This is a genomic window from Bacillus sp. es.036 (genome assembly GCF_002563635.1).
Lineage (GTDB): Bacteria > Bacillota > Bacilli > Bacillales > Guptibacillaceae > Guptibacillus.
In genome coordinates, this window is record NZ_PDIZ01000001.1 from 1,090,711 (window position 1) to 1,206,053 (window position 115,343).

Annotated in this window: 111 protein-coding genes and 2 pseudogenes (1 of these 113 running past the window's edge); 106 read left to right on the forward strand and 7 right to left on the reverse strand. The window is 40.7% G+C overall.

The annotated features are described in order from the left end of the window. The 64 genes and pseudogenes from pyrH to hfq all read left to right on the forward strand — a co-directional run. Positions 1-367: the 3' portion of a UMP kinase gene (gene pyrH, locus ATG70_RS05650; RefSeq protein WP_098443377.1), read on the forward strand. Its footprint begins 359 nt before the window's first position; only the last 367 of its 726 coding nucleotides appear in the window; the start codon falls outside the window, past its left edge; it ends in the stop codon at positions 365-367. Between the two features lies 1 nt (position 368). After that, positions 369-926 carry a ribosome recycling factor gene (gene frr, locus ATG70_RS05655; protein ID WP_098443378.1) on the forward strand — a complete coding sequence of 186 codons (558 nt, stop codon included), beginning with the start codon at positions 369-371 and terminating at the stop codon, positions 924-926. A gap of 91 nt (positions 927-1,017) precedes the next feature. Beyond that, the gene (locus ATG70_RS05660; protein WP_098443379.1) at positions 1,018-1,785 is read left to right on the forward strand and encodes an isoprenyl transferase; all 768 of its coding nucleotides are present in this window, start codon (positions 1,018-1,020) and stop codon (positions 1,783-1,785) included. A gap of 21 nt (positions 1,786-1,806) precedes the next feature. Continuing rightward, a complete protein-coding gene (locus tag ATG70_RS05665) occupies positions 1,807-2,613 on the forward strand; it encodes a phosphatidate cytidylyltransferase (RefSeq protein WP_098443380.1) in 807 nt (268 codons plus the stop codon). A 32-nt stretch (positions 2,614-2,645) separates the two neighbouring features. Then, positions 2,646-3,794 (forward strand): 1-deoxy-D-xylulose-5-phosphate reductoisomerase, encoded by a 1,149-nt coding sequence (dxr, locus tag ATG70_RS05670; RefSeq protein ID WP_098443381.1) that lies wholly within the window; start codon positions 2,646-2,648, stop codon positions 3,792-3,794. Between the two features lie 15 nt (positions 3,795-3,809). Further along, positions 3,810-5,063 carry an RIP metalloprotease RseP gene (gene rseP, locus ATG70_RS05675; protein ID WP_098443382.1) on the forward strand — a complete coding sequence of 418 codons (1,254 nt, stop codon included), beginning with the start codon at positions 3,810-3,812 and terminating at the stop codon, positions 5,061-5,063. A gap of 42 nt (positions 5,064-5,105) precedes the next feature. Further along, the gene (locus tag ATG70_RS05680) at positions 5,106-6,725 is read left to right on the forward strand and encodes a proline--tRNA ligase (protein ID WP_098443383.1); all 1,620 of its coding nucleotides are present in this window, start codon (positions 5,106-5,108) and stop codon (positions 6,723-6,725) included. A 79-nt stretch (positions 6,726-6,804) separates the two neighbouring features. Next, positions 6,805-11,094 carry a PolC-type DNA polymerase III gene (locus ATG70_RS05685; protein ID WP_098443384.1) on the forward strand — a complete coding sequence of 1,430 codons (4,290 nt, stop codon included), beginning with the start codon at positions 6,805-6,807 and terminating at the stop codon, positions 11,092-11,094. 158 nt (positions 11,095-11,252) lie between these two features. Beyond that, the gene (gene rimP, locus ATG70_RS05690; RefSeq protein ID WP_098443385.1) at positions 11,253-11,723 is read left to right on the forward strand and encodes a ribosome maturation factor RimP; all 471 of its coding nucleotides are present in this window, start codon (positions 11,253-11,255) and stop codon (positions 11,721-11,723) included. 18 nt (positions 11,724-11,741) lie between these two features. Beyond that, positions 11,742-12,851, forward strand: a complete 1,110-nt coding sequence (gene nusA, locus ATG70_RS05695) for a transcription termination factor NusA (RefSeq protein ID WP_098443386.1) — start codon at positions 11,742-11,744, stop codon at positions 12,849-12,851. A gap of 24 nt (positions 12,852-12,875) precedes the next feature. Beyond that, on the forward strand, positions 12,876-13,139 hold the full coding sequence (gene rnpM, locus ATG70_RS05700; RefSeq protein ID WP_098443387.1) for an RNase P modulator RnpM: 264 nt from the start codon (positions 12,876-12,878) through the stop codon (positions 13,137-13,139). Further along, positions 13,140-13,445, forward strand: a complete 306-nt coding sequence (locus ATG70_RS05705) for a YlxQ family RNA-binding protein (protein WP_098443388.1) — start codon at positions 13,140-13,142, stop codon at positions 13,443-13,445. A 15-nt stretch (positions 13,446-13,460) separates the two neighbouring features. Then, a pseudogene (locus tag ATG70_RS22960) lies at positions 13,461-13,581 on the forward strand (translation initiation factor IF-2 N-terminal domain-containing protein); the annotation flags it as partial. A gap of 212 nt (positions 13,582-13,793) precedes the next feature. Continuing rightward, a pseudogene (gene infB / locus ATG70_RS05710) lies at positions 13,794-15,545 on the forward strand (translation initiation factor IF-2); the annotation flags it as partial. Then, positions 15,542-15,817, forward strand: a complete 276-nt coding sequence (locus ATG70_RS05715; protein ID WP_098443390.1) for a DUF503 domain-containing protein — start codon at positions 15,542-15,544, stop codon at positions 15,815-15,817. The pseudogene infB and the gene ATG70_RS05715, both read left to right, overlap by 4 nt. Positions 15,818-15,837: 20 nt before the next feature. Further along, entirely contained in the window at positions 15,838-16,188 is a 351-nt protein-coding gene (gene rbfA / locus ATG70_RS05720) for a 30S ribosome-binding factor RbfA (RefSeq protein ID WP_098443391.1), read from the forward strand. Positions 16,189-16,253: 65 nt separating this feature from the next. Next, positions 16,254-17,150 (forward strand): tRNA pseudouridine(55) synthase TruB, encoded by an 897-nt coding sequence (truB, locus tag ATG70_RS05725; RefSeq protein ID WP_098443392.1) that lies wholly within the window; start codon positions 16,254-16,256, stop codon positions 17,148-17,150. A gap of 18 nt (positions 17,151-17,168) precedes the next feature. After that, the gene (ribF, locus tag ATG70_RS05730; RefSeq protein ID WP_098443393.1) at positions 17,169-18,101 is read left to right on the forward strand and encodes a bifunctional riboflavin kinase/FAD synthetase; all 933 of its coding nucleotides are present in this window, start codon (positions 17,169-17,171) and stop codon (positions 18,099-18,101) included. 131 nt (positions 18,102-18,232) lie between these two features. Continuing rightward, on the forward strand, positions 18,233-18,502 hold the full coding sequence (gene rpsO / locus ATG70_RS05735; RefSeq protein WP_048309782.1) for a 30S ribosomal protein S15: 270 nt from the start codon (positions 18,233-18,235) through the stop codon (positions 18,500-18,502). Between the two features lie 138 nt (positions 18,503-18,640). After that, a complete protein-coding gene (gene pnp / locus ATG70_RS05740; RefSeq protein WP_098443394.1) occupies positions 18,641-20,758 on the forward strand; it encodes a polyribonucleotide nucleotidyltransferase in 2,118 nt (705 codons plus the stop codon). A gap of 136 nt (positions 20,759-20,894) precedes the next feature. Then, on the forward strand, positions 20,895-21,851 hold the full coding sequence (locus tag ATG70_RS05745) for a polysaccharide deacetylase family protein (RefSeq protein ID WP_098443395.1): 957 nt from the start codon (positions 20,895-20,897) through the stop codon (positions 21,849-21,851). An 83-nt stretch (positions 21,852-21,934) separates the two neighbouring features. Then, the gene (locus tag ATG70_RS05750; RefSeq protein ID WP_098443396.1) at positions 21,935-23,176 is read left to right on the forward strand and encodes a M16 family metallopeptidase; all 1,242 of its coding nucleotides are present in this window, start codon (positions 21,935-21,937) and stop codon (positions 23,174-23,176) included. A 99-nt stretch (positions 23,177-23,275) separates the two neighbouring features. After that, entirely contained in the window at positions 23,276-23,518 is a 243-nt protein-coding gene (locus ATG70_RS05755) for a YlmC/YmxH family sporulation protein (RefSeq protein WP_098443397.1), read from the forward strand. Between the two features lie 105 nt (positions 23,519-23,623). After that, positions 23,624-24,526, forward strand: coding sequence for a dipicolinic acid synthetase subunit A (gene dpaA / locus ATG70_RS05760; protein ID WP_098443398.1), 903 nt, complete (start codon positions 23,624-23,626; stop codon positions 24,524-24,526). Then, a complete protein-coding gene (locus tag ATG70_RS05765) occupies positions 24,523-25,116 on the forward strand; it encodes a dipicolinate synthase subunit B (RefSeq protein WP_098443399.1) in 594 nt (197 codons plus the stop codon). Before dpaA ends, ATG70_RS05765 begins: the two co-directional genes overlap by 4 nt. Before the next feature lie 132 nt (positions 25,117-25,248). Next, on the forward strand, positions 25,249-26,295 hold the full coding sequence (asd, locus tag ATG70_RS05770; RefSeq protein WP_098443400.1) for an aspartate-semialdehyde dehydrogenase: 1,047 nt from the start codon (positions 25,249-25,251) through the stop codon (positions 26,293-26,295). Positions 26,296-26,314: 19 nt separating this feature from the next. After that, a complete protein-coding gene (gene dapG, locus ATG70_RS05775) occupies positions 26,315-27,568 on the forward strand; it encodes an aspartate kinase (RefSeq protein ID WP_098443401.1) in 1,254 nt (417 codons plus the stop codon). 23 nt (positions 27,569-27,591) lie between these two features. After that, positions 27,592-28,458 (forward strand): 4-hydroxy-tetrahydrodipicolinate synthase, encoded by an 867-nt coding sequence (gene dapA, locus ATG70_RS05780; RefSeq protein ID WP_098443402.1) that lies wholly within the window; start codon positions 27,592-27,594, stop codon positions 28,456-28,458. A 143-nt stretch (positions 28,459-28,601) separates the two neighbouring features. Beyond that, on the forward strand, positions 28,602-29,351 hold the full coding sequence (locus ATG70_RS05785) for a ClpP family protease (protein ID WP_098443403.1): 750 nt from the start codon (positions 28,602-28,604) through the stop codon (positions 29,349-29,351). Further along, positions 29,348-29,575, forward strand: a complete 228-nt coding sequence (locus tag ATG70_RS05790; protein WP_098443404.1) for a YlzJ-like family protein — start codon at positions 29,348-29,350, stop codon at positions 29,573-29,575. The genes ATG70_RS05785 and ATG70_RS05790 overlap by 4 nt, the downstream gene beginning before the upstream one ends. A gap of 111 nt (positions 29,576-29,686) precedes the next feature. Next, positions 29,687-32,032 (forward strand): DNA translocase FtsK, encoded by a 2,346-nt coding sequence (locus ATG70_RS05795; protein ID WP_098445733.1) that lies wholly within the window; start codon positions 29,687-29,689, stop codon positions 32,030-32,032. Positions 32,033-32,347: 315 nt separating this feature from the next. Further along, a complete protein-coding gene (locus tag ATG70_RS05800; RefSeq protein ID WP_098443405.1) occupies positions 32,348-33,445 on the forward strand; it encodes a BMP family lipoprotein in 1,098 nt (365 codons plus the stop codon). 142 nt (positions 33,446-33,587) lie between these two features. Continuing rightward, positions 33,588-35,117, forward strand: a complete 1,530-nt coding sequence (locus ATG70_RS05805; RefSeq protein ID WP_098443406.1) for an ABC transporter ATP-binding protein — start codon at positions 33,588-33,590, stop codon at positions 35,115-35,117. After that, positions 35,114-36,172, forward strand: a complete 1,059-nt coding sequence (locus tag ATG70_RS05810) for an ABC transporter permease (RefSeq protein ID WP_098443407.1) — start codon at positions 35,114-35,116, stop codon at positions 36,170-36,172. The genes ATG70_RS05805 and ATG70_RS05810 overlap by 4 nt, the downstream gene beginning before the upstream one ends. After that, positions 36,172-37,134, forward strand: a complete 963-nt coding sequence (locus tag ATG70_RS05815; protein ID WP_098443408.1) for an ABC transporter permease — start codon at positions 36,172-36,174, stop codon at positions 37,132-37,134. The genes ATG70_RS05810 and ATG70_RS05815 overlap by 1 nt, the downstream gene beginning before the upstream one ends. A 743-nt stretch (positions 37,135-37,877) precedes the next feature. Continuing rightward, positions 37,878-39,155: an EF-P 5-aminopentanol modification-associated protein YfmF gene (gene yfmF, locus ATG70_RS05820; protein WP_098443409.1), complete on the forward strand. Its 1,278-nt coding sequence runs from the start codon at positions 37,878-37,880 to the stop codon at positions 39,153-39,155. A 2-nt stretch (positions 39,156-39,157) separates the two neighbouring features. Next, on the forward strand, positions 39,158-40,444 hold the full coding sequence (gene yfmH / locus ATG70_RS05825) for an EF-P 5-aminopentanol modification-associated protein YfmH (protein WP_098443410.1): 1,287 nt from the start codon (positions 39,158-39,160) through the stop codon (positions 40,442-40,444). Positions 40,445-40,502: 58 nt separating this feature from the next. Continuing rightward, a complete protein-coding gene (gene ymfI, locus ATG70_RS05830; RefSeq protein ID WP_098443411.1) occupies positions 40,503-41,213 on the forward strand; it encodes an elongation factor P 5-aminopentanone reductase in 711 nt (236 codons plus the stop codon). A 69-nt stretch (positions 41,214-41,282) separates the two neighbouring features. After that, positions 41,283-41,534: a DUF3243 domain-containing protein gene (locus ATG70_RS05835; protein ID WP_098443412.1), complete on the forward strand. Its 252-nt coding sequence runs from the start codon at positions 41,283-41,285 to the stop codon at positions 41,532-41,534. Between the two features lie 167 nt (positions 41,535-41,701). Further along, the gene (locus ATG70_RS05840) at positions 41,702-42,484 is read left to right on the forward strand and encodes a YmfK family protein (protein ID WP_098443413.1); all 783 of its coding nucleotides are present in this window, start codon (positions 41,702-41,704) and stop codon (positions 42,482-42,484) included. Positions 42,485-42,501: 17 nt separating this feature from the next. Next, on the forward strand, positions 42,502-43,449 hold the full coding sequence (locus ATG70_RS05845) for a helix-turn-helix domain-containing protein (RefSeq protein WP_098443414.1): 948 nt from the start codon (positions 42,502-42,504) through the stop codon (positions 43,447-43,449). A gap of 165 nt (positions 43,450-43,614) precedes the next feature. Then, entirely contained in the window at positions 43,615-44,193 is a 579-nt protein-coding gene (gene pgsA, locus ATG70_RS05850; RefSeq protein ID WP_098443415.1) for a CDP-diacylglycerol--glycerol-3-phosphate 3-phosphatidyltransferase, read from the forward strand. 184 nt (positions 44,194-44,377) lie between these two features. Beyond that, positions 44,378-45,607 (forward strand): competence/damage-inducible protein A, encoded by a 1,230-nt coding sequence (locus ATG70_RS05855; RefSeq protein ID WP_098443416.1) that lies wholly within the window; start codon positions 44,378-44,380, stop codon positions 45,605-45,607. Between the two features lie 12 nt (positions 45,608-45,619). After that, complete coding sequence (locus ATG70_RS05860) at positions 45,620-47,188, forward strand: DEAD/DEAH box helicase (protein ID WP_098443417.1); 1,569 nt, start codon at positions 45,620-45,622, stop codon at positions 47,186-47,188. A gap of 186 nt (positions 47,189-47,374) precedes the next feature. Further along, entirely contained in the window at positions 47,375-48,421 is a 1,047-nt protein-coding gene (gene recA / locus ATG70_RS05865; RefSeq protein WP_098443418.1) for a recombinase RecA, read from the forward strand. Between the two features lie 377 nt (positions 48,422-48,798). Further along, positions 48,799-50,361: a ribonuclease Y gene (rny, locus tag ATG70_RS05870; protein ID WP_098443419.1), complete on the forward strand. Its 1,563-nt coding sequence runs from the start codon at positions 48,799-48,801 to the stop codon at positions 50,359-50,361. Positions 50,362-50,466: 105 nt separating this feature from the next. Further along, on the forward strand, positions 50,467-51,261 hold the full coding sequence (locus ATG70_RS05875) for a TIGR00282 family metallophosphoesterase (protein WP_098443420.1): 795 nt from the start codon (positions 50,467-50,469) through the stop codon (positions 51,259-51,261). A gap of 101 nt (positions 51,262-51,362) precedes the next feature. Next, entirely contained in the window at positions 51,363-51,623 is a 261-nt protein-coding gene (gene spoVS / locus ATG70_RS05880; RefSeq protein ID WP_044391806.1) for a stage V sporulation protein SpoVS, read from the forward strand. An 88-nt stretch (positions 51,624-51,711) separates the two neighbouring features. Further along, on the forward strand, positions 51,712-52,635 hold the full coding sequence (locus ATG70_RS05885; protein WP_098443421.1) for a dipeptidase: 924 nt from the start codon (positions 51,712-51,714) through the stop codon (positions 52,633-52,635). Between the two features lie 109 nt (positions 52,636-52,744). After that, positions 52,745-54,496: a 2-oxoacid:acceptor oxidoreductase subunit alpha gene (locus ATG70_RS05890; RefSeq protein WP_098443422.1), complete on the forward strand. Its 1,752-nt coding sequence runs from the start codon at positions 52,745-52,747 to the stop codon at positions 54,494-54,496. Beyond that, positions 54,483-55,349, forward strand: coding sequence for a 2-oxoacid:ferredoxin oxidoreductase subunit beta (locus ATG70_RS05895; RefSeq protein WP_098443423.1), 867 nt, complete (start codon positions 54,483-54,485; stop codon positions 55,347-55,349). The genes ATG70_RS05890 and ATG70_RS05895 overlap by 14 nt, the downstream gene beginning before the upstream one ends. A 187-nt stretch (positions 55,350-55,536) precedes the next feature. Then, positions 55,537-56,577: an L-threonine 3-dehydrogenase gene (gene tdh, locus ATG70_RS05900; RefSeq protein WP_179886195.1), complete on the forward strand. Its 1,041-nt coding sequence runs from the start codon at positions 55,537-55,539 to the stop codon at positions 56,575-56,577. A 43-nt stretch (positions 56,578-56,620) separates the two neighbouring features. Next, entirely contained in the window at positions 56,621-57,796 is a 1,176-nt protein-coding gene (locus ATG70_RS05905) for a glycine C-acetyltransferase (protein WP_098443424.1), read from the forward strand. Between the two features lie 299 nt (positions 57,797-58,095). Further along, positions 58,096-59,628 (forward strand): tRNA (N6-isopentenyl adenosine(37)-C2)-methylthiotransferase MiaB, encoded by a 1,533-nt coding sequence (gene miaB / locus ATG70_RS05910; protein WP_098443425.1) that lies wholly within the window; start codon positions 58,096-58,098, stop codon positions 59,626-59,628. Beyond that, positions 59,628-60,044 (forward strand): RicAFT regulatory complex protein RicA family protein, encoded by a 417-nt coding sequence (locus ATG70_RS05915; RefSeq protein WP_098443426.1) that lies wholly within the window; start codon positions 59,628-59,630, stop codon positions 60,042-60,044. Before miaB ends, ATG70_RS05915 begins: the two co-directional genes overlap by 1 nt. Before the next feature lie 197 nt (positions 60,045-60,241). Further along, positions 60,242-61,075 carry an alpha/beta fold hydrolase gene (locus ATG70_RS05920; RefSeq protein WP_098443427.1) on the forward strand — a complete coding sequence of 278 codons (834 nt, stop codon included), beginning with the start codon at positions 60,242-60,244 and terminating at the stop codon, positions 61,073-61,075. 346 nt (positions 61,076-61,421) lie between these two features. Then, on the forward strand, positions 61,422-62,216 hold the full coding sequence (locus ATG70_RS05930; protein ID WP_098443428.1) for an aminoglycoside adenylyltransferase domain-containing protein: 795 nt from the start codon (positions 61,422-61,424) through the stop codon (positions 62,214-62,216). A gap of 27 nt (positions 62,217-62,243) precedes the next feature. Then, on the forward strand, positions 62,244-62,762 hold the full coding sequence (locus ATG70_RS05935; protein WP_098443429.1) for a DUF6886 family protein: 519 nt from the start codon (positions 62,244-62,246) through the stop codon (positions 62,760-62,762). A gap of 23 nt (positions 62,763-62,785) precedes the next feature. Next, positions 62,786-63,523, forward strand: coding sequence for a phosphotransferase family protein (locus tag ATG70_RS05940; RefSeq protein WP_098443430.1), 738 nt, complete (start codon positions 62,786-62,788; stop codon positions 63,521-63,523). A gap of 254 nt (positions 63,524-63,777) precedes the next feature. Then, positions 63,778-64,332 carry an outer spore coat protein CotE gene (locus tag ATG70_RS05945; protein ID WP_098443431.1) on the forward strand — a complete coding sequence of 185 codons (555 nt, stop codon included), beginning with the start codon at positions 63,778-63,780 and terminating at the stop codon, positions 64,330-64,332. A gap of 252 nt (positions 64,333-64,584) precedes the next feature. Then, positions 64,585-67,185 (forward strand): DNA mismatch repair protein MutS, encoded by a 2,601-nt coding sequence (gene mutS / locus ATG70_RS05950; RefSeq protein ID WP_098443432.1) that lies wholly within the window; start codon positions 64,585-64,587, stop codon positions 67,183-67,185. A 16-nt stretch (positions 67,186-67,201) separates the two neighbouring features. Beyond that, the gene (gene mutL / locus ATG70_RS05955; RefSeq protein ID WP_098443433.1) at positions 67,202-69,085 is read left to right on the forward strand and encodes a DNA mismatch repair endonuclease MutL; all 1,884 of its coding nucleotides are present in this window, start codon (positions 67,202-67,204) and stop codon (positions 69,083-69,085) included. Positions 69,086-69,123: 38 nt separating this feature from the next. Continuing rightward, entirely contained in the window at positions 69,124-70,068 is a 945-nt protein-coding gene (gene miaA / locus ATG70_RS05960) for a tRNA (adenosine(37)-N6)-dimethylallyltransferase MiaA (RefSeq protein WP_142329560.1), read from the forward strand. A gap of 46 nt (positions 70,069-70,114) precedes the next feature. Further along, positions 70,115-70,348 (forward strand): RNA chaperone Hfq, encoded by a 234-nt coding sequence (hfq, locus tag ATG70_RS05965; RefSeq protein ID WP_048309744.1) that lies wholly within the window; start codon positions 70,115-70,117, stop codon positions 70,346-70,348. Between the two features lie 52 nt (positions 70,349-70,400). On the opposite strand, the gene ATG70_RS05970 is transcribed toward hfq, so the two are convergent. Further along, positions 70,401-71,381, reverse strand: a complete 981-nt coding sequence (locus ATG70_RS05970; protein ID WP_179886196.1) for a tyrosine-type recombinase/integrase — start codon at positions 71,379-71,381, stop codon at positions 70,401-70,403. A gap of 128 nt (positions 71,382-71,509) precedes the next feature. Between ATG70_RS05970 and ATG70_RS05975 the strand changes: the two genes are divergently transcribed. From ATG70_RS05975 to glnA, 6 genes are all read left to right on the forward strand, one after another. Beyond that, the gene (locus tag ATG70_RS05975) at positions 71,510-71,695 is read left to right on the forward strand and encodes a cold-shock protein (protein WP_098443435.1); all 186 of its coding nucleotides are present in this window, start codon (positions 71,510-71,512) and stop codon (positions 71,693-71,695) included. 14 nt (positions 71,696-71,709) lie between these two features. Beyond that, positions 71,710-72,066, forward strand: a complete 357-nt coding sequence (locus ATG70_RS05980) for a hypothetical protein (protein ID WP_098443436.1) — start codon at positions 71,710-71,712, stop codon at positions 72,064-72,066. 90 nt (positions 72,067-72,156) lie between these two features. Further along, the gene (gene spoVK, locus ATG70_RS05985; protein WP_098445736.1) at positions 72,157-73,083 is read left to right on the forward strand and encodes a stage V sporulation protein K; all 927 of its coding nucleotides are present in this window, start codon (positions 72,157-72,159) and stop codon (positions 73,081-73,083) included. Positions 73,084-73,138: 55 nt separating this feature from the next. Continuing rightward, positions 73,139-74,401, forward strand: a complete 1,263-nt coding sequence (gene hflX / locus ATG70_RS05990) for a GTPase HflX (protein ID WP_098443437.1) — start codon at positions 73,139-73,141, stop codon at positions 74,399-74,401. A 12-nt stretch (positions 74,402-74,413) separates the two neighbouring features. Next, a complete protein-coding gene (locus ATG70_RS05995) occupies positions 74,414-75,682 on the forward strand; it encodes a methionine gamma-lyase family protein (protein ID WP_098443438.1) in 1,269 nt (422 codons plus the stop codon). A gap of 276 nt (positions 75,683-75,958) precedes the next feature. Further along, on the forward strand, positions 75,959-77,296 hold the full coding sequence (gene glnA, locus ATG70_RS06000) for a type I glutamate--ammonia ligase (RefSeq protein ID WP_098443439.1): 1,338 nt from the start codon (positions 75,959-75,961) through the stop codon (positions 77,294-77,296). 143 nt (positions 77,297-77,439) lie between these two features. Here glnA and ATG70_RS06005 read toward each other — a convergent pair whose 3' ends face one another. The 3 genes from ATG70_RS06005 to ATG70_RS06015 form a co-directional block, all read right to left on the reverse strand. Continuing rightward, positions 77,440-78,582: a site-specific integrase gene (locus ATG70_RS06005; RefSeq protein ID WP_098443440.1), complete on the reverse strand. Its 1,143-nt coding sequence runs from the start codon at positions 78,580-78,582 to the stop codon at positions 77,440-77,442. After that, on the reverse strand, positions 78,566-79,066 hold the full coding sequence (locus tag ATG70_RS06010) for an ImmA/IrrE family metallo-endopeptidase (RefSeq protein ID WP_098443441.1): 501 nt from the start codon (positions 79,064-79,066) through the stop codon (positions 78,566-78,568). The genes ATG70_RS06005 and ATG70_RS06010 overlap by 17 nt, the downstream gene beginning before the upstream one ends. A gap of 100 nt (positions 79,067-79,166) precedes the next feature. Further along, entirely contained in the window at positions 79,167-79,604 is a 438-nt protein-coding gene (locus ATG70_RS06015) for a helix-turn-helix domain-containing protein (protein WP_098443442.1), read from the reverse strand. A 148-nt stretch (positions 79,605-79,752) separates the two neighbouring features. On the opposite strand from ATG70_RS06015, the gene ATG70_RS06020 reads away from it, so the two are divergent. The 13 genes from ATG70_RS06020 (at position 79,753) to ATG70_RS06075 (ending at position 86,920) form a co-directional block, all read left to right on the forward strand. Next, positions 79,753-79,989 carry a helix-turn-helix transcriptional regulator gene (locus tag ATG70_RS06020; protein ID WP_098443443.1) on the forward strand — a complete coding sequence of 79 codons (237 nt, stop codon included), beginning with the start codon at positions 79,753-79,755 and terminating at the stop codon, positions 79,987-79,989. Then, complete coding sequence (locus ATG70_RS06025) at positions 79,990-80,259, forward strand: group-specific protein (RefSeq protein ID WP_098443444.1); 270 nt, start codon at positions 79,990-79,992, stop codon at positions 80,257-80,259. Positions 80,260-80,323: 64 nt separating this feature from the next. Further along, complete coding sequence (locus ATG70_RS06030; RefSeq protein WP_098443445.1) at positions 80,324-80,845, forward strand: helix-turn-helix domain-containing protein; 522 nt, start codon at positions 80,324-80,326, stop codon at positions 80,843-80,845. 173 nt (positions 80,846-81,018) lie between these two features. Then, complete coding sequence (locus ATG70_RS06035) at positions 81,019-81,357, forward strand: hypothetical protein (protein ID WP_098443446.1); 339 nt, start codon at positions 81,019-81,021, stop codon at positions 81,355-81,357. 94 nt (positions 81,358-81,451) lie between these two features. Next, complete coding sequence (locus tag ATG70_RS06040) at positions 81,452-81,646, forward strand: hypothetical protein (protein ID WP_098443447.1); 195 nt, start codon at positions 81,452-81,454, stop codon at positions 81,644-81,646. A 339-nt stretch (positions 81,647-81,985) separates the two neighbouring features. Continuing rightward, the gene (locus ATG70_RS06050) at positions 81,986-82,807 is read left to right on the forward strand and encodes a hypothetical protein (protein ID WP_098443449.1); all 822 of its coding nucleotides are present in this window, start codon (positions 81,986-81,988) and stop codon (positions 82,805-82,807) included. A 14-nt stretch (positions 82,808-82,821) separates the two neighbouring features. After that, complete coding sequence (locus ATG70_RS06055; RefSeq protein WP_098443450.1) at positions 82,822-83,634, forward strand: ATP-binding protein; 813 nt, start codon at positions 82,822-82,824, stop codon at positions 83,632-83,634. A 181-nt stretch (positions 83,635-83,815) separates the two neighbouring features. After that, positions 83,816-83,953, forward strand: a complete 138-nt coding sequence (locus ATG70_RS22395; protein ID WP_179886198.1) for a hypothetical protein — start codon at positions 83,816-83,818, stop codon at positions 83,951-83,953. A gap of 37 nt (positions 83,954-83,990) precedes the next feature. Further along, entirely contained in the window at positions 83,991-84,155 is a 165-nt protein-coding gene (locus tag ATG70_RS22400) for a hypothetical protein (protein ID WP_179886199.1), read from the forward strand. Between the two features lie 89 nt (positions 84,156-84,244). Then, positions 84,245-84,433 carry an XtrA/YqaO family protein gene (locus ATG70_RS06060; RefSeq protein WP_098443451.1) on the forward strand — a complete coding sequence of 63 codons (189 nt, stop codon included), beginning with the start codon at positions 84,245-84,247 and terminating at the stop codon, positions 84,431-84,433. A 367-nt stretch (positions 84,434-84,800) separates the two neighbouring features. Further along, positions 84,801-85,256, forward strand: a complete 456-nt coding sequence (locus ATG70_RS06065) for an ArpU family phage packaging/lysis transcriptional regulator (RefSeq protein WP_098443452.1) — start codon at positions 84,801-84,803, stop codon at positions 85,254-85,256. Then, on the forward strand, positions 85,253-85,795 hold the full coding sequence (locus ATG70_RS06070; RefSeq protein WP_098443453.1) for a site-specific integrase: 543 nt from the start codon (positions 85,253-85,255) through the stop codon (positions 85,793-85,795). Before ATG70_RS06065 ends, ATG70_RS06070 begins: the two co-directional genes overlap by 4 nt. Before the next feature lie 294 nt (positions 85,796-86,089). Then, complete coding sequence (locus ATG70_RS06075) at positions 86,090-86,920, forward strand: HNH endonuclease (RefSeq protein ID WP_098443454.1); 831 nt, start codon at positions 86,090-86,092, stop codon at positions 86,918-86,920. Positions 86,921-87,067: 147 nt separating this feature from the next. Here the strand turns inward: ATG70_RS06075 and ATG70_RS06080 are convergent, their stop codons facing one another. Both ATG70_RS06080 and ATG70_RS06085 read right to left on the reverse strand, forming a co-directional pair. Continuing rightward, positions 87,068-87,394 (reverse strand): hypothetical protein, encoded by a 327-nt coding sequence (locus ATG70_RS06080; RefSeq protein ID WP_098443455.1) that lies wholly within the window; start codon positions 87,392-87,394, stop codon positions 87,068-87,070. A gap of 53 nt (positions 87,395-87,447) precedes the next feature. Continuing rightward, positions 87,448-89,337: a DEAD/DEAH box helicase gene (locus ATG70_RS06085; RefSeq protein WP_098443456.1), complete on the reverse strand. Its 1,890-nt coding sequence runs from the start codon at positions 89,335-89,337 to the stop codon at positions 87,448-87,450. Positions 89,338-89,593: 256 nt separating this feature from the next. Here ATG70_RS06085 and ATG70_RS06090 point away from each other — a divergent pair, with 256 nt between their 5' ends. The 23 genes from ATG70_RS06090 (at position 89,594) to ATG70_RS06195 (ending at position 114,814) form a co-directional block, all read left to right on the forward strand. Then, on the forward strand, positions 89,594-90,583 hold the full coding sequence (locus ATG70_RS06090) for a hypothetical protein (protein WP_098443457.1): 990 nt from the start codon (positions 89,594-89,596) through the stop codon (positions 90,581-90,583). Between the two features lie 51 nt (positions 90,584-90,634). After that, positions 90,635-91,621 (forward strand): GTP pyrophosphokinase, encoded by a 987-nt coding sequence (locus ATG70_RS06095; RefSeq protein ID WP_098443458.1) that lies wholly within the window; start codon positions 90,635-90,637, stop codon positions 91,619-91,621. A 137-nt stretch (positions 91,622-91,758) separates the two neighbouring features. Next, positions 91,759-92,079 carry an HNH endonuclease signature motif containing protein gene (locus tag ATG70_RS06100; RefSeq protein WP_306472721.1) on the forward strand — a complete coding sequence of 107 codons (321 nt, stop codon included), beginning with the start codon at positions 91,759-91,761 and terminating at the stop codon, positions 92,077-92,079. Positions 92,080-92,359: 280 nt separating this feature from the next. Next, positions 92,360-92,689 carry a P27 family phage terminase small subunit gene (locus ATG70_RS06105; RefSeq protein WP_098443460.1) on the forward strand — a complete coding sequence of 110 codons (330 nt, stop codon included), beginning with the start codon at positions 92,360-92,362 and terminating at the stop codon, positions 92,687-92,689. Next, positions 92,690-94,336, forward strand: a complete 1,647-nt coding sequence (locus ATG70_RS06110) for a terminase TerL endonuclease subunit (protein WP_098443461.1) — start codon at positions 92,690-92,692, stop codon at positions 94,334-94,336. A 7-nt stretch (positions 94,337-94,343) separates the two neighbouring features. Further along, positions 94,344-95,477 (forward strand): phage portal protein, encoded by a 1,134-nt coding sequence (locus ATG70_RS06115; RefSeq protein ID WP_441296338.1) that lies wholly within the window; start codon positions 94,344-94,346, stop codon positions 95,475-95,477. Next, positions 95,477-96,244: a head maturation protease, ClpP-related gene (locus tag ATG70_RS06120; protein WP_098443462.1), complete on the forward strand. Its 768-nt coding sequence runs from the start codon at positions 95,477-95,479 to the stop codon at positions 96,242-96,244. Before ATG70_RS06115 ends, ATG70_RS06120 begins: the two co-directional genes overlap by 1 nt. A gap of 13 nt (positions 96,245-96,257) precedes the next feature. Beyond that, positions 96,258-97,385, forward strand: coding sequence for a phage major capsid protein (locus ATG70_RS06125; protein WP_098443463.1), 1,128 nt, complete (start codon positions 96,258-96,260; stop codon positions 97,383-97,385). A 26-nt stretch (positions 97,386-97,411) separates the two neighbouring features. Beyond that, positions 97,412-97,774, forward strand: a complete 363-nt coding sequence (locus tag ATG70_RS06130; protein WP_098443464.1) for a hypothetical protein — start codon at positions 97,412-97,414, stop codon at positions 97,772-97,774. Positions 97,775-97,786: 12 nt separating this feature from the next. After that, the gene (locus ATG70_RS06135) at positions 97,787-98,098 is read left to right on the forward strand and encodes a hypothetical protein (RefSeq protein ID WP_098443465.1); all 312 of its coding nucleotides are present in this window, start codon (positions 97,787-97,789) and stop codon (positions 98,096-98,098) included. Next, the gene (locus ATG70_RS06140; RefSeq protein ID WP_098443466.1) at positions 98,067-98,459 is read left to right on the forward strand and encodes a phage head-tail adapter protein; all 393 of its coding nucleotides are present in this window, start codon (positions 98,067-98,069) and stop codon (positions 98,457-98,459) included. Before ATG70_RS06135 ends, ATG70_RS06140 begins: the two co-directional genes overlap by 32 nt. After that, on the forward strand, positions 98,452-98,844 hold the full coding sequence (locus ATG70_RS06145; protein WP_098443467.1) for a hypothetical protein: 393 nt from the start codon (positions 98,452-98,454) through the stop codon (positions 98,842-98,844). The genes ATG70_RS06140 and ATG70_RS06145 overlap by 8 nt, the downstream gene beginning before the upstream one ends. After that, positions 98,828-99,232 (forward strand): hypothetical protein, encoded by a 405-nt coding sequence (locus ATG70_RS06150; protein WP_098443468.1) that lies wholly within the window; start codon positions 98,828-98,830, stop codon positions 99,230-99,232. Before ATG70_RS06145 ends, ATG70_RS06150 begins: the two co-directional genes overlap by 17 nt. Beyond that, a complete protein-coding gene (locus tag ATG70_RS06155) occupies positions 99,232-99,819 on the forward strand; it encodes a phage tail protein (RefSeq protein ID WP_098443469.1) in 588 nt (195 codons plus the stop codon). Before ATG70_RS06150 ends, ATG70_RS06155 begins: the two co-directional genes overlap by 1 nt. 53 nt (positions 99,820-99,872) lie before the next feature. Beyond that, the gene (locus ATG70_RS06160; RefSeq protein ID WP_098443470.1) at positions 99,873-100,334 is read left to right on the forward strand and encodes a hypothetical protein; all 462 of its coding nucleotides are present in this window, start codon (positions 99,873-99,875) and stop codon (positions 100,332-100,334) included. Positions 100,335-100,537: 203 nt separating this feature from the next. Next, entirely contained in the window at positions 100,538-103,525 is a 2,988-nt protein-coding gene (locus tag ATG70_RS06165) for a phage tail tape measure protein (RefSeq protein ID WP_098443471.1), read from the forward strand. 4 nt (positions 103,526-103,529) lie between these two features. Continuing rightward, positions 103,530-104,993, forward strand: a complete 1,464-nt coding sequence (locus ATG70_RS06170) for a phage tail domain-containing protein (protein ID WP_098443472.1) — start codon at positions 103,530-103,532, stop codon at positions 104,991-104,993. Continuing rightward, entirely contained in the window at positions 104,994-111,434 is a 6,441-nt protein-coding gene (locus tag ATG70_RS06175; RefSeq protein ID WP_098443473.1) for a phage tail spike protein, read from the forward strand. Positions 111,435-111,446: 12 nt separating this feature from the next. After that, entirely contained in the window at positions 111,447-111,623 is a 177-nt protein-coding gene (locus tag ATG70_RS22405) for a hypothetical protein (RefSeq protein ID WP_179886200.1), read from the forward strand. A gap of 56 nt (positions 111,624-111,679) precedes the next feature. Continuing rightward, the gene (locus tag ATG70_RS06180) at positions 111,680-112,051 is read left to right on the forward strand and encodes a hypothetical protein (RefSeq protein ID WP_098443474.1); all 372 of its coding nucleotides are present in this window, start codon (positions 111,680-111,682) and stop codon (positions 112,049-112,051) included. 4 nt (positions 112,052-112,055) lie between these two features. Then, complete coding sequence (locus ATG70_RS06185; protein WP_098443475.1) at positions 112,056-113,063, forward strand: peptidoglycan recognition protein family protein; 1,008 nt, start codon at positions 112,056-112,058, stop codon at positions 113,061-113,063. 12 nt (positions 113,064-113,075) lie between these two features. Continuing rightward, positions 113,076-113,324, forward strand: a complete 249-nt coding sequence (locus ATG70_RS06190) for a phage holin family protein (protein WP_098443476.1) — start codon at positions 113,076-113,078, stop codon at positions 113,322-113,324. A gap of 152 nt (positions 113,325-113,476) precedes the next feature. Then, entirely contained in the window at positions 113,477-114,814 is a 1,338-nt protein-coding gene (locus ATG70_RS06195) for an SIR2 family protein (protein ID WP_179886201.1), read from the forward strand. A 24-nt stretch (positions 114,815-114,838) separates the two neighbouring features. On the opposite strand, the gene ATG70_RS06200 is transcribed toward ATG70_RS06195, so the two are convergent. Further along, entirely contained in the window at positions 114,839-115,093 is a 255-nt protein-coding gene (locus ATG70_RS06200; protein WP_098443478.1) for a hypothetical protein, read from the reverse strand. Positions 115,094-115,343 lie beyond the last annotated feature (250 nt).

Consider the following 115,343-nt stretch of genomic DNA (forward strand, 5'->3'; position numbering starts at 1 on the left):
TCGTCACCTTGAAAAAAAACGCGTTGTCATTTTTGCAGCAGGTACTGGTAACCCATACTTCTCGACAGATACAACTGCAGCATTGCGTGCGGCCGAAATTGAAGCAGATGTTATTTTGATGGCGAAAAACAACGTAGACGGCGTTTATACAGCCGATCCGACAGTTGACGCGACTGCGAAGAAGTATGACACTCTTTCTTACCTTGATGTACTCAAGGAAGGTTTAGCTGTAATGGACTCCACAGCTTCTTCACTTTGTATGGACAACGATATTCCACTAGTTGTCTTCTCTATCATGGAAGAAGGCAACATTAAGCGCGCCATTTGTGGCGAAGAAATTGGAACAGTAGTAAAGGGGAGAAATTAAGATGACGAAAGAAATCTTGAAAAACGCTGAAGAACGTATGCAAAATGGAATTTCAAGCTTAAAGCGTGAGCTAGCGACACTGCGAGCAGGAAGAGCAAATGCTTCTCTACTTGATAAAGTTCAAGTAGATTACTATGGTGCTCCAACACCTGTTAACCAACTTGCTGGTGTTTCAGTTCCAGAAGCGCGTATGTTATTGATCCAGCCTTACGATAAAACTGCGATTGGCGATATCGAAAAAGCCATTCTTAAATCTGACCTTGGCCTAACACCTTCTAATGATGGAAATGTCATTCGTCTTACAATCCCAGCTCTTACGGAAGAGCGTCGTAAAGATCTTGTTAAACTCGTTAAGAAATATGCTGAAGAAGGCAAAGTTGTGATTCGTAACATTCGCCGCGATGCAAATGATGAGTTAAAGAAACAAGAAAAAGATGGCGACATTACAGAAGATGAGCTTCGCCGCGGAAACGATGATGTGCAGAAGCTTACTGACAAATATGTAGCTGAAGCTGACAGCATTGCTGCTGATAAAGAAAAAGAAATCATGGAAGTCTAAATCAATAACATGTAAAATAAGATAATAAAAGGACCCTCTTTTCCCACAGGGGGTTTTTTTGTTAAGTAAGTGACACAATGGAGGATTTGCAATGCTTGGGAAGTTCTCGAACTGGATGAGAAAGAATGAAGATGAGGAACAATTAGAAATTAACACATCTGCTAATATCCCAGGACATATTGCGATCATTATGGATGGCAATGGACGCTGGGCCAAGAAGCGAGGTCTCCCACGTGTGGCTGGCCACCGTGAAGGTGTGAAGGTAGTGAAGAAGATCGTTCGGAAGGCAAATGATCTAGGAGTGCATTATTTAACGCTCTATGCCTTTTCAACTGAAAATTGGAAACGACCGAAAGAGGAAGTAGACTTTTTGATGAAGCTCCCAGAACAATTTCTACTTAGCCACCTGCCAGAGTTGATTGAGCAGAATGTTCAAGTACGAATAATGGGAGAACGAGAGCAGCTGCCCCCCCATACGTTCAAAGCCATTAGCAAGGCAGTAGAAGAAACGAAAGATAACACCGGACTTATTCTTAATTTCGCACTAAACTATGGCAGCCGTCATGAAATGAAGATGGCCATGCAGCGGTTATTAAGTGATGTGAAAAAGGGGATACTGACTGAAGAAGAGATTACGGAAGAGAGAATTTCTTCCTATTTACTCAGTAGTCAATATCCGGATCCGGATTTACTTATACGGACAAGCGGAGAAATACGCTTAAGTAACTTTATGCTCTGGCAGCTGGCTTACACAGAACTATGGTTTACAGAAGTTCTATGGCCTGATTTCACAGAGCACCATTTTGTTGAAGCCGTACAGGAATATCAGCGAAGAGGAAGACGTTACGGCGGGGTGTAAGTGTAGGAGGACATTAATGTAATGAAACAACGAGTTATAACGGGTGTGATTTTTGGCGCCCTCTTGTTAGGAATGATTGTAATTGGAGACTGGCCGTTCATTCTTTTGATGGCGTTAGTTGCCACAATTGGAATGGTTGAATTGTTACTGATGAAGAAAATCACATTGGTTTCACTTCCTGGCTTACTTGCTATCGTCGGAACGTGGATTCTTGTCATGCCTGATGACTGGATTGCTTCACTAACATCATCTGTTTTTACCAAAATTGATCTCTTGTTTTTCGGACTGCTCATTTTACTTGCAATGACGGTTCTGACGAAAAATAAGTATAGTTTTGATGAAAGTTCTTTTATTATGATGGCGTCGCTCTATGTTGGTTTAGGTTTTTATTACTTCACAGCAACTCGTTATCTTGGTGAAAGTAATTTAGACGGCATGATTCATTTGTTCTTTATTATCTTTCTCATATGGGCATCTGATTCTGGAGCCTATTTTGTGGGACGATCACTCGGTAAGAAAAAACTTTGGCCACATATATCTCCAAACAAAACCGTTGAAGGTGCAGTTGGAGGCGTTGTGATGGCCTTAATCGTAGGAATTGTTTTTCAAATGATTTATCCGGTATATGATTCCATGGTTGTTGTTCTAATCGTATCGGTGTTAACGTCTGTTTTTGGACAGATTGGTGATCTTGTTGAATCTGCGTTTAAGCGTCATTATGGAGTGAAAGATTCCGGCAGTATCTTACCAGGGCACGGAGGGATACTTGATCGATTTGATAGTCTTATATTCGTTCTCCCCCTTCTGCATTTACTTAACCTGGTATAGTCGAAACAGAGTGGATTGGAGGAACGAATTTTTTGAAGAAAATTAGTTTACTTGGAGCATCTGGCTCGATCGGTGTTCAGACTCTCGATATCATAAGAATGCATCCTGATATGTTTTCCCTTGTCGCATTTTCCGTTGGGAAAAATGTTGAAAAAGCGGTCGAAATAGCGGAAGAGTTTAAGCCAAAGTTATTGTCTGTCCAAAAGAAAGAAGATGCTGATTCACTCAGAAGAATGATTTCAAGGAAAACGAAAATTGTTTATGGAGATGAAGGGCTTTTAGAAGTTGCTTGCCATCATGAATCAACCGTTCTCGTTAACGCAATTCTTGGTAGTATCGGCCTTTCTCCAACCTTATCAGCGATTGAACAGGGAAAGACAATTGCAATAGCGAATAAAGAAACGCTCGTTACAGCAGGCCATCTAGTAACAGAAGCTGCAAAAAAACATGGGTCTGCCCTTTTACCAGTAGATAGTGAACATTCAGCACTGTTTCAGTGTTTGAATGGTGAAAAGCAGGAGCAAATGGAACGGCTTATTTTAACGGCTTCAGGAGGTAGTTTCCGAGATAAGAAACGAGAAGAGCTAACTGGAGTTAGCGTTCACGATGCCCTAAATCACCCAAATTGGTCGATGGGAGCTAAAATTACGATCGATTCAGCAACGATGATGAACAAAGGACTAGAAGTGATTGAAGCTCATTGGTTATTTGGAACACCCTATGATCAAATTGATGTCGTGCTTCATAAAGAAAGTATCATTCACTCAATGGTAGAGTACATAGACGGAAGCGTCATGGCGCATCTAGGTACTCCGGATATGCGAATTCCAATTCAATATGCACTTAGCTATCCTGATCGACTTGAAATCAGAAATGCAAAACGGTTAAACTTATGGGAAGTTGGTCAACTCCATTTTGAACAAGTGGATTACAACCGCTTCCGTGCATTAAAGCTAGCTTATGATGCTGGCCGTGCTGGTGGTTCACTTCCAGCCGTATTAAATGCAGCTAATGAAACGGCCGTTGCCGCATTTCTTGAGGGGAAAATCGATTTCTTAACGATCGAAGAGCTCGTAGAAAAAGCGATGGAGAAACATGAAGTAATTCAAAATGCGTCGCTTGAAGAAATACTTGAAATTGATTCTGAAACAAGATTACGAGTTCAGTCATTAATTAAATAAAGGTGGTAAGTGGATATGAACACTGTGATTTCGATCATTATCATATTCGGAGCACTCGTTTTTTTCCATGAATTGGGTCACTTGCTTCTCGCAAAGCGTGCGGGGATCTTGTGTCGAGAATTCGCAATAGGCTTCGGACCGAAAATCTTCACATTTAAAAAAGGGGAGACGGTTTACACAATCAGGCTCCTACCTCTTGGTGGATTTGTCCGAATGGCCGGAGAAGATCCTGAAATGATTGAGTTAAAACCAGGTCAGCGTGTTGGTCTTCTTTTCAATGATCAAAACAAAGTGTCTAAGATTGTGATAAACCAAAAGTCAGCTTATCCTAATTTAAAAGAAGTAACGGTGGAAGAAGCCGATCTAGAGCGTGGCCTTTTTATTAAAGGCTACGAAGGTGAAGATGAACCCGCCGTTGTCTATCCGATTGATGAGACGTCCCATTATGTGATGGACGGTTCAGAATTTCAAATTGCGCCATACGATCGTCAATTCGGATCAAAATCCCTTTGGGATCGTTTCCTGGCTATTTTTGCTGGGCCGGTAATGAATTTCTTGTTAGCAATCGTGATTTTTATTGCACTCGGTTTATTACAGGGAACGCCAACGAATCAAGTGAAAGAAGTTGTCGATGGAAGTCCTGCTGAACAAGCAGGTATGATGAACGGTGACGTGATTACTGAAATCAATGGAACAGAAATAACGGGATGGAATCAAATGACCTCGATTATTCAGGAAAATGCCAATAACCAACTTGGCTTTAATGTGGACCGTCAAGGAGAGAATGTTTCCCTATCGATTACTCCTGAAAAACAGGAGCTTTCAGAAAACCAATCGGTTGGTCGAATTGGTGTTGCACCTGAATATCAGGTGAATTTCTTGGATTCCATTGTATTTGGCTTTACTTCAACCTATGAATTTGGAAAAGCAATCTTTGTAGGGCTTGGACAACTTGTTACAGGCCAACTGTCGATCGATGCCTTCTCTGGACCAGTAGGTATTTATAGTTATACGGAAGAAGCAGCTTCAGGCGGCCTTTATGTCCTGATGAGATGGGCTGGCTTCTTAAGCATTAATCTAGGGATCTTTAATTTATTGCCGCTTCCGGCACTTGATGGAGGAAGACTTCTCTTTATTGGTGTTGAAGCATTGCGCGGAAAACCAATCGATCCCCAAAAGGAAAGCCTTGTTCACTTTATTGGCTTTTCGTTCCTTATGTTGCTGATGTTAGTTGTAACATGGAATGATATCCAGCGCTTCTTCTTATAAGAGCGACAGGACCCGTTTTAAGAATGAAATGAGGTGCAGGAGATGAAACAATCAAAATACTTTAATCCAACTCTTCGTGACAATCCAGCTGATGCAGAAATTAAAAGTCATCAGCTCCTTGTCCGAGCTGGTTTTATGCGTCAAAATGCGTCAGGTATTTATTCATACCTTCCATTAGGCAAAAAAGTATTAATGAAAATCGAAGAAGTCATTCGGAAAGAGCTCGATGGAGTTGGGGCACAGGAGCTCTTAATGCCAGCGATTCAGCCAGCTGAATTGTGGCAGGAAACAGGTCGTTGGGATGTTTATGGACCTGAGTTAATGCGATTAAAAGATCGTCACGGACGACCTTTCGCACTTGGGGCTACGCATGAAGAATTAATTACGAGTCTTGTTCGAGATGAGCTAAAATCGTACAAGCAGTTGCCTGTTACGTTATATCAAATTCAAACAAAGTATCGCGATGAGCGTCGTCCTCGCTTTGGCTTGCTGCGTGGCAGAGAATTTATTATGAAAGATGCTTACTCTTTCCATTCTTCTGATGAGCAGCTTGATGACGCCTATCAGACGATGCATAGCGCTTATAGCCGTATTTTCACAACACTCGGTTTAAACTTCCGTCCAGTTGTGGCTGATTCTGGAGCAATGGGCGGAAAAGATACAGAAGAATTTATGGCACTTTCTAGCGTTGGAGAAGATACGATTGCATACAGCGACTCTTCGGATTATGCTGCTAATATTGAGATGGCAGAGGTCCACGTTACTTATCAGAAACCAGATGAGGCAGAAGCTCCTTTAACTGAAGGAAAAGGTGAGGCTTCAGCAGATCGCCAAATTCATGCAACTCTACTTAAAGTACAAGAGGAAACCATTCTTGTCTTAGTAAGAGGCGATCATGAATTAAATGACATCAAGGTGAAAAACCTTTTTGGCACTGATTTGGTGGAAGTCATAAACGAAGAAGTAGATGTGAAAACATTTAGTGGAAAGATTATGGCCGATCATGCTGTTAGTTCGATTGTAAATGGTTCTTTAACAGGTAAGCATGCTTATCAAAATGTGAATCCGGATCGTGACTTTAACATCGAACGTTATGAAGACCTTCGCTTTATTCAAGAAGGAGATCCATCTCCTGATGGGAACGGTACGATTGTATTTGCAGAAGGCATTGAAATTGGACAGGTATTTAAACTTGGTACAAAATATAGTGAAACAATGGGCGCGTCTTACCTTGATGAGGGTGGAAAAGCGAAACCGATGATCATGGGCTGTTACGGCATCGGGGTCTCAAGAACGCTCGCAGCTATAGCTGAACAAAATGCAGATGACAATGGACTTAGATGGCCGCTAGCTGTGACTCCGTTCGATGTTCATTTGATTACGATTAACGTGAAAGATGATGAGCAGACAGCTTTATCTGATCGTCTTTATGATACGTTGCGCGAGCAGCGCTACGATGTTCTTTACGACGATCGCAAAGAGCGTGCGGGTGTTAAGTTTAAAGATGCCGACCTCATCGGACTTCCGATAAGAGTGATTGTAGGTAAGAAAGCTAATGAAGAAATAGTCGAAGTAAAGCGAAGAGATACAGGTGAGTCTATGGAAGTTCCAGTTAATGACTTGAACAAGACAATCCAGCAGCTTTTAACACAAATGAACTAAAACTGTGGATAGGTGCCATTGGTACCTTCCACCTTTTTTTTCGCTACCTCTTCGCATTTTAAGAAGGAGGAAGAATTGAATGGACCAGGATTTAAACATACGGAAAGAACGTCTCCAGCTGCTCCTTCAACAAATATCGGTTCCAGAAAAATTCGTTGACTACTTCAAGGATGGGTACATTTCAAAGTTAACGGTCTATAAAGAAACGAGGAAGTGGCATTTTGACTTTCACTTTCCAGACGTTCTTCCTTTTCATGTATACGAGCTATTTCGCAGTCGCTTGCAAGATGGATTAAAGCACATTGCCGAGGTGACCTATAGCATTGCTACGGACTCAGGAGGAAATGAAGAACTTGCCATGGCTTATTGGGAAAACGTTGCGGAACTAATGCAAGATCATTCTGCGTCTTTAACCAACGTTTTAAAAAAGCAGACTCCGAAAATTAGTGGCAATAAGCTAATCGTTACGGTACGTAATGAAACAGAAGCAGCGATTGCTAGAAGGAAATTAGCAGCACCGCTAGCTGACTGTTACACAAATGCCGGCTTTCCGAAATACATGCTTGAAGTAGAAGTGAAAGCTTCTGAGCAGGATTACCAGAAATTTGTTGAACAAAAGCAGCAAGAAGATCAATCCAAAATGATGGAAGCCTTGATTGAGAAAGAAAAAGCAGATAAATCTTCAAGCAAGAACGTGCCGGATTCACTCGTCATTGGGTACAAAATTAAAGAAGATCCCGTGCCAATCGAAACGATTCAGGATGAAGAACGTCGTATCGCTGTTCAAGGTTATGTTTTCCACGCCGAAACGAAGGAACTTAGAAGTGGTCGAACATTATTAACCTTTAAAATAACCGATTATACGGATTCAATTCTAGTTAAAATGTTCTCTCGTGATAAAGAAGATGTGCCGATTTTAGAAGCTGTTCGAAAAGGCATCTGGGTGAAAGTTCGCGGTGGCATTCAAAATGATACGTTCGTTCGTGATCTTGTCATGATTGGGAATGATTTAACGGAAATCAAACCTGACTTGCGACAGGACGAAGCACCTGAAGATGAGAAACGAATTGAACTGCATGCGCATACCCAAATGAGTCAAATGGATGCAGTTAGTACAGCTGGAGGATTGATCTCTCAGGCAGCTAAATGGGGACATCCAGCGATTGCAATCACAGACCATAATGTTGTTCAATCATTTCCTGATGCTTACGCTGCTGGGCAAAAGCATGGCGTTAAAGTGATTTATGGTCTTGAAGCTGATCTTGTCGATGATGGTGTACCGATGGCGTACAATGAAGCAGATCGAGATCTTGAAACAGGTACTTACATCGTTTTTGACGTTGAAACGACGGGACTGTCCGCTGTTTACAACAAAATCATCGAACTGGCAGCTGTAAAACTAAAAGATGGTGAAATTGTTGACAAATTTGAGCGTTTTGCAAATCCGCATCATCCGCTTTCTTCAACAACAATTGAACTAACGGGTATTACCGATGATATGGTGACGAATGCACCTGAGATTGAAGATGTAATTAAAGATTTTCATGAGTTTATGGGAGATGACATTCTCGTTGCCCATAATGCTAGCTTTGATATGGGGTTCTTAAATGTTGGATTACGTAATGCCGGTTTAGGCGAAGCGACGAACCCGGTTATTGATACGCTCGAATTGGCTCGTTTTCTTTATCCTGAAATGCGAAATCACCGATTAAATACGCTTTGTAAAAAGTTTGATATTGATCTTACACAGCATCACCGAGCGATTTATGATGCGGAAGCTACAGGATATTTATTATGGAAGCTAGTGAAGGATGCTCTCGAGCGAGAGATAACGAATCACAATATGCTAAATGACAATATGGGCCAAACGGGCTTTCAGCGTACCCGACCGTCTCATACCATTATTTTGGCGAAAAATGATGTTGGGTTAAAGAATTTATTTAAGCTTGTTTCGCTATCGCATATCGATTATTTTTATCGAAGCGCTCGGATACCACGTTCTAAGCTTGAGAAGTACCGAGAAGGCCTGCTTATTGGTTCTGGCTGTGATAAAGGGGAAGTATTCGAAGGGATGATGCAAAAGTCTCCTGAAGAAGTTGAGGACATAGCGAAGTTCTATGATTACCTCGAAGTTCAGCCTCCTCAAAATTACATGCATTTAATTGAGAAAGAACTTGTTCAAGATGAAATGGCTTTAAGAGAAATTATCGGTAAGATCGTGAAGCTTGGTGAGAAATTGAACAAACCCGTCGTAGCGACTGGGAATGTACACTATCTCGAGCCGGAAGATCATATCTACCGAAAGATTTTAATTAAAGCCCAAGCGGGTAACCCGTTAAATCGTCAAACGCTTCCGCAAGTTCACTTTAGAACGACGAATGAAATGCTCGATTGCTTTCATTTCCTTGGTGCAGAAAAAGCGAAGGAAATCGTCATTCAGAAGCCACGGGTAGTAACCGATTTAATCGACGACATTAAACCGATTAAAGACGACCTTTTCACACCTCGAATTGAAGGTGCCGATGAAGAAATGCGTCAAATGAGCTATGGGATGGCTAGAAGTATCTATGGCGATGAGCTTCCTACTATTGTTGAAGAAAGACTTGAAAAAGAGCTAAAGAGTATTATCGGTCACGGTTTTGCTGTTATCTATCTTATTTCTCATAAGCTTGTAAAAAAGTCGTTAAACGACGGCTATCTAGTAGGATCTCGTGGTTCAGTTGGGTCTTCTTTTGTGGCTACCATGACAGAAATTACGGAAGTTAACCCACTACCGCCGCATTACGTCTGTCCTTCTTGTAAGAAATCGCAGTTCTTTGACGATGGGTCAGTAGGATCAGGGTTCGATCTTCCTGATAAAAACTGTGAAGATTGTAATATCCCTCTGACAAAAGATGGGCACGACATTCCATTTGAAACGTTCCTAGGGTTTAAAGGAGATAAGGTACCCGATATTGATTTGAACTTCTCGGGTGAATATCAGCCTCGTGCTCACAACTATACGAAGGAACTGTTTGGGGAAGACAATGTGTTTCGTGCAGGAACAATTGGTACGGTTGCTGAGAAAACGGCGTATGGTTATGTAAAGGGATATATGGGGGATCATGATCTTCACTATCGAGGAGCTGAGATTGATCGCCTTGTGTCAGGGTGTACAGGCGTGAAACGGACTTCTGGCCAGCACCCAGGTGGAATTATCGTTGTCCCAGACTATATGGATATTTATGATTTTTCACCAATCCAATTCCCAGCAGATGATAAAACATCCGCATGGAAAACAACGCATTTTGATTTCCACTCCATTCATGATAATCTTCTGAAGCTTGATATCCTTGGACACGATGATCCGACTGTTATTCGTATGCTTCAAGATTTAAGTGGGATTGATCCGAAAACAATACCAACTGATGATGCAGAAGTTATGAAGCTCTTCAGCGGAACCGAGTCTCTTGGCGTTACCCAAGATCAGATTATGTGTAAAACAGGAACTTACGGTATTCCGGAATTTGGAACACGTTTTGTTCGTCAAATGCTTGAGGATACGAAACCAAGTACTTTCTCTGAACTTGTTCAGATCTCAGGGCTATCGCATGGTACCGATGTATGGTTAGGAAATGCGCAAGAGCTCATCCAGGCTGGGACATGTAACTTAAGTGAAGTAATTGGTTGTCGGGATGATATTATGGTTTACTTAATTTATAAAGGTCTCGATCCGTCTCTTGCGTTTAAAATCATGGAGTTCGTACGAAAAGGGAAAGGACTTCAGGAAGAATGGGTAGCGGAAATGAAGAAGCATGATGTTCCTGACTGGTACATTGATTCTTGTTTGAAAATCAAGTACATGTTCCCGAAAGCTCACGCAGCTGCGTATGTATTAATGGCTGTTCGGATTGCTTATTTCAAAGTGCATCATCCGATTCTTTTCTATGCTGCTTATCTAACAGTAAGGGCAGATGATTTTGATATCGATACAATGGCAAAAGGATCCAATGCGATTCGAGCGAAAATCGAAGAGATTAACGAAAAGGGACTTGATGCATCACCAAAAGAAAAAAACCTCTTAACGGTGATGGAGATTGCGCTCGAAATGTCAGAACGCGGTCTTCGTATGCAGAAGGTTGACCTTTATCGATCAAAAGCTGCTGAATTCGTCGTTGACGGGGATTCGCTCATCCCTCCGTTCAATTCTCTACCAGGGGTTGGAACGAATGCTGCAATTAACATTGAAAACGCCAAAGAAGCCGGAGAGTTTCTTTCGAAAGAAGATTTACAGCAGCGAAGCAAGATTTCAAAGACAGTACTAGAATACTTGGATGACCATGGATGTCTTGAAGGACTTCCAGATGCTAACCAGCTTAGCTTGTTCTAAAGAGGAGCCTTCGCTTCTCTGTTGAATTGGTTATATGAGTATGGTATAGTAATTGTGGAAATACTAGTGAATACACACGCGACGGAAGAGTGGGGCTATCCCACTCTTTCGTTTTCGATTGGGACCCTGCTGTACAGGATCAGAAAGGAGGACAACCAATGAATGAAAATGTGATTACGGTTACTGAAGAACTAGTAAAACCAATAGCAGATGAAATGAACCTGGAACTTGTAGACATAGAATTCACGCAGGAAGGCAAGAATTGGTTTCTCCGTGTCTATGTCGATTCTCCTCGAGGTGTTGATATTGAGGAGTGCGGGACAATTAGCGAAAAGCTAAGTGAACAGCTAGATAAACATGATCCAATTACTCAACCTTATTTCCTCGAAGTTTCTTCTCCAGGTGCAGAGCGCCCGCTGAAGAAAAAGACTGATTTCGAGAAAGCGGTTGGAAAACAAGTCTATATGACAACTTACGAACCAATAGATGGAGAGAAAAGCTTTGAAGGTAAGCTTTCTGATTTTGATGGTGAAACGGTTGTGATTGAACAGCGAGTGAAAACGAGAATTAAAAAGGTAGAATTACCTTATGAAAAAGTAGCAAGCGCAAGGCTTGCGGTTGTTTTTTAATTAAAGGGGAGAATGAAAATGAAGAGTAGTGAGTTATTAGATGCGCTAACCATTCTTGAAAAAGAAAAAGGCATCAGCAAGGATATTATCGTTGAGGCGATTGAAGCAGCGCTTATTTCGGCGTACAAGCGAAACTTCCATCAGGCACAAAATGTAAGAGTCGATTTTAATCAGGACACTGGTTCGATCCGCGTATTTGCTCGAAAAGATGTCGTGGAAGAAGTGGAAGATTCTCGTCTTGAGATCTCACTCGAAGATGCCAAAGACATTGATCGTCAATATGAATTAGAAGATATCGTGGAAATCGAAGTAACGCCTCGTAATTTCGGTCGTATCGCAGCTCAAACAGCGAAACAAGTTGTTACTCAACGTGTCCGTGAAGCAGAACGTGGGATCATATTTAGCGAATTTATTGAACGCGAAGACGATATCATGACCGGAATTGTTCAGCGTCAAGATCATCGTTTTATTTATGTTGACCTCGGTCGAATCGAAGCACTTCTCCCTGCAGGTGAACAAATGCCGAATGAAACGTATCATTCTCATGATCGTATTAAGGTATATGTAACGAAAGTTGAAAAAACAACCAAAGGGCCACAGGTGATGGTTTCAAGAACTCATCCTGGTCTTCTTAAGCGTTTATTTGAACTTGAAGTGCCAGAAATTTTTGACGGCACTGTAGAAGTGAAGTCAATTTCACGTGAAGCTGGCGATCGATCAAAAATTGCCGTTCATGCCGAAGATCCTGAAGTGGATCCAGTTGGCTCTTGTGTAGGGCAACGCGGTCAACGAGTTCAGGCAATCGTAAATGAGCTTAAAGGCGAGAAAATCGATATTGTCAGCTGGTCTGAGGATATTGTGGAATATGTAGCAAACGCTCTTAGTCCTTCAAAAGTACTTAAAGTAAATGTAGATGAAGAAAACAAAATGACTCAGGTTATCGTACCAGACTATCAGCTCTCGCTTGCGATCGGGAAGCGCGGTCAGAACGCTCGTCTCGCAGCAAAGCTTACAGGATGGAAAATTGATATTAAGAGTCAATCTGAAGCGGAAGAACTCGGCATCTATAGTGCTGATGAAGCTCCTCTTTTCGAGGGAAATGACGCTGAAGATTCAGAGCTAGATTAAGCAAGATCGGGAGAGGTGTCCATCGTGCAAAAACGTAAAATTCCGATGAGAAAATGTGTCGCCTGTCAAGAAATGAAGCCAAAAAAAGAGCTCGTTCGAATTGTTCGTTCGCCTGAAGGGGTTATATCGATCGACCAAACGGGTAAAAAGAATGGACGAGGCGCATACCTTTGCAACAAAGAAGAGTGCTTTGCTCTTGCTAAAAAGCGAAATTCTTTAGCGGCTCATCTAAAAGCAGAAGTGACGGAAGATATTTATGCTGACCTCGCAGAATCGCGGTCAAACTAAATGAACAACAAGAATTGGGAGTCACTTCTAGGACTTGCTCAGCGTGCTGGCAAAGTTGTGTCTGGAGAAGAACTTGTGGTGAAGGAAATTCAGCGCAAGAGCGCCAAACTCGTTTTAATAGCGAATGACGCATCAGACAACACGAGAAAGAAAATTACGGATAAAGCAACTACTTATAAAGTCCCAGTATGTTTTGTTACAGGGCGCTATGAACTTGGTCATGCAATTGGCAAAGTTCAACGAGTCACGATAGCCGTTACTGATGCAGGGTTTGCGAAGAAACTTCACGCGATGCTCGATCAATAACTCGGGGGTGATCGTATGAGTAAGATGCGAATTCATGAGTATGCAAAAGAACATAATACTACTAGTAAGGATGTTATCGAAAAGTTAACAAGCATGAATATTACGGTAAAAAATCATATGTCTGTGATTGATGATCAGGCGATGGCTAAGCTTAATAACGATTCGAAACAATCCAAAAAGGGAAGCGACAAAAACAGTATGGAAAATAAAAACAATCGAAACAACCCAAAAGCAAATGCAAATCAAAAGAATAGTAAAAGCGCGCCAAACAATCGCCGCGGTGGACGTCGTCCTAACCGTCGTGGGAAAGGACAACCTCCTAAAAACACGGCTGCTCCAAGAAGATTGCCTTCTAAGGTAACGTTTATTGGTTCACTTACAGTAGGCCAACTTGCTGAAAAGCTAGGTAAAGATGCTTCTGAACTTATTAAAAAGCTAATGGGTCTTGGTGTAATGGCTACAATTAACCAGGAACTAGACAAAGATACTATGGAGCTCATTTGTGATGATTACGGCGTAAAAGTTGAAGAAGAAGAGCTGTTCGAAGTAACAGATCTTGATAATTACACAAGTGAAGACGAAGAAGGTAAGCTTGTTGAGCGTCCTGCTGTTGTGACGATCATGGGTCACGTTGACCACGGTAAAACAACACTACTTGACGGAATTCGCGATACAAAAGTAACGCAGGGTGAAGCAGGCGGTATTACGCAGCACATTGGTGCTTACCAGATTGAAGAGAACAATAAGAAAATCACGTTCCTTGATACTCCTGGACACGCAGCATTTACAACAATGCGCGCACGTGGAGCAAAAGTAACGGATATTACGGTTCTTGTTGTTGCAGCGGATGACGGCGTTATGCCACAAACGGTTGAAGCCATTAACCACGCAAAAGCAGCAGAAGTTCCAATTATCGTTGCAGTTAATAAGATGGATAAAGAAGGAGCAAATCCTGATCGCGTAATGCAGGAACTAACTGAGTATGAACTCGTTTCTGAAGCATGGGGTGGCGATACAATTTTCGTTAACCTTTCTGCCATTAAGCGTGAAGGTATTGACAATCTTCTTGAGACGATCCTCTTGATCTCAGAAGTAGAAGAGTTTAAAGCAAACCCTAATAAGCTTGCTACAGGTACAGTGATTGAAGCGCAGCTAGATAAAGGGCGCGGGCCAGTTGCTACACTTCTTGTACAAGAAGGGACGCTAAAAGTTGGTGATCCTGTCGTAGTTGGTAACACGTTTGGTCGTGTTCGTGCGATGGTCAACGATCTTGGTAAGCGTGTTGAAACAGCTGCACCTTCTACGCCTGTAGAAGTGACTGGTTTGAGTGACGTTCCAAATGCTGGTGATCGTTTTGTGGCATTTGAAGATGAGAAAACAGCACGTCAAGTTGGGGAAGCGCGTAATCAGCAGCAAATTGAAGCTCAGCGTAAAGAATCTTCAAAAATGAATTTGGATGATTTATTTGAAAAGATTCAGCAAGGCGATGTGAAAGATATCAATGTTATCGTGAAAGCTGATGTACAGGGTTCTGTTGAAGCACTTGCTGGCTCACTTCAGAAGATTGAAGTAGAAGGTGTGAAGATCAACATTATTCATACAGCTGTTGGTGCGATTACAGAATCAGATATTATTCTTGCTTCTGCTTCTAATGCGATCATTATTGGATTTAACGTACGTCCTGATTCAAATGCGAAGAAAGTGGCTGATTCTGAGCAAGTAGAAATTCGCTTGCATCGTGTGATTTATACAGCGATTGAAGAAATCGAGTCGGCAATGAAAGGAATGCTTGATCCAGTTTATGAGGAAAAAGTAATTGGTCAAGCTGAAGTACGTGAAACGTTTAAAGTTTCTAAAGTAGGTACAATTGCAGGATCTTACGTAACAGAAGGTAAAATCACACGTAATTCTGGCGTTCGTGTTATCCGTGACGGAATTGTCGTATTCGAAGGTGAAGTAGATACATTGAAACGCTTCAAAGACGATGCGAAAGAAGTGGCAAAAGGATACGAATGTGGTATTACACTTGCAAAGTTCAATGATGTTAAAGAAGGCGACATTATTGAAGCCTATATCATGGAGGAAGTAAAGCCTAAGTGATTGGATACGTCGAATGTGAATGCATCATTTACGATGCGCAATCCTTGAAGGAAAAAAGAGCTGTGCTTCAGTCGGTGATAAGCCGACTGAAACACAATAATCTTGCAATTTCTGAGCTTGATAGCCAGGATCTCTGGCAACATACTGTGATTGGTATTGTCACGACGGCTTCAAGCAAAACGGCGTGTGAGCGTGAGCTACAGCGTGCCATTTCATTGATTGACTCACGTCCGGATATCGAACTCACTCGAGCAACTTATGAGTGGCTTTAGGAAAGAAACGAGGTGTAACGATGAGTAATGTTCGCGCAAATCGTGTTGGTGAACAGATGAAGAAAGAACTTGGTGATATAATCAGCAGGAAGATTAAAGACCCGCGCGTAGGTTTCGTTACAGTAACAGCAGTCGAAGTTACGAATGATCTACAGCAAGCAACGGTATTTATTACGGTCCTTGGTGACGAAGAGAAGAAAGAAGCAACCCTGAACGGCCTTGCAAAAGCAACAGGATTTATCCGTTCTGAGATAGGGAAACGCATCCGTCTTCGTAAAACACCGGAGATTTACTTTGAATTTGATGAATCAATCGATTATGGTAACAAAATCGAACGACTTCTTGCAGATTTAAATCAAGCGGATGAGTAGTGACGAAGGGATAGGCAGGAATGTCTATCCTTTCTCTATGTCATCAGATTGAAAGGAGGAAGAGCATGAACGGCGTATTACCTTTAAAAAAACCGGCTGGGATGACCTCTCATGACTGTGTTGCCATAACTAGAAAGTTATTACACACTAAAAAAGTGGGACATACGGGAACGTTAGATCCTGATGTGACGGGCGTATTGCCATTATGCATTGGAAGAGCAACAAAAGTTGCACAATATATGACGGATTTCTCGAAAACGTATGAAGCGGTTATTACACTTGGATTTTCAACGACGACAGAAGATGCATCTGGAGATAAGGTGGATGAAAAGAACGTAGAGAAAATCCCATCAACTCATGAAATCGAAGAAGCCCTTGCAACGTTTAGAGGGACAATTGAGCAAGTTCCTCCGATGTATTCTGCTGTTAAAATAAACGGAAAAAAATTATATGAGTATGCATTCAAGGGAGAGGTCGTTGAGCGTCCGTCTCGAAAAGTCACTATTCATGAGCTTGAACGAATTGGTGAGGTAACAAAAGACGATGGAACTATTTCAATCCCTGTTCGTGTTACATGCAGTAAGGGGACTTACATTCGAACACTTGCGGTCGATATAGGAGAGCATCTTGGGTATCCAGCTCATATGTCATTTTTAATTCGCACCGCTTCTGGCCCATTTAAACTAGAAGAATGTTTGACATTTGATGAAATTAAACAGATGATAGAAGATGAATCGCTCTCTCTTTTCCCGATGGAATATGCTCTTTCTGCCATGCCATCTTTAACAGTCGAACCTGAGCTTGAAGCAAAACTTCAAAATGGAGCTGTACTTCCTCAGGTGGAAGAGATGACAGAAGATCGACTCGTTATGTACAATAAGGACGGAGAAGCAATTGCAATCTATCAAAAACATCCTGATAAACCTGGCTTAATGAAGCCTGAGAAAGTGTTTTCGAGATGAAGTTAGAAGGTGAAACCGTTGAAGACAATTTATTTATCGCATCCACATCAATTGAAGGCGGAACATCCTGCGGTCATGGCGCTTGGATATTTTGATGGCATTCACCGTGGTCATCAGAAAGTGATTTCGACGGCAAAAAAGATCGCTGATGAGAAAGGTGTAGAGTCAGCAGTTATGACTTTCTATCCTCATCCATCAGTCGTTTTAGGGAAATCCACCCCGCAAACGAAAGCCATTACTCCCCTTGATGATAAAATTGATTTAATTGAAGGAATGGGGATTGACGTTCTTTATATCGTGAAGTTCGACCAAACGATTGCGGGCATAACCCCACAACAATTTGTAGACGACTATATTATTGCTTTATCTGTTGTACACGTTGTCGCAGGGTTTGATTATACATATGGAAGCAAAGGGAGAGGCACGATGGATTCGCTTCCTTTCCATGCGCGAAATCAGTTTGATCAAACCGTTATTGATAAAGTTTCACAGCAAGATGAAAAAGTTAGCTCAACCCTTATTCGGTCATATATACGTGATGGAGCGGTAGAGAACATTGAAGCGGTTCTTGGTCGCCGTTATGTGGTTAAAGGAACGGTTGTAAAGGGAGACCAGCGTGGTCGTACAATAGGTTTTCCAACAGCAAATGTTGACCTAAAGGACGATTATCTTGTTCCTGATACAGGCGTTTACGCTGTGCGGATGCGGGCGAAAGAAGAGTGGATGGACGGTGTATGCAACGTCGGGTATAAACCAACGTTTTATGAAGAAAAGCCAGATCAGCCGTCTCTAGAAGTGCACGTATTTGATTTTAGCGGTGACTTATATGGCCAGCAGGTAGAGGTGGAGTTTTACGAGAAGATTCGCGGAGAAGTGAAATTCTCGTCCGTAGATGACTTGATTGCTCAAATTGGTCAGGATGCGAAAGACGCAAAGAAAATCTTGAAATAGATTTCCCTTGCATTTTAGAACGAAAACCTGTAATCTATTATCTGTACGACAAGTACACAACCTATACTGGGCAATCGAGTCACCGACGTTTGCGCGGTATCAGGGGATTAGAAATTAAGGAGGTGAAACGGATGGCAATCACACAAGAGCGTAAGCAAGAGCTTATCACTAAGTTCAAAACTCACGAGAATGATACTGGTTCTCCAGAGGTTCAAATCGCTGTCCTTACTGAGGAAATCAACAATTTGAACGATCATCTACGTTTCCACAAGAAAGACCACCACTCTCGTCGCGGTCTTCTTAAGATGGTTGGTAAACGCCGTAATCTTTTAACGTATCTTCGTAACAAAGACGTTACTCGTTACCGCGAACTTATCAAAGAACTTGGTCTACGTCGATAATGATTCAGAAAAGCGGGATATTTCCCGCTTTTTTATTAGGTTAAAAATACATAGATTTCTTCCTTTCTTTTTAGAAGTAAAAAGGTTAGGGTATAATAAAAGAAATGATTTTATTGGATGAGAGGAGTTCTCACATTAATGGCACAAGAGAAGCAAGTGTTTTCAATTGATTGGGCTGGTCGCGAATTGTCAGTTGAGATTGGTCAGCTGGCGAAGCAGGCGAGCGGTGCAGCATTGATTCGCTACGGCGATACGGCTGTACTAGCAACGGTTACAGGTTCTAAGGAGCCGAAAGACCTTCCGTTTTTCCCACTAACGGTTAATTATGAAGAACGATTATATGCAGTAGGTAAAATTCCTGGAGGCTTCATCAAGCGTGAAGGCCGTCCAAGTGAAAAGGCAATTCTTGCGAGTCGTTTAATTGATCGCCCGATTCGTCCTTTATTCCCAGATGGTTTCCGTAATGAAGTTCAAGTAGTGAGCACAGTTATGAGCGTGGATCAGAACTGTTCTTCCGAGATGGCAGCAATGTTCGGCTCATCTCTAGCACTTGGAATTAGTGATCTTCCATTTGATGGTCCGATTGCGGGTGTTCTCGTTGGACGCATCGACGGTAAGTTCGTCGTAAATCCTAATGTTGATCAGCTTGAACAAAGTGACATTCATTTAACAGTTGCAGGTACGAAAGATGCAATCAATATGGTTGAAGCTGGCGCTGAAGAAGTACCAGAAGAAACGATGCTGGAAGGTATTCTATTCGGACATCAGGAAATTAAGCGTCTGATTTCTTTCCAAGAACAAATCATCGAAGCTGTAGGAAAAGAAAAACGTGAAGTCATTCTGAAAAAAGCAGACGAAACGCTTGAAGCTAAGCTTAGTGAGGAATACCTTACTGATATTCAAGAAGCTGTAAAAGTGATTGAAAAGCATGCAAGACAAGAAGCGATCGATGCTGTCATGACGCGTGCAACGGAAGCCTATGAAGAAAGTGAAGAATATAGCGCTGAAGAAGTGAAATCAATTTTAAATAGCTTTGTGAAGCAAGAAGTTCGTCGCTTAATTTTGAAGGATAAAGTAAGACCAGACGGACGTGGCGTTGATGAAATTCGCCCGCTTGATTCCGAAGTCGGTATCCTTTCAAGAACACACGGCTCAGGCTTGTTCACTCGTGGACAAACTCAAGCGCTTAGCATTTGTACCCTTGGCGCACTCGGAGACGTTCAAATTCTTGACGGTCTTGGTACAGAAGAATCGAAGCGATTCATGCACCACTATAACTTCCCTAAATTCAGCGTTGGTGAAACTGGCCCAATGCGTGGACCAGGTCGTCGTGAGATTGGTCACGGTGCTCTCGGTGAGCGTGCTCTTGAGCAAGTTATCCCAACAGAAAAAGATTTCCCTTACACAATTCGTCTTGTATCTGAAGTGCTTGAATCAAACGGCTCAACTTCACAGGCAAGCATCTGTGCAAGTACGCTTGCGATGATGGATGCTGGTGTCCCAATTAAAGCACCAGTTGCTGGTATTGCAATGGGACTTGTTAGTGATGGAGAAGATGTAACAGTACTTACAGACATCCAGGGCATGGAAGATGCACTTGGTGACATGGACTTTAAAGTTGCTGGAACAGAGCAAGGTGTAACGGCGCTTCAAATGGATATCAAAATTTCAGGAATCAATGAAGACATCCTTCGTCAAGCGCTTGAACAGGCTAAAAAAGGTCGTCTTGCAATTCTTGAAAACATGATGAGTGCAATCAACGAACCTCGTACAGAGCTTTCTGCGTATGCACCGAAGATCTTGACAATGTCAATTAAACCAGATAAGATCCGCGACGTAATTGGACCAAGCGGTAAAATCATCAATAAAATCATTGAAGAAACTGGCGTAAAAATTGATATTGAGCAGGACGGTTCAATCTTTATTTCTTCTACTGAGCAAGAGATGAACGCAAAAGCGAAGAAAATCATCGAAGATCTTGTGAGAGAAGTTGAAGTTGGCACAACTTACCTTGGTAAAGTGAAACGAGTAGAGAAATTTGGCGCATTCGTTGAGCTATTTGCTGGGAAAGAAGGCCTTGTTCATATTTCTGAACTGGCTGAAGAACGTACAAACAAAGTAGAAGATGTTGTCTCGATCGGTGATGAAATTATGGTTAAAGTAAAAGAAATCGATAAGCAGGGACGCGTCAACTTATCACGCAAAGAGATCTTAAAAGAACAGCGTGAACGTGAAGAACAAAGTCAAAAGAGTTAAGGAATTCGGCTGAGGCCGGATTCTTTTTTTATTTTCAGTGATTGATGCTGAATCGCTGACTAATTGCCTCCTTGTATAAACCCTAGTTCTAGAGCTTGCCCCATCAACATACTTTTTTACAAAAGGGGGCAGATGAATGAAGAAATCCTGGGTTCAATTCATTGTGTTTATTATGATCTTAGGCGTAGCAGCAGGTTCACTTCAGAACCCCTACACATCAATGTATTTAACTGATTTAAAAGAGCAAGCGACAATCAACGTTAACGGAAGTCCGTTATATAATGAAATTTTACAAGCGAAGGAACGAATGGATATTCCACCTGCGAATGCGGTAGTTGATCGTGTGTGGAAAGGCATTCCTGGATATAATGGAATCATGGTTGATGCAGAACAGTCTTACGCAAAAATGAAAGGAAAGGCCTTTGATGAAGAGATGCTTGTAAGAAAAGAAGTCAAGCCTGATATTCAGTTAGATGATCTCGAACCTACTGCCGTTTACAAAGGAAATCCAAATAAGCCAATGGTCGCCTTTATGATTAATGTGGCATGGGGGGAAGAGTATTTACCTGACATGCTACAACAATTTAAAAAATATAACGCGCACGCAACTTTTTTTCTCGATGGCTCCTGGGCAAAGAAAAACCCTGATATGGTACGCATGATTGATGAAGAAGGTCATGAAATTGGGAACCATGCTTATTCTCATCCTGACTTAAAACAGTTAAGCGATGCGGCCATTCGTAAAGAGCTTGAAGATACAAATCAAGTGATTGAAGCAACTCTTGATAAAAAGCCTGTTGTTTTTGCCCCTCCAAGTGGAAGTTATGCAAATAATGCTGTGAAAATTGCCGATGAACTTGGGATGCAAACGGTGTTATGGTCAGTTGATACAGTCGATTGGAAAAAACCTGCCCCACAAGCCTTAACAGCAAAGGTGTTACAAAATATACACGCAGGAGCACTTATTTTGATGCATCCAACTGAACCAACAGAGAAAAGTTTAGAAGCACTCATTCGGGGAGTTGAAAAAAGAGGCTATCAGTTAGGAACAGTCTCACAAGTGTTAGATTCGAAGCGGGTGGAGAAAAGGTGATGGAATTGTGTCAATTCTACATTAATGATATAGTGATTTTGGAGTGTTACGAAACATAATGGTTCGATACAGGAGGAACAAGCTTGATAAATAAAGTAACGTGCAAAAATGGTGTAAGAGTAGTGTTAGAAAATATTCCAACAGTTCGATCGGTTGCGATCGGGATATGGATTGGAACTGGATCTCGTTTTGAACCTAAAGAATTAAACGGCGTCTCGCATTTTCTTGAACATATGTTTTTTAAGGGGACAGAGAAGCGTAGCGCAAAAGAAATCGCTGAATCATTTGATAGCATTGGCGGTCAAGTTAATGCGTTTACATCCAAAGAGTATACGTGTTACTACGCAAAAGTTCTTGATGAGCATGCAGATTATGCACTTGACGTGTTAACGGATATGTTTTTCCAGTCAACGTTTGAAGCAGGTGAGCTTGCGAAAGAGAAGAACGTTGTGCATGAAGAAATCAAAATGTACGAAGATACGCCAGATGATATTGTTCATGATATGCTCAGTCAAGCAAGCTATGGTGACCATGAGCTTGCGATGCCAATTCTAGGGACAGAAGAAACGTTAAAAGATTTTTCTGGAGATACGCTTCGCGAGTACATGCAAACGCACTATACCCCTGACAACATCGTCGTCTCCATTGCTGGGAATATTGACGAATCCTTTATGCAAAAAGTTGAAGCGGCTTTTGAGCACTGGGAAACACCTGCAGGAAAACCTGAAGTACAGGCACCAGTCTTTCATTCTGGCCAAATCGCTCGCAAAAAAGAAACAGAGCAAGCTCACTTATGCTTAGGATATGCTGGGTTGCCGTTTGGCACAGATGATATTTATAGTTTAATCGTCATGAATAATGTGCTTGGTGGGAGCATGAGTAGTCGTCTCTTCCAGGATGTGCGGGAGGATCAAGGTCTTGCTTACTCGGTGTTCTCGTACCATTCTGCTTATCAAGATAGCGGCTTGTTAACGATTTATGCTGGAACGGCTCAAAACCAGCTTGATCGTCTATATGAAACGATTCAGAAAACACTTCAGGACTTTAAACGTGGTGGAATCACTTCAAAAGAGTTAAAGAACTGTAAAGAGCAGCTAAAAGGAAACTTAATGCTTAGTCTTGAAAGCACAAATAGCCGAATGAGTCGGAACGGTAAAAATGAATTGTTGTTAAACCAGCATCGCTCTCTCGATGATATTATTACAAATATCGAAAGCGTTAATCATGAAAAAGTAAACAATATGATTCAGTCCATGTTTACAGATGAATTTTCAAGTTCCCTCATTAGCCCTAATGGCAAATTGCCAAGCAGCATGAAATCATAAGAGAGATCCCGCCTAAATAAGGCGGGTTTTTTCATGTCTTCCATGAAAGACTCTTTCATAGACTAAGATTATCAACCAGTGTAGAAGGGGGACGGTATTATGAGATTAAGTCAACTTAGTGGGAAAGAGCTTATTGATATTGAAAAAGGACGAAAGCTCGGGGTGTTGGGACAGACGGATCTCCTATTTGATGAAAAAACAGGATTATTGAAAGAATTAATCATTCCAAAATCTTCATGGATGGGACTCAAACGAAAGGACCAGGAGATCTCAATACCGTGGGAACATATCGAAACAATTGGGAGAGATATGATTATTTTGCAAAACAATCAGAAGGAATAAAACTGGTACTCTTATCGATTCACCAAGCGGGCATACCCCACATAGAATGTTGAGAAATTACAATAATCCCCGTAGTAAGACGTGGAAAAGGAAAGGGGAGGAACGATGCTAACGAATCAACATATCGCTGTCATTGGCGGTGATGCCCGCCAGCTTGAAATTATTCGGAAGCTGACTGAATTAAATGCGGATTTGTATTTAATCGGCTTCGACCAGCTTGATCACGGATTTACCGGTGCAACCAAATGTACATTAGATGAAGTAAAGCTAAATACCCTTGATGCAATTGTCCTTCCAGTGAGTGGAACTACGATCGAAGGAGAAGTCGATACGATTTTCTCTAATGAAAAAGTTGTATTAACAGCTGATCAGTTAAAACAAACGCCAGAACACTGTACGATTTATAGCGGGATTAGCAACAGTTGTTTAGATAAAATGGTCACTGAAGCATCGAGAACGTTAATTCGCTTATTTGAACGAGACGATGTTGCCATTTATAATTCCATTCCAACAGTTGAAGGAACGGTCATGATGGTAATTCAACATACAGATATTACAATTCATCAATCCAACATCGCTGTACTTGGCCTTGGACGTGTAGGAATGTCTGTTGCGAGAACTTTCGATGCACTTGGAGCGAATGTTAGCGTAGGGGCAAGAAAGCCGGAGCATATTGCACGCATTACAGAGATGGGACTAAAGCCATTTCATTTATCAGATCTAGCGAACCAAGTATCAAATCTAGATGTGTGCATCAACACCATTCCGGTTCAAATCGTCACGTCACAAGTAATCGCCAAAATGCCAGGTCATACGCTCGTCATCGATCTTGCTTCAAAACCAGGTGGTACAGATTTTCGCTATGCTGAAAAGCGAGGAATTAAAGCACTTCTTGCGCCAGGACTTCCTGGTATCGTGGCCCCGAAAACCGCAGGGAAAATTATCGCAAATGTTCTGACGCAGTTATTAATTGAGCGGTCTCAGAATGGAAAGGAGAACACGCCATGAGTTTGAAAGGAAAACACATTGGGTTTGGTTTAACAGGTTCACATTGTACGTATGATGCGGTTGTTCCTCAAATCGAAGAACTTGTTCAATTAGGTGCGAAGGTCACTCCATTTGTCTCCCACACGGTTATGAATACAAACACACGCTTTGGGGAAGGGGAAAACTGGATCGCTCGTATTGAAGAAATAACAGGTAATGAAGCAGTTAATTCAATCGTAAAGGCCGAGCCGTTTGGTCCCAAAACACCACTAGACTGCATGGTGATCGCTCCAATAACAGGGAACTCCATTAGTAAATTTGCGAATGCGATGACTGAGTCTCCGGTATTGATGGGGGCAAAAGCAACTTTACGTAATGAAAAACCAGTTGTGTTAGGTATTTCCACCAACGACGGACTTGGACTAAACGGTACGAATATTTTAAGGTTGATGTCCACAAAGAACATTTATTTTATCCCATTTGGCCAGGACGATCCGGTGAAAAAACCAAACTCGTTGGTCGCTCGTATGCCTTCATTAAGAGAAACGGTGGAAAAAGCCATTCTCGGCAGACAGCTTCAGCCAGTTCTAATCGAAAGGTATTTGGATTAACCAATTGATTTATCTTTCTTTAGAATAGGTTTATGATAGAATAGAGAATAAAATCACTAAGAATGGGGAGAAACCTCGGTTTCTCCTTCTGTTGTGATGGATTTTGAATGGAATATGGGAGGAGAATAAGTCATGAGCGGGAAAAAATATCATGTAGCAGTAGTTGGAGCAACAGGGGCAGTCGGACAACAAATGATCAAAACACTAGAGGAACGAGACTTTCCGATATCGACCTTAACGCTCCTTTCATCATCGCGTTCAGCTGGTAAGAAAGTTACCTTCAAAGGGCAAGAGCTAACCGTAAAGGAAGCAACACCTGAAGCGTTTGAAGGGGTTCAGCTCGCCTTATTTAGTGCTGGTGGCAGTGTATCAAAAGCACTTGCACCAGAAGCTGTTAAACACGGAGCAATCGTTGTGGATAATACAAGCGCATTTCGCATGGACCCGGAAGTCCCTCTTGTTGTACCCGAGGTAAACGAAGGGGACTTAAATGATCATAAGGGAATTATCGCAAATCCCAACTGCTCTACTATTCAGATGGTCGCAGCACTTGAACCACTGAAACAAGCATATGGCCTTACTAAAATTATTGTTTCTACTTATCAAGCCGTTTCAGGTGCAGGTGCAAATGCCGTAACTGAAATGAAAGAGCAGTCTCAAGCGGTGCTAAATGGTGAAAACTATGAACCACAAATATTGCCAGTTAAAGGCGATAAGAAGCACTATCCGATCGCTTTCAATGCCATCCCACAAATCGATGTATTTGAAGAAAACGGATTTACTTATGAAGAAATGAAAATGATAAATGAAACAAAGAAAATCATGCATGATGCTGAGCTTCATGTTGCAGCGACTTGCGTTCGTCTTCCAATTGAAACGGGCCACGCTGAATCGGTTTATGTTGAAATTGGAAAGGAAGATGTGAGCGTAGAAGATGTAAAAGAGCTCATGAAAAATGCGCCTGGTGTTACGCTGAAAGATGACCCTGCAAACCAGGTTTACCCAATGCCAGTTGATGCGGTAGGCAAATCAGACGTTTTTGTCGGTCGCATCCGAAAAGATTTAAATCAAAAAAATGGCTTCCATATGTGGATTGTCTCTGATAATCTACTGAAGGGGGCGGCATGGAATTCCGTGCAAATTGCTGAAAGCCTATCCGACCTAAATATTTTGAAATAGACATAAGAAGGTGTTCTGAATGAAAGTCATCGTGCAGAAGTTTGGCGGTACTTCATTAAAAAGTGAAGACGGCAGACTGAGAGCTGTTAACCATATTAAAGACGCAGTGAACGATGGATATAAAGTTGTTGTCGTTGTTTCTGCAATGGGACGTAAAGGCGATCCCTATGCAACCGACACGCTTCTAGGCCTCATTGGCGACCGAGATCGAAAAGTAACTTCTAGAGAGTATGATTTGCTTGTATCATGTGGCGAAAGCATCTCCTCTGTTGTTTTTTCCAATCTCCTTTTAAATGAAGGTTTGAAAGCAACAGCCTATACTGGTGGTCAGGCTGGATTCATGACAACAGCTGAGCATAGCAAAGCTAGAATTTTGGAAATGAAGTCTGAACGTTTGATGGAAGAGTTAAAGCTCATGGATGTTGTTGTCGTAACAGGCTTTCAGGGTGTTACAAAAGATGGTGATGTAACGACGCTTGGCCGTGGCGGTAGTGACACGTCAGCAGCCGCACTTGGTGCTGCTCTTTCGGCTGAATGGGTTGATATCTTTACCGATGTGGAAGGCATTATGACGGCTGATCCAAGAATTGTGGAAAAAGCCAGACCGCTTTCGATCGTAACCTATAATGAAGTATGCAACATGGCGTATCAAGGAGCGAAGGTTATTCATCCGCGCGCCGTTGAAATTGCGATGCAGGCAAAAATCCCGCTAAGAATTCGTTCAACGTATTCCTCGTCGACTGGAACCTTGGTCACATCTGCGACTGGAAAACCCACGGGTGAACAAGTTATAGACCGGCTCATTACGGGTATTGCTCATGTGAGTGGCGTTACACAAATTAAAGTGTATGCGAAAGAAGGACAATACGACCTTCAATCGCGTGTATTTAAAGCGATGGCACTTGAAGGGATTAGCGTGGACTTTATTAATATTAGCTTAACGGGTGTTGTGTACACCGTCATGGAAGAAATGACGGAGCGCGCCGTGGTCACGCTAAATAACATGGGTTATGAGCCAGAAGTCATCGAAAATTGTGCAAAGGTTTCAGCAGTTGGTGCTGGCATGAGCGGTGTGCCGGGCGTAACGGCAAAGATTGTCGAGTCATTAGCGGTAGAAAACATTGATATTTTGCAATCAGCTGATTCTCATACAACAATCTGGGTGCTCGTGAGACAGCGTGATCTTTCAGCAGCTGTGAACGCCCTCCATGAAACATTTAACCTTCATCTGGATCCAGCGCAAGAAGTGGAACAGATGATGGATCAGCTTTAAGTGAAAGGCAAGGAGTGAACGAGATGAATTTTGGAAAAGTACTTACGGCAATGGTGACCCCATTTGATCGTAAAGGATACGTTGATTTTGCTAAAACAGAGCAACTTATCAACTATTTAATCAATAATGGAACAGATGGACTTGTTGTAGCAGGTACCACTGGTGAATCACCAACGCTTTCTTCGGAAGAGAAAGTAGCGCTCTTTAAGCATTCGGTGAAAGTGGCGGACGGAAGAGTACCAATTATTGCAGGAACAGGCAGTAATAATACGCATGCGTCGATCGAATTAACGAAAAAAGCAGAAGCTGTAGGTGTCGATGCGATTATGATCGTAGCGCCTTACTATAGCAAACCTGGCCAAAAAGGTCTTTATGAGCATTTTAAAGCGATCGCTGAGTCAACGAAGCTTCCCGTTATGATCTATAACATTCCAGGTCGCTCTGTTGTGAACATGACTGCAGACACGATTGTTGAGCTATCAAAAATTAGCAACATTGTCTCAGTAAAAGAAGCGAGCGGTGATCTTGATCAAATTACTGACATCATTACCCGTACAGAAGCGTCTTTCTCTGTTTATAGCGGAGACGATGGCTTAACGTTACCGATCTTATCAGTAGGTGGGGATGGCGTCATTTCAGTAGCTTCACACGTTCTTGGCAATGAAATGCAACAAATGGTTTCTGCTTATGAATCTGGTGAGGTGAAAGAAGCAGCATCGATCCATCAACGAATTTTACCAATTATGAATGAACTCTTTAAGGCACCAAGCCCATCTCCTGTGAAAACAGCCCTTCAATTAAAAGGAATGGATGTTGGGAGTGTTCGTTTGCCGATGGTTCCTCTAACAGCAGAAGAACGCTCATCGCTTGCGGCAGCGCTAAATAAATAAGGAAATGAAACGGACGCAGCTGCGTCCGTTTTTTTCGTTATAAAACAGTAAATCGAATTACTCATTGTTTCGCTTTTTCGGATGAATGGTAAAATCACCTCTCGTTCATACTACTAGTACCAGAGTAAGGAAGGGGTACCAGTATGAACAGTGAGTATCGTAATGAAAACCCGGGGCAGGAGCCCGATCCAAAAAAAGATGATCAATCAAAATCAACGTTAGTGGATAAAATCCAGCAGCTAGGACAAACGAACGTCCCTAGTATGGATCAGTCCAATATTCATTGTTTAACGATCATTGGTCAAATAGAAGGGCATGTGCAGCTCCCACCACAGAATAAAACAACGAAGTATGAGCACCTTATTCCACAAATTGTCGCGATCGAGCAAAACCCAAAAATCGAAGGCGTGTTAATTCTTCTAAATACAGTAGGGGGCGATGTGGAAGCAGGACTCGCCATATCTGAGATGATCGCATCTCTCTCAAAACCGTCGGTATCGATCGTTCTCGGAGGCGGACATTCTATTGGTGTTCCAATCGCGGTTGCGGCGAACCATTCTTTTGTTGCTGAAACGGCAACGATGACGATTCACCCTGTGCGTTTGACCGGCTTAGTGATCGGTGTCCCGCAAACATTTGAGTATTTAGATAAGATGCAAGAGCGTGTGGTAAGTTTTGTTACGAGGCATTCGAATATTACTGAAGAGAAATTTAAAGAACTAATGTTTTCACGAGGAAATTTGACGAGGGATATTGGAACAAACGTTGTCGGAGATGATGCGGTAAGCTACGGTTTAATTGATGAGGTTGGTGCCGTAGGACCAGCGATGAAAAAGCTAAATGAGTTAATTGAAGAATACAAAGGCAAACAAGAGGGTGACATTGTCCAATGATTCTTTACACCATTCTCCCGAATGAAGCGGTTTTCCCACCGGACCAGAGCGTGTATGAGCAACAAAAGATCATCGAATGGAATGGCGTACAGTTACTCGTTGAGAGAACATCGCTTACCGAGTGTCGCGTCGTTCAGGTGCTGAGCACAGATCCACAAGACTATTTAAATGACGCTACACAGCCAGGGCAAATGTTAACGTTATCGACCTCTCCGCTGAAATAGAGCCTATAGGAACACGGGAAGATGTGGTATACTAGGAATAGATTGGTGAACAAAAAGCAGCCGGAAATGGCTGCTTTTTTCACCAGCTATGGCTTGTATAGAGGTGAGAAAATGGCAAAACGTAAAAGAAAAAAAGCAACGAAGAAACAGGCCGCCTGGCAGTCACAGGTCAAAATTGAATTTATCGGTTTAACCGTTCTGGCGTTTACCGTTTTAGGTGTTTTGAAAATGGGAGTTGTCGGACGAGCCATTTACCATATGTTTCGTTTTTTTGCAGGAGAATGGTATGGCCTTATTATTGCAGGTCTCGTTCTGTTCGCAGGTTATTTAATTGTGAAGAGGAAGCTCCCGTCGTTCTGGTCAAGGAGATTGGCTGGATTTTATTTGCTTGGAACGTCCTTTTTATTGTTAAGTCACGTTGGCTTATTTGAAACGCTGTCTCGTGAAGGACAGTGGGATAGTCCATCGGTTATCGCCAATACATATGAACTCTTCAGAATGGATGTTAGCGATCCATCAGAATCTAGTCCGCTCGGCGGTGGCATGATCGGTGCGCTTCTCTTTGCTTTTTGCTACAGACTATTTGACGCAACAGGAACGCAGCTGATGGCGTTTCTAATGATTTTACTTTCTTTCGTTCTCATTACAGGGAAGTCTTTCAGCGATGTGCTAGGAAAAGCGCTCGACTGGGTAAAGAACTTTGTCCTAAACACATATGATGAAGCGAAATCTCTTCTATCTGAAAGCAAGAATGCAAGGAGAGAAAAGAAAGAACAGCGTGCTGCTTTAAGAGAGCAAGAATCGTCGATTGAGCCAGAAGAAACGTATGATGTTTCTGAAGCACCAAAGAATGCTCAAGAAGAAGAAGCACCATTTGAACCTGAAATACGAACCTTTACAGAAAGTGCTTATCCAACGCAGGCCGAACCACCTGTTGAGAAAGAAGCGACAGAAGGAAGCGAGTCGAATAAGGAAACAGCAGATGGTACGCCAATTCAATCATTAACGGTGGGAGAATTGGAAAACAAGGATTATCTTCTTCCATCCCTTTCATTACTTCAGCCGCCAAAGAAGGTGTCACAGGACAATGAACGTCAGCAAATTTCTGCGAACGCACGTAAATTAGAAAAGACGTTTGAGAGTTTTGGTGTAAAAGCAAAAGTGATGAAAGTTCATTTAGGACCAGCTGTTACCAAATATGAAGTTTACCCCGATACGGGTGTGAAGGTAAGTAAAATTGTGAATTTAACGGATGACCTTGCCCTTGCGCTTGCCGCAAGAGACCTTCGAATTGAAGCACCGATTCCAGGTAAATCGGCAATCGGAATTGAAGTGCCGAATTCCGAAGTGGCAATGGTGACATTAAGGGAAGTACTTGAATCAAAGGAATACCAGTCTCATGCTTCAAAAGTTGCGATTGGATTTGGTCGCGATATTTCTGGTGAAGCCGTCGTCTCCGATTTATCAAAAATGCCTCACTTACTTGTAGCGGGCGCAACTGGTAGTGGTAAAAGTGTTTGTATTAATGGCATTATTGCAAGCATAATGATGAAAGCGAAGCCGCATGAAGTGAAGATGATGATGATTGACCCTAAGATGGTAGAACTAAATGTCTATAATGGAATCCCCCATCTTTTAGCACCGGTTGTAACGGATCCGAAAAAAGCTTCACAGGCGTTGAAGAAAGTAGTAAGTGAAATGGAGCGCCGTTATGAGCTGTTTTCCCATACTGGTACTAGGAATATTGAAGGCTACAACAATCATATTAAACGCCATAATGAAACGTCAGAAGCGAAGCAACCTTCTTTACCTTATATCGTTGTGATCGTCGATGAGCTAGCAGATTTAATGATGGTAGCTTCTAGTGACGTAGAGGATGCAATTACAAGACTTGCTCAAATGGCGCGTGCAGCGGGCATCCATTTAATTATTGCAACACAGCGACCGTCTGTTGACGTCATCACCGGAGTCATTAAAGCAAATATCCCGTCACGTATTGCGTTTAGCGTTTCTTCAATGACGGATTCTCGAACAATTCTCGATATGGGTGGTGCTGAGAAGCTGCTAGGAAAAGGAGATATGCTCTTCCTTCCTGTTGGAGCAAATAAACCTAAGCGTGTGCAGGGTGCCTTTTTATCAGATGAAGAAGTAGAAGAGCTTGTTGACTTTGTCATCGCCCAGCAAAAAGCGCAGTATCAGGAAGAAATGATTCCGACGGATAAACCGGAAGAAGCACAGCCTGAAGTGGACGATGATTTATATGATGATGCGGTTCAGCTCATTACAGAAATGCAAACGGCATCGGTTTCAATGCTACAAAGAAGATTTCGAATTGGCTATACCCGAGCAGCTAGACTGATTGATGCGATGGAAGCTCGTGGAATCGTTGGACCATATGAAGGCAGTAAGCCTCGTGAAGTACTCATAAGTAAGGAAGAAGAAGCGCAATCTAGCTGATTGCGCTTCTTTTTTTACGTAAGTACAAATAGCTGGTCTAATGTAAAGTGAAAAGCCTTACAACGTTAGAAGTCCTATCATTTAAAATATTGGTAATCGAGCTTTTTTTCAAAAAACTATTTCCTTATCTCCTTGAAAATGGTATAGTTATTGTCGAAATATGACTATTTTTTCAAAAATATTTCAAGCGTGTTTCAAGCCCAATTTTCATTTATATTATTTTTTTGGGCGCCTTGAAAACGCAACCAAACAAAGCATAGCTCGATAGAGAGAAGAGAGAGCGGGCGGCGTTTAAAAAACATGAGGGGGATTAAGATGAAGAAGAAGTACGGTTTTATGTTGTCAGCTGTTTTAGCTGCTGGAACGCTTTTATCTGCTTGTGGGACAAACGATGCGAACAATGAAAGTTCAGGCGGCGGGAGTAGTGAAGGTGAAAGCAACAACTTTAAAGTGGCTATGGTAACAGATACTGGCGGTGTAGATGATAAATCATTTAACCAATCTGCTTGGGAAGGTCTTCAGCAGTTTGGTAAAGATAATGGCCTTGAGGAAGATAAAGGCTACAAATATGTGCAATCCACTGCAGCAAGTGATTACCAACCAAACCTATCAGGTTTGATTCGTGAAGATTATAACTTGATCTTTGGTATTGGATTCCTTATGCAGCAAGACATTCAAACGATTGCGACGCAAAAGCCTGAAGCGCAGCTAGCACTTGTTGATAGTGTTGCGGTTAATGAGAATGATGAGCCGATGGAAAACGTTGCGAGCATTACATTTAAAGAGCATCAAGGATCTTTCCTAGTGGGTGTTATTGCAGGGATGCAGTCTGAATCAAATAAAGTTGGCTTCGTTGGTGGAGTTGACTCTGAATTAATTAAAAAGTTTGAAAGTGGATTTAAAGCAGGAGTGAAATCAGTTAATCCGGATGCTGAGATTTTCACACAGTATGCAGATGATTTCAACGCAGCTGAAAAAGGCCAGCAAATTGCGGCAACGCTTTATGATAAAGGCGCAGATATCATTTATCACGCTGCTGGCGGAACAGGGAATGGCGTGTTCACAGAAGCGAAGAACCGTGCGAAAAATGGAGAGAAAGTTTGGGTAATCGGTGTAGACCGTGATCAGCACGAAGAAGGTATGCCTGAGAACGTAACGCTTACTTCTATGGTAAAGCGTGTTGATACAGCGGTTATTGAAGTTTCCAAGCAGACAATGGATGGTAATTTCCCAGGAGGACAAGTAACGGAATTCGGTCTTGAAGAAGACGGTGTAGGTATTGCTGAAACACAGGAGAACGTTTCTGAAGAAGCACTACAAAAAGTAGAAGAGTATAAAGAGCAAATCCAGAGCGGCGAATTGGAAGTGCCAAGCACTGACGAAGACTACGAAGAATTCGAGAGCTCTCTATAAGGGATCGTCGAACACATTTCCTCTAGTAGGAAAGGCGATCAACTGGAAATCTCACCTACATTATAGCCAAATATGGGACGAAGGCTAGTATTTTCATAGACTAGCCTTTGTTTCATGTTTTGGATAAGGGAGTGGCATCTACATGGAATACGTCATTGAAATGAGGAATATCCGTAAAGAATTTCCTGGTATTGTTGCAAACGACAATATTACGCTTCAGCTAAGAAAAGGAGAAATCCATGCCCTTCTTGGAGAAAACGGCGCTGGGAAATCAACTTTAATGAACGTGCTATTTGGTCTCTATCAACCTGAAAAAGGTGAAATCCACGTTCGAGGTAAAAAGGTAAATATCACAGATCCCAATGTGGCAAATGAGCTTGGGATTGGGATGGTTCACCAGCACTTTATGCTTGTTGAAAAATTCACAGTTACTGAGAACATTATCTTAGGGAATGAACCGACTGCTAAAGGTCAGGTTGACGTTAAGAAAGCCGCAAAAGATGTTGAGGCGATATCGAAGCAATATGGCTTGTCGGTAGATCCGAATGCAAAAATTGAAGATATCTCCGTAGGGATGCAGCAGCGTGTGGAAATTTTAAAAACGCTTTATCGCGGTGCAGATATTTTGATTTTTGATGAACCAACTGCTGTACTAACTCCACAGGAAATCAAAGAGCTTATAGCGATCATGAAAAAGCTGATTTCAGAAGGGAAATCAATTATTCTGATCACTCATAAATTAAAAGAAATTATGGAAGTAAGCGATCGATGTACCGTTATTCGTCGAGGTGTAGGTATCGGAACAGTGGATGTTGCGGACACGAATCAGGATGAACTAGCATCCATGATGGTCGGACGTGAAGTGAACTTTTCAATTCAGAAAAAACCTTCAGAGCCTTCTAATGAAACGCTTGAAATTAGTAGTCTAGTCGTAGAAGATGCTCGAAAAGTTCCTGCTGTGAACGGTATGAATTTATCGGTGCGTGCAGGTGAGATTGTTGGCATAGCAGGTGTCGATGGAAACGGACAATCTGAGTTAATTGAGGCTATTACAGGGTTACGTAAAGCGAAGTCAGGGAGCATTAAACTGAATGGAAAAGACGTAACAAACTGGAAACCGCGACGTGTCACTGAAAGCGGTATAGGACATATTCCCCAGGATAGGCATAAGCACGGGCTTGTTTTAGATTTTTCGATTGGCGAAAATATGGTTCTTCAGACCTATTATAAAAGACCTTTTTCAAGGAATGGCATTTTAAACTTTTCTACTATTATGGATAAAGCAAAATCATTAATTAAAGAGTATGATGTGCGTACCCCAAGTGAGATGACACCTGCAAGGGCCCTTTCTGGTGGTAATCAGCAGAAGGCGATTATTGCGCGTGAAATCGATCGGAGTCCGAATCTATTGATTGCAGCTCAACCAACACGCGGGCTTGATGTTGGGGCGATTGAGTTCATTCACTCGAAACTAGTTGAAGAGCGTGACAAAGGAAAAGCGGTTCTTCTAATTTCCTTTGAACTGGAAGAGATTATGAATGTAAGTGATCGCATCGCCGTGATTTATGAAGGGAAAATTGTTGCCATTGTAAAGCCGGAAGAAACGACAGAGCAAGAGCTTGGTCTCTTAATGGCTGGCGCAAAGCGCAAAAAGGCTGGTGAGACAACATGAAGTTATTAAAAGGGAAATGGGCGAGCATTACTGTACCGCTGCTTTCGGTAGCTCTTGGATTACTCGTCGGTGGGATCATCATGCTTGTGAGTGGCTACAATCCCATTGTAGCGTATGCAGCACTGTTTAACGGGATTTTCTCAAACACGTATGTGTTAGGTGAAACTGTTCGGCAGATGACTCCGCTCATTTTGTCGGGGTTAGCCGTGGCTTTTGCTTTTCGTACAGGGCTTTTTAATATTGGAGTAGAAGGGCAGCTGCTTGTCGGCTGGCTAGCATCTGTTTATATCGGGCTTCAATTTGAAGGGTTAAGTCCTGTAGTTCATATTCCTCTTGCAATTATTGCAGCAGCATTGGCTGGAGCGATTTGGGCCTTTGTACCTGGATTCTTGAAAGCAAAGTATCAAGTTCATGAGGTTATTACAACGATTATGATGAACTACGTTGCTCTTCATGTCGTTAACGCAATTATTCGGACGTATTTACTCGCTCCTGGTGAGCGTACGGATCAAATTAATGCTTCAGCATCGCTTCAATCGCCGTTCTTAGAAGCCATTACTGATTTCTCACGTCTTCACTACGGTTTTGTTGTGGCGATTATTGGAGCGATTATTATGTGGTTCCTTCTATGGAAAACGACGACAGGGTATGAACTACGCTCTGTTGGATTTAACAAATATGCGTCAGAATATGCTGGAATCAATGTGCAACGAAACATCGTTCTTTCTATGGTCATTTCGGGTGCATTTGCTGGAGCAGCAGGAGCGATGGAAGGGCTTGGAACATACGGTTATATGACCGTTATGGCTGACTTTACTGGCGTTGGATTTGACGGAATCGCAGTTGCGCTTTTAGGTGCAAATGGGGCGCTTGGTGTTGTCCTTGCTTCTGCACTGTTTGGTGGGCTTAAAATTGGTGCGCTTAATATGCAGTCAGTTGCTCAGGTGCCAACACAGCTTGTTGAAATCGTGATTGCGATGATTATTTTCTTTGTCGCATCCAGTTACTTGATTCACTGGATCAGCAACAGGGTGAGCAAAAGGGGGAAAATTTAATGGATTTCATGCAGATTCTTCAGCTCATTATTCCTGCCGCTATCTTTTCAGCAGCTCCCCTGATTTTCACGGCTCTTGGAGGAGTATTCAGTGAAAGGTCAGGCGTTGTAAACATCGGACTTGAAGGGTTAATGTTAATGGGTGCTTTCACAGGCGCGCTGTTTACAATCCTTGGCGAGCAATGGGGAATGGGAGCCGCTTCTCCCTGGTTTTCACTAGTCGTTGCGATCATTATCGGCATGCTGTTCTCTTTGCTTCATGCAGTGGCAAGTATTTCGTTTCGAGCCGATCAGGTTGTTAGTGGCGTGGCCCTTAACTTCCTTGCGGCTGGACTTGCCATCTTCCTTGTGAAGAAAATCTTTGATGCAGGGCAAACGCCGATTATTCAAGAACGTATTTATAAAACGGATGTTCCATTTTTAAGCGATATCCCATTTATTGGACCTTTGTTTTTTTCGAGCGCGTATTATACATCTTACATTGCGGTTGCGCTTGCCTTCCTCGTATGGTGGGTTCTCTATAAAACCCCATTCGGTTTACGACTCCGTTCAGTAGGAGAGCACCCTATGGCGGCAGATACGATGGGGATTAATGTGACGAAAATGCGCTATGTAGCGGTTATGCTAAGTGGTGGATTTGCCGGTCTCGGGGGTGCGGTTTACGCGACGTCGATCGCAGGGAACTTTAGCCATGCAACGATTTCTGGACAGGGCTTTATGGCACTAGCCGCGATGATCTTTGGTAAATGGCATCCGCTTGGTGCGATGGGAGCAGCGCTATTCTTTGGTCTTGCTCAATCGCTAAGTATAACCGGCCAACAAATTCCGGGATTAAAAGAAATTCCAGAAGTATATCTTCTTATTTCCCCTTACGTGTTAACGATTCTTGCTCTTGCAGGACTTGTTGGACGAGCGGATGCGCCAAAAGCCATTGGTCAGCCGTATGAAAAAGGGAAGCGATAACGTTTAGAGAAAAGCTCTTCGTGAAAACGGAGGGCTTTTTGTTTTTAGGTAGTGTTTTGTGGTGGGGGAAGGAGCGGTACCAAGAGTATAAAGAACGTGTTCAAATGAAATGCCTCCAGCGCTTGTCGAGGCTAAGCGGGCGCTTCCGCTTTTCTTGATCCAGCTGCAGCCTCCAGACCCTCGGTCACTTCACCTTTCAACCTGAACACAAAGGGCGTGTTCAGGTTGAAAGGCTCCAGTGCCTGCCGGGTCTAACCGGAGGCTTCCGCTTTTCTTGTCCAGCTGCGACTCGCAGAAACTACGATATTTCGCTCTTTCACCAGAACGCAAAAAGCGCGTTCTAGTTCAAGAGCTCCAATATCTCCGTTTCTAACCGCTCGTCTCCGCTTTTCGTTAGATCCAGCTGCAGTGGGCAGACACTCGGTCACTTCACCCTATAACTCGAACACAAAGGGCGTGTTCAATTTATAGGGCTCCAGTGCCTACCGTGTCTAACCGCCCACTTTCGCTTTTCATGATCCAGCTGCAGTGGGCAGGGTCTCGATCGCTTCACCATTTCAAATGAACACAAAGACCGTGTTCTCTTGAAATGCCTCCAGCGCTTGTCGACCCTAACCGCCAACTTTCGCTTTTCTTTTAAAAAGTACTAATTGCTTACACTATGACACATACTATGGTATAAAGGGGGTAAGTTTTACTTTCCTCTAATGGTAAGTAATGGATTTAAAAAAGGAGTGAGGTCAATGGCGATTATCCCTCATGAGAAAACCTCGTGCGGCGGTTTGACGCTACATAGGATCCAGACGGATAAATATAAAACAACGACGGTTGTGGTTCAATTTAAAGCGCGTTTGACGAAGGAGACTGTGACGGAGAGGGCTCTTTTGCCATATGTGTTGCAAAGCGGTACGGAAAACTATTCTTCTTCGAAAGCGGTTCGTACGGAACTTGAGAAGCTTTACGGGGCGACGCTAGGTGTGGATCTTGCCAAGAAGGGTGATTTTCATGTGATGACGTTCCGGATGGACTTCGCGAATGAAAAGTTCCTTTCTGAAGATGAGCCTTTGTTTAAGAAAGCCCTTTCTTTACTTTCAGAAGTGATCATGAATCCTAAGACGGATGGATCTGGCTTCGATTCTTCGATTGTTGATAAAGAAAAGCGGACGATGAAACAGCGTATTCAATCGATTTATGATGATAAAATGCGCTATTCGAACATGAGACTAACGCAAGAAATGTTCCCGAATGAGGCTTTTGGATTGCATATTTACGGAGAAAAAGAAGAAGTGGATCGCGTGACAGCGCAGTCTCTTTATGATTACTATAAAAAAGTTTGTGCAGAAGATGAAATTGACTTTTATTTAGTTGGTGACTTAGAAGGCGTTAATGCTGAAGAAGTTGTAAAAGAGCTTTTCCCGTTTCAAGAACGTAGCGATCGAAAGTCTGAAACAACTGAAAAAGCCTCTCTTGATGTGGAAGAAAAAGAGATCCTTGAAACACAGGAAATCAAGCAAGGGAAGCTTCATATGGGCTTTCGCTCTGGCGTTGGTTATGCGGATGATGAATACTTCGCCCTTCAAGTATTTAATGGCATGTTTGGAGGTTTCTCACACTCCAAGCTTTTTCGGAACGTACGGGAAAAAGAAAGCCTTGCTTATTACGCCGCGTCCCGCTATGAAAGTCATAAAGGCTTAATCATTGTGATGTCTGGCATTGAGTTTAAAAACTTTAAAAAGACTGTTGATATTATTCAAGAGCAGCTTACGGCTATGAGAGAAGGCGACTTCAACGAGGAAGAAATGAAGCAAACAAAAACCATGATTCGCAATCAGCTCCTTGAGACGGTCGATGACGCAAAAGGAATGGTCGAGCTGCTTTATCACGGTGTTGTCTCTCAAAAGCTACGTACAATTGAAGAGTGGCTTGATGGTGTGGAAGCTGTGACAAAAGAAGATATTTTAGCGGTTGCGGATAAGGTTAAGCTTGATACCGTTTATTTCTTAAAAGGCGAGGAGGCTTAATCATGAAAACTATTCCATTTAATCAGTTGCAGGAAACGCTGTATCACCAAACGATGGATAACGGACTTGACGTGTATGTTCTCCCTAAAAAGGGTTTCAATAAAACGTACGCAACGTTTACAACAAAGTACGGATCAGTAGACAATCACTTTGTCCCTTTAAACGGTTCAGAGAATGTGCAAGTGCCAGATGGCATTGCTCACTTTCTTGAGCATAAAATGTTTGAAAAAGAAGACCGTGATGTATTTCAAGATTTTAGTAAGCAGGGTGCGTCTTCGAATGCATTTACATCGTTTACAAGAACCGCTTACTTGTTTTCAACAACTCAGAACGTGATGCAGAACCTTGAAACGCTTGTGAACTTTGTTCAAGATCCGTACTTTAGTGACCAAAGTGTTGAAAAGGAAAAGGGTATTATCGGTCAAGAAATTGAAATGTATAATGATAATTCTGATTGGCGTGCGTATTTTGGTGTCATTGAAAATATGTTCCACCACCATCCGGTTAAAATAGATATTGCTGGAACAATTGAATCTATCGCAAAAATCACGAAAGAATCACTCTATACGTGTTATGAAACGTTCTACCATCCTTCGAACATGGTGTTATTTGTAGTAGGTGCTGTGGAGCCGAATGAAATTATGTCATTTGTGGAGAAAAACCAGGCAGCGAAATCGTATAAAGACCAGCCACCAATTGAACGTTTCTTTGATTCAGAACCAAAGACAGTAGCAGAGAAGAAGAAAGTGTTGCCGATGTCTGTTCAAGTGGCAAAATGCCTCGTTGGATTTAAAGAACCAAATCCAGGACGCCAGGGAAAGGATCTTCTTAAACATGAGCTATCCATCAATCTTGCGCTCGATTTAATGTTTGGTCAGAGTTCAGAGAACTATGAGAAGCTTTACAATGAAGGGCTCATCGATCAAAGTTTTTCATATGATTTTACTGAAGAAGAGAAGTTCGGTTTTTCGATCGTCGGAAGTAACACAAGCTCACCTGATGAGCTTGCGAATCGATTATATGAGATGATTCAATCATTTAAAAATGAATCAGTGGATACCGATCAGCTTGAGCGTATACGCAAGAAAAAAATCGGTAGTTTCTTAAGAGCGTTAAATTCACCAGAGTTTATTGCAAACCAATTTACTCGCTATCGTTTTAACGATATGGATTTATTTGAAGTTGTCCCAATGCTTGAGTCCATTACGGCAAAAGATATTGAAGAGACAATGAAAGGGCACTTTGCAGAAGATTCATTTACTGTCTGTCAAGTCGTTCCAAAAGGTTAAAAAGCACCCAATCGGGTGCTTTTTCATTGAAAGATTTAACGGGAGAGGAAGAGAAGTTATGAAAGAAATATTAATCACTGGAGCGAGTGGGGGTATAGGAAGAGCGATAGTAAAGGATTATGTAAAAAACGGTAACCGTGTTTATGCTCATTACAATACGAATGCTGCCTCTATACAAGAGCTACAAAAGGATGATCCAGAAGCAGATATTTTCCCGGTTCAAGCTAACTTAGCGGAAAAAGATGGCGTAGAAGGTTTAACCGAGAAGGTTGTGAAAGTTGATACGCTTATTCTTAATGCTGGAAATAGCTACTTTGGTTTATTAACCGATATGGCAGGGGAAGAAATTGATGCAATGATTCAACTCCACCTCACATCGTCCATTAAACTTGCGAAGCACTACATTTCCTCGATGGTGCAAAAAAAACAAGGGTCCATTATTGTTGTCTCTTCTGTCTTCGGTGTAACAGGAGCTTCTTGTGAAGTCGTTTATTCTTCCGTAAAAGGTGGTTTAAATGCCTTTGTGAAGGGATTAGCGAAGGAATTAGGGCCAAGCGGTATTCGGGTGAATGCCGTAGCACCAGGTTATATTTCGACGGAGATGAACGCACGGATGACAGAGGACGATGAACACGATTTAATGAACGAAATTCCGATGGGACGATCGGGTGTGCCTGAAGAGGTAGCTTCTTTGATTTCTTTTTTAGATTCGAATCAAGCTTCTTACATAAGCGGTCAAATTATTTCCATTGATGGGGCCTGGCAATAAAAAACGATGCATAATGTCCACTCCTTCGAGACAACATATAGGTGATGACTTGATAAAGGAGGGACATAGATGTCTGTACTAGATAATTTTGAATCATGGAAAGGGTTCTTGCATGACCGCTTAAGTCAAGGCGAACAGCAAGGGCTTTCTCAAGAAGTTGTCTCAGATGTTGCTTATCAGATCGGCGGATACCTTGCTGATGGCGTGAAAGCGAAGAATGAGCAAGAACAGCTTCTTGCCGACCTATGGCATGTAGCAAGTCAAGAAGAACAGCACGCGATCGCAAATATGATGGTTAAGCTTGTTCAAAACGAAAGATAAATGTCGCTTCTAAAGAAGAAGGGTGAACCAACACCCTTCTTTTTCTATGAAAATGTTCAAAAGTTGTAAGAAAAGTAAACAAAATCCCTATTCATCTCTTTTAACCTTTATGAAAATCATTTATGATTAAAGGAACATAGGAAATTTGTGGCTAAAGGAGTTGGCGTATGGAGAAGAAGGAATGGTATCTGGAGTATGAAATACATAAAAATAGGCCGGGTCTTTTAGGCGACGTCGCTTCCCTACTAGGGATGCTCGGTATTAATATCATTACGATCAATGGTGTTGACGATATGCGAAGAGGCCTGCTTCTCCTCGTTGATGAAATTGAGCAAATCGAGCGACTTGAGTCCATTTTAAATACAATGGATAACATTACAGTGACAAAAATGAGAGAACCAAAGTTACGCGATCGTCTTGCAGTACGACACGGAAGATATATCCAGCGTGATGCGGACGATAAAAAAACGTTTCGATTTATTCGAGATGAGCTTGGTTTGCTTGTTGATTTTCTAGCTGAAATCTTTAAACAGGATGGCCACAAACTCGTTGGAATTCGTGGAATGCCGCGAGTTGGAAAAACAGAATCAATTGTTGCTTCTAGCGTTTGTGCAAACAAACGATGGGTATTTTTATCTTCTACGATGTTAAAACAAACAGTTCGCACGCAAATTGCCGACGATGAATTTAATAGCGATCATATTTTTTTAATTGATGGTATCGTGTCTGCCAGAAGAGCTTCAGAGCGGCACTGGCAGGTGCTTCGTGATATTATGAGATTACCGGCAACGAAGGTTGTCGAGCATCCTGATATATTTGTTCAAGAAACAGAGTATACGATGAACGATTTTGATTATATAATTGAATTGCGAGACGATCCGGAACAAGAAATTACATATCAGGTAATTGAGAATCGATCTTCTGGATTTTCAAACTTAGACTTTAACTAATTGGTAGGTGTTTTTCATTGACAGAGCTAGGTCAACGTCTGAAGGACGCTCGAAATGATAAGGGATTATCGCTCGAGGAAATTCAGTCCATCACTAAGATTCAAAAACGCTATCTTCATGCCATTGAAGAAGGAAATTACGAACTGCTTCCAGGTAATTTTTATACGCGTGCATTCATTAAAAACTATGCGGAAGCAGTTGGCCTTCACGGAGATGAATTGCTTGAGGAGTACGCTTCTGAAATTCCAAAAGCAAACGCAGATGTGCCTGAAAGTTTACCACCAAGGAAAATGAGAAGGCCTCAAGCGCCGAGTAAGTCATCTTCTGTATCATCAAAATGGTCTTCCGTGTTTCCATCTGTTCTTGTCGTGTTACTCATTGTAGGTGTCGCAGCGTTAATCTGGTATGTTGTTCAAAGTGGTGACCAGAAGACGAATCAGAACGCAACGACGAATCAGGCGGAGGAGCAAGTGACAAGCGATGAAAACAGCGGCAGTGCTCCAGACTCAGATGAAGTAAGTAACGAAGGTGATGCTTCAAAAGAAGCAACGACTTCTGAAGAAGAGGCAACATCAAAAGAAGATGAAAAAGCAGAGGAAGAAAAAGCTGCTGAAGAAGAAAAAGAGCCAGAAGAAGAAGAAGCCCCTAAGATGGAAATTAAGAAAGTAAAGAGTGATACTGATAATTCTACGTTTGAAATCACAAACGCAGATAAATTTGAAGTAAAGTTAGAAGCATCTGGATCTAGCTGGGTAGGTTTAACGGGGGCGAGTGACAAAAAGTATGTATACGAAAGTCTTGCTAAAGGGAAAAGCGTGACGCAAGATTTATCAAAAGAGTCTTCTGCTACGCTTCGACTCGGAAGTTCTCCTAGCATTGAAGTGTTTGTGAATGGCGAAAAAATTGACATACCAAAAGAACCAGTTGTTCAAAATGTAACCTTTACTTTTGAAAAAGCAGAATAAATCCACAAGGAGTCATCTTTTCAGATGGCTCTTTTCTTTCAATTTTCATTGGTGAAGTTTTCCTTTCTGCATGAAGGAAACAGTGATAGAATAGAATACGATTTAGTGGGGTTGTGACGATCAGCGCACGATCAATAGGTTACATAACATTTAGGAGGAAGACACGTGAATTTGCCTAATAAAATTACCGTTTCACGCATTTTTTTAATTCCTGTTTTTCTAATTTTTCTCCTCGCGCCACTGCCGCTTGGTGAAACTGAAATTGCAGGCACCGTCTTATTGAATTCCCAATTAATTGCAACAGCGATTTTTATTTTCGCATCGGTAACCGATTGGATTGACGGTTACATAGCTAGAAAACATAACCTAGTTACGAATCTTGGGAAATTCCTCGATCCGCTTGCCGATAAACTACTCGTTACTTCAGCGTTTGTTTCACTCGTTGAGCTTGGGGCTGCGCCTGCTTGGATTGTTGTGGTTATTCTTAGCCGTGAATTTGCTGTTACAGGGCTAAGATTAGTTGCTTCTTCTGAAGGAGAAGTACTTGCAGCAAGCAACCTTGGGAAATTGAAAACCTGGATTCAAATCATCGCGATCATTATGCTATTGATTGAGAATGTTCCATTTGAAGCCATTGGCTTTCCTTTTGCAACGATTTCCCTGTGGGCAGCGCTCATTATTACCGTCTATTCGGGATGGGATTACTTCTCGAAGAATAAAGAGGTCCTACTTAAATCACGTTAACACCTTTAGGGAACAGATTATTCTGTTCCCTTTTGAGCCCTCATAAGGCAATTAAATTTAAGCGTATCTTTGTTTCTTCAGTGCGCATTCTTATACGTAAAGGCAAAACCATTGTATAATGGAAGTGGAAGAATTATGAGCTATTGAATCAGAATCTTGATTCAAATAGAGGGGATGGTTACAAATGAATGCTGAAATCATTGGAATCGGTTCAGAGTTATTACTCGGACAAATCGCAAACACGAACGCACAGTTCATCTCACAACGCCTAGCTGATCTTGGAATTAATGTTTTCTATCACACGGTAGTTGGCGATAATAATGAGCGTTTAAAACAGGCGATTGAAGTCGCTCAGACGCGCTCAGACCTACTCGTTTTCACAGGTGGACTTGGTCCGACGAAAGATGATCTTACGAAAGAAACGATCGCAGAAACTCTTAATAAACAGCTTGTTTATAACGAAGAGGCGATGAAAACGATTCAAGCTTATTATGACAAAACAGGTGCTCCTATGTCGGAAAATAACCGTAAACAGGCACTAGTCCTAGAAGGTGCTGCCGTTCTTCGAAATGATAATGGCATGGCTCCCGGTATGGCGCTTACGGAGAACAACCACACGTACATGCTTTTCCCAGGTCCTCCGAAAGAACTTTACCCGATGTTTACAAACTATGCAGAGCCCTATTTACTTGGCCAGCTGAAGCAAGGAGATACGATTGTCTCACGTGTTCTTCGGTTTTTTGGTATTGGAGAATCGAGGCTTGAAACAGAACTTGAAGACTTAATTGATCAGCAAACGAACCCTACAATTGCGCCGCTTGCAGGAGAGTGGGAAGTGACGCTTCGTTTAACCGCAAAAGCTGACTCAAAAGAAGAAGCAAACAAGTTGATTGATGAAACTGAAAAGAAAATTCATGCACGCGTTGGAACTTTTTTGTATGGGTATGGAGAGACATCACTTCCAAAAGAAGTCTTTTTAATGCTAAAGGATCGGAACTGGTCGATCTCAACAGCAGAGAGTCTAACAGGCGGGATGTTTAGTCAGGAGTTAACAGATCTCCCTGGAGTATCATCACTTTTCTACGGTGGGGTTGTGTGTTACTCTAACGAAGTAAAGCGAGAGATCGGCGTATCAAAAGAGACACTGGAAGCATACGGTGCCGTAAGTGAAGAATGTGCGATTGAACTCGCTAGAAGCGTAAAAGCGAAATATAAAACAGACGTCGGCATCAGTTTTACAGGGGTTGCAGGCCCTGATCCTAGTGAAGGGAAAGACGCTGGCACTGTTTATATCGGTGTCGCCGCACCATCTGGTGAAAAAGTGGTTGCCCTGAATCTTGCTGGGAACCGCAATGCGATTCGCAAACGTACTGTGAAACATGGATTTAATACATTATTGAAGTTAGAAAGGTGAATGTCCTAAGTTATGAAGAATTTTGAAGACTTTGCACTATCAAACGAAGTGAAAAAAGCTGTGCTCGAGCTTGGCTTTAAAGAAGCCACTCCCATCCAGGAAAAAGCTCTTGAACCAATTTTAGAAGGAAGAGATATGATTGGTCAGGCACAGACGGGTACAGGGAAAACAGCCGCTTTTGGTATTCCTGTGATTGAGAAAGTAAAGAAAATTGGTGGTCCTGAAGCGATCATCTTAACTCCAACACGTGAGCTTGCGATGCAGGTAGCGATTGAACTGCAGAAGCTTTCAAAATACAAAGGCTTAAATGTTCTCGCGGTATATGGCGGAGAACCAATCTATCATCAAATTCGCGCTTTAAAAAGAGGCGTTAACATTGTGGTTGGAACACCGGGACGTATGCTTGACCATCTGAAGCGCAAGACGCTTCGCACGGATAATATTCATACAGCGATTCTTGATGAAGCAGATGAAATGCTTGATATGGGCTTTATTGATGATATTGAACTGATTTTTAAGCAGCTTCCTGTTAAGCGTCAGTCACTTTTATTTTCCGCTACTATTCCTGCACCAATTCGTAAGCTTTCAAGTAAGTATTTGAAAGATCCGATTACCATTTCCGTTTCTAAAGGGGATGTCACCGCTGATACAGTGGAGCAAGTGTATTACCGCACGTTCGAAAGTGACAAATTTGATACGCTCTGTCGCGTGATTGAAAGCGAAGATATTCGCCTTGGTATTATTTTCACTAAGACGAAAAAAGGAGCTGCGCAAGTTACGGAATCATTGAAAAAGCGTGGGTACCGAGCAGAAGAGCTTCATGGTGACTTGACACAGCAACAGCGATCTAAAGTCATGAATCTCTTTAGACGATCACAAGTGAACTTCCTTGTCGCCACAGATATCGCTGCAAGGGGCATCGATGTGGCACATGTAAGCCACGTCATTAACTATGATATCCCTGAGGATCCAGAACGCTATGTCCATCGTATTGGACGCACGGGTCGCGCTGGAAACAAAGGGATTGCGCTAACGCTTGTAACGCCAAAGGATATGCGCTTCCTTCAGTCAATTGAATCAAAGATCAAGTTAAATCTTTCAGCTGAGCCTCTCCAAGATGAGACGGTAGATCTTGATAACATCGTCAAATCTGTTGAAAAGCAGCTGAAAAAACAGAAAACTGATTCAACGGCCAGAGAAACGGCTGATCTTCTACTTGCAAAATACAACGCTGAAGATCTTGTTCAAGCATTCCTTGAAAATGCCATACAAGAGAAGCAAAACACGACGCCTTCTGAATATAACTTCGGTGAAACTGGAGGACAGAACGGAATGGTTCGTTTCTTCTTGAATGTGGGTCGTAACATTGATCTTCATCCTAAAAAACTGCTAAGTGAGCTTTCAGCTATGGCTGGTGTTGAGACAGAATCAGTAGGCCGCATTGATATCTTTGAGAAATTCTCATTCTTTGAAGTGCATGAAGACGTGGCACCGTTCGTCTATGAAGCGCTTCGAGCTGGTGGTGTTGATGGTAAATCAATCCACTTAGAACCTGCAAAACCACAAAAAAGCAGAGTGTAAAAAATGTGACGATCAGCTCCAATAGGGGGCTGGTCGTTCTTCTTTCATCGTTCATTCATAGAGCGAAAGAAAAAGTCAATAGACTCTTGAAATAAAAAAAGACGAATAAATGTTCGGTTTTCTATTGGCAAATGACCTAAAAAGAGATATGATAGTGATAGCTTAATAACGAGGAGGAATTCATTCGTGAGTGATCGTAAAGCTGCCTTAGATATGGCACTTAGACAAATAGAAAAACAATTCGGTAAAGGTTCAATCATGAAACTCGGCGAACAAGCTGAGCAAAGAGTCTCTACGGTATCCACTGGTTCACTGGCTCTTGATATTGCTCTTGGTGTAGGAGGGTATCCAAGAGGCCGTGTCATCGAAGTTTACGGCCCGGAATCTTCTGGTAAAACTACCGTTGCTCTTCATGCCATTGCAGAAGTTCAGCGTAACGGCGGTCAGGCCGCATTTATCGATGCTGAGCACGCACTTGATCCGGTTTATGCAGAAAAGCTTGGTGTTAACATTGATGAGCTATTGCTTTCTCAACCTGACACAGGAGAGCAAGCCCTAGAAATCGCTGAAGCGCTCGTACGAAGTGGAGCAGTTGATATGGTCGTTGTTGACTCCGTTGCTGCCCTTGTACCAAAGGCTGAAATCGAAGGTGAAATGGGAGATGCACACGTTGGTTTGCAGGCGCGTTTAATGTCTCAAGCGCTTCGTAAGCTTTCTGGTGCGATTAATAAATCCAAAACAACCGCGGTCTTTATTAACCAAATTCGTGAAAAAGTTGGGGTTATGTTCGGAAATCCAGAAACAACTCCAGGCGGACGTGCACTGAAATTCTATTCATCTGTTCGATTAGAAGTTCGTCGTGCTGAGACGCTGAAACAGGGTAATGATATGGTCGGTAACAAAACGCGTATTAAAGTTGTAAAGAACAAGGTGGCTCCGCCGTTTAAACAGGCAGAAGTCGACATCATGTACGGGGAAGGTATTTCCAAGCAGGGTGAGATCCTTGATATTGGTTCTAACCTTGAAATCGTTCAGAAGAGCGGCGCATGGTTCTCATTCGAAGGCGAACGCCTTGGACAGGGTCGCGAAAATGCGAAACAATTCTTGAAAGAAAACCCGGCAATGGAAGCTGAGATTGAAGGGCGTATTCGCGCTCATCATAATCTTGATGCCGATAAGCAAGTGGATGAAGCGGCTGCAGGTAAAGAAACGCTTCTTCCTGACGAAGAATAAAAGCTTTGAAAAAGCCGGTCACTAAGACCGGCTTTTTCTCTAACTACATAGTCTTTGTATACTAGTCTTTTCACCATAAAACTTACTGGATTTCCATGATCAGGCAGTGAATGACCATTCAATTACAAAGTTATCACGAGAAGTTTAAGGCGTAAAAATGAGCTAGAAAGAGATATTTAAAGGGATTTTGCCTCTATGTGCTCTCTTGACAACCTTTACGCTGAAAGATACAATATTAATTGTATAATTATAATTTTCTAGTAAAATTATACTTTACTCTTAAAAGATGACATGTGCTGGATTGAAATCTTGCAAGTGGTACTAAGAATTAACATGACAGCAAACCAACAAGTTGATAGCAGGAGGAGGTGAGTTCGATGGATATAGTGATCATCATCTCCACTATGCTGGTCTCTGCAGTAGTCGGAGCAGTTGTTGGATTTCTTGTTCGCAAAACGATTGCTGAAGCGAAAATCTCCAGTGCAGAAATGGAAGCGCAACGGATTATCAAAGAGGGTAAAAACGACGCTGAAGCTTTGAAAAAGGAAGCTATGCTTGAAGCGAAGGACGAGAATCATAATCTTCGTGTTGAAGCTGAGCGTGAAATTCGTGAACGCAGAAATGAGTTACAAAAACAAGAGAATCGTTTGGTACAAAAAGAAGAGGTCCTTGATCGTAAAAGTGAGACTCTTGACAAAAAAGAGGATTCCCTCGAAAGAAGAGAGGACTCTCTCACCAAAAAACAACGACAAATTGAAGAGATGGAAGGCAAAGTGGAGGAGTTGCTTCAAGAGCAACAACACGAGCTTCAGCGAATTTCCGGTTTAACGAGGGAAGAAGCGAAGCAAATCATCTTCCGTGAAAGCGAGCAGGAACTTGAGCATGAATTAGCGCAGATGGTGAAAGAGCGCGAGAACTTTGCGAAAGAAGAAGCTGATAAGAAAGCGAGAGAAGTCCTATCGCTTGCGATTCAGCGCTGTGCTGCGGATCATGTTGCAGAAACAACGGTTTCCGTTGTTAACCTGCCTAATGATGAGATGAAAGGTCGGATCATTGGTCGTGAAGGCCGAAACATTCGAACTCTTGAAACGCTAACGGGGATTGACCTAATTATCGATGATACACCTGAGGCAGTTATTTTGTCCGGTTTTGATCCGATTCGAAGAGAAATTGCTCGTAATGCCCTGGATAAACTCGTACAGGATGGTAGAATTCACCCTGCACGAATTGAAGAAATGGTTGAGAAATCACGCAGGGAAGTGGATGAATACATTCGCGAAGTGGGAGAACAATCCACATTTGAAATTGGAGTTCACGGACTCCACCCAGATCTTATTAAGATTCTGGGCCGATTGAAGTTCCGTACAAGTTATGGACAGAATGTCTTGAAGCATTCTATGGAAGTAGCTTATTTAACCGGTCTAATGGCCGCAGAGCTTGGAGAAGATGTACAGCTTGCACGTCGCGCTGGTCTCCTTCACGATCTCGGTAAAGCGATTGACCACGAAGTTGAAGGTAGCCACGTTGAAATTGGCGTCGAGCTTGCAACGAAGTATAAAGAGCATCCGGTTGTTATTAATGCAATCGCATCTCACCATGGTGATACGGAAGCAACATCAGTAATCTCCACGCTTGTGGCAGCAGCCGACGCTCTATCAGCTGCACGTCCAGGAGCGCGTCGTGAAACGCTTGAGACGTACATTCGTCGTCTTGAGAAGCTTGAAGAAATTTCTGAGTCGTTTGAAGGCGTTGAGAAATCATTCGCTATTCAAGCAGGTCGAGAAATTCGGATTATGGTAAAACCTGATCTAGTCGATGACGTTTCATCGTATCGTCTTGCACGAGAGATTACAAAGAAAATCGAAAATGAACTGGACTACCCTGGGCACATTAAGGTCACGGTCATCCGTGAAACAAGGGCAGTTGAGTATGCAAAATAAAGCGATGCCGCGCGCATCGCTTTATTTAATTTCACCAAAAACTTACGAATGATACTTTCTTTTGATAAACTGATAAAGAATGAAAACAGAGATTGGAGCATTAATATGAAGATTTTATTTATTGGAGACGTTGTCGGTTCTCCTGGACGCAATATGGTTTCAACCTATTTACCTCGCTTAAAGAAAAAATATAAACCTACCTTTACAATTGTAAATGGAGAAAATGCTGCAAGTGGGCGTGGCATTACAGAAAAAATTTATCGTGGCTTTCTTGAGTCAGGTGCTCAAGTCATTACAATGGGGAACCATACGTGGGATAACCGAGAGATTTTTGAATTTATTGATCGTGCTCCGAAGCTCGTCAGACCTGCAAATTATCCAGAAGGAACACCTGGAAATGGATCAACGATTGTAAACATAAATGGCATTGAAGTTGGCGTCATTAACCTGCAAGGTCGAACGTTTCTTCCTGCAATGGATGATCCCTTCCGTAAAGCGGATGAACTGATTGAAGAAATGAGAGAAAGGACACCAGTTATTTTTGTTGATTTTCATGCAGAAACAACAAGTGAAAAACAAGCGATGGGCTGGTACCTTGATGGAAGAGTAACCGCGGTTGTTGGAACGCACACTCATGTGCAAACGGCTGATGAGCGTATTTTGCCTGGCGGGACAGCTTACTTAACAGATGCTGGGATGACAGGACCTTACGATGGCATTCTAGGTATGGAGCGAGAAGCTGTTATCAATAAGTTCCTGACAACGATGCCTGTGAGGTTTGAAGTAACGAAAGGGCGGGAACAACTTAGTGGGGTCTTTTTAACACTAGATCCAAAAACTGGTAAGGCCACCAAGATTGAACGGATTGCCATTAACGACGACCATCCATTCTATGATTAAAGAACGTTTGGAAAAAATGGCGGAAACAGCAGGAATACAAGCTTCTTACAAGGAATATAGTCTAGAGTGGTAATGGATGATCAAATTAAGGAGGGGCTATAATGGATATATTAAAAGTTTCAGCAAAATCCAATCCTAATTCTGTAGCTGGTGCACTTGCGGGCGTCCTTCGGGAACGCGGAAATGCCGAGATTCAAGCGATTGGAGCAGGTGCACTAAATCAGGCTGTGAAGGCAGTAGCCATCGCAAGAGGGTTTGTAGCACCTAGTGGCGTTGACCTCATTTGTATCCCTGCTTTCACTGATATATTAATTGATGGTGAAGAGCGTACCGCAATTAAGCTTATTGTAGAGCCTCGCTAAATAGTTCCGTCAGAAAAACCTGTTTGTTTTTACAAACAGGTTTTTTATACTTTTATTTGAACCATAGGAAGCATGAAGGAGGATCATCATGAATATAGTAGATGCACATTGTGACGTGCTATGTAAAATGTGGCTTAACCCGTCTCTCTCATTTGAGAATGGTCAAAGCCTTCATACGAATCTTGAACAAATGAGGAAAGCGGGAGCAAAGCTACAGCTCTTTGCGATTTACGTTCCAGAAAACGTGCCAGATTCCGCTAAATTTGATTGTGCGCTAGAGATGGTGGATATTTTCCATGAGAAAATTGTAAAACCTTATGATGACGTCGTAGCAGTCTATTCAAAAAAAGAAGCAGAACAGCTTCCTAAAGGGAAAATAGGTGTGATGCTAACACTAGAGGGTGTTGATGCGATTGGGCGCGAAGCAACAAGGTTAAAAACATTGATCAGACTCGGCGTGCGATCAGTTGGTTTAACATGGAACTATGGGAATGCAACGGCTGACGGTATCCTTGAATCGCGAGGCGCAGGATTAACCGATTTTGGTAGAAGCGTTGTTGATTTACATAACCAGCATCGGATTTGGACAGATGTTTCCCATCTTTCTGTACGGGCCTTCTGGGATGTCGTCGAACATGGACGATATGTACTCGCAAGTCATTCCAATGCAAAAGCGATTTGCACGCACCCAAGGAACCTTGATAACCAGCAGTTAACGTCTTTAATCGAAAAGGATGCCTTAATCGGTGTTACTTTTGTACCAAAGTTTTTGCGTAATGACCGCAATGCTAGTGTTTCGGATATTATCCATCATATTGAACACATTTGTAGCCTCGGGGGTGCGGAAAATATAGGACTTGGCTCTGATTTTGATGGTATTGATCAAGTTCCGAAAGATCTAACATGTTACAGCGACTATCCTCGACTTATTGAGGAGCTACATCGCTATTACAATGACGACCAGGTAAAGGGCTTTTTAGGTGAAAATTTGATTGCTAGAGTCCCTAGCTAAGTAAGAATTTAGGAATTGTCAGTTTTAAGAGCAGGGAATTATCATCCTATTTCGAACTAGTAATATAAGCAAGCGGTTTCAGGTACTAGATTAGAAAGGGTGGGACGTTATGATCGAACAACTTTCGTGGAAAGTTGGAGGACAGCAGGGTGAAGGAATAGACAGTACAGGAGAAATATTTGCAATTGCATTAAATCGACTTGGCTACTATTTATACGGTTACCGGCATTTCTCGTCCCGTATTAAAGGCGGGCATACGAATAATAAAATTCGCGTTAGCACGAAAGAAGTTCGAGCGGTTTCAGATGACCTCGACATGCTGATTGCGTTTGATCAAGAAACGATCGACGTCAATGCACATGAACTTCATAGTAGAGGAATCATTATAGCCGATGCCAAATTTAAACCAGTAAAGCCTGATCATTGTCAGGCGACACTTGTTATCATTCCCTTTACTGAAATCGCGACTGAACTTGGCACTTCTTTAATGAAAAACATGGTAGCAATCGGGGCTACGAGTGCTGCTCTAGGTATAGAGACTGCGACGTATCAAGCCGTAGTAGAAGAAATTTTTGGGCGAAAAGGCGAAAAAGTCGTCAACAATAACATGGAGGCTATTCAGCGTGGTGCCGATGCTTATACAGCTTCTGCTGGGGAAAGTGTCCAAACACTTTCTCTTAAAAAAGCAGATGGGAAAAATCGCCTGTTCATGATTGGCAATGACGCGATTGCACTAGGGGCGCTTGCAGGTGGAGCAAGGTTAATGGCAGCTTACCCAATCACCCCAGCATCAGAAATCATGGAATACTTAATTAAGAAGCTTCCGGAATTTGGTGGCACCGTTGTGCAAACAGAGGATGAAATCGCGGCGGCAACGATGGCTATAGGTTCAAACTATGCGGGGGTTAGAACGTTAACGGCATCTGCCGGACCGGGGTTATCGCTCATGATGGAAGCCATCGGGTTATCTGGTATTACCGAAACGCCGCTCGTCATCGTCGACACCCAGCGCGGTGGGCCAAGTACTGGACTTCCAACGAAGCAGGAGCAGTCGGATTTGCTGGCGATGATTTATGGCACGCATGGGGAGATTCCTAAGATTGTCATTGCGCCGAGTACGGTTGAGGAAGCATTCTATGATGCGATTGAAGCGTTTAATCTCGCAGAGGAATATCAGTGTCCCGTTATTTTACTCTCAGATCTTCAATTATCTCTTGGCAAGCAATCCGTTGAGCCGCTTGATTACAATAAAATCAACATTCGAAGGGGTAAGCTGAACGATCAAGAAATCGCTGAAAGAGAAGATAAGTCGTACTATAAACGTTTTGAAATTACGGATGATGGCGTTTCAAATCGTGTCATTCCAGGAACGAAAAATGGTATTTTTCACGTAACCGGTGTTGAGCACGATGAAACAGGTAAACCGTCAGAAGTTCCGCAAAATCGAAAAAATCAGATGGAGAAAAGACTTCGTAAAATTCAAAACATCTCCTTTCAAAATCCGATTTACACAGTAGCGCCGCATGAAGCGCCTGATTTGCTGCTAATTGGTTTTAACTCGACGAGAGGAAGTATCGAGGAAGTTATCCCAAGACTTGAAGCAGATGGCTTAAAAGTCAATCATGCTCAAATTCGTCTTGTACATCCATTTCCAGCAGATGAGCTTAAGCCATTGTTACAAGCGGCGAAGAAAGTGATTGTGATTGAACACAATGCAACCGGCCAGCTGGCAAGTCTCGTAAAAATGAACGCGGGGTACGGTGAAAAGATTGAAAGTATATTAAAATACGACGGCAATCCATTCTTACCAGGTGATATCCATCAACAATGTAAGGAGATGTTCGCGAATGGCCACATTTAAAGATTTTCGTAATCAGGTAAAGCCAAACTGGTGCCCTGGCTGTGGAGATTTCTCCGTACAAGCAGCCATTCAACGAGCGGCTGCGAATGTGGGACTAGAACCAGACGATCTTGCCGTCATTTCTGGAATTGGCTGCTCGGGTCGTATTAGTGGCTACATCAATGCGTATGGTTTCCATGGGATTCATGGGCGTTCGCTACCAATTGCACAGGGCGTGAAAATGGCAAATCGCGATTTAACCGTGATTGCGTCCGGGGGAGATGGCGATGGCTTTGCGATCGGAATGGGGCACACGATCCATGCGATGAGGCGAAATATAGACATCACGTATATCGTGATGGACAATCAAATCTATGGTTTAACGAAAGGGCAGACCTCTCCAACGAGTGCAGAAGGGTTTAAAACGAAAAGTACGCCTTCTGGATCAATTGAATCTTCTCTCTCCATCATGGAACTCGCGCTCTCAAGCGGCTGTGGTTTTGTAGCACAAAGCTTTTCAACCGATTTAAAGGACCTCGTAGCGATCATTGAACAAGGAATTCAACATAAAGGCTTTTCATTGATTAATGTGTTTAGCCCGTGCGTGACGTTCAATAAAGTGAATACGTATGACTGGTTTAAACAAAATCTTATTAGTTTAAATGATATTGAAGGCTATGATCCACACAATCGGATGATGGCGATGCAAACATTAATGGAGCACAATGGACTTGTAAAAGGATTAATTTACGAGAATCCAACTCGTCCATCGTACCAAGAATCAGTTCGAGGATATAGTTCTAGTGCGTTATCAAAACAAGACTTAAATCTTCCTGAAGAAAAATTTACAGAGTTAATGGCTGAGTTTATGTAAGGCGACGAACCCTTCAAGTAATGAAGGGTTTTTTTATGCTGAAAAGGATGAACGAATCTTTTCCATAAATAAAACTATAAGTGTCCTTGTATGGAGGACATATCACCTTTACGTTATAAGTGATAAATGATACGATGTTTGTGATAACAGTGTTTGAAGAACGTTTTGAAAAAGTGAGGTGTACGCTGTGGAAGGAAAAATGAAGGCGATTGTGAAACACGAACGTAGCAAAGGTGCTCAGCTGCAAACCGTCGATATTCCACAAATTAATGATAATGAAGTATTAATTCAAGTAAAGGCAACTTCGATTTGCGGTACGGATGTACATATTTATACGTGGGATGAATGGTCCCAGAGTCGCGTCAATCCTCCTTATGTTTTTGGACATGAGTTTGCGGGAGTTGTCGTAGAAAAAGGAAAGAACGTAACGAACCTGGAGGTTGGAGACCATGTTTCAGCAGAAACACATATTGTTTGCAACCAATGTCCACAATGTTTAACAGGGAAGTTTCATATTTGCGAAAATACTAAAATTATTGGTGTCGACACGGATGGCTGCTTTGCAGAATACGTCGCGCTCCCATCTCAAAACATCTGGAAAAATCCTGAGTCACTATCATTTGATGTGGCTTCTGTACAAGAGCCGATGGGTAACGCCGTTCATACAGTACTCGCTGGAGACGTAGCTGGAAAGACAGTAGCGATTATCGGTTGTGGCCCGATTGGGATTATGGCTGTAGGGGTTGCGAAGGCAGCTGGTGCTTCACAGGTTATCGCACTTGATTTAAATGATTATCGTCTGAACCTTGCGAAAGAAATGGGCGCAACGACTGTCATTAATTCTCGAAACGAAGATCCACTTCACGTTGTGAAAGAGCTGACTAACGGGCACGGTGTTGACGTTGTTTGTGAAATGTCAGGACATCCAATCGCGATGAACCAGGGCTTTAAAATGGTAACAAACGGTGGACGTGTTTCCATCCTTAGTTTGCCAGTCCGTCCTGTTGAAATTGATGTTACGAATGACATTGTTTTTAAAGGCATAACCGTTCAAGGCATTACAGGAAGAAAAATGTTCGAAACTTGGCGCCAGGTGTCCGGGCTTTTGCAGTCAGGACAGGTAGATGTGGAGCCGATGATTACGCATCACTTCCCGCTTGAAGACTTTGAAAAAGGCTTCGAATTAATGATTGAAGGTAAATGTGGTAAGGTAGTATTACATCCATAAGGCTCACACGTGAGCCATTACATACTAATGAGGAGGCCGATCAATGAAAGGTTTTGAATATCTCCAAGAAGAGCTTGATCAAATGCAGGAGGAAGGTGTTTTTCGTAACTTGATTCCACTTGAGTCTGCTCAAGGGTCACGCGTTACGATTAAAGGAAAAAACGTTATTCAGCTATCTTCAAACAACTATCTCGGACTGACGGACCATCCGAAAATGAAGCAAGCAGCGATTGAAGCCGTTGAAAAATACGGTGCAGGAACAGGCTCTGTTCGAACCATTGCTGGAACGCTCTCCATGCACGAACAGTTTGAAGAAAAGCTTGCTGAATTTAAACATACGGAAGCGGCACTCGTTCTTCAATCAGGATTTGCTACAAATCAGGCGGTCCTTTCAGCGATCCTAACAAAAGAAGATGTCGTTATTTCTGATGAACTAAACCACGCTTCGATTATCGATGGCATTCGCTTAACAAAAGCGGGACGTCGTATTTACAAGCATACGGATATGGAAGATCTCGAGAGCGCATTGAAAGAAACGCAAGATTATCGCACGCGTCTTGTTGTCACAGACGGGGTCTTCTCAATGGACGGAAACATTGCGCCGCTAACTGAAATTGTCGAGCTATGTGAAAAGTATGATGCACTTGTCATGGTTGATGACGCTCATGCAAGTGGCGTACTTGGTGAGAACGGCCGTGGAACGGTTGACCACTTTGGCTTAAACGGACGCGTTCACATTCAGGTTGGGACACTTAGTAAGGCGATTGGCGTTCTTGGTGGTTACATTGCAAGTACGAAAACACTTCGCGATTACTTGATTCATAAAGGTCGTCCGTTCTTATTTAGTACATCTCATCCTCCTGCAGTAACAGCAGCTTGCTCAGCAGCAATTGATGTTCTTGTAGAAGAGCCTGAATTGATTGAGAAGCTTTGGGACAACACAAAATTCTTTAAAGCTGGGTTAAAAGAGCTTGGTTTTGATACAGGGATTAGTGAAACACCAGTAACACCTGTCATCATTGGTGATGAGGCACTTACGCATAAGTTTTCCGATAAGCTATTTGAAAACGGCGTGTTTGCGCAGGGGATTGCTTTTCCAACTGTTGCAAAAGGAAAAGGCCGCGTGCGTACGATCGTAACGGCTCAGCATTCAAAAGAAGACCTTCAAGAAGCATTAGACGCATTTGAGAAGTCTGCAAAAGAGCTTGGAATACTATAAAAGAAAGAGAGAGGGGGCTGATCCTCCTCTTTTTTTTCGGCTAATGGGGTCATTCTTTATTTGTTCACCTAATCGTGCTCTGAGGCTTTTCCAGGTTTTATTGATTAAATACTCTGAACCCCTTATAATAAAGGAATGTCCATTAGTTACACATTTCTTAATTGACAATAAAGGATAACGAATAAAACGGAAGCTTTTATAGAATTTATTTCTATTAGCGAGGTTTTTCTAAGTTTAGGAGCATTGAGCTCTTTTTCATAGCAGGGTCATCCTTTTTAATTAGAAAGGAGTCGAACGACATGAACGAACAGCAGCGCCTGGATTCGCAAATCAATGTAAAGAAAACAGAGAAAACGACCGAAGATTACGCGAAGTATTTCCAGACAACGTACCAGGCACCTAACTTAAAAGATGCCAAGCGCAGAGGAAAAGAAAATGTAAACGTTCATTACGATTTTGAAATTCCAGAGAATATTAAAAACCTTGGGAAAGATAAGAAGTTTTTGATTCGCACGTACGGATGTCAAATGAATGAACACGATACAGAAGTAATGGCAGGGATTTTTGAAGAAATGGGTTTTGAAGCTACAACGGAGGTCACAGAGGCGGATGTTGTTCTCCTCAATACGTGTGCGATTCGTGAAAATGCGGAGAACAAAGTATTTGGTGAGCTTGGCCATTTAAAACCATTAAAGATGGAAAATCCGGATTTGATCATTGGTGTATGTGGCTGTATGTCACAGGAAGAATCTGTGGTCAATCGCATCATGCAAAAGCATCAGTTCGTTGATTTAATCTTTGGTACACATAACATTCACCGCCTTCCAGAACTGATGGAGCAAGCAGTCTTTGGTAAAGAAATGGTGATGGAAGTATGGTCAAAAGAAGGTGACATTATTGAAAACCTTCCGCGGACAAGAAAAGGCGAAATCAAAGCATGGGTTAACATCATGTACGGCTGTGATAAATTCTGTACATATTGCATCGTGCCTTATACGCGAGGTAAAGAAAGAAGCCGTCGCCCTGAAGATATTATTCAGGAAGTACGCCACTTAGCAGCAAAAGGCTATAAAGAAGTGACGCTCCTTGGACAGAATGTAAACGCCTACGGGAAAGATTTAGAAGATATTGAGTACGGCCTCGGTGATCTTATGAACGAGATTCATAAGATTGATATTCCTAGAGTTCGTTTCACGACGAGTCATCCACGTGACTTTGATGATCGTCTTGTGGAAGTACTTGGCCAGGGAGGCAATCTTGTCGATCATATCCATCTTCCTGTTCAAAGTGGAAGCAATGAGGTTCTGAAGTTGATGAACCGTCGCTATACGCGCGAGACGTATTTAGAGCTAGTTCGTAAGATTAAAAAGGTTATGCCAAACGCAACCTTTACAACAGATATTATCGTTGGTTTCCCGAATGAAACGGACGAACAGTTCGAAGAAACGATGCAACTTGTAAAAGAAGTAGAGTATGACAGTGCGTATACCTTTATTTACTCCCAACGTGATGGCACGCCAGCAGCTAAAATGACAGATAACGTACCAATGGAAGTGAAGAAAGAACGCCTTCAGCGCTTGAATGCCCTTGTGAATGAAATGGCTGCGAAAAACAACGCTGTTTTTGAAGGGCAAATCGTGGAAGTTCTTGTAGAAGGTGAAAGTAAGAAAAATGCGGATGTTCTTTCTGGCTATACGAGCAAGAACAAAGTGGTTAACTTTAGAGGTCCTAAATCATTAGTTGGTCAAATTGTCCAGGTGAAAATCACAAAAGCAAAAACGTGGTCACTTGATGGCGAATATATTGAAAAAACGGCTGAGGTGAATGCATAATGATATCAAGAATGGAAGTTATTGCAAAAGCAAAAGATCTTGCGAAACTCGTTTCAGAAACAGAAGAAGTCGATTTCTTCAAACGGGCAGAAGAAAAGATCAATGAAAATAAAAAAGTGCAAAGCTTAATTGCGCGAATTAAGTTAGAGCAAAAAGAAGCGGTAAATCTTCAGCACTACAGCAAGCATGAAGCGTTGAAAGAGAAAGATGAGCGGATTGATAAGCTCATGCAGCAGCTGGATGAAATTCCTGTCGTGCAGGAATTCAAACGCTCGCAGTCTGATGTAAATGACCTTCTTCAGCTAGTAGCTAACACGATTTCGAATACAGTGACAGATGAAATTATTGAATCAACTGGTGGGAACGTCCTTGAAGGAACAACAGGCTCAACCCAGCAGGGACCTGGTTGTAAGTAACGGCATAATATGAATACGAAAGCCTTCCAATCGTGAATTGGAAGGTTTTTTTAATGCCATGGGACCTCTTCTTTCGAAATATTCTCTTAATTATCTGGGGTATTATGCTAATATAAGCAGAGAGACGATATAATTTCTAACACGATAGGTGAAAAAGTTGCTTATCTTGCGAGTAGAGAGGTTCGGGGAGTTGACAGATGAAAAGGTATTTTCTAAAGGATGAAACAATTCACGTTCATCTTACTGAATGGGGAGAAAAAGAGCTTCCAGTTATTTTTTGTTTGCACGGTTTAGGGAGCACAAGCTTATCCTTTGTCGAAATAGGGGAGAAGCTTAAAAATCGCTATCGAGTTATTGCAATAGATGCGCCTGGTCATGGGAGAACGCCTCCTTTTAAGCGTGCAGAACAATATGAAATGCCTCAAATGGCTCGGTGGCTGAACGAGATCATCGATCATCTCCAAATCGATCGTTTTTACTTTCTATCACATTCTTGGGGAAGTTTTGTTGCTTTATTTTATCTTCATGATTATGGAGACCGCGTTTTAGGAAGTATTCTAATCGATGGAGGTTACCAAACAAAGCGTTTGGGAAATCAGTCGATGGAAGAAGAAATTGCTTTTTATGAAAAGGATTTTGAAGAGTATGTGGAAACGTGGGATTCTTTTTTAGAAGAAGCGGTATATGGAGGCGTATCTCGCCGTTCATCGTTATTGGATTTAGCTGCTAACGATCTCGCTTTAGAGAAGGACGGTAAATTCTACTGGCATGCGAGAGGCAAGACCGCCGGGTACATCATTCAAGCGATGCACAAACATGAGACGATTGATATCTACGAAGCGTTACCTTCAACGATCATTCTATTAAGAGCAACATTGCCTGAAAGTATGCAAGTTCAGCGGAACCGAATCTCAACCATTTTCAAAGAGAAAACAGGCAGTACGGTTAAATGCATCTCAAACACCACCCACATGCTGCACTGGGATAACCCTGAGATCGTTGTAAATGAAATAAAAACAAGCTGGGAGTAGGTGAATGATACCCCACAGGATGAGAAGGTTCGAGGGGTCATTGAGGCAGGAGAATATTCGAATAATCCTGGCTGGATCGAAACGCAGGAATCGGATCTTGATTGATTAAATCGAGAACATTGACGTTAGCAGTTTAGTACTTTATCGATAGAAGCCATTCTATCAGAGCATGTCTATGAGCACTTTACTTATGAGGAAGGAAAAGAAGCGGCTCTAAATTGCTATTTGTACTCGATTTGATCAAAGTAATGCGCGAGGAAAGTTGGGGTTTGTTTCGCTGATTGTTGATGCCGTTAAATCGGAATAGAACAAATAACCACCTCTATGATTGGAGCGTGAACTTATCATGTCTAACTGGCATACTTGCTCTGCTGAAGTAGCTGAATTTGTTAAGAAATTGATGGTAGAGACGAAAAGGATACTTGGTAGTCATTATGTAGGTTTTTATTTACACGGTTCGTTAGCGATGGGTGGATTTAATCCAAAACGAAGCGATATTGATGTTTTGGTCATTACCAAAAAGGGAGTTACCGTTCAAACGAAAAAACAGTTAGCACAATTGTATTTATCAACTTCAAGAAAGCCATTTCCATTCGAAATGAGTATGCTTCGTGAAAAACACCTGAGGATTAGGGAACACCCGAGTTCCTATGATTTTCATTTTAGCGAATTTTGGAGAGAGCGGTATGAACGTGATTTAGAAACAAATTCCAGTGAATATATAAATGCAGAAGTCCACAAAGACCCAGATCTTGCTGCTCATATTACGATTACGACAGAGCGAGGAATTTGTATCGATGGGCGACCGATTAATCAAACGTTTCCGGGAATCCCAAGGGAACATTATTTATCTTCTATTTTAGTGGATTTCAAAGAATGTGTGGAAGGAATGACCAGGAAGCCTGTTTATAGTATTTTAAACACGATAAGGGTTTATAGGTATGTGAAAGATGGAGTGATTTCATCAAAGAAAGAAGCGGGGATTTGGGGATTAGACTCTTTGCCAAGAGAGATTAAATTAACTGTTCAAAAAGCACTTCATTGTTATGTCGATGGAGAGAGCCCCTATGAATTTAAGCGAGAAGAGTTAATCGTGTTTACTCATTACATAACGAAAGAAGTTCAAGCCTACTTGGTATGACAACTTATTCGTGGAGGGGGTGATCGTTTGCGCATTTTTCATGTCAGTGAAGAAGACGATATTCATGAATTTCAGCCAAGAATTCCTACGCGTCAAGATCTTGACCAATCAAAAGGGCTTGTATGGGCGGTTAATGAAACCTGTTTACCGAACTTTTTAACACCACGAAATTGTCCGCGCGTTTGCTTTCATGTTGGGCCAAATACGTCAGATGCAGATAAGCAAACGTATTTATCTTCGAGTTGTCAACATGCTGTTGTTATTGAAAATAGATGGTTTGAAACGATAACGAAAACAAAACTTTATTTAAATGAGTTCGATCCGATCCATTTTAAACTACAAGACGACAATGCCGGCTACTATGTGAGTGATACAGCCCAAGTTCCAATAAAAAAGATTAAGATTGATCATCCCATTCAGGAGTTATTCCGTCGTCAGGTAGAAGTGAGATTTGTTGATCAGCTGTGGGATATACATGATGAGATCCAACATACAACATTTCATTGGTCAATGTGTCGGATGAAGTTTGCCGTTTCGAAGAGGTAAAAAAGGTAAGAGGAGAGAAGAAGATGAAGCTAGGAAATCCAATTGCTTCTGGAAATACTGCGGAAATCTACTCTGTTCAAAATCAAATTGTGAAGGTATTCCGGAAAGACCTTCCAGATGGAACCTCTTTCTATGAAGCTGAGAAACAACGTTACGCTTTATCAAAAGGTCTTCCGGTCCCAAAAATTATGGATGTAACGAAAATAGACGGTAGACAGGCGATCATCATGGAAAAAATTAGCGGACGCACATTAGGTGAGCGTCTTTTAGAGAATAAGAATCTAGCAAATTATTATATGGAAATGTCAGTTAACATTCAACAAAACATTCATCAGATCAACGCCGATGCGTTTGAACCGATGACTAAAAAGCTAACACGCCAAATAGGTACAGCGGATCGATTAAGCCAATCTCAAAAAACAGCATTACTCTTTAAGTTAAGTGAAATGCCAGTCAAGAAGCAGCTTTGCCATGGGGATTTTCATCTATTTAATCTGATAATGGGCGATCATGTGACGATTATTGATTGGGTTGATGCAAGTGCGGGGGATAGCCGAGCAGACGTTTACAGAACGTATCTATTATATACTCAATTTTCAAGTGAGTTAGCGGATCTGTATTTAAAGCTCTATTGCATGAAAACCGGCGTATCAAAAGAAGAGATCATGGAGTGGGCACCGATTATTGCTGGTGCAGGCTTATCCGAAGGAGTATTAACAGAAGACAGTGGTCGCTTGTTAGAAATTGTTGATGAAGGCTAAGAGGATAAAGCGTTTAGGCTTAACTTATTTTAATATATAATTTTCACGTACCATACTTTTTTAAAAAAATCACAAAAGGTTGTAAAGCATTGGACATTCGAGACATAGACTGATAGTGGAACAGCCTTTATATATAAAAAAACTTTTATTCTATGGTGTTGGTTATGTTCTTTTGCTGTGAAGAAAAAAAGAGGAACACTGGTCGTTTGTCTTGCATAGGATGAGAATGAAGATTGGAAGAGGAGGTATGATCGATGTCAGAGGAATATAATTACAGAGAGATATTCGCCAAAGCTGTTTGCGGAAAAGGGCGTAAATTTACACAGGATACAAACACAGTAACACCAACTCATAAGCCTTCTAGTATTCTGGGTTGCTGGATTATTAACAATCAATTCACTGCCAAGAAGCGTGGTGACGTTGTCCAAGTGGAAGGCTCTTACGACATTAATATCTGGTATTCTTACAGCCATAATACCAAAACAGAAGTTGTAACAGAAACAGTTAAATACCATGAAGAAATTCCTCTTCGCTACAAAGACAAAGACTGTGTTGCTGATGAAGTGGTCGCAAAAGCAATTCAGGAGCCTAACTGTCTCGAAGCGACCATTGCGCCGAGCGGTCATAAGGTGATTGTACAAGTGGAAAGAGAGTTTCTTGTAGAAGTTATCGGTGAAACGAAGATTTGCGTATACGTCAATCCTGACGGCTGTGGAGATGACGACGATGATGATTGGGATTATGATGTAGATGATGAAGAGTTTGAGGATTTAGATCCGAACTTCTTAATTGGTGATCTTGAAGAATAGTGCGTCCAGGGAGAAGCAATCCTTCTTCCTGGTTTTTATTTTGTTATTATGCGCTTGTTCTGTTCAAACAAAGGCTAACGCTTTACAGATCAAGCTCCAACCCCCAGACACTCGGTCACTTCACCTTTTCCTCTGAATACAAAGAGCGTATTCAAATGAAAAGGTTCCAGTGCCATGCCTAAACGGAGGCTTCCGCTTTACTGATATGCTATACTGTTAGGTGACTAGATTTAAGATTGGTGGAGAAGAAACATGGCTCGATATACCCCGATGATGGAACAATATTTGCGAATTAAGGCAGAGTATCAGGATGCCTTTTTATTTTTTCGTTTAGGCGATTTTTATGAAATGTTCTTCGATGATGCGATGCGCGCATCGAAGGAATTGGAAATTACATTAACGAGCAGAGATGGTGGGGGAGAAGACCGCATTCCGATGTGTGGTGTGCCTTATCATGCTGCTGAAAATTATATATCACAGCTCGTAACAAAAGGTTACAAAATAGCGATTTGTGAGCAAACGGAAGATCCGAAACAGGCGAAAGGCGTTGTTCGAAGAGAAGTTGTTCAGCTCATTACACCAGGAACGGTTATGTCAGACCATTTAATTAAAGAAAAAGAAAACAACTACATCGTTGCGATCTCATCGTTTGATGATGAGACATTTGCGCTTGCAGCAAATGATTTAACGACTGGAGAATCGATGGCAACGATTTTAGCTGGTGATCATCATGAAGTGATCGGTGAGCTTTCAAATCTTGCCCCACGTGAAGTGATTCTTGCGAACGACAGCGAAGCGCTATCGAACGCCATTCAAGAACGCATGACTGTGACCGTATCCATTGAAGATGATGTGACGATTCCGGACGCATTAAAGACGTTAAGTGACCATATTGACCAGCCGAAGCTCCTGCAAGTGTTTGGCAGATTGCTTCAATATTTAATTCGTACACAAAAGCGATCGATGGATCACCTCCAGCCGCTTCGTCACTACCACGTTTCTCAATACATGAAGCTAGATGTGAACTCAAAACGAAACCTAGAGCTCGTTGAAACGATTCGCGATAAAAAGCGGACAGGCTCTCTCGTCTGGTTCTTAGATAGTTCCGTAACGGCAATGGGTGGGCGTTTGTTAAAGCAATGGGTCGAGCGACCACTCTTACAGCAGCGAGAAATCGAGAAGCGTCAGGAGCTTGTTGAGACGCTTATGAAACAGTTTTTTGAACGTGAGACAATTCGCGAACAGCTTCAAGGCGTCTATGATTTGGAGCGACTTGCAGGGAAAGTAGCGTTTGGTAACCTAAATGCGCGTGACCTCGTGCAGCTACGCAAATCGCTAGAGAAAATTCCAGAGATTAAGCAAGCGGTGGGATCTCTTGATAATCCGTATGCGAATGAGCTTGCAGAAGAAATCCTTCCATGTGATGATCTTGTTCAGCTTCTCCAAGAAGCGATAGAAGACAACCCACCGCTTTCTGTGAAAGATGGGCAAATGATCCGAGACGGCTATCATGCCGATCTTGATAAATACCGAGATGCAAGCCGGAACGGGAAAGACTGGATCGCGGCACTTCAAATGCAGGAACGTGAGCGAACGGGTATCAAATCACTTAAAATTGGCTACAACAAAGTGTTCGGCTATTATATCGAAATAACGCGATCAAACCTTGCAAACCTCCCAGAAGGTCGCTATGAGCGGAAACAGACGCTTTCCAATGCGGAGCGTTTTATTACCCCTGAATTAAAAGAAAAAGAAACGCTTATTTTGGAAGCTGAAGAAAAAATTGTTGATTTGGAGTATAGCTTGTTTACTAAACTGCGTGAAGAAGTAAAGGCCTACATCCCTGAGCTTCAGCAGCTTGCCAGAAAAATTAGTGAGCTTGATGTTCTTCAGTCATTTGCGGTTGTTAGTGAAGAGAATCGCTTCACAAAACCCATTTTTTCAAAAGAGCGTAAAGTGGCTGTCGAAGGTGGCCGTCACCCGGTTGTTGAGAAAATGTTAAAAGGCAGAGAGTATGTCGCGAACGACGTGATGATGGATCGCGACCGTGAAATTCTCTTAATTACTGGGCCAAACATGAGTGGTAAGAGTACGTACATGCGCCAGCTTGCGCTCATTTCCATTCTTGGGCAAATCGGCTGCTTCGTTCCGGCAGAATCGGCGGTGCTTCCTGTGTTTGACCAAATCTTTACGCGAATTGGGGCGGCGGATGACCTCGCGGCAGGGCAAAGTACGTTTATGGTTGAAATGCTTGAAGCGAACTACGCGATAACGCGTGCTACGCAAGATAGCTTGATCTTATTAGATGAAATTGGTCGCGGCACCTCAACGTATGACGGTATGGCGCTTGCACAGTCAATCATTGAATATGTGCATAGCGAAGTACGAGCGAAAACGCTGTTTTCCACGCACTACCATGAGCTGACAACGCTTGAGGAAGATCTTGATCGCTTAAAGAATGTACACGTTAAAGCGGTAGAAGAAAAGGGAAGAGTTGTTTTCCTACACCGCGTGCATGATGGATCTGCTGATAAAAGTTACGGCATTCACGTGGCGCAGCTTGCGAACTTACCTGATGCGCTCATTCAGCGTGCGGAAGCGATATTAGCTGAATTTGAAGCAGAGCCAGATGTTGCGAAAGCGCCAAAAGCACCTGTGGAGAAGAAAGAAACGGTGGAAGAAGACGAAGCGCAGCTTGCCTTCTTCGATCAAGCGGAAGATAAGAAAAAGCCTGCCCGTACGTCATGTGAAAAAGCGATTCTCGATCGCTTGAAGTCAGTAGATATTATGGAAATGACGCCGATGGATGCGATCAATACGCTTTATGAATTAAAGAAGCACTTAAAGTCTTAGAGAAAGGGTGAGGAAGATGGGAAAGATCGTACAGCTTGATGATCAGCTTTCAAACAAAATAGCTGCCGGTGAAGTGGTGGAAAGGCCGGCCTCTGTTGTGAAGGAACTCGTGGAGAATGCGATTGATGCAGAAAGCAGTGAAATCACAATTGAAATTGAAGAGGGCGGTCTTTCCAAAATTCGCATCGTAGATAATGGAAGTGGCATGGATGAGGAAGACTGCAAACTTGCTTTCTTTCGTCATGCGACGAGTAAAATCAAGAATGAGCGTGACTTGTTTCAAATTGAAACGCTCGGTTTCCGTGGAGAAGCTCTTCCTAGTATCGCAGCGGTTTCTCACTTAGAATTGAAAACTTCCACGGGAGATGCGGCCGGAACGTACGTTAAAATTGAAGCAGGAAAAGTAGCTGAATTTAAAGCAACGGACAGTCGAAAAGGAACGGAAATGACGATTACGGGTTTGTTTTACAACACCCCAGCTCGCTTGAAACACATGAAAACCGTTCATACCGAGCTTGCGAACGTCGCGGACGTCATAAACCGTCAGGCAATGGCTCATCCTGAGATCGCTTTTCGCTTCTTTCATAATGGGAAGAAGCTGTTATCAACGACAGGAAACGGCGATCTTCTGCAAGTGATTGCAGCAATCTATGGCTATAACACGGCGCGTAAAATGCTCCCGTTAAAGGCAGAGACAATTGATTTTTCTGTTAGTGGCTATGCGGCAAAGCCAGAGTTAACGCGCGCTTCTCGTCAATACATTTCACTCATTATTAACGGGCGATACATTAAGAACTTTCCGATATCAAAAGGAATACAGCAGGGCTACCATACGCTGCTTCCAATCGGACGCTATCCGATCGTTGTACTTCATATTAAAATGAATCCAACGCTCATTGATGTGAACGTACATCCGTCAAAGTTGGAAGCGCGGATCAGTAAAGAACAGGACCTTGCGCTCGCCATTGAAAATGCGATTAAAGGGATATTCAAACAAATTGAACTGATTCCTGAGCAAGCTCCTCCAAAGAAAAAAGAGGAGGAAAGCGAGCAGCCGGCATTCCAGTTTCAACACAATGTTCAGGAGAAAGGGCCGGAAGAAATACCGATTCGGCGGGAATGGACGACAGAGAAGGTGGAACATTCGGAAGAGCAGTCGAAGCCACAGAAAGATTTTCTTCAACCTTTTAGCGTAAAGGAAGAAATTCAAACAGAGCAATACGAGTCGATGGCTCCTACAAAACATTCCCCGCCACCCGAAACCCGAGACGAGCTTGAGATGGCCATGGACTATGTAAAGGAGACCAATAGTGATTCACGTATTCCGCCGCTTTATCCGATCGGTCAAATGCACGGAACGTATATCCTAGCTCAGAATGAGAATGGGCTCTACATTATTGATCAGCACGCCGCGCAGGAGCGGATAAAGTACGAGTTCTATCGGGAAAAAGTTGGCGAGATCGACCCGGTTGTACAGGAGCTTCTCGTTCCGATTACGCTCGAATACAACACATCAGAGTCTGCGATCATTGATAGTCGGATGGATGATCTTGCGAAGGTGGGCGTTTTCTTAGAATCATTTGGACCGAATAGCTATATGGTGAGCGCTCATCCAGTTTGGTTCCCTAAAGGGGCTGAACAAAATACGATTGAGGAATTGATTCAGGAAGTCGTTGATAACCGTCGAATTGACGTGAAGAAGCTACGTGAGGAAGCGGCGATCATGATGTCCTGTAAAAAGTCGATTAAAGCCAATCGTCATTTACGTGATGACGAAGTGTTTACGTTATTAGAGACGCTTAGACAATCCATTGATCCGTATACCTGTCCACACGGACGGCCGATCATTATTCATTACTCCACCTATGAGATGGAAAAAATGTTTAAGCGGGTTATGTAACGAGCACAATGAAATGAGAAAAGAATGCAGGAAAGTACGTGAGAGTGATGACTAAACAAAAACTAGTAACGGTTTTAGGTCCTACAGCGGTTGGGAAAACAAAAACAAGCATTGAACTTGCGAAGGCGCTTGACGGTGAAATTATTAGCGGCGACTCGATGCAAATTTACCGTGGCATGGACATTGGGACAGCGAAAGTAACAGAAGAAGAGATGGAAGGCATTCCTCATTATTTAATTGATATTAAGGAGCCAACGGAAAGTTTTTCAGCTGCTGAATTTCAAAAGCTTGCCACCGAGCTTGTTACGGATATTAATCGCCGCGGAAAAGTGCCGATTATTGCTGGGGGTACGGGTCTTTACGTGAAATCCGTTACCCATCAGTACGCTTTTTCAGAAGCAAAGGAAGATCCGGCATACCGCCAGCAGCTTGAGCAACAAGCGGAAGAAGAAGGGCCGGTCATGTTTCACGCGCGCCTAAAAGACGTTGATCCTGTGAGTTACGAAGCGATTCATCCAAACAATGTGCGAAGAGTGATTCGAGCATTAGAAGTGTATCACGTAACGGGTGAACCGGTCTCTGCTTCAAAAGATGCATTACCTGAGGAGTCTCCTTACAATCTTGTCAATGTCGGTCTTACGATGGATCGCGATGTGCTTTATGAGCGCATTAACAAGCGTGTCGATCTGATGATGGAGGCTGGACTACTTGAAGAAGCCCAGCAACTTTATCATGATGGCGTTCGTCACTGTCAATCGGTACAGGCAATTGGCTACAAGGAAATCTACAATTATCTTGAAGAGCGTGTTTCATTAGAAGATGCGGTCCTCGAGTTAAAGCAGAACTCAAGGCGATATGCAAAGCGGCAATTAACGTGGTTTCGTCATCAGATGGGCATGGACTGGTACAACATGACCGCGCATCCTGAAGAAAAAATTCAAGAAATCTTGAAAGTTGTTGCAGGAAAGTTAGCAGAAAGATAGAAATGTAGTTAAGGAATGCCTTTAGAGAAAAAGAGGAGGACTGACAATGAAGCAGCAAATTAACATCCAGGATCAATTCCTGAACCAATTAAGAAAAGACAACGTTTTTGTAACGGTGTACCTGCTTAACGGATTTCAGCTAAAAGGGACAATTAAAGGATTTGATAATTTCACGATTATCCTTGAGTCCGATGGAAAACAGCAGTTGATTTACAAACACGCCATTTCTACGTTCGCTCCACAGCGATCCGTTGAAATAAATTTTGAATCTGACAAGTAAACACATAGTCCCTCGTTCTGGTAAAAGCAGGATGAGGGACTTTTTCATATTACTATGATGAGATTTGTTGTTTTTCCATGTAATCGAAGTAGCGTTTCAGTGTGAGATCGGCTTTTAATCCAAACTGCGTGCGCAGCTGGTCGACGGAAAGATCATTTTCAATGGCTTTAATGACGCATGTTCGTCTCATATGCTGAGCAGATACGCCTTTTCGCAAGCCAGCACGCTGAACTTCAAGGCGAATCATTTTTTGAATCGCGATTTCGGTTAGCCGCTTCGGACGATCCACTTCATAACTCCACCGATACGTTTGGCGCTGAAAATCAAATGAAACAAACAGCGGATCATCGCTATGCAGCCTTGGTCTAACGGGTGCGGGAATCGTATGATAATAATCGAACAAGATTTTTTTGTGCTCAGGATTTAGATGAACGGTGCGTTTTCCGGAAGCCGAAGTGACGATTAGTTCATTTTGTTCGAAAGAAAGATCTTTCATAGAAAGAGCAGATAGCTCTTGTAACGTTAAACCATAATTGAGGAAAAGCCTGGCGATGATCAAATTCCGATCAATCAGAAATTCTCGTGCTCTTAGCTGGTTGTCCGTTAAATCTTCAAGTGACACGATCGTCTCAAGAAGTTTTTGCGCTTCTTCTTCTTTGAGAAAATCGGTCTCGATATAACCGGCATCTTCATTGGTAGGTAGGACGACTTCTTTCATTGGATTGGTCTTTGTTCGATTTAACGACATATAATAACGATATACTTGATTTAGTACAGTCATAATTCTCTTTAATGTTCGTTCTGAATAGTGACGCTCAAGGTGCAAATAGCGAATATACTCCTGTAGCTGCTCCGTTGTGAGATTACGAAAATTCTCGAAATCGACCTTTCGATGGAGAGTACGATGCCAGACGGTAAAATCAACGAGGTCATAGCGATAGCGGCGGAGTGTAGATGCCTTGCGTCCTTTTCGTTCGAGCGACTGCAGGTACGCTTCTAGAAAGTCTGGAAGCGGCTGATTAAAAAGCTCCATTCGATGACCACCTCTCATTTTGTTCCATTATAACAAAATCAGTGCACGTGTTGTTTTACATTGGGTTACATGTTTTTGGGATAATTGGAAATACTATTGATAACCAAATCGTAAAGGAGCGGTTAGACATGGCCTTTTTTTCAAAACAGCAGCAGGAACCTATTCCAGAAGTAGATACGGACGTCTGGTCTTGTGCGAGTGGAGATTGTGCTGGCTGGATGCGAGCCGATTACTCGTTTTCTGATACACCAGCTTGCCCTTTGTGTGGCGCTGAGATGATGAGTGAAGTTCGAAACCTACCAGAAATTAAATAATCATGGGGGAACACATGAATAAAATTGTTGAGAAAATTAGGGATAAAGCTGAACAAATTGTTAGCGTGACGAAAGCAGCGGGAAAAGGGAAGCACGTTGCCTCCATGCAGCACTTTTATGACGTTTTTACCGAACTTCCTGAAGTGCAAAAGAAAGAGGTTTCTTATTTAAGAAGTCGTTTTGTTTTATATACGCTCCACGAAGACGATATATTCATGAAGATGCTCGAACGTTCAGATGGGCATGTGCTTGAGATTGACGTCGTTGAAAAGGGTGATGTGCTCACTCGGTACAGATCGTATGAAGCGAAGAGAGGCGAACAGAAAATTCATATTCCTGAATCCTTTGTTGATCGGATCGGAACAAGTTAAACACTCTTAAGGAGTGTTTTTCTTTTGGGCGTTTGTCACGGATTCTGGGCAGGTGCGTATACTATCGTGTCAGATTAAAGCGAGGTGAGCATCGTGCAGCAAACCGTAACGCAGCGAAAAGGTCAAATTAATATCGTCCTTCGTCAGACGGAAGGACTACAAGAGACGGCGGATGGCGCACTAAGTCAAGCAACGAAAAAGCATATGCCGCTTGAGCGAATTCAGCAGGAAATGGAACAGCTAATCGGGTTAAAAGAAATGAAATACTTACTAAAAGAAGTGTATGCATGGCTTTATGTGAACAAGTGCAGAGAGGAAAATGGCTTAAAACAAAATACGCAGGCGCTTCATATGATGTTCAAAGGAAATCCCGGCACAGGGAAAACAACGGTAGCCCGCCTGTTAGGAACGCTTTTTCTTGAGATGAACGTTCTTTCTAAGGGACATCTGATTGAAGTGGAGCGGGCCGATCTTGTTGGGGAATACATTGGTCATACCGCTCAAAAAACGAGAGAGCTTGTTAAGAAAGCAAAAGGCGGCATTCTATTTATTGATGAAGCGTATTCACTTGCGCGTGGTGGCGAGAAAGATTTTGGAAAAGAAGCGATCGATACGCTTGTAAAGGCGATGGAAGATCACCACAAAGACTTTATCCTGATTCTAGCGGGCTATTCAGATGAAATGGAGCACTTTCTCTCGCTAAATCCTGGCTTGCCGTCGCGGTTTCCACTTGTGATTGATTTTCCGGATTATTCAAATGAGCAGCTGCTTGAGATCGCAAAAAAGATGGCGGCAGAGAGACAGTACCGGTTTTCAAGAGAGACGGAGTGGAAGCTAAAGCAAAGCTTTGTGAAAAAGCGTGAGCGAGAAACAAGTGCATTTAGCAACGGTCGCTTTGTTCGGAACATTATTGAAAAAGCAATCCGAAAGCAAGCGGTCCGCTTGCTTCAGGCAGACGTCATTGATCGCTCAGCGCTCGAGCTGCTCTTACCAGAAGACATCCCTATAGAAGATTAAATGCGCATCTGGTATGATGGGAACAGACTGATTGATAAAGGCAGGGAACGTACATTTGAATAAAGAACGAATTGAAGCAGCTGAACCGGCGATTTTGATCGGCATTCAGCTTCAAAATCAAACAGATGAACAGTTTGCATATACGATGGATGAACTTGCGGCTTTAACAGAGACGGCAGGTGGCGTCGTGGAAGGAACGCTCTCACAAAAGCGGGAGCGTATTCATTCGGCAACGTTTATAGGAAAAGGGAAAGTGGAAGAGCTGGCGTCGTTCATTGAAGAAAAAGAAGCAACGATCGTGATCTTCAATAGTGAGCTCTCTCCAAGTCAGCTTCGAAACTTATCAGAAGCGTTAGACGCAAGAGTCATTGACCGTACACAGCTCATTTTAGATATTTTCGCACAGCGAGCGAGATCACGAGAAGGCATGCTTCAGGTTGAGCTCGCTCAGCTTCAATACATGCTGCCGCGCCTTGCAGGACAGGGTACGTCCTTATCAAGGCTTGGAGGCGGTATTGGTACAAGAGGCCCAGGTGAAACGAAGCTTGAAACGGATCGTCGTTACATCAGGAACCGCATCACAGATCTGAAGCGTCAACTTGACAATACGGTGAAACACCGTGATCAGTACCGCGCGCGACGAAAGCGGAACGAAACGCTTCAAGTGGCGTTGGTCGGGTATACGAACGCAGGGAAATCAACGATTTTTAATCGACTCACGAAAGCCGATTCCTATGAAGAGGACAAGCTATTTGCGACACTTGATCCGATGACAAGACAGCTGAAGCTTCCGAATGGTTACAATGTGTTGTTAACAGACACGGTAGGGTTCATTCAGGACCTCCCAACAACGCTTGTCGCTTCGTTTAAATCAACGCTTGAAGAAGCAACAGAAGCGGATTTAATTCTGCATGTCATTGATGCGTCCCATCCCGATCGGGAACGTCATGAAGAAATCGTGCTAAAGCTATTAAAGGATTTAAAAGCGTCGCACATTCCCGTCCTTACCGTCTTTAATAAAATCGATCGAGCGGATCCGTCTGTGCAAAGTAGCGTGAATGAACAGATTCTCATCTCAGCTCTAAAGCAAGCTGATTTAAAGCGATTAAACGACCGTCTACAAAGCGAAGTGTTAAAGCAGATGGAGTATTTCTCGATTTCGATTAATGCGGACCAGGGCGACAAGCTCGCTTACTTGCAGCGTAATACTGTTTTGATTGAGCGGAAGTGGGATGAAGAAAAAGATCACTACAGATGTAAGGGATACGCTCCGGAACATTTATACAAGAGGATCATTAACGAGTGGAACAACGACTAGGAGTAGAAAACTATGTTTATGAATTTTACACATCAAGAAGAACTAAAAACACTATCACATCAGGCTGAAGAAAAAATTCAGCCGGTTTTAAGAGAAATCGATGCGCGAGTTGAAGCAAATCAATACCGCGTTCTTGAGGCATTTCACAAAAATCGCATTAGCGACTTTCATTTCACACCATCTACAGGCTACGGCTATGACGATACAGGAAGAGATACGCTTGAACAGCTTTATGCGGACGTATTCGGCGGCGAAGCAGGACTCGTAAGACCTCAAATCGTCTCTGGTACGCATGCGATCTCAACCGCGCTATTCGGCGTACTGCGTCCAAACGATGAGCTTCTCTATATCACCGGTGCACCGTACGATACGTTAGAAGAAATCGTTGGCACTCGTGGAGAAGGTAATGGTTCATTGAAGGACTTTCACATTGGCTATCAAGCGATTCCTTTATTGGATGAAGCAGTGGATTTTGATGCTGTTCGAAACGCGATCACAGCCCAAACAAAAATGATTGGCATTCAGCGTTCGAAAGGCTATGCGAACCGTCCATCGTTTACGATCTCTGAAATCGAAGAGATGATTGCTTTTGTAAAATCAATCAAAGAAGATGTGATCGTTTTCGTTGATAACTGTTACGGTGAGTTTGTGGAAGAGCAGGAGCCATGTCATGTTGGGGCCGATCTTATTGCAGGATCACTAATTAAAAACCCTGGCGCAGGTATCGTCAAAACGGGCGGTTACCTTGTAGGGAGAGAAGATTTAATTGAGCTTTGCGGTTATCGCTTAACGTCTCCTGGAATCGGGAGAGAAGTAGGGGCATCGCTTTATTCCCTGCAGGAAATGTATCAAGGCATCTTCCTCGCACCACACACGGTTGGTCAAGCGGTCAAAGGCGCTGTGTATAGCTCAGCCCTACTTGAAGAAGCTGGATTTAATACAACGCCACATTGGAACAGCAAGCGAACCGACCTCATTCAATCGGTTCAGTTCGATGACAGAGAGCGAATGGTTGCGTTTTGTCAGGCGATCCAGGCGGCATCTCCGGTCAATGCACATGTTCGTCCTGAACCTGCCTATATGCCAGGGTACGAGGATGATGTCATCATGGCAGCGGGAACATTTATTCAAGGAGCGAGCCTTGAATTATCAGCTGACGGACCGTTAAGACCACCTTACGTTGCGTACGTTCAAGGCGGCCTAACGTTTGAACACGTGAAAATCAGCGTGCTTCGTGCCGTTGATGATTTGTTGAAAAAAGGTTTGATTACTGTTTCATAAGGGTAAAAGGTAGGGATTTCATTCCCTATCTTTTTTTGCGCGAAAAAGCATGTGAGATTATCTCACGTACGTTAACACGATAACGTAAACATTCGTGTATGATGAGAGTAAGTGAAGAAGGGAGCGGCAATTTCGAATGTTAATGCGATTCTGAATTTTAGAATTGCTTGAAACTGTCCTCAAGTGGAGAGAGCAAAAGAGCGTTAAGACGTGAAGCACTCGGTTATCCAAAGCATTCACTAAATCTTTTTATTTCTTAAGGAGGATTCATTTTACATGGCGAACAAATTCACAACAGACGATATTAAGAAAATGGCGCAGGACGAGAACGTTAAGTTCATTCGCTTGCAGTTTACTGACCTACTAGGGATTATTAAGAACGTTGAAATTCCAGTTGATCAGCTTGAGAAAGCTCTTGATAATAAAATGATGTTTGACGGTTCTTCGATCGAAGGTTTCGTACGCATCGAGGAATCCGATATGTATCTTTACCCGGATCTTGATTCATGGGTAGTCTTCCCATGGTCATCTGAAAAAGGAAGAGTCGCTCGTCTAATTTGTGACATCTACAGCCCGGATGGCACGCCATTCGAAGGGGATCCTCGTTCAGTTCTAAAACGCGTTCTTAAAGAAATGGAAGACCTTGGATTCTCTGACTTCAACATTGGACCTGAGCCAGAATTCTTCTTATTCAAAATGGACGAAAACGGTGAACCAACGCTTGAACTTAACGACAAAGGCGGATACTTCGACCTCGCACCAACAGACCTTGGTGAAAACTGCCGTCGTGATATCGTTCTTGAGCTTGAAGACATGGGCTTTGAAATCGAAGCATCTCACCATGAAGTAGCGCCAGGACAGCACGAAATTGACTTTAAATACGCTGATGCTCTTACAACATGTGACAACATCCAGACGTTTAAGCTAGCAGTTAAAACAATTGCTCGTCAGCACGGCCTGCACGCAACGTTCATGCCGAAGCCACTATTCGGTGTTAACGGATCTGGGATGCATGCAAACATGTCCCTCTTTAAAGACGGCGAAAATGCATTCTACGAGCCGAAAGATGAGATTGGTCTAAGCGAAACAGCACGTCAATTCATTGCTGGAACAATGAAGCATGCTGAAGCATTCACAGCGATCACAAACCCAACAATTAACTCTTACAAGCGTCTAGTACCTGGTTACGAAGCTCCATGCTACGTAGCATGGTCTCTTCGTAACCGTAGCCCGCTTATCCGTGTTCCTGCTTCCCGCGGAATCAGCACACGTATCGAAGTGCGTAGCGTAGATCCATCTGCGAACCCGTACCTTGCAATGGCAGCCCTACTTGCAGCTGGACTTGACGGCATCAAGAACAAAATGACGCCACCAGCTCCAACAGAGCGCAACATCTACGTGATGGATAAGCAAGAACGCGTTGAAGAAGGCATCACAGACCTTCCAGCAACACTACACGATGCGCTTGAACTTCTTAAGAAAGACGAAGTCATGATGAAAGCACTAGGCGAGCACGCAGCTGAGCACTTCATCGAAGCAAAAGAGATCGAATGGGATATGTTCCGTACGCAAGTACACCCTTGGGAACGCGAACAGTATATGACGACTTACTAAGAGCCAAACCCCTTGATACGACTAGTATTAAGGGGTTTTTCTTATTTTGGTCAAAACCACTTTTTCTTGAAAGTGGTTGTTTTGACCAAAAAATGACCAAAAAAAGTTCAAAAAAAAGATTTTGACCAAAAGATTGGCCAAAATCATTTCAATATATTCTTCATGTATTCCTCATATCTCTCCAGTGTATCTGTCTCGATTTTTTTACTAACGTGTGCATAAACGTTTGATGTAATTTCCATACTTCCATGACCCAAACGATTCTGGACATATTTCATATCTGCACCAGCTTCTAAAAGTAATACAGCATGTGTATGGCGGAGAGAGTGGATAGGCAACTTCGTTTTGTTCGTTCTTTTTAGTATCCGATTAAATGCATTAAACAAACTAGACTTCGGCATAATGTTCCCGTTATTACGACAGAGGACCAGGTTCAAATCGTGGTGATAAATTTCATTAAGTGCTAATTTATTTTGATTTTGTTGTTTCTTATGAAAGTGGAGATCATTGATTAAACTCTTACTTATTGTAATAGTTCTCTTTGAATTAAAGGTTTTAGTGTCTCCAAACAATTCTTCTTTTGAACGTGCTTTGAAATCTAGTGTCTTATTAATAGTAATAGTTCCTACTTTTAAGTCGAGATCTGTCCACTGGAGAGCAGCAGCTTCACCTTTTCGCATCCCAGTCTCTATGAGTACCTTAAAGAAGATCCAATACTCATAGCCATACTTATAAGCTTCTTGTAAAAAATCATGAATATCTTCAGAATCCATATATTTTAATTCAGATCTCTCTTTTTCCTTCCCTTTGATATCAACTCCTTCGCAAGGACTTCTCTCAATCTTACCTAGCGTTACTGCTTTCTTCATCGCATTTGCCATTGTTGTATGGATAATTTCAATCGTACGCTTACTATATCCGTAGTTTGTAAGACTGTTTAAGAATTTTTGATACATTACCGGCTTCAAATCTACTAAATTAATCTTTTTAAAATAAGGTAATATGTGCTTATTTATATTTCTTTCATGAATATCATAAGTATTTTTCCTCACCACTCCAGATTTGTAATTAACCAGCCAGTCGTTAAGATAATGCTCTAGAAGAAGAGAAGTGTTGTCTACTTCAAATCCAGCATTAAGTTTGGCTTTTTCTTGTGAGGCAGCATGCTGTGCTTCCCGTTTTGTTTTAAAGCCTCCTTTAGATTTTAATTTATGTTTTTGTGTAAAGGGGTCTTTGTATGAAATTCTGTACTCCCATTTTTCTCCTCGTTTACGATATGTAGCCATGACAACCCCTCCTTGAATGAAACGTTTTCTTTTTTATTTGTAATAACCGTTCTACACATAGTTCTTGTGAAACCTTAAATGTAGAAGACATTTGCTCAATAATATTAGGACTATCGAGATCAAGATCTGAGATCATATGATGTGGAATAGAAGCGTATTTCGTAAAATGCCTGGCATCTCGTTCTTGAAGCTCTCTAAAAGCTTCAGGCATCATTCCTTGCATTCCTGCATGGCGAAGGATATGACAGAGCTCATGAAATGCTACTTCATGCTGCTTTTCAATGGATAATCGACTATCAACAGAAATGATTTTAAAGTTTCCATTCTGTTTTGAGTATGAGGGTAGAGGCTTCTCAGAATAAAAAATTCTGTGAATCTTACAAATATTATGGATACTAATGTCTGATGGTTTGTAAATGTTCATTTTTAGATACCAGTTGGAAACCCATGACTCGAGTGGGGAGGATGTATACGATATAGACATTTTAACACTCCTACAATTAAGCGAATATATGTTCGCTTTAAGATTAAAAATAAATTATACATACGAACGCTTAAAAACGAGTTATATGTATAATTTATTTTTAACTTTTCTTATTTGAAGAATCGTCATCAGAATTAGATCGCATTTTCTTTGCTTCAAAAGCTTTATACTCTAGAAAAGATTCAAAATCCTTTCTAAGTTCTTCTACCTGTACAGGTGTTAGGTTCTTCCAATCATCAATATTGTGCATAAAAAAATCTGTAACGCCCAAATCAGTTAGTATCTTATTAATTTCACTAAGTGAATCAAAGTTTGGCTTATTTGAAGCAGTTGATTTATAATCATCTGTTCTTCCCAAAAGATAATCTGTCGTTACTTCAAAGTACTCAGCGATTTTTTGAAGAGTTTCATAATCAGCTTGGCGCTTTCCTGCTTCATAGTTTGAATATGTACTTCGAGGAATGCCAAGTTTCTTAGCCAAATCAACTTGTGTTATTTTATTTAATTTACGTAAAGAAGCTAGTCTTTCACCAAACATTGTACACCTCCTACATAAAGTATTATAACGCTTCAAATTGAAACACTGAACAATTGCTTCAAAACGGGACAAAAAGTGTTGACTTCTTCATAAAGAAGCATTATATTGTACTTAAGATGCTTCATTATGAAGCGTAGGAGGTGAGCAAATGAGAAATTGGTTAATTAATAAAAGAAAAAAATTAAAAATGACTCAAGAAGAAGTGTCAACTTTATCTGGCGTAAGTCGCAGCGCTTATTCTAATATTGAAGTAGGGACAAGAGATCCGAGCGTTGAGACTGCAAAGAAAATTGCTTTCGTATTAAAGTTTAAATGGACTATTTTTTTTGATCTGTATTGTCCCGAAATGAAGCATAAACAAACTAAATTAAAAGAGGTGAACTAAGTGCTAAACATCCAAATAGATGATCAGGAAGCAAAACAGCTTTATCTTCAAAAAGTTGAAGAAAAGATAAAACAAATTGATGCTGAGCGAGTTTTCTGGGATGCAAAAGAGCTTCAAAAGCGAACTTGTATGTCCTGGGGATCGATCCAGGAGAAGTTCTTCTTTGACCCACGCTTTAAGAAATACAAAGTAGGGCAAAAGTGGTACTTTCCATCTGGAGATACAAAAGATTTCTTGCTCATGTGGTTGAGTGAACAAAACACTCGTTAAATACTTTCTAAGTTTATTTTATCCATTAACAACATAAATATTGGGAGAAAGGTGGTCAATTTTAATGTCAAATGGTAGGTCAGCTTCTGAAGTGCGATCTGCAAGAAAAGAAACCGGTATGACGCAATTGGCATTATCCATGGATTTGCATACTTCTCGTGAAGCAGTTTCTAAACAAGAGAATGGAGAATATCGTGTACAGCCTGATTTGGTGAAATATTTTGCTGAAAGTCATAACAACCCATTTGTGGGGATGACTGCTGCAGCAGAATATACAGGCTGGGGAAGCGGAAGGCTTGATGGTGAGGATATTGATCTTCATCGATCAAGTGTTAAATGTAAGGCCCAGGAAGAGTTACAAGAGGCTCTAATTGCGATTAATAAAACAAATCTAGTAAACCATCCGAGAAAAGTAGAGCCATTTCAATTTAATGATGTGAAGGAATCAGTCATTCAAGCGATGGATGCCATTATCGCATTGAATCACTATATTGCTGTTATTTGTAAGGAATATTCTATTTCATGGGCTGAAATGTGGCTAACTCATAAAAAGAAACTCATTTCTCGTGGATATATGAAAGGTTAGAAGAATTAGGGGGCGTACTGATTGAAGGCATTTTCTGAAAGCATTTTTTATTACACAAAAAAAGTAGCTGAATATACAGCAATTCATCCAACGCGTTATCAAAATCCATACAGATATAACCGATTGCTTAGTTATAAAAAAGAGCTAAATCATCGAATTAAGGAGGTTAAATAATGGAGACTAAAGCTAGTTTTAGATTATTGCCAGTAGAGAGAAACATGGCTGTTGAAGCTATGTGTGAGTATAGAGATAAGTTAAAGGGATGGGCTCTGAAACAGTTTGACATTGCATACAACAAAATGAAAGAAAGCTCTAATGGAGTCATAAAGTTTGATGGGATGGAATTAGAGTATCTAAAAAGAGCATTAAACTTTCGAGGATGGCAGTTTTACCAGGAACGAAGAAAGATCAAGGCGGATACTTATTTTACCCTAGCTTTTTGGATAAAAGAGCAAAAGCGAATATTTCAATACAATAACAATCCATTGAAACAAAAAAATACAGCAAGCTAAAAGCTCACTGTCAATCTTTGACGTAATTAATTATCAATAAAATACCACTAATTGAATTTATTGTAAATACAAAAATTTGAAAGGTGTTGAAATGATGTTAGGACAAGCTGAGTTGTCAGGATGTATACAGCTAAAAACGTTCTGTAATGAAACAAGAGCGAATTGCTGGCTAAAAGAAAATCCTGATCTTGAAATCGTAGATATAAAGTTTTCTACGACAGAAGCGGATGACTGTATTTTGCTAATTTATCGTATAGATGAGCTAGATTTACCTGCAAACAAAAAATGACCGCGCTGCAACGCGATCATTCAGGGTCTTGTGATTAATCATCTTATTTTAATTTTACTCCAAGACCCTATCAAAATCAAATACACTCTGGGAGGCATATATGTGAAGTCTGGAAAAACAGAGATTGCCATTCCTATACCCCTTCATTATTTATCAGTTGTTAGACGTATCCATAAAAAGCAAACTCAAAGGCAATATTTTAAGTCCTATGTATCAAATTACATTAAGAAAAACTACCCTGAGCTTACCTTTGTACGAATTAAAGGTATGTATGCTTCGTGTTATATCAAATCAGGAACAAAAACTAAATAATCGTCAGTCCATGTAAGGAGGAGGAAAATGTCTGAGAGTTATCCGTTTTCTACTTATTCTGGCATATTGGATCCGACACATTATCAAAACATCGGCTCAAGCTTGTGGCTCTTTCTTTGGGCTGTGAGCTCAACCACAGATGAAATAGATAGAGAAGGAACTGTGTGGGGTGTTGTTTTAGGAAATAAGCCTATGAAGCTAGGAGAACTTTCAATTGTGTTTGGAGTTAGTGATAAGACGATACGTCGATGGTTAGACGTACTGGAAAAGCACGAATATATAAAAGTAACTAGAGCCCCATATGGGTTAATTTTAACAGTTAAAAATTCAAAAAGAGGATTTATTCAAAAGAAAAAGAGGTTGGACAAAAATGTCCAATCTGAAAATAGTGATAAGACAAAAGTGTCTCCTCTTAATAAGAGAGAGGACATAAATGACCACTCTGGAATGGACAAAAGTGTCCAATCTAATAAAGATATTAGTAATGTTGTTGTAGTTAATAATAAACCTCAAAAAAACGAATCACAGTCCAATGCTGATTACTTGCTAGATTATTACATGGTAGTACGAGGGAAACCGGGCATGCCTCCCAAGGTCTCCGATTACCAACACGTTCAAGCAGTATTAAAAGCAGGTGTTTCGATCGAAGAAGCAGTACAGGGAATTGACCAAGCTTTTAGGGATTTTACAGCTGCCTATCATGGTGATGAGATAAATTCGTTCGCTTATTGCAAGAAGGTTATCCTTGCCCATCATTATCGATTGCAACAATCTGAAAAAGTGAGTAATGTTCGCCCGTTTCGAAAGCCAGAACAGCAAGATGAGCAAAAATATGATTATGGATTTTGATTGGAGGGAGAGTTATGAAAGAAACATCATCTTTGTTAAAAACAAAAATAGCCCCGATGAAGGTGCTTCGCCAAATTAAATGTTCAGGTTGTGGTGAGATAGTTAACGAAGTGGAAGGAACCGTTGCACTTGGACCTGAAGCAGGAAAGCTTTTCAGAGCTTTCAAAGGGTGCAAATGTGAAGAAAAGCGATTGGCTAAAGAAAGCAGAAAAGTCCAGTCAGCTATGCTTGAACGGAAAACAAAAGCAATTTTCAATCAAAACTCTCTAGTAAACCGTAGTTTACAAAGAGCTACTTTTGAAAACTATGAACCTACTAACAAACAGCTTATAGATGCAAAGGAAACCGTAGAAGAATTTGTTAAGGAATTCAAAAGTTCCAATCCTGAAAACCTTCTTCTTGCAGGTTCATATGGAACGGGGAAAAGTCACTTATCATATGCAGCAGTTCGAGCGCTATTAGATAAAGGCTATTCAGGACTTTTTCTCTCAGTTCCAAAGCTTCTTACAAAAATTAAGGACACATATAACAGTCACAGTGAATTTTCAGAAGCAGAACTGTTAGAAGCTGTTGAAAAGGTAGATTTACTGGTACTAGATGATATTGGTACAGAATATACGAACGCCAAGAATAAGAATGACAACTGGACTCAAACCAAGTTATTTGAGGTCATGGATAGTCGAGCAGGTAAGCATACGATATTTACGACCAATTTATCTAGTGATGAACTTTCTAAAAAGGTAAATGAACGGAACTTTTCCCGCATGATGGATGGCACGACCGTACTTAAAATGACTGGTAAAGATTATCGAAGAAAATCATTTTGAAAGGGGTATTTTCAATGGTATGTTCCTACTGTTTCAATCGAGGCGTCACTTATAAAAAAAGCTTTGCTGGTACCGAGGTTAATCCTTGTAAGAAATGTGACTCTGCAAGTCACTCTAAACAAGAATTTGAAGAGTGGAAGAAACGGTTCTCTCAAAAGCACTTTAACCAGGAGGCAAGTTAATGAGTCAACTGAGGAATGCAGTAACAAAACGAAAAGAATTTTTAGTAAACAAGCTGAAGAAAAGTGGGCATAATTCTAACTGGTTGCTGAAGCAAACACTTACAACACTTGAGAACTTATGGGCCAATGAAAAATAGATTAATAATTTCTATGATTAATTAAGGTGGTGTTTTCATGAGTTCAGCTCATGGAGAAGTTATAACTTACTATTTATCAGATAGTGGACTCGAGTACTATCGCAATCTTCCAAGTAAATATGATCCTGAAGATCGACCAAAGATAAATTGGAAATGGGAAAGAGGAAATTCAAGACAGAGAGAAGAACAGAATACAAAGTAACTTTGAAAAATTTCATAAAAAAACCACCTGAGCGTCCAGGCGGTAAAAGTTCCCTTACTTCTTATTTTACCACAAAAGGGGCGCTTAGGATGGACAGAAACCATAAACAAATTAGTGATATTGAGAATCTATCAAAGGTTCTTGAAGAAGATCATTGTTATATCGTTAAAGATGGTAACTTAATTTCAAAACAATTGCCATCACATGGAAAAACAACGATTTTCACATATCAAGGAAAGATAGATCGGTTCGAATTCCAAACGTCTGAGAAGGTTTGAGAAAGGAGCTATAGGAGTGATTGAATACTACTGTCCTGATTGCAAAGTTTCTGAGGTTTTACCTAATATTATTCCTCAAAAGAAATGCAGCAAATGTTCTTTTATTATGGATGCTCATGAGTGGGAAGGAGAATGAAAAGCGCTTTTCATTTCGTTCTTTACCACTTTCATCATTTTCTATATGAATACCAGGTAAACGGCAAATGTATTGACTACCATTATGTACGGATGCAAAAGCATTACGTAAAAATCAAGGATCGTCACAAATAATATAAGTCCTGAGCCATAACGCAGGGGCACCAACTACACAGAAGTTTTTTCTGTTTGGTTGGTGTTCCTTTTTTATATAAATCAACGGAGGTGGCATATGGCAAAACAAATTGATTTTAATCTACCAGAAATTAATCGTGAGCAAACTAAAGCAGCTGTTGAAGGAGCTCTTGAAAAATACACCATTTACTTACTTATGGAACCAGATGAACATTTGCCTAAAGTGACTCAAACCTTCTCTATCGTGCCTCCAACTCATACAAATGAATTTCATTCATCTACAGAAAATGTAGCAATCAAAAATATAGACCAGGTAGTTGCTCGTAGGAAGTATCTTAGTAAAATTAGAAAGGCTGTCAATCGCCTCTCCTATCAAGAAAGGTCGATCATTATTCAACGCTATATGAACGAAGAAGATGTATTTGATTACGAAGTTTATAATGAGCTGGGCATGAGTGAAAGGAAGTACTATAGAGTAAAGGCAAGAGCCTTTTATAAGTTGGCATTTATTTTGCACATTGAAGTGACAAAAGAGAAGGTGTTCGTTGGATGAATTTTGTACAGCCCATTCGAGATCCTGAAGTGATCAGAGCTATTAAACGTTATCTTAAAGAAAAAAATGAAAGGGACTATATGATGTTTATTCTAGGAATCAATAGCGGGCTTCGCATTTCTGATATTTTACCTCTTCGTGTAAGTGATGCAAAAAGACCTTATTTTAGTATGAGAGAAAAGAAAACCGGGAAGCAGAAGCGATTGGATATGACACCGGTTCTAAAAAAGGAGTTAAAGATATATGTAGAAGATAAGAAAGACCATGAGTTCCTATTTAAAAGTAGAGAGGGAATTAATAAGCCAATTGGTAGAAGTATGGCTTACAAAATTCTAAGGGATGCAGCAGAACACGTTCGTATAACTGAAATAGGAACTCATACTCTTAGAAAAACCTTTGGCTACCATTTTTACCAACAAACGAAAGATGTAGCAATACTTCAAAAAATATTTAACCATACTAGCCCTTCTTTGACCTTAAGGTACATTGGAATTGAGCAAGATGGAATTGACAAAGCAATAAAAGAATTTAAAATTTAGAGAGAAACATTTATGAGTTTCATGTTGCATCAATGTTTAAATAGACTTCACTCATAACAACTCATGCTAATTCAAAATAATAGTTAAGCTGAAATAAATATTTCAGCTTAAAATAAGATGTGATTTCGTTTGTGAATTCAAACGACTCTCCAGTGGTTATTATGTTAAAATATAAAAGATATTCATAAAGTTAATTTTAATATAAGCGGTTAGAAGTTATATGATAGACATAGGTTCCATAAAGTAATTTGAAATATTTTAAACTTCTAGAAATAAATAGAAAGAGGGTATTATGTGGTCAATTTGAATCGTAAATATTCTTGGAATGGTAATGAAGCATTGATTAATGCTGCTCATATGGTACATGAATTACAAGGTGTAAATGATTTACAAGTAGAAAAATGGTTAGAATATGATGATGTTGACTTGTTAACTAAAATTTCAAAGCCTCACAAAGAAACTTTGTTACATGACTACATTGACTTTATTAATTTCACAATGTATGAATATTTACTAGACAAACATTTACCTATGTCTGTGATTAATCCTATAGTGGAGATCATGAATATATACGATGTGGATTATTCTCATTTAGGTATACCTCCTTTTATTGGTTTGGACGAAGAAGAGGTATATGAGTATGATCATAATGATGTAGAGCAATATGCACACCAGATTTTAAACCTCTATATAGAAAAATTAGCACCTACTTTCAACAGTGATATATTTACAGTGATTTTTTCCAATAAGCAATTTCTATTTGAATTTAACAAGCAGCTCCAAGAAGTGATTGAAGATCTAAAATTGAAAGACTATCCAGACTATTTAAAAAAAGACGGGGTTTTAAAAAGGTCTAAGTACTTGCCTAAGTGGCTACAACGTGGTGTTTTCATGAGAGATAAAGGTAGATGTCAAATTTGTGGAACAGACTTGAGTAAGGTGTTACATTTAGACAATAAAGAGAATTATGATCATATTATCCCATTGGAATCTGGCGGGACTAATGATCCTACTAACTTCCAATTAACTTGCGAACATTGCAACAAGTCTAAAGGGCATAGAAGCACAATTTATAACAGTTTTGGAGCTAGATTCTGGGAAATCGAAAGTCTTCTTCCAAAGTAATATTTGAATGAAAAAAAGCTTGGAATGCATTACGCCTCCAAGCTTTTAGTGTATGATTTTAGATGTGAAATTCTTTAATAATTGGTTTACGATTTTGCATTTAGCAGCCATAAAGTAAACCAGTAAAAAAATTATAGATATTTCATATTATACTGCTGAAGTTTTATTTGATTTACTTGACGAGTATTTATTAAGGTGTTTAGATAGTTCATCTTCTCTTTCAAACAATTGTTCTTGTTTCCCGTCACTTGTTTTCATTAGCACTTTAAAGAGGTGGTCTTGTTTGTCAAATAAGTAGTAATAAATTACTTCCCCTTCAATATCAACACACTTCATTTCAGAAATAACACCTGACTCACCCATGTAATAATTTACATACTTGTAATTATCCAATTTAACGTTTTCAAGTAAATTATAGGGGGTTAAAACTGGGGAGTGTAATAATTCGAAAATGTTTTTTATATCACTCTTCACCAAAATACCCTCCTTTTCATTATATTATTTATTTCTTATAATACATTATTAATTTACTGGTTTAAATAGTCATCAAGAATTTTTTCTACATAATCAACCATTGGAGGGAGTTTTTCATATGCAATATCGTAGTCATCTATTGTCCATTTGTCCTTACTAGCACCTATCTCATTCTTTAAGTAGGTCATGAAATATACAGCTAACATACCACCGTTGTCACGTATCCGAGTCTTAATCCAGGAATATTTGTTTTTGAATAAACCACAATCCTGAATTGTAGCGGTTGTTTTATCAATATCAAATTTCATTAAAATATTTGGTACAATATTTTCCTTAATACTTACATCGATATCTTTTCTTTTACTTGCAAAATATAAATCTGGACGTTTAATATTTGATTGTGAACTAGCAGTAGTATCTACAATACTTTCAGCTTCTTCTCTATTAATTTCCAATACGCTCTGTAGTTCTATTATTTTCTTTTCACGAGCTCTATCCTCTGATTTTTTTTGTTTTATTAATTCAGTAGTTAAATATACGTCCCCAATGATTTTACCTTCACCTATTTCTGTAGCCGTTCCCAAATCTAATTCTCTAGTACCCGAACTTCCGGGAACATCTGAGATTATAGGTTTGAGAATGTCAAAATCTTTTAGATGCTTAATTATTTCACTTTCTTGAATTTCTACTTTATAAAAATCCCAAAGTTGTTCTATTGCTAAGTGCTTATGCGAAATGATTTGTCCTATGTTATCATCTGCTTTTTTTACTTCATCATCAGGAATAGATCTTAAAATTCGGCCAACGAATTGAGCATAAGGTAGGGGATTTCTAAAAGCACGGAAAACTGCAGCAATTGATAAATATGGATGATCATATCCTTCACCTAACATAGAGACATTGATTACTACTTTAGTTCTATGATTTTTAATATCTGAAAATGCTTTCTCCCTTTCTTGTTCATTTAAATCACTATGCACAATAGTTGTAGGAAGGTCATACTCATTGTATAATCCTTGGATTATTTTTGCTTGTTTAATATCTGAAGCCACTGCAATGATTTTATGAGGGACTGTAGTTCCTCTTAATTTAGTTTCGAGCATTTTTACGCTCATATTGACTACGCTTCTAGCGCATTCTTCTGAATACGCGACTGATCTACTTACCCAATCCTCGTCTTTAATACCCATCTGGTATATTTCGTCTATAGAGTACTTTTTGGATGAATCATCGTCAATAGTTAGCATTAGTTTTTCTGGGATGTATGTTAGGTTTTCCAACGATTTCACATATTTATTTGCCATAGCTTGACTTAATTTGTATTTATATGCTAGGTCACCAGTAATTTTTTCTTTGTCAGTTCTAAAAGGAGTACCTGTTACTTTAATAACTTTTGCTTGAGAAAAATGTTGTATTGTTTCTACCCAAGTCCTTGCAGTAGAATGATGAGCTTCATCAATAATAATCATATCGAAAAAGTCCTCTGGCAAATGGTTAAGAGGTGAAGAGTCTAATCGTCCCTGTAACTTCTGAATATTGACTACAACAACATTAGCAGCTTCTAAAACTTCTTTACTAGTTTTTGAACCTTCAAATTCAATTAGGGCAGGTAATTGTTGAGGTCTGTCAAATACATGTCTTTTAATCCAAAAGTTTTCTGGTTTATCAGGGTTAAGAGCATCTATAACAGTTTCCTTAATTACAATTTGAGGAGCAATTATTAATACTCTACCTTGACTGATACTGTACGGAAGAATTGACATAAGCCCGGTTTTTCCTACGCCGGTAGGTAAAACAATAACTGCATGAGATTTCTTTTGTTTTACAACAAAATGGTCGTATACATGATAGTAACCTTGTACCTGAGGTTCTCTTAAGTTTTCATTTCCATAAATAAATGGTACCGTTTTCATGAAGTAATCTTCATCGTAACTAAAAGCCATATTAGTACCCCCTAAAAATATTGTCACAAAGATTATACCTCAAAAACAAGAAATATTGTTAAAAATTTCAAAATGTTAACTCTAATTCTTTATATTAATACATTGTGTAATTAGTAATCATTAATCATTTAGCTGAAGGTATACCGTGTGTTTAAAGGATTAGATGAGTTAAACACAATATAAGATATGGGTAATTAGTATGTAAAAAAATAGAATTTTAGATTATAATTGGTATGAATGGTTAGGAGGCATGATTATGTTCATTGACAAGCACATTGATGAATTTTTAAGTAAAGCACCTGATGGATATTCTACTCACCTTTATAGATTTAAAGAATTCTTAATTAATCAATGGAACTTAAATCCGCAAAACGAAAGAGAGCTGCTACAAGGCCTTAGTACTTCCACAGTAATTAAAAGTATTAGTTATTTAGTAAGTGAATATAAAATCAGTTCAGCAAGTAGGGTAACCCATTACTCAACAGCCTTAAAAGAATTTATTTATTATTTGTTTAGTTACGGGGAATTTAAAAACCGAGAAATTTTAGATGAAATAGGAAAATCAGCATTTGATGAAAAATCTTATAGAAATCAGATAAATACTCACATTAAAAAGCTTGAATTAAATAGTGTACATAGTGATTTTGAGGCGTTTACAGATGAAGAAGTATTAATCGTTGTAGAAGAATGTAATAATACTCTACAGTCAGCTGAAATGAGAGTAAGTTCTTTAGAAAATAAAAGTGCCTATGAAAAAATCAGATCAAGTTTAATATTCAAATTTATAATTCAATATGGATTTAGATACAACACTATGACTGACATTCTGGAAACGGATGTAAATATTGAAAAAAGAGAAATTACTGTTAACGGATTTATTGTTGATATACCTTATGATTTAATTTTAAACATTAATAATTACCTAATATTAAAACGAGACTTAAACATTTCAAATATATCCAACTTTTTGTTTGCAGAGTATAATGGCGATCAATTGAGAAAGACGACCACTTCAACTGCATCTTATTTGAAAACTCTTGTCGGTAGGAATGACTTAACTGGGTTAATAAAATATTCAATTTGTAAGATGATTACCAATGAAGTTCAAAAGGACGTAATTATGAAATTTACTAATATAGGTTTGAGGATATATGATGATTGTTATGAAATTTGTTTTCCGAATCAAGAGTTACTTAACAGAAATCTAAACTCTAAATTAAAATTTATACAGTTATCGTCATTATAGCCGTCAATTAATAAGCTAAGGCTTAAGAATACTGAGAAAAGGTGATATTAAATGTCTAAAGTATTAGATAGTATTCAACTAGAATACGAGACAGAAAAAGATAAATATGAATCATTTTGCAGAGTAATTACTGAACAATTGAATGAGTTGCTAAGAAATTTCCATTTACCTTTACCTATTGAATCTAGAGTTAAGGAATGGAAATCTATTAAAGACAAAATTGAAAGAAATAAGCTTAGGATCAATAGAGTTGAAGAAATAAACGATTTAGCAGGAATAAGAATCATAGTATTATTTAGAAGAGACTTAGAACTAGTTAGTAAAATCATTGAAGAAAACTTTGTTGTCTTCAGAAAAGAGAATACAGAAGAAAGATTAACAGAGAATCAATTTGGATACGGCTCATATCATTTTGAAATTTCAGCAAATGATTCCTGGTCATTAATACCTACTCTTAGTAAATATCAAAATTGTAAAGCTGAGATACAATTGAGAACGGTGTCTCAGCATAATTGGGCAGCTACATCACATGTACTACAATACAAAAACGAACATGATGTACCACTTCCGTTAAGAAGGTCTATAAATAGAATAGCAGCATTATTAGAAACGGTTGATTTAGAGTACGAAAGATTATTAACTGAGAGAGAAATATATAATAACAACTTAGATGAACCAACTGATGAGTTAAATGTTGAATTAGTGAGAAAACTATTAATGAGAACTTTTCCTGATAATGAAATTGAAGATGAACCTTATTCAGTTATTTTAGACACCTTAAAAAACTTTAATATCAATACTATTAAAGATTTAAATCAACTAATACAGAATAATAAAGAAATGGTTTTAACTGATGAATCTGCACAATTAGAAAATTCTAAAAGAGATGTGCGCTTAGGATTGAGTCCTAGTGGTACAACTATAGAACGATTAGAAAATGGCGTATATTATAGCTACTTAGGATTAGTTAGAGTATTATTAAGATGTGAAATTGGTGATGAAAAAATAAATGATTATTTAAAAAGAACCAATGCTTAGATAGCAAAACGACATGGCAGAATTATTACAGATATTATGCAATCTGATACTGTATTGATAAAGTATTATAGTAATAGGTAGAAAACAAAATAACAACACATATTTAAGTATCCTTTAGGATGCTTTTTTATTTTGGAGTGATAAGATTGGATCTAAAAAATCTTAAAGATCTAATAGAGAAAAATAATTTGGTAAAGTTCTATCAATGTACAGAGTGGCGTACTTTAAGAAAAAAAATACTCTCCAGAGACGACTTTGAATGTCAAACGTGTAAAAGAAAAGGCAAGGTAGGTAATGCGGAGAACGTTCACCACATAAAAGAAGTGAAAAAATACCCAGAGCTTGCACTTGTTTTTAGTAACTGTGAAAGCATCTGTATTCCATGTCACAATGAAGAGCATGACCGGTTGAAGAAATACATTCGAAAGAAGAAATTATTCGATGATGAGAGATGGTGATACAAGGGATTAGTAAACAAATTAAGGATGCATTCAAAGCTCTTGAGATGTTCCATAAGAAGTGATTTATAAGAGAAGGCACTAAGTGGATTCTTCCTTCAAGAAGATATGACAGTTGTAGTGAAAGGAATGATAGTCTACGCATATGAAATTGGGGGAAATAATTTCACTAGTCCCCCCCTAAAAATTTTTAAGAATTTTTAGGGGACCCGTGAAACGGGGAGGGGGCTCGACTTTCCAAATTTTTTATCAAAATCTCACGATAGGGGGGGGGCCATGATTGAAAGCGGCCTTAAGAACTGACGTAAGTATAGATAAAATAAAGGATTATTTGATGTCCAGGGTTGATACAACTAGTCCTGTTGAAGTGGAAAAAGTCGGTAGGTACTTGAAGCATATTGAAATTTATAGACGAATGGAACGCACAGTTAAAAAAGAGGGCGTTTCGATCATGGTAAAGAATGCTACCCAAACATTTGTGAAGTCCCACCCTCTGTTGAATGAAATGAGCAAAGTAAATACATCCATCATGAATATAGAACGAACTTTTCATTTTATAGACGATGAAAACAAGGGAAATCCAAAGTACTCAGCAGACGATTTGATGTAAATGAAAATAAATAAGCATGTAACCTTTTATATGGACCAATACGAAGCTGACAAAATTAAAGTCAGCAAGTATGTGGTCCTTTTATTTTCATATTTGAAAAACCATGTTCTTAATCGGGATGATATCTACTTTGATGAAACAACACATAAGCGTTATATCGCTTTTACAGAAAAGAATTATTTTACCTTAATGCCTTTTCAAAAATTTATTACTGCCTTTGTTTTTCTCTATTACAAAGAAGGCAACTATCCATTTTTCGAACAGTTCTTTTTATACAAAGCCCGTGGAGCCGGTAAGAACGGATTGATTTCATCGCTAACAAATTTCTTTATCAGTGATCTGCATGGAGTTGAAAATTATAATGTATCGATCGTAGCGAATAGCGAAGAACAGGCTAAGACTTCTTTTAACGAAATTTACAGCACTATTAAAAACTCAGATAATCACAAAGTGTTGGAATCATTGTTTTATGCGACGAAATCTGAAGTCATTAGTCGAACGAACAATAGCAAACTCAAGTTCCACACATCGAATCCGAAGACAAAAGATAGTTTACGTGACGGTTGTGTCGTATATGATGAAGTTCATGAATATGAAGATTCAGCAATCATTGATGTCTTTTCATCTGGTCTGGGGAAGGTCAAACACTCCAGAGAATTCTTTATCACTACAGATGGGTTTGTTCGTGGTGGTTATTTGGATGATCTGAAAGAACGGGCAACCAGGGTTCTAAATGGAGAATCGTTAGAGGATCCGTTATTTGTCTTTATGGCTACACTGGACAGTGAATCGGAAATGGAAGACTCTTCAAACTGGCAAAAGGCAAATCCGATGTTCCATGAACCATTGGGTGAGTATGCCAAAGAGTTATTCCGTAAAGTGAGAACGCAGTACATCTCATTAGGAAATTCTAAGCCATCTGCACGCATTCGATTTATGACAAAGCGTATGAATTTACCAGCCACCGATTTAACTGCATCTGTTGCGACTTGGGAAGAAATCAAAGCGACTAACAGACCTTTTCCGGAATTAAAACACAGGGAAGCAGTTGGCGGTTTGGACTTCGCTTCTATACGTGACTTTGCTGCTGTCGGATTATTATTTAAAGTTGGTGAAGATTATATTTGGAAATCACATTCTTTCGTTAGAAGAGGTTTTCTAAAGGATGCAAATTTACAAGCGCCAATCCATGACTGGGAAGAGGAAGGTTTACTTACCATTTTAGATGGTCCGGTTATTGATATAAAACAAATCGTAAATTGGTTTGTAAGAATGAGAGAGTTGTACGGGGTTAACACCATAGTTGCGGATACCTTTCGTCTTGATCTTGTTAAATCAGCACTTGAAGCAGAAGGTTTTCTTTTAATTTATATACGAAATCCAAAAGCAATCCATTCACAACTTGCACCGCGAGTTGAAACGGTATTTGCAAATAAGCAGATTATATTTGGCGACAATCCATTAATGCGATGGTACACAAATAATGTGTATGTGAAAATCAAAAAGGATGGCAATAAAGAATACTTAAAGAAAGATGAAATCAAACGTAAAACCGATGGATTTCAGGCATTTATCCATGCCTTATGGCAAGCGGATAATGTCCTGGTAGAGGAAGAAGAATTTTACCTTGACGATATTTCATTTTAGGAGGTGAGTGACAATAGGATTATTAGACATATTCAAACGTAATACTGAGCTGGAGTGGATGTATGATGTCGATTTATTAGAAGGTACTTCTGAACGGATTAAAATGAAACAATTGGCGATTCAAACTTGCGTAAATATGATCGGTCGTATTATCAGTCAGTCTGAATATCGAGTAAAGAAGAATAAAGAAACGATAAAAGATGAACTGTACTACCGGTTAAATGTTCGACCAAATAAAAACATGTCAGCAAGTTATTTTTGGCAAACGGTCGTATATAAACTCATTCATGACAATGAATGCTTGATTATCAAGTCTGATTCAGATGATTTATTAATTGCTGATGATTTTGATCGCGTGGTATATGGACTAGTCGAGGATACGTTCAAAAATGTTACTGTCAAAAACTTTACCTTCCAACGAACCTTTACGATGAGTGATGTGTTTTATTTAGAATTCGATAATGAAAATCTATCCAAATTGATTGATAGTCTTTTTGTGGATTATGGGTCCTTGTTTGGAAGAATGGTAGAATTCCAGAAATATAAAAATCAGATTCGTTCGACGGTTGATCTTGAGACCACGGGTGCGAAGGATCCAGAAACCCAACGAAAATTACAGAGCTTCATTGACCGTATGTACCAAGCGATAAAAGAAAAGACGTTTGCCATCATCCCACAACAAAAAGGATTCACTTATACCGAACAGGCAGCTTCCTCTGGTGCAAGTGTAGATGAAATCAATAAAGTCAGTAACGGCTTTTTAGATCATGTTGCAAAGGCATTAGGTATTCCGGTCGCTTTAATTCATGGTGAAATGGCAGATGTAGAAAAAGCGACTCGTAACATGATGACCTTTTGTATTGATCCATTACTTAAAAAAATTAAAGACGAGTCAGATGCCAAATTTATCGATAAGAAAGAGTACCTTGCTGGTAGGCGAATCGATATTAAGCGAGTCTCTTACAGTAATATGTTTGATGTGGCAACTTCAGTTGATAAATTAAGGTCATCCGGGGTGGCTAATGGTCATGAGTTAAGAGATGCGATCGGTCTCGAACAAATGGATGATCCGATTCTAGATAAATTTGTAATTACGAAAAACTACCAAGAGACAAATGAACTTGAAGGGGGTGATAAATAATGTCAAAAGAATACAAAGATCAAATTAAGAACATGATGAACAAAAAAACCGACGTGCGTTTTGAAGCGGATGAAAAAGACAAGGAATATTCCCTGTACATCTATGGACCCATTGGTGGTTTTTGCTTTAGCGACAATAGTGCACAGAGCATTCGAAGAAAGTTGCAAAATGTTGATGCTGAAAAAATTCATGTCCACATCAATTCTCCAGGCGGTTCTGCATTTGATGGTGTAGCCATTGGCAATATTCTTAAAAACCATAAAGCAGAGATTATTGTTCATGTAGATGGTATGGCTGCAAGTGCTGCTTCTGTAATAGCAGTTGCTGGCGATAAAGTCATCATGCCTGAAAACACTATGATGATGATCCACAGAGCTTCAACATTCGAATATGGTAATGCTGCAGTTTTTGAAAAGACGGCTTCAGATTTAAGAAAAATTGATGCCTCACTTGCTGCATCGTATAAAAAGCGCTTCGTTGGTGAGCAGTCTGAATTGGAACAACTTCTTGATGAAGAAACCTTTCTTACCGCAGAGGAAGCCGTTGCTTTTGGACTTGCTGATATCGTTGGGGAAGAGATTGAAATTCAAGAACTTGAAGATCTAGACGATGGTGAAGAAGAAGAGGAAGAATACGATAATTTAAAAGACAAGTTGGTTGCCAAGTATTCAGCAAAGAAAAACGCACATAAAAATGAATCTCCAGAACCAAAGCCTACTCCTGCTAATAAGCAGAATATGAGTAAGCTTTTTTTAAATTTAAAATAAGGGAGCTAAAGACATGACCATTAAATTTAACAATTTCGAAGAAAAGAAACAGGCCTTTGCTCAGGTTACATTAAACGGAACAGAGGCAGAACAATCTGAGGCCCTATCAAATATGCTTGAAGCCCTAGCAAACGACGTTCAGGGTGATATTCTGAATCAAGTAAATACTCAAATGGCTGATAATGCAGTCATGCAGGCTCGGGGTCAAAATGTATTGACTTCAGAAGAACTCAAATTTTTTAATGCTGTTGTCGAAGATGGTGGTTTCAAAGATACAGAGACATTACCTAAAACAACACAAGAGCGCGTCTTTCAGGACCTAGTTGAAGACCATCCTCTCTTACAAGAAATCGGGATTCAAAATCTAGGAGCCGTAACCGAGTTTATTTATTCTGATCCTGAAGGGGCAGCTGTATGGGGACCTTTATTTGGGGATATCAAAGGCCAATTAAATGCTGCCTTCCGTAAAGAAACTATTAGTCAGTTAAAATTAACAGCATTTATCCCCCTTGCCAATGATATGTTGAAATTGGGTCCAGTATGGATTGAACGTTACGTACGTACCATGATCAAAGAAGCCATGTCTGTTGGGCTTGAAAAAGGATACGTTACTGGCACGGGGATCAATCAACCTATTGGCCTTCTGAAAAGTGTGGATGCTAGCACTGGAGCCATTTCAGATAAAACGTCATCTGGCACTCTAACTTTTGAACCAGGTAAAACAACGATTCAAGAATTAAAAGGCGTCGTTGAAAAATTATCGATTCGTAATGTAAATGGAAAAGATAAAGTTCGAAACGTCGCTGGAAAAGTTGTGATGGTTGTGAATCCCTTTGATAACTTTGGCATCCAAGCGAACGCCACGATTCAAAATGCGAATGGTGCCTATGTAACGAGCTTGCCTTTTAATCCGAAGATTACTGAATCACAATTTGTTCCACAAGGCAAAGTACTTTTCTTTGTTCGAGGAGAATACATTGCTGCTATTGGTGGAACGGAACCGATCAAAAAGTACACGGAGACGATGGCATTAGAAGATGCGACGTTGTATATCGCTAAACAATTTGCTACCGGTAAGCCAGTAGACAATTATGCTGCTCAAGTCTATGACCTACAGTTAACGGAAGAACCAGCAGTATAAACAATTTGAAGGGAGCATAAGGACTTATGATTTATAAAGTAATGAATGGATTTAAAGATACCGATGATCATGGGACAATCTATAAACCTGGGGAAGAATATCCAAAGGGAGATTACAAACCTAGCCAGAAAAGAATTGCAGAACTATCGACAGAACATCCGAAATATAAGCGTGTCTTCATCAAAGAAGTGGAAGAAGAGTCCAATGAATCTATCGAACGTTTAACTGCAACAGATATTAAGAAGTTAAACAAAACGCCTCAAGAAGATTTAATCAAAAAGCTAAATGGAAATCCAAGCGGGGCTAGTAACGAGGAAGAACGAATTTCTCTTATTTTAGATCTGCAAAAACAGCTAGAAGAAAATGAAAAGCCATCTCCAGAGAAATAGGGGGCGGCTTTCTTGGGTGAAGAACAATTGGAAGGTTTAAGAGATCAATTGAAAAGCTATCTGCACATTACGTGGAATGAAGAGGATACCACCCTGCTAGATAAGGTGAAAGAAGGGGTAGCTTATCTTAATGAAATTGCTGGTAATGAAATTGATTATAGCTCCGATTTGAAGGTGAGACCTTTATTAATAGATTACGGACGTTACGCTTATAATCATTCCTTGGAATTGTTTGAGATTAACTTTGAAAGAGAACTCTTCAAGCTATCTCTCAGAGAGGGGATTAACGCATATGAAGCGACGAATACAGAGACCAGTTCATGAAATATTTAATGATGGGTACTTGTCTTACGGTTTTCGCTCAATTGAACGATCCTCTCAGGGGAAAAGGATAGGGGAAACGTTTTTCCAAAGAGGAAAGCTTGCCTTTAAATTAATGAGTGCTCGTGATCAGGACTATCAGTTGGTTGGGACGATGGGAAGTAGCTTGGATCTAAAGGTTAAAACAATGTTACCACCTACGATCCCCACTTTATTTTCGGAGAATTACACGGACTTAAGAAAATCGAACATAAAAGTACGTGTTGGGTCAATTGAATATGATGTGATCACCGTGGACTTTGATAACAGTCGACGGTATTTGTTTTTCTATCTCCAAGAAGTTGGAGGGTTTAACGATGAATGATAAAGCCAAAGCGTTAATTAATAAACAAAACGAAAAAATTTATCAAAATCTCGTAGATACCTTCCAGCTTCCTGTTTTCCAAGATGACGTCGCAGAAAGTGAGCGTCCTAATGAATTGAATCTCTTTTTGATTATATATGGAGAGTTACAAGAAGGCGAAAATCAAGGGAATATCAATCAGGAGATTTATATTACGTATCTGGCTGAAAATAGCAATACGGTTGAAACAGATCAATTGGATATCATTTCGTCAATTACGAAAATTAATGCGATTCGTTTTGTGCGCACCGAACGAGACAGGGTACAGAAATTAGAAACAGATGAATTTGTTGACCGAGTAAACTTTATTTTTAGAAGAGGAATTCGTTATGAGTGTTCGCTTTGAAATAGATTATGAAGAAATTAGGAAACTTCAAGAAAAGTTTGCTCGAATCCCAGATAAAGTTGAAGCGAGAGTTAACGCTATCTTGCATTCATTTGGGACGAAGACTGTTGAAGACAAGATCATTTCAAGGATTCCTGTTTCTAGAAAATCTAAGAAAAAGAAACATGCCAGAGATGCTAAGCCTCTTAAGAGCACAACATTTAACTTAGGATTTGAAACGAAACCAAAAAAGACTTACAACTATCTGGTTTTCCCTGATAAGGGGTTAGGAACGTCTATCGGAAGAGCACCAGACGAATTCATGACTGAGGGAATGAATGAAGGGACGCCACGTATCCTGCAAGAAATCAATGACCAATTAGATCAATTAATCGAGGAGGAATTTTAATGGCCACTGTTGTCGAATCATTTGATTCAACGAAAATCACGAATGCGAGCACGCAATTTTTCGCAGAGGATGGGACTCAGCAAGATGGGGTGAAATTTCCCTGCATTGGCTCTGTGGAAGGCGAAACGACCTTAAAGGAGTTAATTAAGAAGTGTGAAGGCGTGGAAGTCGCCAAGAAGACCAAACCAGAAAAACATGACCTTACCATATCGGCTCATGTTCCAGTCGCAATTGTTCGTGAACTATTTGGTATTACGAATGAGGATTTAAAACCAGGTGTTTATAAATACTCTCAAAATTCGAAAGGAAAACGTTTTGTATTCACGGCTGATGTGATTGATGAATTTGAAGAAATCACAAAATTAATCGCTTTTCCTAATGTGGTATCAACCACTGGATTTAAATTTGCGATTGAAAATGGCGCTGATGAAGTGGCTGAAATGGAAGTGGAAGTAACAGCTTATCCTGATGCCAAAACTAACCTCTATTACGAGGCATACATTTCAGAACTTGAAGATCCATCCATTGCGGATACCTGGCATACAGCATTTGATTATTCGTTAGTGGAGGCAATCCCTTCACCATAAAGACTGACATATTGTCGGTCTTTTTTATTTGGTAAGAAAAAGGAGGAAGTCAGTTGGGAACAAAAATAAGTACGATTGAACTTAAAGAGGTCGAAGTAATTGAGCTCGAAAACAATGAATTTGAAACGCGATTTGTGAATCCAAAGAAATACCCTGCATTCTTAACGAATCGTTCTCTTGCAACAGGGAAACGTCTCGGGATTACAAAAACCTCGTTAATCACGAACTTGGTTCAGATGCAGGGGTTAGTTGGAGAAGATGGAAAAATTGATCCAGAACATATTTCAGAGGAACAAGCTGAATTTATCGATGCGGATCGCTACTTGCCTGTGATTTACCTCGGGATTATGGGAGCCAATAAAAGTCTAGACCTTACGTTTGAAGAATTTCTTGATCTCTACCATGCGGATCTTGAAAAACTACTGAATGATTATCTCGATCTTGTCATGGTCTACTTGAATCAAAACCCGAACGAGTTCAGGAAGGGGTTAGAAGAGAGCACCTCAAAAAAGTAGAGAAAGGCGAGAAAGTAAAAGCGCCTCAACTTAACATTGAATGCGTTGAAGATTTGTACGTGCTTTATGTTCTTGTCTATGGGATTGATCCTGAGGTGTTCTGGGATTTTCCAATCGTGGAAGTCGATCGGATATTCGAAAATAAACAGGCTTATGATACTTGGTCCAATAATCCGAAAAAGCAGTAGAAAGGGGGTGGATGAATGGCAGGAAACCCCGAAACGAAAATCAAGTTTAGTGTATTTAATAAAGAGTTTAATTCAGCAATGCGTGATATGAAAAATGAAAGTTCTAAGCTGAGACAAGAATATCAACTACAAGCTGAACAACTGAAATTAAACGGAAGTGAAACTGAAAAGCTTCAGGCTAAAATGAATTATCTTCAACAGGCTCAACAGTTAGCATCAAGAAAAACACAAGAAACTGCTACACAATTAACGCGAGCTAGAGAAATGTATGGAGACAATTCTAGGGAAGTTGAAGCTCTCTCTCGAAGGTTATTAAGCGCACAAACGGCTGAACAGCGTCTATCAAATGAGTTAGCCGAAACGACGGATCGATTCCAAGAACAAACGGACGTTGTTCGCCAGACTTCAGAGGCCATATCAGAACAAGGGGATAAACTGAAAAATATTGGCGGCGCGATGACCGCAACCGTAACCCCTGCTTTAACAGGTTTAGGTGCTGTGGCAATGAAGGCTGCAGATAACTTCGACCAGGCACAAGGCAAAATGCAGGCTTCATTGGGATTAACAGAATCAGAAGCTGAAGAGTTTGCAGAAATTGCAGAGAATCTTTGGGCAGATGCTTTTGGTGAAAATATTGACGAGGCAGCAGCTGCTGTCACAACAGTTTCGCAAAATATGCGAGAAATACCAACAGATCAATTACAAGCAGCAACTGAAAAAGCATTTATTCTAGCAGATACTTTTGACGCTGATATTGTAGATAGTACGAAAACGGCGAATACTCTCATGAAGAACTTTGGTATCGAATCAGGACAGGCATTTGATTTAATGACCGTTGCTTTCCAAAAAGGCGGGAATTTTTCCGATGAGTTGCTGGATACGCTAAATGAATACGCTCCTCAATTTAAAGCTATGGGATATGATGCAGAAGGGTTTACTGCGACGCTTATTGCCGGTGCAGAAAGTGGAGCATTTAGTCTTGATAAACTTGCGGATTCTGCTAAAGAAGGATTCTTATTAATGGGCGAAGGCTCTGATGATACGAAGGACGCTTTAAATGCAATGGGTTTAGATGCTGATAAAGTAATTACTGATATCAATGCAGGGGGAAAAGACGCACAGAGTGCTTTTATGGCCGTATCATCTGCCATTTCAACGATTGAAGATCCTGCTAAACGTAATCAAGCTGCGATTGCAGCTTTCGGTACGCCATTAGAAGACCTTGGACCTGAGTTCCAAACGTTTTTTGGTAGTGTGAATCAGGATCTTGAGGGTGTTGAAGGAGCAACCGATAAGGCTGGTGAGGCATTATACGATAATTTCGGTACAGACCTTCAGGCTGTCATGAACCAATTGCAATTAGCCTTAGTGCCACTCGGGGAAGTGTTACTAGGTTTTGTGAGAGATATCTTACCCAGGTTAACAGCTGGGATTCAAAGTGTTGCAAACTGGTTTGGTAGTTTATCACCCTTAGGTCAAAAATTAACCGTCATTTTTGGAATGATCGGTGCAGCACTGGGTCCATTTCTTGTTGTTCTGGGGTACGTAGTAGGAGCAGTTTCAAATTTAATACCGATATTCGCAAAAATATGGAGCTGGTTATCAAAACTGGGTCCTCTTTTTAATGTTTTACGTACAGCATTGTTGTTTTTAACTGGTCCAGTGGGCATTGTCATTGGAATTATTGTAGCCCTTGTAGCTGCATTTGTTCTTCTCTGGAATAAAAGTGATGCGTTTCGAAACTTCTTCATCAATTTATGGACACAAATCAAAGCAGCTCTTGCGGTCGCTTTACCTGCCATTAGAGATTTTTTGATCATGGTTTGGAATGGCATTTTAATAGCCATTAAAGTCACCTTAGCCTTTATGAAAAGCGCGATTCTAAATACTTGGAATGCGATTAAGGGCTTTACCCTCATGGTCTTTAATGGTTTGAAAACAGCCCTTATTGCGATATGGACCGCAATCAAAACCGCGGTGATCACGATCGTGACAACTTATGTCGCGATTGTCAAAGCCATCTTTAATGCATACGTAACGGCTGTGAAATTCATTTTTAATGCTTTAAAAATCTTTTTTACGACGGTTTGGAATGCGATAAAAACAGCTGTTGTGGCTATCGTTACGGCTTATGTGAATGTTGTGAGAGCTTTGTTCCAGGTCTTTGTGAGTGGTATTAAAGCGATCTTTTATGGGGTTAAAGTCTTTTTCTCAACCGTCTGGAACGCTATAAAAAACACTGTGACATCCATCGTTACAGCTTTAAAAAGTACGGCTATTTCAATCTTTAATGCGTTAAAATCCAGTGTAAATGCTATCTTCAACTCAGTGAAGTCAACGATCAAGAGTATTTGGAATGGTATTAAATCAATCATCATTCGTGTCGTGAATGAGGCGAAAAGTCGTGTGACATCGACGTTTGACTCGATGAGTAGTAGAATCAGCTCCATTTTTTCATCGATCAAATCTACAGCAACGAGCATCTTTAATAGTGTCAAATCTGCTATTACGAGGCCGATTGAGTCAGCGAAGGATACAGTGATCGGCATTATTGATTCCATTAAGGGTGCTTTCAGTCGGATGAAAATTACCATCCCAAAACCAAAGATTCCTAAAATCAATGTCAGTATGGGATCAAAGAAGGTCGGACTAGTCAGTGTTCCTTACCCGAAATTCAATGTTAACTGGCACAAAACAGGTGGTGTTATGACTAAGCCTTTCACCGCGGGTAATGCTGGATTTGGAGATGTAGAAGAAGGCATTGTCCCATTTGAAGGACCACACGCAATGAAAATTGCCAAACTGATTGCCAGTGCTCAATCCAGGCTATCAAACGTTTCAACAGGGCTAGTTAATCGTGTAATGGACAAGTTAGTGGAAGTGAATATCGCCTCTTCTGATGTGGTAATGGATGGACAAACCGTAGGAAGAATTACGTGGGATACCGTCCGAGATGAAATTGAACGAGAAGAAGAAATGAACAGTCGGGCTCTGGGGGAGTGAGAAGATGAAGAGTAAATTGAATTTCAAAATCGAATATACGAACAATCAAATCATCGATATGGATGAGATGGGGCTCTGGGTCGATTCTTTTCACATCTTCTCTCCTGACGTTGAGCGAAATACCATTAACATACCGTATCGACATGGGGCTTCGCTGGCTTCTTCTCGTATCAAAACCCGGAAAGTCAAACTCTCTTTTACCGTGGATACTGATAGTATCGAAGACCTGGATTATTATCGGCACGTGATTTTCCAAACCTTTTACTCAGAAGAACCGTATAAAATCATCCGAGATGTCAATCCGAATCGTGAGCTCTATGCTATTCAAGATGGGGAGTATGATATCGAGAATGTGACTTTTTCAGATGGGGCATGTTCGATTGAATTGATGATGTTGGATCCTATTCTTTATTCCCTTGAACGTAACCAGGTGATCAATGATCCAGACGGACCATTTGATCCGATTATCACCAACCATGGCACGGAAAAAGCTTTTCCAATCTTTATGATCGATATCTTAAAGCCAACGACGTTCCTTTCGATTATTACTCCAGAGGATTACATTCAAATGGGGCAACCAACGGAAGTAAAAGAACGATCAGTAGAAAAAGAACAGCTGTTGTTGCGTCATGGTTGTAGCGATATGACCGGTTTTATGCCTGGGACACTGGTAGAAGGTGGCACAGTTTCTGGATCGATGTATTCAAATGGAAAAGGACTACTTGCAGGTTCTTATGGATCGGGGACCTATTGGCATGGCCCGGCGCAAAAATTGGAATTGGGTGAAACACTTCAAGATTTTCGAGTCGAGGCTACGATTACAAATGAAAGTATCTCTCCCCTTAATGTAGGACGTGTGGAAATCTCTTTATTAGATGATCGAGATCAAGTGATTGGCAAAATGGCAATGAAAGATAGTAACAATCAAGTGACCTCGAATCATGGTGAGATGCGAGTAGGAAATTTAACAAATGGCCATTACCTGATTAGTGAACGAAGAAGGACCTGGAACTATATGAAAGGAGGGCTTCTCAGTTTACAACGGATCGGCACACGTTTTCGAGCTTATATTGCTCAACAAGACCCGAATGATTCGAACCATCATTATGCCAGAGAAACAGAATTTTATACGGATTTGGATGAGGCATATTTGGACAAGTTGGCTCAAATACAAGTTCATTTAGGGGCTTATGGGACCTATTCAACGCCGAAGCTATCCGTCCAACATTTGCAAGTGTTCAAGATTAACAGCAATACAGAGGAAGAGATTCCTTACATTGCGATCCCAGGCGACCAAATCCTTTTAAATCATAAACGGGCACGCATTGAAAAGAATGGCGCCCTAATAAATAAAGAAAAGGATATCGCTTCCAACTTCTTTGGAATAGGGAAAGGGGAAACGGAGTTGAAGGTTTATCCATCAGATGCAGCTAGAGTAGTAGCCAAGTGGAAGGAGGGATCGATTTAATTGATTCATATCCTCAATCGTTTTGATGAAATCATCGGATTCTTATCGAATGATAATCCTGAAACCCCCGTTTACTGGGGAGGAAAGCATACAGAGAAATTAAATAGTGCAGCCAATTATTACGAGTTTTCGACTGTGACGGACCATGAATACGTTAAGGAACTGACCAATATGAATAAGGTGGTAGCCAGACATCCAGATGGTTACTTTATTCCGTTTCGCATTCACCGCGTGACACAACGAAACAAAGACGGTATCCGTGAAAAGTTCGTGGAAGTAGAAGGAGAGCACATGCGCCTTCGTACGGCGAAGGTGTTAAGTCCAATTACGCTCACAAGTGCGACGTTGAAGACAGCTGCCCGTTTTATTTTGTCAGGGACAGGGTGGCAAGTGGGGCTCATTGAGTTTGCCGGGGCAAAAACTATTGAATTCAAAGATTTTACGAATGCATTGAAAGCCTTACATCAAATAAATGAGCTTTTTGGCATGGAAATTCGTTTTCGTATCGTGGTTCAACGAAATAGGGTTGTGGGCAGATACGTCGATTTCCTTGAACGAGTTGGGAAAGATAACGGCAAAGAAATTGTTCTTGGAAAAGACCTGATAAGTGTTGAACGGATAGAAGACTCTAATGATGTTTATACGGCTTTAATTGGAATTGGAAAAGCCAATGAAGAAGGGGAAGTCATCACCTTTGAAGGCATTAATGGTGGGAAGAATTACGTGGAAGACCAAGAAGCCTTTCAACGATGGGGCGATGAAAGTGGTCATCATATTGGTGTGTATTATGTCGAACCTAAAGAAGGTGAAGAGCTTACACCTGAAATCGTGAGGGAGCGAACAAGAGAGGCATTAAAACACCACATTGAAAGTGTGGTCCAATATAAAGTGACGGGAGCTTCCTTAGAGAAGGTGTTCGATCTTGACCATGAAAAGGTGCGTAAAGGAGACACTGTTCGCATTAAAGATACAGGATTTACACCACCTCTCTATTTGGAAGCGCGGGTTCTCGAAACCTTCCGGTATGATGATCCGGGGAAAGATGATGAATTTCTTTTAGGAAACTATCAGGAATTGAAGATCAAGCCTAACCAGATTCTGCTGGACTTACAAAAGCAGCTGTTTCGAAATGAACGTAAATGGAGCAGTGCGGTTCGAAAAGTGCGAAGTACGTTACCTCCAGAGGATCGGACCGTGATCTGGATTGATACAACCGAGGTACCGAACATTGTAAAAACCTATAATGAATCAGAAAGTACCTGGGAGAAGGCAAGTCCTACAGTAGCAGCTGAAGTAGGAGCTGAAACGCCTGAGGGTGCTGAAGCAAAAGCCAATACGGCAAAAACAGAAGCTATCGACTATATGAATACACAACTGACGAATTATGTGAATGCGACGCTTTATAGTGATGATATCTCTGAGCTTCAGGCTCAAATTGATAATCAAATTCAATCGCATTTTAAACCATATGAACCCTCTTTATCCAATGAACCAGCAAGTGGTTGGCGTACTGATGAAGAGAAAAGGAATCATGTTGGAGATTTATTTTACAATACCGAAACGGGTCATTCTTATCGCTTTGCATTAGATGGCACTACCTTTACATGGCTAATGGTTCGAGATGAGGGCATCGCTAAAGCGTTAGCTGATGCTGCTCAAGCACAAGATACAGCAGATAGCAAAAGAAGAACGTTCGTTTCACAACCGAATACTCCTTATGATGAAGGCGACTTATGGGATAAGGACGGAGCTGTTTTCCGTTCCACTGTGACCAAAACAAAGTCGGCTTCTTTTTCATTGTCTGATTGGGTGAAAATTGGGGACGTGACGAGTGAAAATAAAGCGAAAGATACAGACTCTGTAGGTGGCGTTCCAGCAGAGGATATCGAAACAAAAGAGGGTGCTTCTGGGAAAGCCACTCAAGCCAAATCCGATGCCCAAACTTTTACAGAGACCTATGCCAATAAAAAGGTGACACAAAGCAAATCCCCACCTGAGAGCCCCTCCCATGACGATCTGTGGATTGACATTTCAGTCAGTCCCTATGTGTGGAAACGATGGGATGGGGAGACATGGAAGAAAGCGACTCCGACTACAGCTGATGAGGTGGGAGCAGAAACGCCGAATGGTGCTCAATATAAGGCTAACCAAGCGAAAGAGGATGGTGTTTCTATCGCTCAGCAAGATGCAGCCAAAAAGGCTGCGAGTGCTGTAAGTGAATCCCGAACCTTTACGGAAGAATTTGCGAATAAGAAAATATCTCAAGGAACATCAGCTCCATCAGCTGCTTCTGCTGACGATTTATGGATCGATACTTCCCAAACACCTTACGTTTGGAAACGGTACACCGGATCATCGTGGGTGAAAGCAACACCTACAACAGCAAGCGAAGTTGGTGCAGAAACGCCGGGCGGTGCCCAAGCGAAAGCAAATGCTGCTAGAGACGCTGCGATTAGTACTGCTGCTAGTGATGCTGAATCGAAAGCTACAGCTGCGGAAACTGCTGCGAAATCATACGCTGAAGCTCAGGCAATTGCAGCCCAAACAGCAGCCCAAACACATGCTGACGGTAAAGTAACGGCAGAAGAAGAAGCGCGTATTCAACAAGCCCATGCGAATCTAGCTGATGCGAAGAAACATGCTGATGATGCTGCTGAAGCAGCGAAGTCTGCGGCTAAAAATTATGCTGATATTGTTGCTGAATCAGCTGGGGCAAGTTCGAAAGCATTCACGCAAGATTATGCACAAAAGCAAGTCACACAACAGGCTTCTGCGCCATCTAATCCAGAAACGAATGACCTATGGATCGACACATCGAAAAATCCACATATCTGGAAGAAGTGGAACGGATCGTACTGGATCAAGCTAACACCAACCACGGCTGCTGAAGTTGGTGCTGAAACCCCAGCAGGCGCACAAGCAAAAGCGAATGCTGCAAAGGCGAATGCTGAATCAGCAGCTAAATCTTATACCGAAGAATATGCAGAAAAGAAAGTTACGAAATCATCGACTGCTCCTTCTAATCCGAGTAATGGCGACATGTGGATCGACAGTATTGAAAACGTCTGGAAACGTTGGAATGGAAGCTCCTGGGTGAAGTTAACAAGAACAGCTCTTCCTGAACTAACTGGAAAAATAAGTGCCGGACAATTGTCGGCAAATATCATCACCAGTGATCATATTACGACTGCTGGATTGGATGCAGGTGTGATCACAACGGGAGTATTGGATGCAGGTCGGGTTAGAATAGGCAATGGCACCACCTTCGACTCATCAATGAAAACAGTCGGCAATAACCTTAATGAGTACAGAACGTTAGACACAACAGAAACAGGAAAGTGGAGAAGAATCGCCATGAACTCTGGAAGCAGAGCACACGGTCGATTCATATTGAAAAATACGTCTAGTGGAAAGCACGCCACAGTTACTTTAGAAGCAGGCATTAATTACGGTAACCACCCTTACATTAACCTTTTATCTTACAGCCATTATTCTGGAGTAGTATTCTCAAAAGCACGAATAGTAAGGAAAAGCACCTACGACGATGTATGGCTTGAAATTTTTATTCCTAGTCAAGATACGGTTGGTGTTGAATACTGGTGTACTGACAATATCCAAGATTCAGGTTGGTCAGAAGGCGGTTGGGACGATGGAGACATAATACCTGATGGTTATTCAACCCTTGTAAAGAATCTAAATGAAGGTGAAACAATAACGGCCATCGCGGATAATGCCAATAGTATGGTTGAAGGTTGGAAGTACAGCAATACTACGTATATCGACGGCGGAAATATTTACACAAATAGCCTAACTGCGAATGCCATAGCTTCAAAAACAATTACAGCAAACGAACTGAAGGCAGGAATCATTGATTCCGATCTGATTGTGACTGCCGGGCTTGATGCTGGTGTTATTAAGTTTGGTGTGATGTCCGGATCCCGCATCCAGGTGGGAACTTTAAATGCTGACAGAATTGGTGCTGGAGTGATCGATGCGAGAAGAATCTCCATTGGAAGTGAAACTTCTTTTGAAAGTGGATTTGATCCTTCAGAAAAGGAAACACCGAGTGGTGCTCAGTCAAAAGCAAATGCAGCTAAATCTTCAGCTATAAGTACTGCTGCAAGCGATGCGACTTCAAAAGCGAATGCTGCAGAGTCTGCTGCGAAGAAACATGCTGACGACACGTATTCCAGTACAAAATCACTTGTCGATGGTTGGAAGTACGGATCAACCACGTATATTAATGGTGGTGACATCTATACAAACACGATCACGGCAAATCAGATCGCTTCAAAAACAATTACAGCTAATCAATTGAAAGCTGGAATCATTGATTCTGATCTGATTGTGACTGCGGGTCTTGACGCAGGTTTGATCAAATTCGGCACAATGGACGGAAAGCGTATTACAGCCAAAACCATCACAACCGATGAATTGAATGTTCTGGCACGTAACTTGGTTAATAACTTCAGTGTCACGGGCGATCTAGCAGGATGGTCAAGTTCGAGTTCAAAAGGAGCTTCTTCATCCGTGTCAGTATATGGCGGGTCTATTGTCAAAGACGTAGATCGAGGAAATGTACTGAAAATAGCACGATCGTCTAAAACGTACTATTTTTCAGAGTGGTTTGAAGTCGATCCGACACAAGATTACAAGGTCTCGCTGGGTGTAAAGGTTCCGAACAATATTGAACGGGTTTACTTCGGGGTTGAGACATACGATGAAGACGGTAGTCAGGTAGGCACTCAGACATATAACGGAAATACTTGGACCACCGAATACAATTCTAATGCGTATTTCTGGAATTCAGGCGACCAACAAGACCTTTCTGAGTGGCGCGATATGTATGGTCACGTCATGGGTATGAATGCTGATCCTGAAGATACACCAGAAGGAAAAAATGTATCTAGCCAGTTCAGGTTCCATCCAAAGACGAAGTATCTGCAAATCAGGTTCCTTCATTACATGGATGGGTCAGAATCATTCTGGTACAGCCCTTCGGTGGCGGCGATATCTGGCGGTCAAATCACTACAAATCAGATTACAGCTGGAGGGTTGAATGCAAATGTTATTACATTCGGAACCATGCATGGAGATAGAATTGATGTAAGGACATTAAACGGAAATCGTATTGAAACAAATACCATAGATTCAAACCATATTGTCACAGGAGGTTTAAATGCAAATGTGATTAAGTTCGGATCGATGGATGGTGAGAGAATCGCTACCAACAGCCTCCATGCGAATCGCATCCAGTCGCAAACCATTGATTCAGATCTAATCGTCACGGCTGGACTTGATGCAGGTGTGATCAAATTCGGAACGATGCACGGAAATCGTATTATTTCGAACTCCTTACACGGTGACAAAATCACAGCTGGAACATTGAATGCTGACCGTCTGGAAGCCAACAGTATTATTGCAGATGATATTAAGTTCACTGGAACGCTCGATGGGGCAACAGGTAATTTCGCGGGTGAGTTAACAGCTTACTCATTGAAAGTGGATACACAAATGGGTGGTGAAATCCTTATCGGTACCGGAAGTTATGGATCTGGTGGTGCCGTTTGGAATGATGGTGGAGATGTACGGATCGGGAACGATTCCCTAAACGGAACCGGAAGAGCTATTAATATTGAATCCAGTTCTGGGGATGTGGAAGTTGACATTAGAGGTACACTTCATGCGAAGCATATCAATTTCGTCGAATCTATCAGCGCTGACGAAGTCTATGGAACAGAAGTACGTGGCACCAACATCTATGGCACTACTTACCGTGGCAATAACGTCATTTCGGATAAAGTCACCACAAGTGTAGTTGAGTTAGCATCTGGTGACGCCAATATTGTTTTGTCTGACGATAACCCAAATTTCAGGGGATACAGTATGGGCGCTGTTATTCAGTTTAACGGTGATGGACGCGCTGATGGTGCTTTAATTAAAGCAGCTGGTATTCATGCGACGAGTGTTCTGGACTTAGGAACGGGACGTATGTATGGCGATAATGGCACTTTGTTCAGGTTTGGTGACGATGGATCCAGTTATCAGCACCACACATTCAAGTTTGGAAATGCGATGTTAAAATCATTAAATAGTTCAATGTCGTCAATTCAAGCGCGGAACCTAACCGATTCAGACTATATTCAACTAGCTGCATCTGATTTCCGAGTTGGATCTTTACGGGCTTATAAGAAGAATATTGAACCTTATACAGGTGAAGCTCTTCAAAAAGTATTAAGCACTCAAGTTTACCATTACCATTTGAACTCTGATGATGATCGAGAACTAAAGCGTGTAGGTTTGATTTATGAAGAATCTGATGCCGATGTCGTTGATCCAGCTGGTGATGGAATGTCCTCTTATTCCATGACAGCAGTATTATGGAAAGCACTTCAAGATTTAAACAATAAAGTCGTGAATTTAGAAAATAAAATTGGATAAGGAGAGATTTTTATGAGTAATGTTTCAGCAGATGCGAATCGAGTCATTCATATTTTAAAACAAAAGCTAGGGGATGCCCATCAAGAGCATGCCATCTTGATGGCCGTACTTGAGCAAAAAGAAGAAGAACTGCGATTGGAGAGACAAGAGAAAGAGCAGAGTGAGTCAGGAAGTGGAAAAGATAAATAATCAGTGAAGAGCATGAATCGATCATGCTCTTTTCTATTGCTTGAAAGGGGAATTCCATGGGAGGTAGCGTCAAAACAGCAGAACAAATCGTGTCATCTGATCAAACCTTTGGAGTGTTGTTTATTCTAGTTTTGATCATTGTTTTCTATTACATTAGGCAGCTGATTAATGACGCGAAAGAAGAACGGATGCAAAACAGAGAGGACAGCCGTGAGAGAGAAGCTGCCTTAATGACTCAGTTAGGTCGTTCGAACGATACTTTAGAAGAAATCAGTCGAACACAGGCCAATATCCATACTAGCTTGTCAGATATTCAAAAAGATGTTGGGAAGCTAGAAGATCGATTTGATAATCAGTTTGATGATATTTGGGATTATGTGAAGCACAAGAATTTTCGTGAACTTAATTTAACTGATAGGAGAGAGTAAAATTATGAGCAATTTTGAGATTATTACTGCTGATCAAGTTATTGAAATGCTAAAAGGTCGGAAATATTCTAGAGCACAGGTTCACCATACATGGAAACCGAATCACAGTGATTTTAATGGGAAAAATCATATTGCCTTACAGGAAAGTATGTATCGGTACCATGTGAATGTGAGAGGCTGGGATAATATTGGGCAACATTTAACTTTAATGCCTGACGGGCTGTTTGTGACCGGGCGTCCTTTCTGGAGCATGCCAGCAGGAATTAAGGGATATAACACGGGAGCCTTTATGATCGAGCACCTGGCTAATTTTGATAATGGGCATGACAAGTTAAATGGAGCCCAGTTAAATAGTAGTTTGAAAGTTTATCAATATCTTGTTAAAGAATGTGGTGCTGAAATCATGTTTCATAATGAGCACGCTGCGAAGAGCTGCCCAGGAACTGGGGTTAACAGACACGACTTCATTTATTCAGTTCTTTCGTATACTCCTAACCAAGTTGAGCCTAAAGTGATTCTCCATCCTACTCAGGAGAAAGTAAAATCAGGAGTTATTGAGTTTGTTCTTGGAGTGGGTGACGCTGGTAAGCAGGTTAGGGATCTCCAAAATAAATTAAAATCATTAAAGTATGATATTGGAAAATATGGTGCTGACGGCAAATTTGGAAGAGATACCAAAGCGGCAGTTGAGAAATTCCAACAAGATCACGGTTTGGTGAAAGATGGACTAGCTGGTCCAAATACTTTCGCAGAACTTAAAGAAGCTATTGCAGCAGAAAAATACACCAAAGCAAAAACGGTTCCTAGTTCGGCTGTTGTTCCCTATCCTGGTCATTTAATTAAAATTGGCTCCAGAGGTAAGGATGTTGAACGAATTCAGAGAGCAGTTGGGGTTAAAGTAGATGGAATTTACGGGCCAAACACTGCCTCTGAGGTGAGGAATTATCAGGAGCGTCATGGTTTATCAGTTGATGGTATTGTCGGTCCAAATACTTGGAATACATTATTTTAGGAGGAATGTGAAATGGATTTACAACAATTTATTCAGGAAAATTATTTGTTTTTAGTACCTGCTCTCTGGGTGATTGGAACAGCGTTAAAAAAGACTCCGAAAGTACCCGATTGGTCTATCATCTGGGTGCTTATTTTTATTTCAATTTTTATAGCTACTTTATCATTTGGCTTTAATACTGAAGCTCTTGTGAACGCTATAGTAGCTTCAGGTATTTCAGTAATGGGGCATCAACTATACAAACAAACAAAAAATATTTGAGTTTATAGTTTATATAGATAGGGGCTATTAACAGGCGTGTGTTTAAGCATACGCCTGTTATTTTTATTATTTTAGTTCTCACTAAAAGTCAACTATGTTAAACTAAATTTATCAAAATTTGGTAAAATATTGACTTGAACTGAGGTATGAATATGAAAACAAATGACATTTTAGAGATATCCACTTCACTAGCTGCAGGATCATTAACACTATTCTTAGGAACTGGGTTTAGTAAACATATGACTAATGGTGAAGCACCAAGTTGGTTGGAGCTCTTATATGATTGTGCTATACACATCGATGAAACTAATGAAATAGTAAATGATCTTTTTATAAAAGATCAAGGTAAATTAGAAAGTTGCAAATTTAATTTAACTGTATGCGCGCAAATACTAGAAGAGGAATATTTAAAACAAGGTAAAAACATTAGAGAAAAAATTTCTGAAATAATCAAAGAAAAAATTAATATTGATACAATTGATAAGGAAAAAGTAAAGCAATTTAAAGAACTACTAGAGAAACATAACGAGATAAATATAATCACCACAAACTATGATTCTATTATTACGGACTTTATACTTCCATTAAGTAGTAAGGTAGTTGTTGAAGGAAGTTTGATTCCTAAGCTGTTTGACGTAAAACCTGTTTTTCATATTCATGGTTCTATTATTAACCCGGAATCCATTGTTTTAACTGAAGCTGATTACTTCAACTTTTTACATAAAGAAAGTTACATGTCTAGAAAACTATTCACAATAATCCAAGAAACCACCATAGTAATAATGGGTTATTCATTAGGAGATTTTAACCTAAATCGCATTTTGAATGAAGCTAAAGGATTCAAAACTAATACAATACGTAAAAGTGATATTTACTATCTGAATAGGGACGTAGTAAATGATTTTTATCAGAGTTATTTTTATACTACTTTTGGTGTCAGTGTCATAGATGAAACCACGATTAATGGGTTTGTTAAGTTGGTAAGTAGGAAGTTTAGTTCGGCTAAAGCGCTTGTGAAGAAAGCAAAAAGATTTCCTATGATAATGGAAGGTCAAAAAAGGTATACGGATAACTTCTTGAAATTAAATCAGTCATTTTCCAATATTTTATTATTAGCTGATGCACAAGGATATTCTTTTGAAGATGATTTATTCAAAGAACTAATAATTGATATTTTAAATAGAAAAAGAAAATTTACTATGGAAGATGGTGCTTGGAATCAGTATGAGCATTTAGCTAATTGGTTGGTACAGTTGGGGAGGTTATACGATGTAGAAAACACCAAAATAGAAAGGGAGTTTCTAAATTTAGTAGAATATTCATTTGATCATATGAGCGAAAAACTCTATTTTGGATTCTCATGGAAAGCCCATTCGATTTGGCAATCCAATTGGAATTCTTTAACATCACGAAATAAAGATTTAATTAAAAAGTTGGTTGAAGAAGTTCACTTTGATAGTAAAAATGCTGTAGAAAAAATATTTCAGTAATAAATCTAAAAAAAGATTTTAGATTTATTTTGGCTGGACACGCTCGTTAGTTATATGATAATAAGCAGAAAAAAATTTCTCTTCAATGTAATCTAATGAAGCTGACCTGTTTTCTATTTCCTTTTCGGAAAACATCATCACGGTTCTTAATAAGAAATCAATTGCTAATGATGAATTTTTGCTTGATAATTTTTCAAGCTCCAATTCTATGGGAGTATCATTTTCAAGAAGTGATCTACACATCTCAGAAATATTTTTGTATTTTTCATTATCGGTCATAATACACCTCAAGTTTTTGACTTATTATAAATGTTATTCAAATAATAATTAACTTATAACAACAATACCTCTTTTGATTTAATTGGTTTTACGAGTAGGTGACTATTATTGACCAAAATTCCGACCAAAAAATGACCAAAATGTATTAAAAAAACATACATTAGTTTGTTGTCTATTATATAACAAAACCCTTGTGTATCAATGGTTTTCCATGTTGTTAACGTATGAAATAAGGTGTAAAATCTGTTCC

What these genes read in the sequence shown, in the direction of transcription:
- dapA (WP_098443402.1), top strand. Translation starts at nt 27,592, where the DNA reads ATGAATTTTGGAAAAGTACTTACGGCAATGGTGACCCCATTTGATCGT.
- ATG70_RS06180 (WP_098443474.1), top strand. Translation starts at nt 111,680, where the DNA reads ATGGGAGGTAGCGTCAAAACAGCAGAACAAATCGTGTCATCTGATCAA.
- rny (WP_098443419.1), top strand. Translation starts at nt 48,799, where the DNA reads ATGGATATAGTGATCATCATCTCCACTATGCTGGTCTCTGCAGTAGTC.
- ATG70_RS05810 (WP_098443407.1), top strand. Translation starts at nt 35,114, where the DNA reads ATGAAGTTATTAAAAGGGAAATGGGCGAGCATTACTGTACCGCTGCTT.
- ATG70_RS06110 (WP_098443461.1), top strand. Translation starts at nt 92,690, where the DNA reads ATGAAAATAAATAAGCATGTAACCTTTTATATGGACCAATACGAAGCT.
- ATG70_RS05815 (WP_098443408.1), top strand. Translation starts at nt 36,172, where the DNA reads ATGGATTTCATGCAGATTCTTCAGCTCATTATTCCTGCCGCTATCTTT.
- ATG70_RS06060 (WP_098443451.1), top strand. Translation starts at nt 84,245, where the DNA reads ATGGACAGAAACCATAAACAAATTAGTGATATTGAGAATCTATCAAAG.
- ATG70_RS05660 (WP_098443379.1), top strand. Translation starts at nt 1,018, where the DNA reads ATGCTTGGGAAGTTCTCGAACTGGATGAGAAAGAATGAAGATGAGGAA.
- ATG70_RS06035 (WP_098443446.1), top strand. Translation starts at nt 81,019, where the DNA reads ATGGAGACTAAAGCTAGTTTTAGATTATTGCCAGTAGAGAGAAACATG.
- yfmF (WP_098443409.1), top strand. Translation starts at nt 37,878, where the DNA reads ATGGCGATTATCCCTCATGAGAAAACCTCGTGCGGCGGTTTGACGCTA.
- rimP (WP_098443385.1), top strand. Translation starts at nt 11,253, where the DNA reads ATGAATGAAAATGTGATTACGGTTACTGAAGAACTAGTAAAACCAATA.
- ATG70_RS06120 (WP_098443462.1), top strand. Translation starts at nt 95,477, where the DNA reads ATGTCAAAAGAATACAAAGATCAAATTAAGAACATGATGAACAAAAAA.
- ATG70_RS05970 (WP_179886196.1), bottom strand. Translation starts at nt 71,381, where the DNA reads ATGGAGCTTTTTAATCAGCCGCTTCCAGACTTTCTAGAAGCGTACCTG.
- ATG70_RS06125 (WP_098443463.1), top strand. Translation starts at nt 96,258, where the DNA reads ATGACCATTAAATTTAACAATTTCGAAGAAAAGAAACAGGCCTTTGCT.
- nusA (WP_098443386.1), top strand. Translation starts at nt 11,742, where the DNA reads ATGAAGAGTAGTGAGTTATTAGATGCGCTAACCATTCTTGAAAAAGAA.
- ATG70_RS05840 (WP_098443413.1), top strand. Translation starts at nt 41,702, where the DNA reads ATGGAGAAGAAGGAATGGTATCTGGAGTATGAAATACATAAAAATAGG.
- ATG70_RS22395 (WP_179886198.1), top strand. Translation starts at nt 83,816, where the DNA reads ATGAGTCAACTGAGGAATGCAGTAACAAAACGAAAAGAATTTTTAGTA.
- ATG70_RS05800 (WP_098443405.1), top strand. Translation starts at nt 32,348, where the DNA reads ATGAAGAAGAAGTACGGTTTTATGTTGTCAGCTGTTTTAGCTGCTGGA.
- ATG70_RS06050 (WP_098443449.1), top strand. Translation starts at nt 81,986, where the DNA reads ATGTCTGAGAGTTATCCGTTTTCTACTTATTCTGGCATATTGGATCCG.
- ATG70_RS22400 (WP_179886199.1), top strand. Translation starts at nt 83,991, where the DNA reads ATGAGTTCAGCTCATGGAGAAGTTATAACTTACTATTTATCAGATAGT.
- mutS (WP_098443432.1), top strand. Translation starts at nt 64,585, where the DNA reads ATGGCTCGATATACCCCGATGATGGAACAATATTTGCGAATTAAGGCA.
- ATG70_RS06155 (WP_098443469.1), top strand. Translation starts at nt 99,232, where the DNA reads ATGGCCACTGTTGTCGAATCATTTGATTCAACGAAAATCACGAATGCG.
- ATG70_RS05805 (WP_098443406.1), top strand. Translation starts at nt 33,588, where the DNA reads ATGGAATACGTCATTGAAATGAGGAATATCCGTAAAGAATTTCCTGGT.
- ATG70_RS05795 (WP_098445733.1), top strand. Translation starts at nt 29,687, where the DNA reads ATGGCAAAACGTAAAAGAAAAAAAGCAACGAAGAAACAGGCCGCCTGG.
- rpsO (WP_048309782.1), top strand. Translation starts at nt 18,233, where the DNA reads ATGGCAATCACACAAGAGCGTAAGCAAGAGCTTATCACTAAGTTCAAA.
- ATG70_RS06165 (WP_098443471.1), top strand. Translation starts at nt 100,538, where the DNA reads ATGGCAGGAAACCCCGAAACGAAAATCAAGTTTAGTGTATTTAATAAA.
- ATG70_RS05930 (WP_098443428.1), top strand. Translation starts at nt 61,422, where the DNA reads ATGTCTAACTGGCATACTTGCTCTGCTGAAGTAGCTGAATTTGTTAAG.
- truB (WP_098443392.1), top strand. Translation starts at nt 16,254, where the DNA reads ATGAACGGCGTATTACCTTTAAAAAAACCGGCTGGGATGACCTCTCAT.
- ATG70_RS05745 (WP_098443395.1), top strand. Translation starts at nt 20,895, where the DNA reads ATGAAGAAATCCTGGGTTCAATTCATTGTGTTTATTATGATCTTAGGC.
- ATG70_RS06070 (WP_098443453.1), top strand. Translation starts at nt 85,253, where the DNA reads ATGAATTTTGTACAGCCCATTCGAGATCCTGAAGTGATCAGAGCTATT.
- ATG70_RS05855 (WP_098443416.1), top strand. Translation starts at nt 44,378, where the DNA reads ATGAATGCTGAAATCATTGGAATCGGTTCAGAGTTATTACTCGGACAA.
- ATG70_RS05785 (WP_098443403.1), top strand. Translation starts at nt 28,602, where the DNA reads ATGAACAGTGAGTATCGTAATGAAAACCCGGGGCAGGAGCCCGATCCA.
- ATG70_RS05685 (WP_098443384.1), top strand. Translation starts at nt 6,805, where the DNA reads ATGGACCAGGATTTAAACATACGGAAAGAACGTCTCCAGCTGCTCCTT.
- ATG70_RS06145 (WP_098443467.1), top strand. Translation starts at nt 98,452, where the DNA reads ATGAATGATAAAGCCAAAGCGTTAATTAATAAACAAAACGAAAAAATT.
- ATG70_RS06150 (WP_098443468.1), top strand. Translation starts at nt 98,828, where the DNA reads ATGAGTGTTCGCTTTGAAATAGATTATGAAGAAATTAGGAAACTTCAA.
- ATG70_RS05790 (WP_098443404.1), top strand. Translation starts at nt 29,348, where the DNA reads ATGATTCTTTACACCATTCTCCCGAATGAAGCGGTTTTCCCACCGGAC.
- ATG70_RS05905 (WP_098443424.1), top strand. Translation starts at nt 56,621, where the DNA reads ATGAAAGGTTTTGAATATCTCCAAGAAGAGCTTGATCAAATGCAGGAG.
- ATG70_RS06040 (WP_098443447.1), top strand. Translation starts at nt 81,452, where the DNA reads ATGTTAGGACAAGCTGAGTTGTCAGGATGTATACAGCTAAAAACGTTC.
- miaB (WP_098443425.1), top strand. Translation starts at nt 58,096, where the DNA reads ATGAACGAACAGCAGCGCCTGGATTCGCAAATCAATGTAAAGAAAACA.
- frr (WP_098443378.1), top strand. Translation starts at nt 369, where the DNA reads ATGACGAAAGAAATCTTGAAAAACGCTGAAGAACGTATGCAAAATGGA.
- ATG70_RS05860 (WP_098443417.1), top strand. Translation starts at nt 45,620, where the DNA reads ATGAAGAATTTTGAAGACTTTGCACTATCAAACGAAGTGAAAAAAGCT.
- rbfA (WP_098443391.1), top strand. Translation starts at nt 15,838, where the DNA reads ATGAGTAATGTTCGCGCAAATCGTGTTGGTGAACAGATGAAGAAAGAA.
- ATG70_RS05895 (WP_098443423.1), top strand. Translation starts at nt 54,483, where the DNA reads ATGGCCACATTTAAAGATTTTCGTAATCAGGTAAAGCCAAACTGGTGC.
- ATG70_RS05885 (WP_098443421.1), top strand. Translation starts at nt 51,712, where the DNA reads ATGAATATAGTAGATGCACATTGTGACGTGCTATGTAAAATGTGGCTT.
- ATG70_RS06200 (WP_098443478.1), bottom strand. Translation starts at nt 115,093, where the DNA reads ATGACCGATAATGAAAAATACAAAAATATTTCTGAGATGTGTAGATCA.
- ATG70_RS06005 (WP_098443440.1), bottom strand. Translation starts at nt 78,582, where the DNA reads ATGGCTACATATCGTAAACGAGGAGAAAAATGGGAGTACAGAATTTCA.
- ATG70_RS06140 (WP_098443466.1), top strand. Translation starts at nt 98,067, where the DNA reads ATGAAGCGACGAATACAGAGACCAGTTCATGAAATATTTAATGATGGG.
- ATG70_RS06195 (WP_179886201.1), top strand. Translation starts at nt 113,477, where the DNA reads ATGAAAACAAATGACATTTTAGAGATATCCACTTCACTAGCTGCAGGA.
- ATG70_RS05915 (WP_098443426.1), top strand. Translation starts at nt 59,628, where the DNA reads ATGATATCAAGAATGGAAGTTATTGCAAAAGCAAAAGATCTTGCGAAA.
- ATG70_RS06130 (WP_098443464.1), top strand. Translation starts at nt 97,412, where the DNA reads ATGATTTATAAAGTAATGAATGGATTTAAAGATACCGATGATCATGGG.
- ATG70_RS05995 (WP_098443438.1), top strand. Translation starts at nt 74,414, where the DNA reads ATGTTTATGAATTTTACACATCAAGAAGAACTAAAAACACTATCACAT.
- ATG70_RS06065 (WP_098443452.1), top strand. Translation starts at nt 84,801, where the DNA reads ATGGCAAAACAAATTGATTTTAATCTACCAGAAATTAATCGTGAGCAA.
- yfmH (WP_098443410.1), top strand. Translation starts at nt 39,158, where the DNA reads ATGAAAACTATTCCATTTAATCAGTTGCAGGAAACGCTGTATCACCAA.
- ATG70_RS06020 (WP_098443443.1), top strand. Translation starts at nt 79,753, where the DNA reads ATGAGAAATTGGTTAATTAATAAAAGAAAAAAATTAAAAATGACTCAA.
- dapG (WP_098443401.1), top strand. Translation starts at nt 26,315, where the DNA reads ATGAAAGTCATCGTGCAGAAGTTTGGCGGTACTTCATTAAAAAGTGAA.
- ATG70_RS05705 (WP_098443388.1), top strand. Translation starts at nt 13,140, where the DNA reads ATGAACAACAAGAATTGGGAGTCACTTCTAGGACTTGCTCAGCGTGCT.
- ATG70_RS05665 (WP_098443380.1), top strand. Translation starts at nt 1,807, where the DNA reads ATGAAACAACGAGTTATAACGGGTGTGATTTTTGGCGCCCTCTTGTTA.
- ATG70_RS06010 (WP_098443441.1), bottom strand. Translation starts at nt 79,066, where the DNA reads ATGTCTATATCGTATACATCCTCCCCACTCGAGTCATGGGTTTCCAAC.
- spoVS (WP_044391806.1), top strand. Translation starts at nt 51,363, where the DNA reads ATGGATATATTAAAAGTTTCAGCAAAATCCAATCCTAATTCTGTAGCT.
- ATG70_RS05875 (WP_098443420.1), top strand. Translation starts at nt 50,467, where the DNA reads ATGAAGATTTTATTTATTGGAGACGTTGTCGGTTCTCCTGGACGCAAT.
- ATG70_RS05940 (WP_098443430.1), top strand. Translation starts at nt 62,786, where the DNA reads ATGAAGCTAGGAAATCCAATTGCTTCTGGAAATACTGCGGAAATCTAC.
- ATG70_RS05980 (WP_098443436.1), top strand. Translation starts at nt 71,710, where the DNA reads ATGAATAAAATTGTTGAGAAAATTAGGGATAAAGCTGAACAAATTGTT.
- dpaA (WP_098443398.1), top strand. Translation starts at nt 23,624, where the DNA reads ATGCTAACGAATCAACATATCGCTGTCATTGGCGGTGATGCCCGCCAG.
- pnp (WP_098443394.1), top strand. Translation starts at nt 18,641, where the DNA reads ATGGCACAAGAGAAGCAAGTGTTTTCAATTGATTGGGCTGGTCGCGAA.
- ATG70_RS06090 (WP_098443457.1), top strand. Translation starts at nt 89,594, where the DNA reads ATGTTCATTGACAAGCACATTGATGAATTTTTAAGTAAAGCACCTGAT.
- ATG70_RS06055 (WP_098443450.1), top strand. Translation starts at nt 82,822, where the DNA reads ATGAAAGAAACATCATCTTTGTTAAAAACAAAAATAGCCCCGATGAAG.
- mutL (WP_098443433.1), top strand. Translation starts at nt 67,202, where the DNA reads ATGGGAAAGATCGTACAGCTTGATGATCAGCTTTCAAACAAAATAGCT.
- ATG70_RS05680 (WP_098443383.1), top strand. Translation starts at nt 5,106, where the DNA reads ATGAAACAATCAAAATACTTTAATCCAACTCTTCGTGACAATCCAGCT.
- ATG70_RS05920 (WP_098443427.1), top strand. Translation starts at nt 60,242, where the DNA reads ATGAAAAGGTATTTTCTAAAGGATGAAACAATTCACGTTCATCTTACT.
- ATG70_RS05835 (WP_098443412.1), top strand. Translation starts at nt 41,283, where the DNA reads ATGTCTGTACTAGATAATTTTGAATCATGGAAAGGGTTCTTGCATGAC.
- ATG70_RS06170 (WP_098443472.1), top strand. Translation starts at nt 103,530, where the DNA reads ATGAAGAGTAAATTGAATTTCAAAATCGAATATACGAACAATCAAATC.
- ATG70_RS06095 (WP_098443458.1), top strand. Translation starts at nt 90,635, where the DNA reads ATGTCTAAAGTATTAGATAGTATTCAACTAGAATACGAGACAGAAAAA.
- asd (WP_098443400.1), top strand. Translation starts at nt 25,249, where the DNA reads ATGAGCGGGAAAAAATATCATGTAGCAGTAGTTGGAGCAACAGGGGCA.
- hfq (WP_048309744.1), top strand. Translation starts at nt 70,115, where the DNA reads ATGAAGCAGCAAATTAACATCCAGGATCAATTCCTGAACCAATTAAGA.
- ATG70_RS22405 (WP_179886200.1), top strand. Translation starts at nt 111,447, where the DNA reads ATGAGTAATGTTTCAGCAGATGCGAATCGAGTCATTCATATTTTAAAA.
- ATG70_RS06185 (WP_098443475.1), top strand. Translation starts at nt 112,056, where the DNA reads ATGAGCAATTTTGAGATTATTACTGCTGATCAAGTTATTGAAATGCTA.
- ATG70_RS05755 (WP_098443397.1), top strand. Translation starts at nt 23,276, where the DNA reads ATGAGATTAAGTCAACTTAGTGGGAAAGAGCTTATTGATATTGAAAAA.
- ATG70_RS06085 (WP_098443456.1), bottom strand. Translation starts at nt 89,337, where the DNA reads ATGGCTTTTAGTTACGATGAAGATTACTTCATGAAAACGGTACCATTT.
- glnA (WP_098443439.1), top strand. Translation starts at nt 75,959, where the DNA reads ATGGCGAACAAATTCACAACAGACGATATTAAGAAAATGGCGCAGGAC.
- ATG70_RS06190 (WP_098443476.1), top strand. Translation starts at nt 113,076, where the DNA reads ATGGATTTACAACAATTTATTCAGGAAAATTATTTGTTTTTAGTACCT.
- ymfI (WP_098443411.1), top strand. Translation starts at nt 40,503, where the DNA reads ATGAAAGAAATATTAATCACTGGAGCGAGTGGGGGTATAGGAAGAGCG.
- ATG70_RS06015 (WP_098443442.1), bottom strand. Translation starts at nt 79,604, where the DNA reads ATGTTTGGTGAAAGACTAGCTTCTTTACGTAAATTAAATAAAATAACA.
- ATG70_RS05945 (WP_098443431.1), top strand. Translation starts at nt 63,778, where the DNA reads ATGTCAGAGGAATATAATTACAGAGAGATATTCGCCAAAGCTGTTTGC.
- ATG70_RS05890 (WP_098443422.1), top strand. Translation starts at nt 52,745, where the DNA reads ATGATCGAACAACTTTCGTGGAAAGTTGGAGGACAGCAGGGTGAAGGA.
- ATG70_RS06030 (WP_098443445.1), top strand. Translation starts at nt 80,324, where the DNA reads ATGTCAAATGGTAGGTCAGCTTCTGAAGTGCGATCTGCAAGAAAAGAA.
- ATG70_RS05975 (WP_098443435.1), top strand. Translation starts at nt 71,510, where the DNA reads ATGGCCTTTTTTTCAAAACAGCAGCAGGAACCTATTCCAGAAGTAGAT.
- ATG70_RS05765 (WP_098443399.1), top strand. Translation starts at nt 24,523, where the DNA reads ATGAGTTTGAAAGGAAAACACATTGGGTTTGGTTTAACAGGTTCACAT.
- rseP (WP_098443382.1), top strand. Translation starts at nt 3,810, where the DNA reads ATGAACACTGTGATTTCGATCATTATCATATTCGGAGCACTCGTTTTT.